Below are 115,343 nucleotides of genomic sequence, written 5' to 3'. Positions count from 1 at the left end.
CTGGGCAACACTCTGGGCAAAATCGCTGCTGAAAAGGCGGGAATTATCAAGCCCGGTGTGCCCTGCATCGTCGGCCCGCAGGAAGATGAGGCGCTGGAGGTGATTGAATACACTGCCGCCCGCCTTGGCGCACCCCTGATGGTTTGCGGTCAGCACTGGCATGTGCACGAAGAAAACGGCCGCCTTGTCTATCAGGATGAAACCGGCCTGCGCGATCTGCCGTTACCGAACCTGCTGGGCGCACACCAGATCCAGAACGCCGGAGCTGCCCTTGCTGTCCTGCGCCACCTGCAGATGGGCGATACCGCTTATGAGGCCGCAGTCACCAAGGCCGAATGGCCTGCCCGGATGCAGCGCCTGAAAGCGGGCCCGCTGATCGATCAGGCCCCACAGGCTGAACTGTGGTTGGACGGCGGCCACAATGCTGCCGCCGGTATCGCTCTGGCGGATGTATTGGCAAAACTGCCGCAAAAGCCGACCCACATGATTTGCGGGATGCTCAACACCAAGGATGTCACCGGCTACCTTGCGCCTCTGGCCAGGCAAGCCGCTACGCTGACCGCCGTCTCGATTCCGGGCGAGGCCAATACCCTCAGCGCGGAAGACACAGCCACCGCCGCTGCACAGGTCAACCTGCCAGCCTCAACCGCAAGCAGCGTTGATGAGGCCCTGAGCGCCATCACAACAAATGACCCGCAAGCCCGCGTGCTGATCTGCGGATCGCTCTACCTTGCGGGCAATATCCTGCGTGAAAATCGCTAGGGCTTCATCTATCCAAAAATATCCCGGGGGAGTCGCCAAAGGCGACGGGGGCAGAGCCCCCTACTGCCCCCAATCCTGACCTTGCATCTCACGCAGACGCGAAGCGGTACGCTCAAATTCAAACGTCCCTTCACCTTCGACATACAGCATTTCGGGTTCGGCCGCAGCGGAACAAACCAGACGGACCCTGGCCTCATACAGCGCGTCAATCAGCGTGACGAACCGCTTGGCTTCGTTGAAATTGTTGCGCGACAGGCGCGGGATATCCTCAAGCACCAGCACTTTCAGGGATTCCGCAATGGCGAGATAATCTCCGGGGCCCAGCATTCGCCCGCAGAGGTCATAAAACGAAGCCCGCCCAACGCCGTTGCGAAAAGCCGGCAGCACAACCTCTCGACCCTTCACCTTTAACGTCAGAGGGGTCGCCGGCCCGCCGGACAGATCGGTCCAAACGGCCCGGATTTTTTCTCGGGCCTCCGGACCGATGGGCGTGAAGTAAACAGGCGAGCCTTCAAGCCTGTTCTGTCTGTAATCGGTGGGTGAGACCAGTTCCCAGATCTGTAGCTGCTCTTTGATATGATGGATGAATGGCAGGAACAATTGGCGATTCAGACCATCCTTGTACAACTCATCCGGATGCCGGTTCGATGTGGTGACCACGGTAACGCCACCCGCATGAAGCATGTCGAACAGGCGTCCAACGATCATGGCATCGGTGATGTCGGTGATCTGCATTTCGTCAAAGGCCAGCAGACGGGCGGATTGAATCACCTGTTCGGCCACAGGGGCAAGAGCGTCTTCGACACCGTCCTCGCGTGCCTTGTGCAGTCCTGCGTGGATTTCCTGCATGAAAGCGTGGAAATGGACCCGCCGTGCCGGTATGTCGCCCAGCGTTTCCACAAACATGTCCATCAGCATCGACTTGCCGCGCCCGACACCGCCCCACAGGTAAAGCCCCTGAGGCGCAGGAGGGGGTTTGCGGAAAAAACCGCGCTTGACCGGCTGAGCCAATGCCGCATGGATCCGGTCGAAATGGGGTAAGACCGCCTCTTGCGCGTCATCGCGGGTCAGCGAGCCATTTGCAATGCGCGCTTCGTAAAGCGAAGTCAGATCCATCATACCCGAGCCATAGCGCCCCGATTCCTCGTTGAAAAGCAAGCTTTTTCCTCAGGCATCAAATTTGCTGATCCGGGTCCTCAAAACTCCTGAATTGACGGTTTGATCCGAACGGTTACTCTCCGACCGAAAATTTCCGAGAGTTGTGATGTCGCAATCTGCGCGCCTGTTAAATCCTATACTGATCGTAAGCTGCGTCATTATCACCGTGAGCTTTGCGGTTCGGGCATCCTTTGGCGTGTTTCAAATCCCTATTGCGGATGAGTTCGGGTGGCTGCGAACCGACTTTTCGATGGCAATCGCGATCCAGAATCTGGCATGGGGAATCGGGCAACCGATTTTCGGTGCGATCTCAGAAAAACTGGGCGACCGCCGCGCCATTGTGCTGGGCGCGCTGACCTATGCGGCTGGTATGGTCCTGTCGGCCTGGTCTGTCACGCCCTTTGAGCATCAGATGTACGCGTGGCTTGTTGGTTTTGGAATTGCCGGAACCGGCTTTGGCGTGGTTTTGGCGGTGGTCGGTCGTGCCTCATCGGATGAAAACAGGTCTATGTCTTTGGCGATTGTCACTGCGGCCGGCAGCTTCGGTCAGGTGATCGGAGCGCCCACGGCGGAATGGCTGCTGAGCTTCTTGCCCTGGCAGCAGGTATTCATCTTGTTTGCCGTTGCCATTCTGGCGCTCGTTCTGACGCTGCCTTTCATGCGTGCGCCACAACCGGTTAACAAGGTCGAGCTACAGGACAGTATGGCGAAAATCCTGGGGAAAGCCCTGCGTGATCCGTCCTATGCGCTGATCTTTGTGGGCTTTTTCAGCTGCGGCTATCAACTGGGCTTTATCACGGCGCATTTCCCGGCCTTTGTGACCGAAATGTGCGGCCCTATCCAACCCGGCGGTGTTTTGCATTCCATCGGGATCACAACGACGTCGGCGCTTGGGGCAATCGCGATCTCTCTGATAGGATTTGCAAACATTGGTGGCACACTACTGGCAGGTTGGGCCGGCAACCACTTTCCCAAGAAATTCCTGCTGGCCGTTGTCTATACAGGCCGGACCCTGGCTGCCGCGTTGTTTATCCTGTTTCCGATCACACCTTTCACGGTAATCGTTTTCTCGCTGGTCATGGGTTCGCTATGGTTGGCGACCGTGCCGCTGACATCCGGTCTTGTCGCCCATCTTTTCGGTTTGCGCTATATGGGCACGCTTTACGGGATCATTTTTCTTAGCCATCAGGTCGGCAGTTTCCTCGGCGTCTGGCTGGGCGGTCGGATGTATGACCATTATGGCGACTATACCATGGTCTGGTGGCTTGGCGTGGCCATCGGAGCTTTCAGCGCAGTTGTCCATCTGCCGATCCGCGAGAACCGGAGCGCTACGCCAACTGCCGCATAGATCAAACCGCTTGCTCCGGCTGCAATAGCCCTTCGTTCACCAGTCGATCTGCCCAACCTTGGGTATCTGTAAAGTGATGGGTCTGCCATCCCCGGGCCCGGGCTGCGTCGATATTTTCGATCCGGTCATCGGCAAACAACAGGGTCGACGGAGCGAACCCACAATCGGCCTCGACCATTTCATAAATCGGGGGGTGGGGTTTGACCGTTTTCATGCGGCCGGAAACGTATTGCCGGTCAAACTCGTTTAGAAAGGGGTAAACGGTTGTTGCATAGTCAAAATTTTGCACCCCGAAATTAGTCAGCGCAAAAACCTGTACGCCGTTTGTGCGCAACGCTCGCAGCAAGCGCACCGAGTGCGGAATGGCTGGTGCGGCCATCTCGATCCAATTGTCGTGCCACATGCGAATTTCGTCCCGCCATTCAGGGTATTTTTCGGCCCATGCATAGATCGTATCAGTAAAGTGATGCCCCTGATCGACCAGATCGTTCATGCCGTGCAGGTCGACCTCGGAAAACATTGCGCGGCGACGGTCCTCTCCGATCACGCGGTCATAATAACGTTCGGGTTGCCATTCGATCAGGACGTTTCCGATGTCGAAAATGACGGCTTCGATGGACATGTGATGATCCTGTCTTTCAGTTTCCTGCGGGCCCCGACTGAACCAAGCGCGACGTGAGAGTTCAAGTCGCAAACGCTGTGCGTAACGCTGAACGGTGCGAGCGCTAGGTTCGTTTGGCGGTGCGCAATTCACGCTCCAGCGCGTCCAGAAACCTTGATCGGTCAGCCTTGCCAAAGGGTTTCCCACCGCCGCCCGCACCCAAGGGATTGGCCGCCCGCAAATCTGCCATCAGATCGCGCATTGCAAGTTGTTGTCCTATGTTGGCCGCAGTAAATGCTTCGCCATTCGGGCGCAGCACGCGGGCACCGGCCTCGACGCATTTGGCCGCAAGCGGAATGTCGGATGTAACCACCACATCACCTGGTCCGCAGCGTTCGGCGATCCATTTGTCGGCCTCGTCCGCGCCCTCTGCCACGACGACAATCTGCACAAGCGGGTTGGCCGATGGCCTGAGGCCGCCGTTCGAGACCAGCGCCATGGGCACCTTGTGCCGGGTCGCGACGCGCTCGACCTCGGCCTTGACCGGGCAGGCGTCGCCATCGACGAATATCGTCGTCACGCTTTTTTGGCCTGCTTTTTGCGCACTTTGAACTCGTCGGGTATTGGCATCCGGTTGAAAGCATCCAGCCCGGCGATCTTGTAGGCCTCGGCCAGTGTTGGATAGTTGAACGTATTCTGGACGAAGTAGTCCACCGTGCCTTTCAGGTTCAGCACCGCCTGCGCGATGTGGATCAATTCGGTTGCACCTTCACCCACGATCTGTACGCCTAACACCCTGCGGGTCTTTAGCGAGAACAGCATCTTCAGCATCCCATGTTCCAGCCCCATGATGTGTCCGCGCGAGGTTTCGCGAAACCGCGCCACGCCGACCTCATAGGGAATGCCGCGTTCCTGCAATTCCTCTTCGGACATGCCGCAGGTTGAAATTTCGGGCACCGAATAGATGCCATAGGGGTACCACGGGCTTTCGGGCAGCGTCGGGGTTTCCAGCGCATGACAGGCGGCGACCCTGCCTTGTTGCAGCGAGGTCGACGCCAGCGAAGGATGCCCGATCACGTCGCCGGTGGCATAGATGTGCGGCACGGCGGTCTGATAGGTCTTGCGATCGACTTCAATGCGGTTGCGGTGGTCGGTTTTTAGCCCAACCGCGTCCAGATTCAGGGCCGAAGTCGCACCCATACGACCGGCGGCAAACAGCAACATCTCGGCCCGGACATGGCGGCCGTTCTCAAGGCTAACCTCGACATGGCCCCCGGCATCCTCGATTTTTTCCACAGCTGAACCGAGGCGCAGGTCGACGCCGTTTTCGCGGATCTGGTGGGTAAACTCATGAATCAGACGGCTGTCGATGAAGTCTAGGAACGTATCGCGCGGCTCGATCAGCGTGACCCGTACATCCAGAGCAGAAAACATGGTGGCGTATTCCACACCAATCACACCTGCGCCGATCACCACCAGCGAGCGCGGAATCTCGGCCATTTCCAGAAAGTCATCGCCATCTACAACGGTTTTGCCGTTGAATGGCACATAGTCCGGCCGGTAGGTTTTCGTGCCCGTGGCAATCAGGAACTTGGCTGCGGTCAGGCGTGTAGTCTCACCCGCGTCGGTGGCGACCTCGATCTCATGTGGGCCGACAAATTTTGCCAGACCGTTCAGTGTCTCGACATGGTTGCGGTTGAACTGATGTTCAAGCACGTCAACCTCGTGATCCAGCGTCATATGCAGGCGCGCCTTGAGATCCTCGGCCCGGATCTGATCCTTGACGCGATATGACCGGCCATAAAAGCTGCGCTCGCGCCAGCCCGAAAGGTTCAGTACGGTTTCGCGCAAAGTTTTGGACGGGATGGTGCCTGTATGAACAGAAACACCGCCCAAACGGTCTTTGCGGTCGATCACCAGAACGCGCCGCTGCAGCTTGCCCGCCTGAATCGCAGCGGAACGCCCCGATGGCCCTGAGCCGATGATGATCAGGTCGTAGTCGTATTCGCTCATACCTCAGTCTCCGTACAGCGCTTCGGCGTGGAATGTGATGTGGTCTTCCATGAAGGTGGAAACGAAGAAATACGAGTGGTCATAGCCGGGCTGAAGTCGGAATATGGCCTGTTGGCGGCGTTCCGCGATAGCCTGCGCCAGCGCTTCGGGGCGCAGCAGGTCGATGAACTGATCACTTGCACCGGTGTCGATCAGGATCGGGCCATCAAAGCCTTTTTCCCTCATCATCAGCGAGGCATCGTGCATTGACCAAGCCGCTTCGTCATCCCCCAGATAGGCTGACAATTGCTTGCGCCCCCAATCAGCCCCGGTGGGGTTCGAGATGGGCGCAAAGGCCGACACAGACCGGAACCGCCCCGGCAGGTTCATTGCCAGCGTCAACGCGCCATGGCCGCCCATCGAATGCCCGGTGATCGCCTGACGGTCGCCGTCAATGGCGAAATTCTCCAGCAGCAGCGCTGGCAGTTCCTCGGCCACATAGTCCCACATGTTGAAATGAGGGGCCCATGGTGATTGCGTTGCGTTCACATAAAACCCGGCACCTTGGCCCAGATCATAGTCCTCATGATCGGCGACCCCTTCGCCACGTGGCGAGGTGTCGGGAAATACCACGGCAATGCCCTGTTCTGCTGCCCATGCCTGCGCCCCAGCTTTGGTCATGGCGTTTTCGTGGGTGCAAGTCAGACCTGACAGATACCACAGAACGGGAACCGGGCCGTCCTTGGCCTCGGCTGGCAAAAACAGCCCAAAGGTCATGTCGCATTGGCACGCGGACGAGGTGTGGCGGTAGACGCCCTGCACGCCTCCGAAACAGGCGTTTTCCGAAAGGGTTTCCATCTGGCTTTTTCCTTACGTTTGATTTGCGACATGGCTAACCTCACAAAGGCGATGCGTAAAGTCATCGCTCCTCATGTCGAGATGTATTTTTAGCCGAACACGGATCAGACAGACCCGACCCAGGCAATGACCAGCGGCACGCTGAGTATACTGGCAATGGTAGATAGCAGAATAGCGGCCGAAGCCCGATGAGGTGCGACATTATAGTAGGCCGCCAGCATATAGACGTTGCCAGCGACGGGCAGGGCTGCTGCGGCAATCGCCAACGAGGCCGGAAAAGCGTCAATCGGGATGATCCAGATCAGAGCTATGGCAACGAACAGAGGATGCAATACTAGCTTGCAGAAACTTAACCAAGCGGCGATTTGAACACGTTCGGCGGATTTGCTGGCCAGTGACGCTCCAATTGCAAATAGCGCACCCGGAGTAGCGGCCCCTCCGAGGATAGTCAGGAAATCATTTAACGGCCCGGGAACCGGTATTTGCAAGGCCGACCAGATCAGGCCGGCAGAGATCGACAGGATCATGGGATTCCTGAGCAGACCCATTCCGATCAAGCGAAAGGTGCCAACAGCCAAGCGACCATCGCGACCGCCGTTTATCAAGATCACGATCAGAGACGAAAACACCACCAGATCAACGGTGAGGACCAGCATGACTGGTCCTATTGCAGCCTCGGTAAACAACAGGGACAGCATCGGCAGGCCCAGAAAGCCGACATTTCCGATGGCGGCACATTGCGCTTCGATGGCGGCGGTCGGGGTATCCAGCCCCCGAAACCGGGCGATCAGCGTTGCCAGCAGGTAGACGGTGACAGTCCCCAGAAGATATCCCAAGACAAGCCTACCGTTGAAAATCTCGGCGAACGGAAGTGTAGCCGCAAACCGGAAGAGCATCGCGGAGAGCGCAAAAAAGAACACGAATTTAGTCAGATAAGCCGTTGCTTCGGCGGTGAAAAACCGGCTGCGACCGGCCCAGTACCCCAGGCCGATGATCGCAAAAAAAGGCAGAGTGCGCAAAAAGATATCGGCCATCGCCAAGTGGTAGCACGGATCGCGAGCGCTGCAAGGTTTGGCAGTGTTTTAGTGCGCTATTTGGTCGGCTTTGTTGGTCTTGGCCGAAAGCCATGACACCTGACGCTTGTGCCAGCGCTATAAACGCTGCAGTCGACCGACCACATAGTTCCAAGTTTTCTGGAACGGCGTGCTGCATATGTGAAAGATCAGCCCCTGCGGGGCGATTGTAGATGGATTTCTTGGCCTAATTCAGAAGGCACCGAGCCTCCGGCTTCGCGCGGTCACGGTAGCCAAGACATAAGTTGCTGTGACAAGTTGAAGTCAGATTTTGGTGCGTCACATGGCAACAAAATCCGTTCGTCAAAACAACTAAAGAGAGAGTTTAACGCTCGTAAAGAAGTTGAGTTGCACGCGGTATCAGTGGGTAAGTTCAGCATTTTGGGCGCTGCTTTTCTTGGCGCCGAAAACTACGTTCTGTACTATTGGTACAAGTACGGTGACGGCAACTCCTACAATTGCGTAAACAAGGAAAGCAATCAGTATTCCATGCCCGGTCAGCATTAACGAGACGCCGGATAGCAAGCCAAAAAGAATACCCAGGAAGAGAGATCCGATCACCGATTTGCCCTTAGACATTTTGCCGCGCAATAGCTCAAGCTTGAGATTAGCATAAGACACCCAAAAGTTGAACAGTTGGTTAACGTCTATTTATGCGAATATTGGCAAAGTACTGCCCGTCACCGGCGATACTTTGCCGGAATCGCGCGCGATTTCACGGGTGAGGCAAATTTGATCCTAGTTGACTGGATCCCCGATCTTGAGCGTGTCGATCGGTCGATCTTAAATCGCGAAGGCGATAGTCAGTTGGCGTGTTTTTTGAGTGACTGGACCAAGTATTCAGCGATGTCGATTATCGACACTCATAAAACGGAGTCGGGCGGCCGAAAAAACGACCGCCCGAAGAGAGTTTTACAGATCGAAGACTTCGACCGTCACCGTGGCTTCGGACAATTGCCCGTTCTCGTCAGTGACCCAGTAGGTAAAACTGTCCGTACCTTCATAGCCATGATGCGGATCGTACAGCAACCGCCCGTCGTCCTGCATGTAGACGTCGCCGTTGTCGGGATCGGTGAAACCGTTGACAGTCAGGACGTCGTTTTCAAAGTCGGTGTCGTTGGCAAGAACATCGATCAGAATTTGCTGGTCGTTGTTGGTCCTGAAACTGTCGTCCCGTGCAATTGGCGCGCCGCTGTCCAGATCGATGATTCCATTGTAGTTGCCGTTGGCAAAATCATCGACCTGCGACTGGGGCATATCCAACGTGATTACATGCGTGATTTTCATCATTTCGCCGGTTGCCCGGTCCGTAATGAAATCGTCGATCAACATCACATTTTGCCCGTCCTGCGTACGGTAGTACCCGTCCTGCTGAAGCATCGGAATGATGTTCCAGTAGAAGTCGATCTGCAGGGGCTCGATCTCGAAGTCCCGGCTGATGGTTCCGATCGAATCCGTGATGGTTCCGTCGAGGTTGAAGTTCTCATACGGTCTCAGAGTGGTGTCACCGTTATGGGTGAACTGCAGACGTCCCTGTGTCAGGTCATCGGATGTCAGAAGCTGGTGGATGCTGGGATCATAGCCCTGCAAGTCAGTTCCGTTATTGATACCTTCGAAGTCGATGATAACGTGGCGAATATCGCTATCAGACATTCCGTGCGTGAACTCTGGCAGCAGGTCGATACCTTCGTCAAAGCCTTCCACTCTCAGTCCGTTGATCACCAGATCATAGGTGTTCGAGCCAAAGTCAACACCTGTGTGCCTTACATCCCCGATGCGCTCGCGGGTATTGATCAGATCAAAGTCCAGCAGCGTATAGTGCGCGGTGTAAGTGATGTTCGCGCCCATGGCGGTTTCCCAGTTCAGGAACCCATCAAAGACCGAGCGCTGATCATGTTGCATCTGCGGTGCAAAGTTCTTGATGACCGTGATGCCGGTATTGGTGCCAAAAGCCTCGTTGTCGCGGAAACCCTGAATGGGAGCAAAGTTGTTCTGGATGGTCTCGGTGCCGCGCGCGATCTCAGGATGATCGAGGTTTTCAGACAGCGGATCCGCCTTGTTGTTGCGCATCATCCAAACAAAGCCATTGTTTGTATTCGCGGCGACGTTTTCCGCAGCCTCGACCAGACGACCGGCAAAGAAGAAGCCGTCGCCGGTATGGCCTGTGTCCTGAGATTGGACACGCTGGGTGTTTTTCACTTCCCAATCGCCCCAAGCTGTTCCTTCGGCCCGGATCGCCATGTTGCGAACCCAGGATCCGGTCTCGTCACCTGCTTCGGCAACAAACGCTGCGCCGAATACATCGAAAGCAACGTTGTCATAGAAGTTCGCGTTGCTCGAATGGTGCACAAAGCCCCAACCCGGCGAACCGTCAACGGTGTTGCCGACCGCCATCGCCGGGTTGCTTTGATCTTCGGTTCCGGTTCTGTGGAAGTGGAACGAATAACGGCCCTGAACATTGCTGTCTGGCTGGACAGATGTCAGATCCGCAGTGCTCAACGCGGCCGGAATCGACTTGTCGGTACGGCCAAGATCTTCGAAGGCCGCATAGCGTACATCGACATCGTCATTGTGCATGAACATGACATGGCCGCGGTGGTGCGTTGCGGTCGCCTCACCATCTTCGCTTGAGAAGGTGATGTTGCGCGACATGTTCGCGACATAGGCAAACAGATCATCACGAGGTGTATCGTGATCATGATCCAAGGGGGGTTCGAAAGTGATCTGATTGCCGTTGATCGCGGTGATGACGATCTCTTCATCTTCAGTTTCAAGATAGCCAGCCCCGGTGCTGGTGTGGCCTCGCTGATGAGTTCCAGTCAGCACCAACGTGTCGCCGACCTGCCAACCATCCGGTATCTCTTGCAGAGACATGGTCGTGTCGCCCGTCATTGGCGCTTCTGACACTCTCAGGAACGAGGTTTTTTCAGCGCCATGGATTTCGACCTGACCATGAGAGATCACGCCGCGCGACAACAGGGACGGATCCCAGCTGACATCGATATCGCCATTGTTTGCGATCACGATTTCAGCATTCACATTGGCGGCAATCGGGTCTTCTTCCGTCCCGATCTCCAGGCGGCCCGATGTATCGACGACCAGGGTATCGACGACCATTCGGGTGTCGACATCGGGCGCAAAGGAAAGCTCTCCATCGACCCTTACAGTAAAGAGCGAGGCGTCGCTGACCCCGTCGTAAGTGACAGCGATGTTCTTTGGAATTAGAACGTTTGCACCCGCGTCCGGTATGCGGCCTTCGTGCCAAGTGTTGGGATCGAACCAGTCACCATCCGAAACGGCAACATGCGTCGCTTCCGAGCGGGGAACGAGGTCAAGCAATTGACCATGTTCCGTGGCCATACTGCTGTCATTGCCGTGGGCATGTGCGTTTGGTTCGGCCATTACCGCCGCGACAAATGCGTCTATTTCGTCAGGGCTTGTGGGCTCAGGAATGGTGCCGGGAATGTTGGCACCGCCATGGTCAACCTCATCCGAGTCACCATGCCCGCCATGCCCGCCGTGGTCGGTGTTGTCTCCAGAGTCCGATCCATCATGTCCACCGTGATCGGTGCCATCGCCGGAGTCCGATCCGTCATGTCCGCCATGGTCGGTATCATCGCCGGAGTCCGACCCATCATGTCCACCGTGATCTGTGCCATCGCCGGAGTCTGAACCGTCATGTCCACCGTGATCGGTGCCATCGCCGGAGTCTGATCCGTCATGTCCACCGTGATCGGTATCATCGCCGGAGTCAGACCCATCATGTCCACCGTGATCGGTGCCATCGCCGGAGTCTGAACCGTCATGTCCATCGTGATCGGTGCCATCGCCAGAGTCCGAACCGTCATGTCCACCGTGATCGGTGTCATCACCGGAATCCGAACCATCGTGCCCGCCATGATCGGTGTTATCGCCATCTGCCGAATGGCTCAGACTTTCGCCATCAATAAGGGTACGTGCCCCATTTGTATCAGGGCCGCTCCATTCCAACCTGACGGTCTGGCCGCCCCAAAGTTCGAAGTAAAGCAGTTCGAGGTCGTGCTCGCCGGCTGCCAGCTCTAGCGTGACTGGCACCATTACATTGCCGTGTGCACCATCGTTGTTGATGACACGCTGTCCATTCAGGTAGAGCGCCGAGCCGTCGTCAGAGGTCAGGTAGATCGTATACAGACCGGCGGTTTGGACGTTCAACTTACCGGTGTAACGCGCGGCAAAATGCTCGGTCGGGCCGCCGTCCCAGAACGGATCGTAGGAGTTTTCGATATCGAGGTCCGAAACCACCGCAACGGAATCAGGCGTTGCATTGAAATCAATCTCTCCAAGGCTCATTGCCTCGTGCGACAGGGCGAAGAACTGTGCCATAAGGCCCGAGCGGTGGGTCGTTTGATCATCATGCCCACCGTGATCGGTGTCATCACCTGAATCCGACCCGTCATGCCCGCCATGGTCGGTATCATCGCCGGAGTCTGCTCCGTCATTTCCACCGTTGTCGGTGCCGTCACCGGTGTCCGACCCGTCATGTCCGCCGTGGTCGGTGTCATCACCGGAGTCCGTTCCATCGTGCCCGCCGTGATCTGTCCCGTCATCCGACCCAGAGTCGCCAGAATCGCCCTGATCACCTGAATCTGTGTTGCCAGAATCGGTTCCGTCGTGTCCGCCGTGGTCAGAGCCGTCGTCTGATCCAGCGTCGGGCTCTGCATCGCCGCCGTCGGCGTCATCTTCAGATCCGCTATCGTCGGAGCCGGTTGTATCGTCGGTATCGCCCGACCCGGAATCGCCATGCCCGTCATGATCGGTGTTGTCATCTGACCCGGAATCACCTTGGTCAGTATCGTCCGCGCCAGCATCCGCATCGGGGTCCGGATGGCTCAGGCTGTCTCCGCTGATGGTCTCCCGGTTCCCGTCGGTGTCCGGGCCAGCCCATTCCAAAACAAGGGTTTGCGCGCCGCGATATTCGAAATAGCGCAGTTCAATATCATGGGCTCCGGCCTCGAGGTCGAGAGTAACCGTCAGCAGCCTGCTGCTGTGGCGTCCGTCGTTATTGATGACTCTTTCACCGTCGATATACAGCGCCGACCCATCGTCTGAGGTCAGGTAAAAAGTATATTCACCAGCAGTTTCAACGTTCAGCTGTCCCGTGATTTCGGCAGCGAAACGGTTGCGAGGGCCGTCCGTCCACCAGGGATTTTTGCTGCGTTCAAAGTTGACCTCGGTCAGAATTTCCTCGGCGGCGGGTTCAGCTTCAAAGTCGATATCGTCCAGTTCGGACACGCCTCTTTTGATTTGGAAAAATTTGGCAGACAACCCAGCAGCCGCGGCTGAAATCGCACCAGATGTGTCATCTGCGCGGGCGGTGTCGGCAGCGGTCTCTGCGGCTCCGTCATCTGCATCCGATGGTCCTAGGGCTGCATAATCCACAACATCCGAGGAAACCAATCTGGTTTCTCCATCCGTGTCTGGGCCAGCCCATTCAAGTTTCAAAGTCTGTACGCCACCGCTTTCGAAATAGCGGATCTCCACCTCATGCGCGCCAGCCTCAAGATCGACAGTCACTGGAATAAGGACATCAGCGTGATTGCCGTCGTTGTTGATGACGCGCTGACCGTCGATGTACAACGCCGACCCATCATCCGACGTCAGATAAAAAGTGTATGTTCCGGCTTCGGATACATTCAGGTTGCCGGTATAGATCGCGGCAAACGAGTCCAGAACGCCATTTTCCCAAAATGGGTCGTTAGATCTTTCGATGTTGAGTTCTGAAACAATCTCGACTGCATCCGGCGTCGTTTCGAAGTCGATTTCAGCAAGGCTCGATACTGACTGAGGCAAAATGAAGTACTGGGCAACAAAGCCTAAACCTTCAGGCGGAATCCCAAAGTTCCGAGTGTCAATACTGCTCATGACGTGATCCTTGGTGTGCGTGGCTGAAGCCTGGAAGGGCTCCAATGGTTGTGGTGGCGAGTTAGGTTGTAGATTTACAGGTGGGCAAAACTGCGGCGCGTTTCTGGCCGAAGGGCAAGTTTGTGGCGAAACCTGGGCTTCTTGGCGGAGTTATGGTCGGCGCAAACGCCAATACCGCCGCTCCTGCGGGTATTGTTTCGTGTGAGTTGATCATTCTGCTCGTCGCTTAGTTTTGGCCTATTTTCCTTGCCCGCGGCCTTTTGGCCACGAGAGTTCAGATCGACTTTTTTACCGAAAAACTAATTTAACCATCCCTGCTAACTCAGATACTCAGGGCCATAATTACCGGCAACCTGATAAGATCAGCGCCTGAAAAGCAGGCGGGACATTGCCGAGAGGGTTCAAAAATCCGCCGAAGAGGCGGTGTAAACGAGCATTTGAGGCGAATCTAAGGCAGTTAATTCCGCCTTTAGTTTAAGAAAGATTAAAATTGCAAGGGAATCAGGTGATTGATCTGTTTCAAAACTGGTCAGTTCGACCTGATTGCTCTTGCGCGTGGGGTTCAGGCCTTGGGCGCGCCATATTGATGCCATCGTTAATCGGAAAATTGCTTTTGTTGTGAAGTGGGCTTTGAGTATGCAAACGCAGATTGCCTATATGGACATTCTCATATGGCTGAGCGAGCAATGAGGTATCATGATTTTCAAGTTGATTTGGTTTTGTTAATTGCGATCAGGACATGACTAATTCCCAACCACTGACCGAGCCGGAATTCCTGGCCTTGATCAGCCACCCCACAAAGACCGAGCTATTAGATAGCGTGGCGGGTTTCTGGCAAAAGGGGCAAGGCTTCACGCTTGCTACGTTAAATCTGGATCACATCGTTAAGATGCGACAGATGCCTAGGTTTCTAGAGGCCTACAAGTCGCATAGCCATGTGGTTGCAGATGGAAACCCGATTGTCTGGCTATCCCGACTGGCAGGCCGGTCGATCGAATTGATGCCAGGATCCGATCTGATTGCGCCACTTGCCAGTCTGGCGTCAAAGCATGATGTGCCGGTCGCGTTGCTTGGTGCGACCGAGGAAACTCTGAACGCGGCGGCTGAAAGTTTGATGCGCCTATATCCTGGTTTACGCGTGGTGGCGAGAATCGCTCCGCCATATGGCCTGGACCCGGACGGGGACGAAGTGACTGGATATTTGGAAACAATTCATACGTCTGGCGCAAGATTGTGCTTTCTCGCGCTTGGCGCGCCGAAACAGGAGATATTAGCGGCGCGTGGCCTGGAACTCGCACCTCAGTGTGGATTTGTGTCCATTGGGGCGGGTTTGGACTTCATCGCAGGAAGTCAGGCGCGGGCGCCCATTTGGGTCAGAAAGCTTGCTCTGGAATGGGTGTGGCGGATGCTGAGTAATCCGCAAAGGCTGGCTGCGCGCTATGGGCGATGCATTCTGATCATGCCCGATCTGACGTGGAAGGCGCTTCGCGTCCGGTTTGCACGCTAAGCTTTTTCGCAATCTGCCAATTGTTCGAGGGGGCGGCTGATATCTGTGTAACCCAGTCTTACAGTCGGCAAAATATCAGGCACCGTAGCGCGCCAGAAACATATCAACGGCCTGAATTGCGACCTCATTGATTTCTTCAGGAGTGAATTTCTCTTGAATCCCGAAAACCGCCTTGTTCCAGATCCGCACTTTACACAGCTCTGAAAATTGTGCTGCCGCGACCTGCACGTCGTCAATGGACAACTCGCCTTTGGCAACCGCCTTTTCAAGGTATCGCGCCATATGCTCCTGTCCATTTCTGGGGCCCGCATCATAGAACGATCTGCCAAGTTCGGGGAAGCGTTCACGCTCGGCCACGCAGACACGAAAGACCTGCTGCGAAAACTCTGACACCAAAAAACTAGCCAGCTGTGTCGCGGTGATCATCAAAACCTCGCGCACCGGCTTTGTCTCATCGATCATCGAGATCACACGTTCAGCCATCCTGCTGCATTCAGTTTGCGCAACTTCGACGAACAAAAGCCGTTTGTCGGGGAAATAACTGTACAGCGTCGCCTTCGAGACCCCGGCGGCGCGCGCGATATCATCGACGCTGGCACCTTCAAACCCGTCCGCCATAAATACCTCTCGCGCGCCTTGCAGGACCTGATCAAATTTACGGCCCGTGCGAAGAATTGTGGCGGCTTGGGTCATGATGTCTCCTGAGCGTGTCTGCAGGGCAAGGGTATAAACCGTTCGGTTCAGGTTCAATGATTTTGTTGCGCTGCCGCGGCTCGCTGACAATGTAATCAATAGCTGTGGCGAGGGGCGATTGTTCAGCCGATTGCTTCAATCGAACATGGCTTGGCTGCCTATTTCGTGGCGCAGGAACCTCCGCTTGGCAGAAATCGGTCGCAACAAAGTTGACAAAATCGCAGGTCGCGCAAACAAACGATTTGTATTGATATATTTGGAAGACAGCGCGCTTATCGCGGATTGAGACGTTTGTGACCATGAAAATAGTGCCTCTTGCTATCTCGGATGTTAAACTCATCACGCCCAAGCGCTTTGGCGATCAACGTGGCTTTTTTGAGGAAACCTATAATCTGGACAGCTTCTCGGCACAGGGTATCGAGACAGTATTCGTTCAGGACAATCACTCTTTGTCGGACGCCGTTGGCACGGTGCGCGGCCTGCATTTCCAGTCGCCTCCGCGCGCGCAGGCCAAACTGGTGCGGTGCGGACGCGGTCGTTTTTTTGACGTGGCGGTCGATATTCGCAAGGGTTCACCGACCTTTGGTCATTGGGTGGGCGAGGAATTGAGTTTTGAAAACGGCAATATGCTGTTGGTGCCCGCCGGATTTGCACATGGGTTCATGACTTTGGAGGCGGATACTGAGATCATCTACAAGTGCTCGGATACCTATGCACCTGAGACCGAAGGCGCAGTGCGTTGGGACGATCCCGATGTCGGGATCAGTTGGCCGCTGGAGATTGCGCAGCCGCTTTTGTCCGAAAAAGACAAGGATGCTCCGCTGCTTCGCGACATCGTATCTCCTTTTTCGTTTGAGGTCATTTGATGAAAATTCTGGTCACAGGTGGCGCTGGCTTTATCGGTTCGGCGGTGGTACGCCGCGCAATTGCGGATGGTCATTCGGTTGTGAACGTCGATGCGCTGACATATGCCGCCTGTCTCGACAATGTTGCATCGGCGGCCTCGTCGCCGAAATATTTGTTTGAAAAAGCGGATATTCGTGATGCTGCGACGATGACCGAAATCCTAAAAAAGCACAGACCGGATGCGATCATGCATCTTGCGGCAGAAAGCCATGTCGATCGCTCGATCGATGGTCCGGCCGCATTTATCGATACAAACGTGACAGGAACCTATGTTCTGTTAGAGGCCGCGCGGTCCTACTGGATCGAGGCGGGGCGGCCCGACAGTTTCCGTTTTCACCACATATCAACGGATGAGGTGTTTGGATCGCTTGGAGAGACGGGGTTTTTCACCGAAGACAGCCCGTATCAGCCAAACTCGCCCTATTCGGCCTCAAAGGCGGGGTCGGATCATCTGGTGCGCGCTTGGCACGAAACTTATGGCCTGCCGGTGGTGATGACCAACTGCTCGAACAACTACGGGCCCTATCAGTTCCCGGAAAAGCTGATTCCGGTGGTGATCCTCAACGCTCTGTCTGGTCGACCCATTCCTATTTATGGGGCAGGGGATAACATTCGTGATTGGCTGCACGTTGAAGACCACGCCGAGGCTCTGCTTTTGGTGCTGGAAAAGGGAGAGTTGGGGCGCAGTTACAATATCGGTGGTGAGAATGAGATGACCAATCTCGACCTCGTTAAGATGTTGTGCGCTATCCTTGATCGGTTGAAGCCGGGGAGCGCTCCTTATGCCGATTTGATCACCTTTGTTACCGACCGGCCCGGCCATGACCAGCGCTATGCGATTGATCCGACCCGGATCAGGCAAGAGTTGAACTGGCGTCCATCCTATACTCCGCAGACCGGATTGAATCAGACGGTTCAATGGTATCTCGACAACGGCGACTGGCTGAACGCGTTGTTGCAGCGAACTGGTGTCGGTGAACGCCTTGGGGTCGCCAAATGAAGGCGCTTGTATTTGGTCGCACCGGGCAGGTTGCCACCGAGTTGCGCCGACGTGCGAATGCGCACAGCGTGGAGGTTGTGACGCTTGGTCGGTCTGATGCGGATCTTGCTGATCCGGGGGCTTGTGCCGATCTTGTCCAGCAAACCGATGCATCAGTGGTCATCAACGCAGCGGCTTATACTGCAGTGGATGCTGCCGAAGATGATCGTGCCCTGGCGCAGGTGGTCAATGCAGATGCACCGGGCGCAATGGCCCGCGCTGCCGCCGATCGTGGTTTGCCGTTTCTGCATGTTTCCACGGATTATGTGTTTGACGGATCAGGGTCTCAGCCACGGACCACGCTGGACCGTACCGGCCCGTTGGGCGTCTATGGTCAGACCAAGCTGGACGGAGAACGACAGGTGGCCGGGGCAGGGGGCTGGCACGCGATCCTGCGTACAAGCTGGGTATTTTCTGCGCATGGAAAGAACTTTGTTAAAACGATCCTTCGACTGGCTGAGACGCGGGATAGATTGACCATTGTCGCCGATCAGGTTGGAGGGCCAACACCTGCCGCAGATATTGCCGATGCGCTGCTGGTGATCGCCAGAGGTGGCGCGCGGGCTGAAGGCGGGGTTTTCCACTACGCGGGAGCCCCGAATGTCAGTTGGGCTGAATTCGCACGCGAAATCGTGGGGCAGGCGTGCCTGACCGTTCAAATCGAAGACATCCCCACAACCGACTATCCAACTCCTGTGGCACGCCCGCTGAACTCACGTTTGGATTGTGCGCGGATTCGTGAGGTTTACGCGATTGCCCAGCCCGACTGGCGGGTCGGTTTGACCGACGTGTTGGCCGAGCTGAAAGCCTCAGGCAACTGAAGACCGAAAGGAACGATCATGCAGCGTAAAGGTATCATTCTTGCCGGCGGCTCGGGCACGCGGCTTTACCCGATCACGATGTCGGTCTCAAAGCAGCTGCTGCCGATATACGACAAACCGATGATCTTTTATCCGCTGAGCGTTCTCATGCTCTCAAATATTCGAGAGATTGCAGTCATCACAACGCCGCAGGATCAGGAACAGTTTCAAAGCCTGCTTGGCGACGGCAGCCAATACGGGTTGTCACTGACATGGATCACCCAGCCTTCTCCGGACGGGTTGGCTCAGGCTTATACTCTGGCCGAGGAGTTTTTGGCCGGGGCACCATCTGCCATGATCCTTGGGGACAACATATTCTTTGGCCATGGTTTGCCGGATCTACTTCGCGAGGCTGATGCCCTGGACAAAGGCGGGACGGTTTTCGCATACCGCGTCGCGGATCCCGAACGGTACGGCGTGGTCGATTTTGACGGTAACAAAGCCAGGGCCATTATCGAGAAACCCAAGGTGCCGCCATCGAATTACGCCCTGACCGGGCTCTATTTTCTGGACGGGGATGCCCCTGCGCGCGCACGGCAGGTCCAGCCATCGGAACGGGGTGAGCTTGAGATCACGTCGCTGTTGGAGATGTATCTTCAGGACGATTTGCTGGACGTTCAGACCATGGGCCGGGGTTTTGCCTGGCTGGATACTGGTACCCATGGGTCGTTGCTGGACGCCGGAAACTTTGTGCGCACCCTGACAGACAGGCAGGGATTGCAGACCGGCAGTCTGGAAGAAATCGCATGGACAAATGGCTGGATCGATGATGCTGCACTGCGAGAACGGGTGCGTCTATTCGCTAAATCTACCTATGGCGACTATCTCAAGTCTTTGCTGGACTGATCCGCGCAATCGGCGAATCAATTTGTCGGAAAATTGTTTGCGTTGGTGTGCGCTAGTTCACTGACGGCGGCAGATCAGGTGCGTTAGAACTGAATCCAGAGCAAGCAGTCCGATATGGTTTTCAACCTGAGATTGAAGCTTCTGAGGGTGTAATAAACAATCGCGGTCGCACTGCCTAATTGTAGCGAGAATGAGGCGGAATTTTGTCAAGTACGGCGATTGCGACTTTGAGAAGGGGGTTAAATATGTGTAAACTGAGTATTGAAGCGTCGACACGAAGGGGCTAACTACGTGCTCGTTGTATGCTTCTGTAGCGTTGGGGCGTGTATTTGGCCCTTCTGAGCAAGGTTTAGTGGTGAAGCCGATTTTAGGCTTAAGGTTTAAAGGTTAAGTATGTCTGTTCAGGATACCAATATTTCCGCAAAGACCGGAGCGCATCGCGCAGTTCTTTCCTCGAAAAGCGACTCGTTTGGGTCGGTGCGCCTGTACCACAAACTTTTCAAGCGTCTGCTGGATGTCTTTGTTGTTGTTCTGGCTCTGCCCATCGTGCTGCCGATTGTCGTTGTCCTTGCGGTTTTGGCTGCGCGGGACGGAGCGAGCCCGTTCTATGGTCAACGGAGGGTTGGCCGTGATGGCCGGATCTTCACCATGTGGAAGCTGCGTACCATGGTCCCGAATGCCCAGTCGATGCTGGACGGGTACTTGGCGCAGAACCCGGTTGCGCGCCGCGAGTGGGAAGAGACGCAAAAGCTGAAAGATGATCCTCGGATCACTCACTTTGGTCAGCTTCTCCGCAAGACGTCTTTGGACGAGTTGCCGCAGCTTTGGAATGTTCTGATCGGCGACATGAGCCTGGTGGGCCCGCGACCGATGCTGCCCGAGCAGCAAAAGCTGTATCCGGGCAAGGCGTATTTCTCGCTGCGCCCCGGTCTGACTGGCGCATGGCAGGTTTCCGAGCGTAACGCGAGTTCCTTTGCCAGCCGCGCAGATTTCGACACCTCGTACGCAAACGATCTGACCTTCAAAACCGATGTTGGTATTCTGTATGCAACGATTGGTGTAGTCGTTCGGGCGACCGGTTACTAAAGATTAGGCCTGTTTCGTTCGCGATGGTCTCCTTCGGCTTCGCCGCCGATTCTTCTTGCAGTCGACTTTGTCAGATAGCTTACCCAAAGGATGACTCTGGTCTTAGATTTGTCCAAATCTAATGGCAGTATTTCACAAGAGTGATCACGCCCGCGCTTCAAGGAATCGCCGTATTTTTGCCATTCAATGGACGATAGAGGGCTGGATTGTGCGCATATCGGAAACTGTTTTAAAGATAAGGAAAGAAAAAACCCCTGTGTTTCCAAGCAGCGTACCGCGCGATCAAATTTGTTATGGGAACCCCTGTGGACAACAAAGATGCAGATAAGATGAAATAGATGAACAAGCCCCTAATTTTCTGGGGTTACACAGTCGTATCATTGGCATTCCTCGTGACGCCGCATAAACTCAGACCGGTTAATTTATGGATGGTTCAACAGTGAATAATTCTGCCAGGGAAGGTGATATCGCAATCGTTGGCATGGCCGCGCACTTGCCGAAGGCGCCTTCGATAGATGCCTTTTGGACCAACTTGCGTGAGGGGGTGGAATCGTTCCAGTTCCTCAGCAAGGAGCAGCTTTTGGCGAATGGCGAAGTTCCGCACCTGCTGGAGCGGCCCGACTACGTTCCTTATGCATCGCCACTGGAAAATTTCGAGGAGTTCGATGCGGAATTCTTTGGTTTGTCACCCAAGGAAGCCGCGATCATGGACCCCCAGCATCGCCATTTTTTGGAGGTCGCATGGGAAGCCCTTGAAAACGCAGGGCATCCGCCAGAGAATTTCCCTGGTCCCATCGGAGTGTTCGCGGGCTGCGGGATGGGCAGCTATTTCTATTTCAACGTCTGTTCGAACCCGGACCTGGTTGATGACGTTGGATTGTTCCTTTTACGGCATACCGGCAATGACAAGGACTTTTTGTCGACCCGCGTCAGCCACATATTCGACCTGAAAGGGCCGAGTGTGAATGTTCAGACAGCGTGCTCGACGTCGCTGGTCGCAACGCACTATGCCACGCAGGCGTTGCTGACAGGCGAGTGCGATATGGCGATCGCTGGCGGCGCGACGATCGAATTCCCTCATAATAGGGGTTATGTTTACAAAGAGGGCGAGGTTCTGTCGCCTGACGGTCATTGCCACGCCTTTGATCATCGTGCGCAGGGCACTGTGTTTGGGTCGGGTGCGGGCGCTGTCGTGCTGCGTCGTCTGTCCGATGCAATTGAGGATGGCGACCACATCTGGGGTATCATTCGGGGCACGGCGGTTAACAATGACGGGTCCGCCAAGGCCGGATATCTGGCGCCTTCAGTTGATGGACAGGCCGCAGCAATCTCAGAAGCGCATGTGATGGCAGATATCAAGGCGGATACGCTGGACTATATCGAATGCCACGGAACCGGGACCTACCTGGGCGATCCCATCGAGGTTGCAGCGCTGACGCAGGCCTTCTCGGAAACGACGCACGAGACAGGATTTTGCCGTCTGGGGTCCGTCAAAACCAATATCGGACACCTCGATACGGCCGCTGGGGTCGCGAGCCTGATCAAGACATCTCTGGCACTGCACCATAAGGAGATCCCACCGAGCCTGGGGTTCGAGAAACCAAACCCGGCAATCGATTTCGACAACAGCCCTTTCCGGGTGAACGACGAGCTGACCGAGTGGGTGCCTCACAAAGGCCCCCGGCGTGCAGGGATCAACTCGCTGGGTGTTGGTGGAACCAATGCGCACGCAATTCTGGAAGAAGCGCCCGAGCGGGCTGCCTCGGAACCGTCGGATTGGCCGTTCCAGATCTTAACGGTTTCGGCGCGCGGGAAAAAGGCGTTGGACGCCAATAGTACCGCACTGGCTAATCATCTGCGAAACAACACCGATCAGGATTTGGCAGATATCGCGTGGACCCTCAAGAATGGGCGGCGCGGATTTGAAAAACGACGTGTAATAGTGGCCGAAAGCCATGAAAATGCGGCGAAACTTCTTGAGGAAAACGATCCACGCCGGGTGTTCACGCATTCAGTGATTTCTGACGCGCCAGAGTATGTATTTATGTTCCCCGGTGGTGGGACACAGTACGCTGGCATGGCGCGCGATCTGTACGAGACCGAGCCGGTTTTTGCGGACTGGATGGATCGTGGGTTGGACATTCTGCAAACCAAGCTGGACTATGATGTCCGGGCGCTTTGGCTGCCGGAGCCGGGACAAGAACAAGCCGCGAACGAGCGGTTGGATAGCCTTGAAGTGCAGCTGCCGCTGATCCTGATAACAGAATATGCATTGGCGCAACTGTGGATGGCCTGGGGCATTCAGCCAACTGCTTTGTTGGGGCACTCGCTGGGGGAAAACACATCCGCTTGCCTTGCAGGCGTCATGTCGTTTGAGGATTGCATTGGTCTCGCCTACATGCGCGGCGCACTTCTGATTACGCTTCCGGAGGGGGGTGTGCTGAGTGTTCCCCTGCCTGCGGATGAGCTGACACCGCTTTTGGGGGATCAGCTTGATCTGGGGGTTGTGAACTCGGCAAATCTGAGCGTTGCCTCAGGGCCGCCGAAAGCTTTGGACGAATTGGAAGAGCGTCTGGCGCGTCAAGGGGTCGAGTGCCAGCGCATTCCGATCTCAACTGCGGCACATTCGCGGATGTTGGATCCGATTCTGAAGGACTTTGGCGATTATCTGCGGTCCATCGAATTGCATCCTCCAAAAATCCCGTTCCCATCGAACCGGACCGGAGATTGGATCACCGACGAACAAGCCACCGACCCGGAATACTGGGTCGGACATCTGCGTCACACCGTGTATTTTTCGGATTGTGTCTCCACGGTTTCGGAAAAACCCGATCAGATATTCATTGAAGTCGGACCGGGCAAGACATTGTCTTCGCTGACCGGGCAACATGAAAAAGTGGACGCAAATCAGGTCATTGGCACCCTGCGCCACGCAAAGGACGATATTGCCGACGACGCATATTTTCTTGCCATGCTGGGCCGTGTCTGGGCTTTGGGCGGATCTTTTGACTGGGATCAGATCTGGGGCGAAGCGCGGCGCAACCGGGTGCCGCTACCCACTTATGCGTTCCAGCGGTCACCCTATTTCATTGAGCCGGGTAAGGCGCAGACGGAAACCGCCAACCAATGGCCGATGCGCATCGAGAACACCGATGACTGGGGATATCGAATTGCATGGACACCGAAATACGCAGCTTGCGACGTTGATGTCACCGGCGATCTGTCAGAGGCTTCTCAGGAAAGCTGGCTGATCTTTGCGGATGAGGCCGGGTTCTGTACCGGCCTGTCCGAGCGATTGCGGCAGGCCGGGCACAAGGTTGTTACCGTCACGCCCGGTGATGCCTTTGCGCGCGTAAGCGATGATCACTATCAACTTGCACCTGAACGTGGACGCGAAAGTTATGATGCACTGCTGCGCGATCTGGTGGCGCACGAGCGTATCCCGACCCGGATCGTGCATGGCTGGCTGTTGACGCAGGCCGAAACCTTCCGCCCTGGCGGCAGCTTCTTTCACCGTAATCTGGAACAGGGCTTTTATAGCCTGTTCTTCCTGGCGCAGGCCATCGGAGACGAAGACCTGCCCTTGCCTTTGCATATCCACGTGCTGAGTTCCGGTGCATTGCAGGTCAGGGACGAGGCGCTGCCTTATCCAGAAAAAGCAACCGTGACCGGCCCGACCCGCGTGATCCCTCACGAATTTCCGGGTCTAACCTGCGCGCTGCTTGATATCGACCTGCCGCAAAGCGCAGGTAAACGCCGCGCCCCTGCCCTGCCCGAAGGTCTTGCGGATCAAGTGCTGGAAGATTTGCTGGCCCCCCCCGCATCTTTCACGGCAGCAATTCGGGCTGGTAAACGGTTTGAGCAAGGATATCGTCCACAGGTTCTGGCGGAACCTTCGCTGGAAGACTTGCCCCTGCGCGATGGCGGCACCTATCTGATCACGGGCGGATTGGGCGGTATCGGACTGATATTGGCCGAAGCGTTGGTCGAAAAATCTAACGCCAACATCGTCACGCTTGCGCGTGGTGAATTGCCGCCTCGGGATCAATGGGCAAATGTGCTGAAAAACTCGGCGCCGCAGGACAAAACCGCCCGCCGCATCCGGGCGATCGAAACGCTTGAGGCCGCAGGCGGGAAAGTTCTGCCGATGTCGGCTGATGTCAGCAATGTCGAAGAAATGCGCCAGTGCATTGACCGCGCAAAGCAGGAATTTGGCGAGATCAACGGTGTGATCCATGCCGCTGGTCTGGTAGATGACGCTCCGATCATGGCTAAGACCATGATGGAGGTCGAAGACGTGTTCACACCCAAGATCCACGGAACTCAGGTCATTGACCAGATATTCCCGGATGGGTCTCTGGACTGGCTTGTTTTGTTCTCGTCCACCTCAACCGCCACCGCGCCTGTCGGTCAGATCGACTATGTGGCGGCCAACGACTACCTGAACGCCTATGCCCGATCACGGGCTGGTGGGAAAACCCAGGTCTTGTCCGTCAACTGGGGCATCTGGTCAGATGTGGGTATGGCTGCCAACGCGATGGAGGTTCGAACCGGGTCCGGTGAACCTGCTCCGGTCACACCGGCTGAGGCGCCGATGCTTGACTTTGCGACATTTGACGAGACTGGAAACAGGGTTCTGACGGCAACCTATGACGCGCATGATCGCTGGTTCCTGAATGATCACCGCACCAAGGCCGGTCATGCGCTTGTACCCGGTACCGGCTATCTGGAACTGGCGTCCGAGGCGTTGCGTGCTCAGGGTGAAACCGGGCCCTTCGAGATCCGCGATCTGTTTTTCCTGCGACCGCTTGCGGTGCCGGACGGAGAATCTCAGCAAGTTCAATTGCGCCTGCCGCGCAGTGATGTCGGCTATGAATTGACGGTTGAAAGCGGATCGAATGACGCATTTGAACTGAATGCTCAGGCCAGCCTGTCGCTGCTGCCCCTGATCACTCCCGCACCGCTGGATGTGGCGGGCATAACCGCCCGATGTGGTCCCGCACATCAGGCAGAAGGCGCAGGGCGTCTGCATTCTCCGCAAGAGGCGCATCTGAGTTTTGGCCCGCGCTGGCGTGTTCTGACCTCGACCGCGTTGGGACAGGACGAAGGTCTGGCGCATCTGGCGCTGTCCGAGGGGTTCAAGTCAGATATCGAGGCTGGTTATCACCTGCACCCTGCCCTGATGGATCTGGCAACGGGCTGGGCGATGGAATTGATTGCAGGATACCAGCCCTCGCATTTGTGGGTGCCAGTTTCCTACCGTTCTGTCCGTGTTTACAACAGCTTGCCCGCCGAAATTGTCAGCTGGGTCCGCAATGCGGGCGACAACCGCGCCGATGGTGAGACGGCAAGTTTTGACGTCACCATTGCCGCGCCCGATGGCACGATCTGTGTCGAGGTCGAAGGCTTTTCGATCCGCCGCATGGAAAGTGCCGTCGATTTTGCGTTCACCGAAAGCACGCCAGCGGTTACATCCGAGGTCGATGCGCCACCGCCGCTGTCTCCGGCCGAAGAACGCTTGCGGCACAACCTGTCGCAGGGCATTCCGGCGACCGAAGGCCCAGACCTGTTCTTCCGGGCGCTGGCCAGCGGACAGTCGCAGGTCATCTTGTCTTCGCTCGACCTCAATGGCCTGATCGCGCAGGCCGCTGAAAGCGGAACTTCGAACGAAAGCGCGGAACAGAAATTCCAGCGCCCCGAACTGGATTCGGACTATGTCGCGCCGGAAAATGATATCGAACGCCGCTTGGCCGGATTCTGGCAAGAGCTTTTGGGCGTCGATGAGATTGGTGTCGAAGACAGCTTCTTTGATCTGGGTGGTCATTCGCTGATTGCGGTGCGCCTGTTTGCGCAGATCCGCAAGGCGTATAATGTCGATTTCCCGATCTCGGTACTGTTCGAGGCTCCGACCATCCGCAAATGCGCGGATCTGATTGCCGCACGGGGCGTCCCGAAAGACGGGGACGAGGATGATGCCACGGCAGCAGCGACCCCCACAGCTCCGGAACGTCGCTTTACCCATCTGGTGCCAATGCATTCCGGTGAAGGCGGCCCGAAAACGCCGTTCTTCCTAGTGGCAGGCATGTTTGGAAACGTGCTGAACCTGCGCCATCTGGCACATCTGATGGGCACTGACCGGCCCTTCTATGGCTTGCAGGCGCGTGGCCTTTATGGTGGTGAGGAACCGCACCGCGATCTGCGCGAGGCAGCCCGGGATTATATTGCCGAGATGCGGCAAGTTCAGCCGCACGGTCCTTATATGCTGGGCGGATTCTCAGGCGGCGGTATCACCGCCTTTGAGATCGCGCGCCAGCTGACCGAGGCGGGTGAAGAGATCGCGGCGCTGATTATGTTGGATACGGCCTTGCCAGTGCGGCACCCGCTGACAAAACGGGATCGCCTGATGATCCAGTGGCAGGAGATGCGGGACAAAGGCGTAAGCTATCCAATCCAGTGGGCCAGGAACCGGATCGCCTGGGAAATCCAGAAGCGTCAACCCATTGAAGAAACTGCAGAGGCTGGCCAGCAATTTCACGACGCCGAAATCGAGGCCGCCTTTATGGAAAGCATAGGTTGCTATCCGTTGCATCGTTGGGATGGTCCGCTGACCCTGTTCCGTCCGCCTTTAGCTGGGAAGTGGCAACTGGGGCCGGATAAACTGGTGCATCATGAGCGGTATTACGTGACCCATGACAACGACTGGACACCCTGGGCGCCTAATATCGAAGTGCTTGAGGTTCCCGGCGACCATGATTCGATGGTTCTTGAGCCAAATGTACGGGTGCTTGCGGCGCAGATGAAAACATGCCTTGAGAACGCTGAGCGACAGATCAAGCGCCCGCGAGCAATGATTCAGGAGGCGGCGGAATGAGCTTGTCTGCCCCCACGCTTCTGACAGTCATCCTGAACTATAAAACGCCCGAGATGACGTTGCGCTCGGCCAAAGCCGCGCGCGAAGCCATGGAGGGAATCGCCGGCGAGATCATCATTGTGGACAATGATTCACAGGATGGTTCCTATGACGCGATCGTAAGTCACGTTCAGCAACAGGGTTGGGACAAAGACAATCGCGTCCGGGTTATCCAGTCGGGCCATAATGGCGGGTTCGGCGCAGGAAACAACGTGGGTATCCGCGCAGGTCTGTCGGATGGTACCCGCCCCGACTTTGTCTATATCCTCAATTCCGACGCTTTCCCGGCGCAAAATGCCATTCAATTGCTGTTGGAGCATCTGCAAAACACGCCCGAGGCCGGGTTTGCCGGTAGCTACATCTATGGTGATGACGATGTTCCGCACCTGACCAGTTTCCGGTTTCCATCGATTGCCAGCGAATTGGAGGGCAGCCTTAATTTTGGCCCTGTAAGCAGGATTCTGAAAAACAAGGTTGTTCCCATTCCCATTCCAACTGAAACATGCCCGGTCGACTGGCTGGCGGGCGCGAGCATGATGATGCGCCAGCGTGTTCTTGATGAAATCGGACTGTTTGATGAGAGGTTTTTTCTATATTTCGAAGAAACCGATCTGTGTCGGCGCGCAGCTCTGGCGGGGTATCGAACCGACTATGTACGTCCCAGTGAGGTCATGCATATCGGGTCCGCCTCGACCGGTATGAAAACCTGGAACCGGGTGCCGGGCTATTGGTTCGACTCGCGTCTGCATTATTTTGTTAAAAACCACGGGGCATTCTATGCCGCCTGCGCAACTGGCGTACATTTGATAGGCGGATTTCTGTTTTGGCTGCGCTGCCTGATCACACGTAAACGCAGCGGTGTTGCCCCCCATTTTTTGCGTACCCTTGCCTGGCATGACCTGTCGGCCTGTTTTCGCGCGACAGTGCGGAACCGGAAGCAGGATAATCTGCCTCAGCCTGTCATTGGAGAGTAACAATGTCATTCAGCACATTTCTTGTCGGTCACGAGTCCCTGGTCATTCAATGTGGGGAAATGCTGCGTGAAGCGGGGCACGGCATTCAGGGTGTTGCGACCCGCAACAAAGATGTCGAGGCTTGGGCCAAGTCGCACAACCTGCCGCTCTATGCCCCCGGCGCGGATTTGGCGGACCGGATCAACAGGCTGACGTTTGACTGGCTACTGAGCATCGCGAACCTTGATCTTTTGCCTCAAGCGCTGTTGGACAAAGCCGCAAAAGGTGCAGTGAATTTCCATGATGGTCCGCTGCCGCGCTATGCCGGTCTGAATGCGCCTGTCTGGGCCATTCTGAACGGCGAAGCGCAGCACGGAATCACATGGCATATGATATCGGGCGGTGTCGATGAGGGCGGCATTATTGCCCAGAAACTGTTTGATATTGGCGCCAGTGAAACTGCCCTGACCCTGAATACCAAATGCTATGGCGCGGCGATCGAGAGCTTTGCGGATGTGATCCGGGCGCTGGAAACCGATCAGCCTGCGGCCCCGCAGGATCTGTCGCAGCGCAGCTACTTCGCTAAAAACGCCCGTCCCCCGGCGGCGGCTCGGCTGGATTTTTCGAAATCTGCAACTGAGCTGGCGGCCCTGACCCGGGCGCTGGATCATGGCGAATACTGGAACCCTCTTTGCTGCCCCAAGGTCGAACGCGACGGTCAGATCTGGCTGGTTGGATCGGCGGTTGTGCAAGACGATCAGACCGATGCCGAACCCGGCACCATTCTGGCTAACACGCCAGAGTCGGTAACAGTTGCAACCCGCGACGGGGCGATTGAAATCGGCTCGTTCCGTAATGGCCTGGGTGCGCCGGTATCGTCCGATGGGATGATGAATAGTGGCAGCGCGCTTTCGTTGCCAACAACTGAGGGCTCTGAGGCGATAGACCGCGACATTGCAGCAGCTCTGGGTGCCGAACCCAAATGGCGTGCTCGGCTGGAAAATCTGCGCCAGGTCGATATTCCGCTGATCAACGCGGCAGCCCCATCCGGAGCGCCGCGGTTTCAGGTTCTGCATATGCCCGACGGCTTATCCGACAGTGCGGTTCGGGCCACCCTTGCTGTGCTGATCGCGCGCCTGGCAAATGCGTCTGATCTGGATTTGGCATTGCGCCTGGAGGGTGGCGATTCACCCTATCTCAACAGCTGGGTGCCGGTACGATTCGACGCCGGGCAGGTATTCTCAGCCGCGCAACAATCGCTTGAAAAGGCTATCGCAGAGGCGCAGGAGCTTGGCCCATTTGCCTGCGATCTTCCTGCGCGTCTACCCGGCGCAGATCCGTTGCAGCCTCCTGTAATTGGCCTGTCCGGTGATGTGTCGGACGGGCTGGTGCCGGGAACAAGCCTGTGTCTTGCTGTCTCCGGTGGACAGGCAGCCCTGTTTGCCGATAGCGGCCACGTGTCCGAGGCCGCATTGCGATTGTTTGCAGCCCGGTTGGAAAACCTGCTGGCTTCGGTATCACAGGCTGCAGAGGGCGATCTTCAGATTTCCGAGCTGCCTATTTTGCCAGATACGGAACGTGCCCAGATACTGGAAGACTGGAACAACACTGCGGTCGAGTACGATCAGACCTCTTGTGTGCATCAGCATTTCGAGGCGCAGGTTTTGCGCACCCCGGATGCGCCTGCGCTGGTTTTTGAAGGCCTAAGCTTTTCTTATACCGAATTGAATGCGCTGGCCAATCAGGTTGCGCATGTCCTGCGCGACATGGGCGTGGGGCCGGATACGCTGGTGGGGTTGCACGTCAAACGCTCTCCTCTGCTTTTGATTGGGGCGCTGGGTATCCTGAAGGCGGGCGGTGCTTATGTTCCGATGGATCCGGCCTATCCGGCGGATCGGACGGCGCTTTATCTGGAAGACAGTAGCGCGAAAGTGGTTCTGACGGAATCCGGTCTGGCATCAGGGCTGCCAGATCAGGGTGCGCAAGCCTTGCTTTTGGACACAGATCCCCGGCTGGGAACGGCTGCGACCAGCAACATAGATAGTGGCGTGAATGCCGCTAACCTCGCTTATATGATCTATACCTCGGGTTCGACCGGGCGGCCCAAGGGTGTCATGGTCGAACACCGCAATGTGTCGAATTTCTTCACCGGCATGGATGATCGGATTACCCACGATCTGGCGGGCGTCTGGCTCGCCGTGACCAGCCTGTCCTTCGACATCTCGGTTCTCGAGCTGTTCTGGACGCTGGCACGCGGCTTCAAGATTGTCCTCAGTAACGATGAAAACCGCGCCTTGGTGGCGGGTGACTCGACGTCCGGGGGCTCCATCACAGGCCAGGGCATGGAATTCAGCCTGTTTTACTGGGGCAACGACGATGGCGTCGGGCGCGATAAGTACAAGCTGTTGCTTGAGGGCGCGAAATTTGCGGACAAGAACGGGTTCTGCGCCGTCTGGACACCCGAACGCCACTTCCACGCATTTGGTGGGCCTTACCCCAACCCGTCGGTGACTGGTGCTGCAGTTGCTGCTGTGACCGAGAACATCGGTGTGCGCGCAGGTAGTTGCGTCGCGCCCCTGCACCACACGGCACGTATTGCCGAAGAATGGGCAGTGATCGACAATCTGACCAATGGACGTGCGGCGCTGGCCATCGCGTCTGGCTGGCAACCCGACGACTTTGTCCTGCGACCCGAAAACACCCCGCCCGAGAACAAACCCGCCATGCTTGAGGCCATAGGGACTCTGCGCCAGCTCTGGGCGGGTGAAGCAGTTGAATTTCCAACCAAATCCGGCGAGATGCACAGTGTTGTCACGCAACCGCGCCCGGTCTCCAAGACCTTGCCGGTCTGGGTTACGACGGCTGGCAATCCTGATACCTGGCGCGAAGCAGGTGCTATCGGCGCCAACGTATTGACCCACCTTCTGGGTCAAAGCGTTCAGGAAGTTGCCGACAAGATCACCATCTATCATACTGCCCTGCGTGAGGCTGGTCACAACCCGGATGACCACAAAGTCACTCTGATGCTGCACACCTTCGTCGGCCAGGACCGCGAAGAAGTGCGGGAAATCGCGCGGGAACCCATGAAGGATTACCTGCGTTCAGCCGCCGGGCTGATCAAGCAATATGCTTGGGCCTTCCCGGCCTTCAAGAAACCGCAGGGCGTTTCGAACCCGTTCCAGCTGGACCTTGGCAGCCTGTCTGACGAGGAAATGGAAGGCATCCTAGATTTCGCCTTCCTGCGCTATTTTGAGGATTCCGGTCTTTTCGGTACGGTCGAGGATTGCCTGAACAGGGTGGAAGAACTGAAGCGGATCGGGGTCGATGAAATCGCCTGCCTGATCGACTATGGTATATCCGTTGGTCAGGTGATGGATGGGCTGAAACCTCTGGCTGAGGTTCTGCGTCGTTCAAATCAGGATGTCGGGTTGGCCGAGGATGATTTCTCGATTGCGGCGCAGATTGTTCGCCACAAGGTCAGCCACCTGCAATGCACCCCAAGCATGGCGCAGATGTTGCTGATGAACGATGAAGCGCGATTTGCCCTGTCCAAAGTCAAACACATGATGATCGGCGGCGAGGCGCTGCCCGGTTCATTGGTCTCGCAGATCAACAAGCTTTCACCGGCTCATATTGAAAACATGTACGGGCCTACTGAAACAACCATCTGGTCGACGACCGAAACCGCTGTAACGGTGGATGGTGTCGTGAACGTGGGCACGCCGATCGCAAATACGCAGGTATATGTGCTGGACGACGACAGAAACCCTGTGCCAATTGGCATGGCCGGAGAGCTTTACATCGGCGGCGCTGGCGTGACCCGTGGCTATTGGCAGCGCGAAGACCTGACCGCCGAACGGTTCGTTCCAGATCCGTTTTCGGATGGTGCGGATGCGCGGCTGTATCGCACTGGTGATCTCGTGCGTTGGCGGACGGACGGAAAGCTTGATTTCCTTGGTCGCGCCGATCATCAGATCAAGCTGCGCGGATATCGGATCGAACTGGGCGAAATCGAAAGCCTGCTGGATACGCAGTCTGGCGTGCGGCAGTCGGTTGTGGTCGCACGCGAGGATACGCCGGGTCTGGTGCAACTGGCAGCCTACATGACTGTTGATCACCCTGTCGACGAAAAGGCGTTGCGCAGTGCTTTGTCATCCCACCTGCCCGACTATATGGTGCCGACCCATTTCGTAACGCTGGACAGCTTTCCGTTGACCCCTAACCGCAAAGTGGATCGTAAGGCGTTGCCTGTGCCCTCGGATCAGAAACCACGGGTTCCGGCTGCGCCCGCCACAGCTGGCTCTGGCGGGTCGGTCAGTCAGCAAATTGCAGCAATCTGGTCACGAATACTCGGTGTCTCGGACATCAGCGGGCGTGACAACTTCTTTGATCTGGGAGGACATTCTTTGCTGGCGGTGCAAGCGCACCGGGAAATTCGCAAAGAACTGAATGTCACCAGCCTGAGTATTACCGATGTGTTCCGGTTCCCTACTCTGGCTGCTTTGGCCGAAACTGTTGAACAAAAGACCGGTGCCAAAGCGCCCGAGGCCAGTCCGGCGCAGGACACCTCGGAAAGGGCCAGCAGCCGCAGTGATGCCATGGCGCGCCGACGGGAAATGCGGGCGCGTCGGCGGTCTGCATAGTCAGGGAATACGCGTGGGCGATGTGTTTTGACAGGTTGCCCGCGCAGTTACCCTTTGGGGGCTCTCATCAGACCGGGTTCGCATCATGATCACTCGCTATGTTCCTAATGCTTTCACCTCAGTGGCTCGCAAGCTTGGCATAGGGTTCAAAAAACCCATTGGCAGACAAAGCTTTGAAGCGCTTTATGTCGCGCCTTGCCTTGCTGTGCCCAATCCGCAAAAGGTCTTTCACCTTGGCCATAGTCTTGTTGGCCCTGATATGCCCGAAATGCTGATGCAACTTGCCGGAGAGGGACACAGTTACAGCAGCCAGATCGGATGGGGAACGCCTCTGAGGGCGCATTGGGAGCCGGAAGAACCCATAAACGGCTTTGAGGTGCACAATTTACCCGACAGCAGCAAAGATGCCCGAGAAGCCATCGCTTTGGAGGCCTGTGACAGCCTTGTTCTGACCGAGATGGTCGAGATTCGCGCAGCGATCCGATATTTCGACAGCGCCAAATACTTGCACAAATGGATCGAACTAGGCCGACGATCCAACCCGGCGATGCGAATTTTCCTTTACGAAACCTGGCACACACTGGACGACAAGGAAGGATGGCTGAACCGGATTGACCGGGATCTGGATCGCTATTGGGAAAAATCTGTCCTCCGGTGCGCCCTTGCATATGAGGATCAGCCCAAGCCTGTGTATATCATCCCTGCAGGACAGGTCATGGCGCGGTTCGTGCGCGAGGTTGAAAGCCGTGGTGGCGTCGGAAAGATCGTAGGCCGGCGTGATCTGTTTTCAGACGAGGTTCATTTGACCGACTATGGTATCTATCTTGTGGCGCTAACCCACTTTGCGGTGTTGTATCAGAAGTCTCCGCTGGGCCTTCCGTTTACCCTGAACAAAGCTGATGGCAGATCCGCCAATTCACCCGGCCCCGAGGCCGCGCGTCTGATGCAGGAAGTCGTTTGGGATGTCGTCACAAAATATGCCCCAACCGGCGTTCGCCCTGAGATGAGGAAGCCTCCGACAGCCTGAGCCAGTACGCAGGATGCCGCAAAACAACGATGCTGCTATTCGATCTAATGTTGGTAAAGTTCGACCGAGGCGCAGCTGCGTGATGTGTGGTAAGAACCTCTGAAATCAGCGGACTCATTAAACGGATCCATGCCAAACTTATTCGCCCATTTGATGCTCCTGATCTGGCCACTGGTCATGGTTGTGCTGTTCAGGAAACTCTCGGCAGACAGGGCGCTTGTATGGTCTTTCCTTGGGGCGTTCATGTTGTTGCCGCCCGAGGTTTATATTGACCTGCCCCTTGTCCCGACCCTGAACAAATACACCCTGCCCAGCCTGGCGGCGCTAGTCTTGTGCATGACGATGACCGATCACAAGATTCGTCTGTTCCCCGAGTCAAGGATCATTAGCCTATTGATGGTGGCCTATGTACTAAGCCCATTGGTGACGGTTATGACCAATCGTGAGCCACTGTTCTATGCGCACGTCTTTCTGCCGGGTTTGACGATCTATGACGCGATTTCCGAGATTCTCAAACACGCGATAACGATTATCCCGTTTATTCTGGGCTTCAACATCATTTCCACCCAGGCGGCCAGGCGCAACTTTCTTACGATTTTCATGATTGCGGGGCTGATCTATTCGATCCCGATCCTGTTGGAAGTCAGGCTGAGTCCGCAAATCAACAACTGGATCTACGGATATTTCCCAGGTCTCTTTGGGCAACAGATTCGATTTGGGGGTTATCGCCCTACAGTATTCATGGGCCACGGCCTTGTTGTGGCGTATTTTATGCTGATGTCAGTCCTGTCCACGGCAGTCCTTGTTGCGGGATCACAAGGCGAGCAGCGTAGCCGATACTTTGGGCTTCTTCTCTACCTGCTGGTCATTTTGATCCTGTGCAAAACCGTTGCCGCGATTCTGTTCGCGTTTATGTTCGTTCCTATCATTCTGTTCTTTGGCCCACGCATGAAGGGCTGGGCAGTATTGGCCTGTTCTGTCCTTGTGCTCGCCTATCCGGTATTGCGGGCTGCTGACGCCGTTCCGGTAGATCGGATGCTGGAGTACGCAGCGTTGATTCAGGCCGAGCGTGCTCAGTCGCTTGGGTTCCGCTTTGACAATGAAAAGGAGCTGCTGGATCACGCGGCGCAAAAATCCCTCGCCGGGTGGGGATACTGGAACCGAAACCGGTACTTTGATCCGGATACGGGGCGAAACCTCTATGTCCCTGACGGGTACTGGATCGTTGTTCTGGGTACGCTCGGCTGGATTGGGTATATCTGCATCTTTGGCCTGTTGACCGTCCCCTTGATCCGAATGTGGAGGTTGCGGAATCGCGGTATTGAACCGGACGACCCCGATATCGTTTACGGGATCGGTCTGATGTTGGCGATCAATCTCGTCGATCTGATCCCAAACTCGGCGATCAACTATGTGACCTGGCTTCTTGCAGGTTTGCTTTTGTGCTATGTGCCCGGCAGAGTTTCATCAGACGTTGACGCGGTTACCGAAGACGATAGCGAGCCTTTATCCGAACCGGTAAAGCATACGCGTCGCCCACGCGGGAATCGCCCTGCGCTTGCGCCTAATCCGCCGCGCATTGTTAGAACGAAGCGGTCTGATCCGCGCGCATAGTGTCAGGACTTGTGCGTATGCAGGTCTCGGGCAGGTACGCCAGCGACGGTGGCGCCGGATTCCACATCCCGGGTTACAACGCTGTTGGCGCCGACGGTTACATGGTCTCCTATTGTGAGTGGCCCGATGATCTTGGCGCCTGCCCCCAAATCTACATGACCGCCCAGCACAACGGATGAGACCAGAGTAACCTGGTGGAAGATCATACAATTTGGTCCGATCCGCGCGTTTGGATGGATGATTATCCCAGTTGGATGAGGCAACCTCAGACCACCCTCGATATGCGTGTTCAGGTGAATCTCCGATTGCGTAATCACCGACCAGAAGCGATGGACCAACGTCCAGTACTTCGACAACAGCCAACCAAGCGGTCCGCCGCGGGCTTTGGCCTTCTGATAGCGGCGCACTGCTCGCAACAGCTTGTAACCGGGATCCCAGAATTGGCGAACCTCTTCCCGGGACCAATCCGGAACCGTGGCTGAAATCGCAGGCTCCGGGTCGCTCTGGTCAGTCCGTTCGACTATCATATCGCCCTGCATTTGGTAGGGATCAGAAGCCCAGACGCGCAAGCCGTGGGTAGATCCTGCGGTACAAGACAGGTGGCAACCAATTCTCCAGCGTTTCCTGCCGCCGCGACTGACGATCCAATTGATCTTCGGTTCCCGGGCGCGGCTTGAATATGGTCGAATGCGCCTTGCGGCTGGGGTCCCAGGTTGCAGTGTAGTAATAGAGCGCGATGGACTGGCGCGGTTCGCCGTTTGGATGGTTCACCTTCTCGGGGTTTCCGTGGAACGTGTTTGACCCGGTTGAGAAACAGCACATGCGGTTGAACGTAGGTACGAAGCTTTTTACTTTCGTGCTCATGTCATTGCTCCAGATTTCGAAAGAGCCGCCCCATTCTTCGCGCCAGTCGTCATTCAGGTAGATCAGCACGTTTAGCCGCCGCTCGACTATCATCTGCTTGTGCAAGTTGAAATCTGCATGAATATCCAGATGGCCGCCATTTTGAACGCGATGAATGCCAGCGCCGATGTAGTAGGGATCGGGGATGAGACCTTTGATACCGGTCATCTCTTCCAGAAACAGGATGAAGGGGCGCGAATTGAAGGCATGAAATAGATCGCGCGAATAGGTCGGAAGCCGTTCCGGATTGTATTGGGTTTTCAGGTTTTCCTGCGCGCGCTCAAAGGTGTCGCTGTCTTCGTTCTCTTCAAGCGATTTGAGGTCCGACTGGACCTTGCGCAGAACCTCTTCGGGAAGAAAATTATCAATGCAAATGTGGTTGTATGGCTGCCCACTCTGATATTCTTCGGCGAACGGAGCCGCCGCAGCACGGGCGCGTTCTACAGATATGTTCAGACCTTCAGGATCAATTTGATAGATTGCCATTATTCGTTCCTATCTCAACCAAAGTAATACATACTCTTTAGACCATCGCTTGATCCTGACGAGAATGATCAGGATCAAGTAACTTTACCCAGAAAATGGACCCGGACATTCGGAATTGCAATGTGGCATATCCAACGTCCGCTATGAATTCTCTAATCCGAGACGATGGCGATAAAGTGGCAAAATTGTTTGAAATCTTTCAACACAGCGCGTCGGGCCACGGTACAGTGTTTTTTGGGCGTAGGTCCTGATTTAAGCGGCTACCGGTGGCGATTGGAGAATCAACGGGATGAAAATTGTCTGGCGTGACCGTTTTTCTGCCCCTATTGCGTGAAATAGTGATTTAAGTGTCCTTGCCGGTTGAAACAGAGTTACTCATTTTATGCCCAAGTTGTTGATTGTTGGTACTGGATATGTCGCTGACCTCTATCTCAGGTCGCTCCGGCTTTATCCCGACATCGAGGTGATCGGATGCTACGATCGCAATAGTGATCGGTTGGCGCAGTTCTGTGCTCATTGGGCTCTGCCCGCAGCAGACGATTTCGATGCGCTTTTGGCTTTGGGCGGGGATGGAGATATTCTGGTAAACCTGACCAATCCGGCTTCGCATTATGAGATTTCGCTGGCGGGTTTGAAGGCCGGGTATCACGTCTATTCCGAAAAACCCCTTGCGATGGAAATGGAACATGCAGCCGAATTGACCGAGTTGGCGACCAGTCGGGGTTTGCACCTCAGTTCAGCGCCCTGCAGTTTTCTGGGCGAAGCCGCGCAAACGATTTGGGCTGGGTTGCGGGCGGGTGTGATCGGACCAGTCCGATTGATCTACGCCGAGATGGATGACGATTTCATCTCTCAGGCTCCTTATCAGAAGTGGTTCTCCGAAAGCGGTGCCCCGTGGCCAGCGAAGGATGAGTTCGAAGTGGGATGTACCCTGGAACATGCAGGCTACTACCTTGCGTGGTTGTTGCCGATGTTTGGCCCAGTTCGCACGGTGGTCGCTGCATCAGCCGAATTGGCAGACAAAAGCGACGTGACCCCCAACGCGGCCCCGGATTTCTCGGTCGGGACCTTGTTTTTCGAAAGCGGTGTAGTCGCCCGCTTGACCTGCTCCATTCTGGCCGCGCATGACCATGAACTCCGGATCGTTGGTGATGATGGCGTCATCGAAATGGATGAATGCTGGAACAATGCCGCCCCGGTTCGTGCGCGCAAACGCTTTGTGTTGCGCAGACGGTTGGTTAACGCGCCGATTGCCCGACGGCTTAAGCTCAAGCAACCCACCCATGCCAAACTGGGTCGCAAGGGCGCAGCTTCGATGAACTTTGCTCTGGGCATTGTCGAGATGCGGGATGCCATTGTTGAAGGCCGCCCCAGCCGCCTGTCCGCTGACCTGTCCCTTCACATGAATGAGGTGACGCTCGCACTACAGAACGCGGGTGAACATCTTGGGTCTGTCGCAATGAAAACCCGCTTTGAGCCGGTCAAACCGATGCCCTGGGCCGAAAGTCTGGCGTGACGGCATGAGCATGATTTGCATCCTGATACCCGCCAACAACGAGGAAGGTTATATCGGCCCTTGCCTTGAGGGTCTGTTGGCGCAGGTGACGACCTACAACGCTGAGGTCATCGTATCAGCAAATGCCTGTACGGATGCGACGGTGGATATCGCCCACAGCTACAAGGACAGGTTCAGCGAAAAAGGGTGGCGACTTGAGGTCATCGACTCTCAGGTTGGTGGAAAACCAGGTGCGCTCAACCGTGCTGACGCTGCCGCCACAGGGAAGATGCGTGTTTATCTTGATGCAGATGTGATTATGTCACCGATGCTGCTGGATGGGCTGGCTCAAGTGCTTGATACTTCCGAGCCGGTTTATGCCAGCGGCAGGTTGTTTGTCAGCCCGGCCAAAAGCTGGATCACGCGCGCCTATGGGCGGATCTGGGGCCGTTTGCCCTTTATGACCGATGGCGTCCCCGGTGCCGGTCTATTTGCAGTGAATGCGCAAGGGCGCGCAAGGTGGGCCGAGTTCCCCGAGATAATTTCAGACGATACTTTCGTGCGCCTGCAATTTGATCCGGATGAAAGGGTTCTTGTCCCGATCTCCTATTCCTGGCCGCTTGTTGAAGGGTTCTCAGCCCTGGTTCGCGTTCGCAGACGGCAGAATGCGGGTGTAGAAGAACTTGAACAACTCTATCCAGGAATATTGAAGCGTGAGGGCAAAGCTGCGCTGACACCCGGATATCTGGCAAAGCTTACGCTGTCCGATCCGGTTGGAATGGCGATCTATCTGACTGTCAGCCTCGTTGTTCGTGCCAAACGTGGAACCGGTTGGAGCCGCGGAAGATGATCTTAATGTATTGTTCTGCTCAGACAGAGTTATCGGCGCTTTTTATGGCTGAGAGAGGCATTGACAGATGACTCCACAAGACGCCCAATCCTGGTCTTGGGATGTGATTGTCATCGGCGCCGGAATGGGTGGCGGCATGGCAGGTCGTCGTCTGACAGAACGGGGGCTATCGGTGCTGTTCCTGGAAAAAGGACCGGCTGGTTATCGGACCGAACGCCAGCCCTACAGCTCTGATATTGAGGACCCACAGGCCCGGCAATTGCGTGGCTATTGGCCAAAGCCGGTCGAAGCCCGGGACGGATCTACGGTGTCACGCTACTTTGCTCCGCTTGGTAGCGGTGTTGGGGGTTCATCCGTGTTCTATGCAGCAGCGCTTGAACGGCCAGAACCGCACGATCTGGACGATACGCCGGATGCAAAACATCCGACAGGTGGCTGGCCCGTAGGCTTTGACGACTTTCTTCCCTATTTCGATCAGGCAGAAGATTTGCTTTACGTGCGCGGAGGTGTTGACGAACTGTCGGATGTCCCATCGATCAAACTGCGCCCGCATCCCGATCTTACCGCGGAAGAAGAAGCAATGATGGCTGAATTCCGCGACCGTGGAATGCATCCGTATTATTCACACATTGCACAAAAGCGCTTGGAAAACTGCAAGAACTGCCTTGGCGGGAAATGTCCCCTGGCCTGCAAGATGGACGGACGCTCAGCCGGGGTGGAGCCTGCGTTGGCAAGCGGTCAAGCCGCGTTGTTGCCGGACTGCGATGTGGACAGGTTAGAAGAGGACAGTCCGGGCAAAATCACCGGTGTTCGCGTGCGCCACAAAGGCGAGGCTTTTGTCCTGAGGGCCAATACGTATGTTTTGGCGGCGGGGTCTTTTGGTTCACCCACATTGCTGTTGCGTTCGACCGACCAGTCCGAGGCAGGTTGCGCAAATTCCAGCGACTGGGTTGGGCGCGGCCTCATGTTTCATATCGATAACTTCTTTGCCGTCTGGCCAAGACGAGGTTCGAAACCGATCGGGACAAGCCGTGCGATTTCGACCCGTGATTTTTATCATCGCAAAGGACAGCGCCTGGGTCTTGTTCAGTCGATGGGATACGAGGCCAACTACGGAACCATCATGCGGTTCCTGATCATGCAGTTCGAACGGTCTCGGTTTGCGAAATATAAAAAGTTGCAGCGTTTCCTGAATATTCCGGCGCTCATAGCGGCCCGGATGTTTGGCAATGCGGATGTCTTCGTGGCGCAGATGGAAGATTTTCCCGTGCCCGAGAACCGAGTGGTTCTGAACAAAGAAGACCCCGAGGTTTTCACGTTTGAATACTCGGTTGCACAAGATGTTTTCACGCGACAAGCCATCCTGCGCCGCTCAATCCGCAAGGCTGTTGGCTGGTGGCGGATGATGTTCCTGTCCATCAAACCCATCGTGAATGTTGGCCACCCGCTGGGCACGCTTCGGTTTGGAGCAGACCCAAAGACATCCGTGTTTGATCCGGATTGCAAAGCGCATGATCTTGAGAACCTCTATCTTGCGGACGGGTCATTTATGCCAACTTCGATGGGGGTCAACCCCAGCCTGACAATTGCGGCCAACGCCCTGAGGGTTGCCGATATCATTGCCGATCGTGCCCAGAAGCCACATCAGGAGGAGACGACATGACTGATATGAGCCAAAAAATACGCTCCGGTGTGGCCGTTGTCACCGGGGCCGGGGCCGGTTTGGGGCGTGAACTCAGCAGAGCACTGATCGCCGAAGGGGTCCGGGTTGCAGGTATCGGGCGCAGCGCTGACCCGCTGAAAGAACTGGCGGACGAACTAGGAGGAAACTTTCTGCCCGTCACGGCAGATGTTGCCGACCCTGATGCGGTGAAACAGGCGTTTGCCCAAATTACAAGCGCCGTGGGCGAGCCCTCAATTTTGATAAACAACGCTGCGGTTTACCCTCGCCGTGACATACTGGATGAAACCTCGGAAAGCTTTATGCAGACCGTCAACATCAACCTTGGTGGTGTGTTCCACTGCTGTCACGCTGTGTTGCCGGGAATGGTTGAGCGCGGCTATGGCCGGATCGTGAACCTAAGCACCTTCGCGCATGTCGCTCCGGCCCCGACCGCAGCCGCCTATTCGGTGACAAAAGGCGCGGCGCAAACCCTGACCAAATCTTTGGTTGCCGACTTGGGGGATCGCTTCCCTGACATTGTCATCAATGACTGGATACCGGGCGCGTTACAAACTCAGATGGGTATTCCAGACGGGATTGATCCAGCCGTTTCGGCCAAATGGGGCGTGCGGCTGGCCTTATGGCACGATCCAATGCTGACCGGTCGTCTGTTTGATCGGGACACAGAGTTTCTGGAACCTATTTCGCTAAAGCGTAAGATCCTGAATAAGCTTACGGGTAAAAAGCGTGTGCCGTTACGTTTGTCCTGAGGCCCATACTATTTGTTCTAACCGGCTTTGAACCTTCCAATGGCTTTCGAATAAGCTTCAAGCGTTTGGGTCGTAACCGTATCCGGGCTGTAGAATTTCTGGCAATCCATCCGGGCTTGATTGCCCAGAATTGACGCAAGTTCAGGATCATCCAAAAGTCGCTGACAAGCAGCGACCATTGCTTCCAAATCCTGACTGGGAACCAAAAGTCCATTGTCTTCGTGCCTGATAACCTCGGGGATTGGCACCGCATCAGTGGTGACAATTGGGCAGCCCAATGACATCGCCTCGAGCAACATGTAACCCAGCGTTTCATATTGGGTTGCGATGACGGTGAGGTAGTGGCTTTGCCTCAATGCCATGACGTCGGCATGTTTCATGTGACCGCGATAGTCGATGCGCGAGCGCAGCTCTTCATCATAGTTTTGTTCTACAAAGTCCTGGAAATGGACCGGCCCGTCCTTGGTTTGCACACCTGGATCCGGTCCAACAAATGTCAGTGTGAGGTCGGGGTTGGCGGCTGCAAGTTTTGCAAACACCTCCAGGATAAAGTCTCCGCCCTTACGGTTGTCGAATCTGCCGACAAACAGGATCTTGTTGCGATCACTGGTCTCAGCACTCCAAATCTGATCATCCGGGGCTGGTTCGATCGGCAACGGAATGATGGCGCTGTTATCAAGCGCCAGACCATATTGTTCGCGCACGTCATCCAGAACCAAGGCGCTGGATACCGTTATGTAATGCGCCGCAGCGATACCCTGCCCTTCCTGTTCCGTACGATGCTGTTGAACGGGCAGATAGGTATGAGCGTCGCTATATCTTCCTGTCAGGAAAAACGGTCCGTGCAGGCGAACGACGACTGGCACGATATTCTGGCGCGCGATCTGAGAACTCCAGCCAAAGGCTTCTTCGATCTCAAAGACTTCGACACCTTTTTTCTTAACCAACATCTGAACCGTACGGGCGATCTTGGCCGAATGTTCAGCGCTTGCGACTGGAACCGAGGAAAACCTGGACATCAACCGCCGCATGAGACGCGAAATTCGACTTTCTTGGAAGTTGTTGATGTTTATCGTGTATTCGTCGTGTTCTTCTGCGATGGGCGTCACCACATAGACCTCATGCCCCAGCGCACGCAGGGATGTGACCATTTGATCAGTATAGGTGACGATACCCGAAGCCTCGAGGCCGGCTGGCCAGGAAGAAACGTAGATTGCTATTTTCATGCGCGCACCAAGTTAGCTGCCCAAAATCCAAGGAATGGTGAGGTCATGTGCTACGTTATCGCCTCCCACAGTAATGTCATTCCCCAACCCGTTGCGGCCCCCAATGGGACAAGCGGCAAAAGCCGTATCTCGTGAAGCAGGGCAACCCAGCCTTCGTGCTTACCTTTGATCAACAGGATTGCGATCTCGGGAATACGGTGCAGAGCGACGACGAACAACGCTGCAGTCGTTGATCCAAAGCCCCAGATTGTAATCACAAGTCCGATCCAGATCGTCGCTACGCGAACAAGGCTGAGCATGGTCATCTCACGGAACCGTCGCTGTGCGCTATAAGCTTCGCGCAACAAGCCGGGGCCAATCAGGATCAGACCAACCGCAAGGATCTGGATCATCCCTGCCACATCAGCGTAGCGATCATCGTAGATGATATGCACCAGCGTTTGCGCAAAGGTCATAAGCGCGCCAGCCCCGAACATCGCAAGACCATCGAACAGGATGCGATAACGATAGTACTTTTGGCGTAGGCCAGAAACTTCGCCATTTTCGTGGAGCGCTTTAAAGACCTGCAAGCCCATTTGGGCATGAACCGCGTTCAGGAAGGTTTCCACCAGATCTACGATCTGGCGCGCGATATAATAGAAACCAAACGAACTGGCCGACATGGCAAAGCCGAAAACAAAGCGATCGGCCATCGTTGTCATCGCAGTCAACGCCGAATGCCCGATAATCCATTTGCCGCGATCAATGATGATCCGAAAGTCGCTCAGACTCCAGTTCAGTCGCATTTTGGGGCCGGTGAACATGCTGTAGCTCAATACGACACCGATCACCGCGCCCGCCAAATTACCAAGAACAAGCGCCCAGATGTTGCGCAACCAAAGGGCCAGGGCGATGGTCAGGGCCGTTGTCAAAGCAAGTCGGATCAGAGCTTCTTTGCTGACCTGACGAAACTTCATCTCGCGTTCATAGACGAATTTGGCCGGTGAGGCGAAACCGTTGATGACGGACAGCCCGCCAATAGCCGCTATTGCATACGGGAGCGAGGCGTCACCATAGCTCGATTGAGCGGGGAAAATGTCCGCCCCCTGCCCCCATGAAACGCCGAACGCCAGCAATCCACAAACAGCAAGTATGAGAAACCCGCGCGCCACCTGCGCAGTCCAGCACGAGCGTAAGAAACTGTCGTCCAGTTCGCCTTCTCGGGTCAGTATCAATGACCGCACCCCGAGGTCCGAGAACTGCTCCAACATAAAAATAAAGGTGATGACAACTGCGAAGACACCAAAGATTTCAGGCGCCAGAATTCGGGTCAAAACAACAGTCGACAGAATCCTTGCAAAGACCTGCATGACAAAGACCATTGTCGACAAGGCAGCTGACGCAAGGATTTTGCGCCGCAAACTGTCCCTATCCGACAGCAGTTTTGCGACCTGTCGATTCAGAATGCCCATAATCCGCCTGTTGTGCTTGCCCTGTTTGTCTTGCGGCTCATGCTAGTACCCGAACAAGTTGGCCTGAGTGATCCCTTTTTTGACAAAGGCGTCACGATCTGCTTCTGGTTTCCAGTTCAAAACCTGCTTGGTTTGGGCATTGCTGAAAGGAGAAAGATGTCCGCGCGATTTCCAGTCAGCGTAGGACTGGTTCTTGAGGTCGCGAAGCCCGACGACATAGCGTTTGAGTAGGTATTTGATGCTGCCAGACAGATAGAAGGTCCAGAACGCACCTTTTTTGACCTCGATCCTGGCCCCGAGTGCCTCATGGATTGCGTCAAAATAATCCCGCGCGCTCATCATTGGTTCGCCAATGAGGTTGAAGGATTTTCCAACAGCGTCTTCTGAATCGATCATCGCGATAAGCGCATCAGAAATGTCGTCGATTAGAACGAATGGCAGGATGTTATGTCCATCCCCCCAAATCCGAACAGCGCCAGCACCATGCCAGCGTCCGATCCCCCAATGTTGCAAGGGTCCACCTTCGCCAATCACAATGCCGGGGCGCGCGATCACCAACGGCAACCCTTGCTGCCTGTGCATTTCCATCAGGCGCTTTTCGCATTCGGCCTTGGATCGGGCATAGAGGTTTCGGTCGCTCATATCGTTGCCGAACCCTGTGTCCTCGGTGATGGTACGAGACGGGTCAGACATATCGTACGAGGCGATTGTGCCAGTATAGACTAGCCGTTTTACTCCGGCGTCCATGGCGGCCTCAGCAATGCGAACGGCGACCCCTACATCGTTTTCCAGACAACCCTCCCAGGTATTGTCCATCGATTTGGCCAGATTGTAGACGACCTCGATCCCCTCCATCGCGCGGGTCAGACCATCTTTGTCGCGCAGCGAAACGGCAACGGTTTCAACCTGATCGGCAATATCTGAAAAAGGTCCGTGCTTGCCTCGGCTTAATACACGAACCTGACGTCCGGATTTGACCAAAGCGCGTGTCAGGTGCCGACCGATGAACCCGGTTCCGCCGATCACCATCACTGTCGGTTTTAGTGGCGAGTCCGGAGCCACAGGAGCTGGTTGTTTGACATAATCTTCCGGAATCAGTTGGGCGGTCTGTTCAATAGAAGTGATAACCCGGTTAGCGGCCCCTGCAGTAAACCGTCCATCTGGCGCTTTACCCGATGCTATTGCCGAATAGAAAGCGTCAAACGTGCCTAAAAAGCTGAGCGCGTAAGGAGATTTCCGATTGAGCGAAACAAGCTGCCGGGCTCCGTTCACGATACCTTCACGCAGGTGCTGACCGGCCAACCCCATTTGTTGGCGGAACGGGTTAATCACGATGTCTGCGGTGTTTTCTCGCCGTACCGTCAGGGTGTCGCTGGCATAGTCCAGCCGCGCCATCGCAGAAGAACCATGTATAATGACAGACCGGTCATCCATGGTTTCGACCAGATCCAAGTTGAAAGTCAGATCAACGGATCCTGCATGTGCGCGTATCTGGAAGCTCTGCGGGCGCAGCAAGCCACCAGGTAGCGTGACGGGTTTGCCGGCTTCCAGCTGGAAATCCTGAAGTTCACCGAACAGATCCGTCGCAAATGCATAAAGATGCGGCCCAAGCTCAAACAAGAGGTTCTTGGTTTCCTGCAGCATCCACAAGCCATATGGCCCCGATCTGAGCGGCGCGAGGGGGAAGCGCCAATTGAACTCGGCACTGTCAATGCGTCCAAGTGAGCCCGATTGGCAAGCTTGCTTTAGCCTTGCATATGAAGGGACACCCAGAAAATTGTGGCACACGGCCACGTGCCGGCCTGATTGGATTGCGGCCTCTTCCACCACTTCGCAATCTGCCTGCGACAATGCAAACGGCTTTTCCACCATAACGTGGAATCCCGCCTCAAGGCACTGCTGCGCGAGGTTTGCGTGAATATGCGGTGGTGTCAGGATATGAACAGCGTCGCACACATCCGCAGCGGCCATATCCTCAATCGAGTTAAAAGACTGAATTCCATATGTACCGGCAAAGTCTGACGCAGCCGCGGGTGAGACGTCGCAAATTGCGGTAAGCTTCACACCCTTCGTGGCGCGCAGCGCATTGGCGTGCCAGGTCGCGATATATCCGGCCCCGATCAGGCCAACTCGAATTGGATTATGAGACATAATTGAACACTATTGATTACTTATACTCGATGATCTGCATAGGAGCGGCCCTTTTGCGCCGCCAATGAAAAGTCAACATGCCGATAAAGTTCGGCAGTTTGGACAAGGTAAGAAACACAGCCTGCTTTGCTGCAGAATTCTGCCCCAGACCGTCGCGCATCAGGCCCTTGGCGGTTCTCAGATATGACAGTCCGTAAAGCGCCAGAACAGCAAGCAAGATCCAGAAGGACGTTAAAAGGCCGAGAAGTGCGATAAGTGGCAGTGCGGCACCATACAGCCAGACGCGTTTGCGTTCGCGGGTGAAATACTCGGGATGCAGCGCGCCCACTTGCGCAAATCCATGCCCGGTTCGAACAGCGCGGCGCCACCATTGCGAAAAACGTGTCATGGCTGCGTCATGCCGTGACATATCCAGAGGCAACCGCTCGATCTTCCAGCCTGCCTTACGGATGCGCACACATAATTCGTCATCCTCAGCCGCAATCACCGTGTCGTCGAACCCGCCAATCGCTTCGAAGGCTGACACGCGAACCATCATGTCGCCACCGCAAGTCAGGATCGGGCCAGCAGGGCGGTGCCATTCGAAATCGCACATGGCGTTGTAGACGCTGGTTTCGGGATAAATCTCGGCACGCCAGCCAGTTACGATGCCCAAAGCCTCATTCTGTTTCAGCGCATCTGCCGCGGCCTGAACCCACCCGTCCACGATTGCACAATCGCCATCGATGAATTGAACGAAATCAAGCGGGCCCGCCATTGCTTTCAATGCGTCATACCCTGCGTTTCGCGCGCGTGCCGCAGTGAAAGGCATCGACATATCCAACTCGACCACATGCGCACCTGCGTTTTGTGCGTTCTTTACGCTGTCGTCCGAGGAGTTCGAGTCCACGTAAACGACAGCTTCGATGTCATTGGGAACGGATGCGAGACAGCGGACAAGGCGTTCGCCTTCGTTTCGACCAATTAGGACAAGCCCTATTTTTGGCGATGAGGTTTCAGATTTTGTCATTTGAACCTCGGGCAGTTGCTTCACCAGTATCAATAAGCTGCTTCAGGCGGTTGGCCTCAATCTCTTGATTGAAATCTGCGCTGACTTTCTTGCGCCCCGCCTCGCCCATGTGTTTTCGCAATTCCGTGTCCGTCAAAAGATCTCGCAACCGCGCCGTCAGAGCCTCTGAATTTCCCGGCGGCACCAGAAAGCCACTGATCCCGTCTTCGACCAGTTCGGAAATGCCCCCGACCCGTGTTGCGAGGACTGGCAGCCCGCTCGCCATGGCCTCCATCAAAGTAACCGGAACCCCTTCGGCAAAACTCGGCAAAACCAGAAGGTCCGATTGGGCCAACGTGGCGGCCACTTCGGCCTGAGATTTGTAACCGGCGAAAGTCACGACCGACCCGAGGTCCAAAACTTTGGCGCGTTGTTCCAAATCAGCGCGTTCCGGGCCATCTCCTATGAGCGTTACGCGAAGACCGGGAATTTCCTGCGATAGTTCTGCCAAGGCATCCAACAAAACGGGCACACCTTTCACGCCGGCCAGACGGCCAACAAACACCAGATGCGGTCCAGGTTCGGCGCGCGTGTCTCTGGTCAGATATTTTTGTGGATCAATGCCGCAGTGAACAATCTCGAGCTTGTTCCAATACTGCTGATCCGAAAAAATCATGCATTGGCTGCGGCAAAAGTCACTGATGCATGCCACAAAGCTTGCTTCTCGGATCTTGGCATCGATACGCCAGTGTTTTGGTTCAAAGAATATGTCGGGGCCATGAATGGTAAAGCTGAAAGGTATCCCGCTGATCTTGCTGGTCAGCATGGCAACAGTACAGGTCGCGGTTGCAATGTGGTTGTGCAAATGGCGCACATTGCGACGTTGCAAGTGATCGGCCAAAACGGCAGCTTCGGCAAAATAGAACAGCTGGTATACCAACCCCTTCAACCCGGCAGGACGCGTCCCCAGAGCCAGACGCAGAGCCGAAAAGTATCGTCCCGGTGCTTGCACAAGCGCCTTGATGTGACAGCGAACAAGTCGAAGCGGAGACTTTGCCGCGGCCAGTACATAAAAAGTATTTTTGAACTCTGCCTGTTGTTCGGGCCCGACATGGTGTTCGGCCCCTGTTTTGCGGACCGAACAGGTTTCGACGCCCATTCCCTGATTGCGTAACGCCATGATCTCGCGCTGGATGAATGTATCGGTGGCGCGGGGGTATTCGCCCGTCAGATAGGCGATTGGTTGTTGAGTGATCTGCGACGTCATAGGGCGGGACCTTGTTCCTGCGCTAGTGCCATCGCCATGACCTGAGCAAAGGGTGGCTGAGGTGGAATATTCAATCGCGCGTGCAGGTGAGCGTTTTCATAATTCACAGGCTTCATCCGCGCATGTAATACGGATGGCCTGAGTAGTCCGGGCAGCCTGTGGCTCAATCCCGGTACTTTGGCCAGAAGATGTCCAAGTGCATTCAGCAACCTCCAATTCATTGGCAGCACAAACCGAGGCCATCCCCCCGCTTGCAGCGCTTTGACATATGTGGCCCGGTCCGGCAGGTCATCGTCTATGACATTGATCACTTCGATCCCATTTGCTGGAGTGCTTGCAGCCAAAACCAATGCCTGCGCGGTATGGTCAACGTAGCTGACTGGAACCAGCCCCCTGCTCTCCAGTTGAATCAGAACTGGCCCGACGGGATGGCCGAGATGCCCGTTCCACAATCGTGCTGGCCCGAAAACTGCACCGGGCCGCATAATCCACAGCTCGAATCCTGTAGCTTCGGCGGCTGCCCGAATTTCGGCTTCCTGAGCCAGCTTGGTGCAACAATACGTATCGCGCTCTTGCGGTGTTGCTTCCAGTGGGCTTGTCTCAGTCAAAAGGGCGCCGGTTTCCAAAGCTCTTCCATCATAGACCGACAACGAACTGACCAGAACCATCCTCGGCAGAACCTTGCAAGATTTCATTGCGGCAAGAACAGTCTCGGTGACCTTGATGGTTTCGTGAAATTGTTGATTCGGTTCGCCGGTCATTATTGCGGCGGCGTGAACAATTGCCTCCATTTCCGGCAATAGTTCCTCTAGTTGACCTTGCGCATCCCCGGCAGAGAGGTCCACTCTGGCAACTGTAATACCTGGGTCAGAGGCCCAGCTTCCGGGAATCATCTCCGGGTTGCGCACTACTGCAACGACCTCATGCCCGTTACTGCGCGCGACCTCGACGACCCGGCGTCCGATGAACCCGCCTGCCCCGGTGATCAAAATTTTCATGCCTGCCATTATGTTATCAGCACCCAGGCATCCATATGCCTCGTCTGTCCAAAAATTACTTCAAACCGCAACACACACATAACCTTATGGAACCAGAGTAACTCGGACACCCGTATAAAAGGGGACGTTGTCATTTCTGAGATTTTTATAAGATGAGTCCACTAAATTGCGAACAAGCTGTCAAAATAATTCGAAGTTGAGAGCGGGCAGCCGATAAACGCAAAAATCCACAGCAGGATTGCTGATTGGAATCGCAACAAAGGAAGAATTGAACCGTAGAAAACTCAGTTCTGCAGCTGCGTCGACATTTGCTTTGCCTGGCGGGTATTCGACGTCTCACCCTTTGCAAACAGTATTGCGGCGGCACAAAGCATGGCCAGACAACCGATACCGGCGTAGATTGCGATAGCCATCCCTATCGAGGCGCCCGACAGCAAGGCCGTCGCACCCAAAGTTGTTCCGGCAATCATCCCCAGCAAAACTAGCCCAACAATCATGTCGTTTTTAACTCCTGGCTCTGCTTTCTACGATCACGCTATTCGTCGGTTCGGGCAAAGATTGGATGGCAATGTGGCATAATCGTGTCGATATGGATGAATTGCGATACGTTTACGTGGCGTTCGGGCGGCAGAAACACAGTTGAGAAGTAACTTCGTTGAATTTGCCAAGAAACCGTGGAAACTCGGTCAAAACCCGGGCAATATGGGTCGGAAAACCAACTGTTTGAATTTGGTAAACGGTCGAAACGAGACAAAGTAGGGACGGAAGAGTTTGAACATGAAGACATTTTTTGCGCTGTTAGTTGCGTTCGTCATCAGCGCCATAGCATTGCCCGCTGATGCGCAGGGATACCGCATCCAGTCGGGCGATACATTGCGCGTTGAGGTGTTGGAAGACCCGACGCTGAACCGGGACGTTCTGGTGCGGCCCGATGGTCGAATTAACGTTCCGTTGGCGGGTACTTTACGCGCCGGAGGCCGCACTGTTGAACAGGTCGGCGATGAGCTAAAGCAGTTGCTGGCCCCGAATTTTGCCTCTCAGCCAAGCGTTTTCGTGTCTTTGGGCGCGGTTAACGTACCGATTGAACCTCTGCCCGACGAAACAATCGATGTTTATGTCATCGGCGAGGCCGGTTCGCCCGGCAGGCACATGCCGGTTCGAGGCACCACCCTTTTGCAGTTTTTTGGCGAAATGGGGGGCTTTTCAAGGTTTGCCGCTACGAAGCGAGTCATGCTGCGCCGCACCGACAGTTCCGGAAAAGAAAACGTGTATCAGTTTAACTATGATGCGATTCTGGATGGCACAGGAACAGGTGGATCCACAAAGCTGGTTAATGGCGATGTCATTGTGATTCCACAACGGCGCCTGTTTGAATAACCCCGAAAAGGGATAGGGCAGTGAAAAAGAATTCCGTCCTGAAAACAGTACTTCTTGGGACTGTTTGCTTTGTTGCAGGCCCGATTGGCCGCACCGAAGCGCAAAGCGTTGATCTGGACCCGGGTGGGTTACAGATGACATTTGGTATCGCGCAAAGGATCGAAAGCGGTCGAAACCTGCAGTTGGATGTTCCCGAAGAGGGTCACGGTTCAATCGCCTCAACCATACTTTCATTTGGGGTGTCCAGCGAAACGCCGATCCAGTCGATTGGGCTGGACGCCGTTACGGCTTTGCGCTGGTCGGACCTGCCCAACCGGGGCAGCGAGTTCGACATAGGCGATTCGATATTCGATTTTGACTATGCGCGAGAAGGGGCCAATGCGGGGCTCACCTTTGGTGCCGATTTTTCCAGTTACGATATCGGGTTTTTGCGATCGCTCCGAGTGTTTGTCGATGAAGACGGCGTAATTGATCTGCCGTCTGACTTTGATGACCTGACGGGTGAGGGAACCCGGCAGGAATACAACTTGTCATTCGGTATGGATTTCGGCAGGCAGGATCTGGTCGGCTACTATTTCCTCGTCGAACAACAGGGCATCAGCTATCAAGATCAAACAAATCCGGACCTTTTCGACCAGGAGACATTCGAGGCGACAGCAGGCCTCAGCTTTGCTCTGTCTCCCATCACCGAAGCTACGCTTGATTTTGGATATGAGCGATTCGAAGAGGACGATCTGGACGATCGGGATCGAAAGACCAAGGAAGTTCTTTTTGGATTGTCGCATGAATTTTCACCGATCCTGCGATCCACGATTGTGCTGGGATACACTGATATCGACGAGCGTCGGCGCATTTCCGGAGACCTTGAAGAATCGGGCCTGATTGGCAGTCTAGGCATGGTGCGCGATATTCCGAATGGGGATTTGACCTTTGATCTGGAATCCGAACTAGGCACGCCTGGCCGCCTGAACCGAATGCGTGTGGGCGGTAGTCGCGAGGTTTTAGGCGGTACGTTTTCTGCCAGTCTGGGTGTGGCGCATACGGATGACTATGGTGCAGAACCGATTGGTTCGCTGAACTACGCTCAGGAATTCGGCGAGAATGAACTTCGGGTTTTCTTTGATCGCAATATCCTGATCGGAGATGAAGACGACTTTAGCGACGATTATATTCTGGATGTCGGATATATCTGGGGCCTGGGGCCCACGTCGCGCCTGGGCCTGGGGGCCACTCAAATTCTGACCAATGATACAACCGATGATCCCCGCATCAATCGAACCGAGCTGAATGCGGTCTACAGCTATCAGTTGGAGTCTGATTGGGTTATCAATACAGGATTGAACTACCGTGTCCGGGACGAAGAAGATGTCGGTCGTTCAGAAAGCCCACTCGTGTTTTTTGCCATAGGACGTGAATTCGCATGGCGGCCGTGATAGGGCCGCCTTGTGTGCTTTGAGCATCTTATCATGTTCGGTGATTGACACCGATGCTCTGAAACAGTCGTTATTGTTTCCGTTTGACTGATAATAAAACGGGCGACTTCCAGCTAATCTAACACTGGCACAGATGTGTGATTTGACGTGTCAAAGCTGTGGTTTGGTTGGAAACCAACAAAATATTCCTGATTTCTTGACGAATACTCTGCGACTATGCACTGAAACTGCAATGGTATCGCGACAGATAGCTTGCACCAAGCAGCGCAATCGGTAATTACAGTACAATTCCAAAAAAATAAGCAGTGAGGTGTCACGCCCTAAAGAACGATGTCCGCCGAAAACAAGCAGATCAACCAGGACGGTCGCCTTTAATTGTTTTGCCGCCGCGGAACTGATAAGCTTAGCAAGGTTGGAAATACCTGTGAAAATCCAACTATCATCGGATTTTCTTACGGTTGCCGGCGACGACGAATTCTGGGCAATAATTCTCGGATTGATTTGATGTGAGCACCTGCCTTTCACGGTTTGAGGGACAGTGTCATGCTCCTGCGATAGCGCAAGTAAATGAGTACAATGATTTGACTTTCAGCCCTGCCCATACCTCCAGCGAGCCCAGCGTCGACACCTCGCTTGATATTTATACCGCTCATTTTGGGTTGACCGAGCGGCCATTTTCCTTGCTGCCTGATCCTGACTTCATTTTCTGGTCCCAGGCGCACCTGCAGGCATACACGATGCTTGAATATGGGATCCTGACGCGCGCACCGATCACACTGATCACAGGTGACGTCGGTGCCGGCAAAACCACGTTGCTGCACCAGCTGCTGAAGTCAGTGGGAAATGACGTGAAAATTGGCTTGATCTCGAATGCGCATGGCGATCGCGGAGAGCTTTTGCGCTGGGTTTTGATGGCATTGGACCAGCCGGCGCCCAAAGACGCCACCTATGTTGACCTATTCGCGGCTTTTCAGGCGCATCTGATCGACGAATATGCCAAAGGTCACCGTGTTATCCTTATCTTTGATGAGGCACAGAACCTAACGCCTGAATCGCTTGAAGAACTCAGAATGTTCACCAATATCAACTCTAACAAGGATGAGTTGTTGCAACTGGTGTTGGTGGGTCAGCCCGAGTTACAGGACATCATTCGCCGCCCTGAAATGCGACAGTTTGCGCAACGTGTCGCGTCGAGTTTTCATCTGCGGGCGATGGATCGGAAAACCGTCAGAAAATATATCGGGCACAGATTGCAGGTTGCAGGCGCTACGCGCAATTTCTTCAGCCCAGCAGCTACAGATAGAATCTATGAATTGACGGGCGGTGTGCCACGTCTGGTGAACCAGCTTTGTGATCTTGCGTTGGTGTATGCCTTTACGCGAGGCCGCAAGGGTGTTGTGGCCCATACTGTGGAACTGGTTTTGAACGATGGTGCGTTTTTTGCCGCAAGTCTAACGAGTGAAGAAAGTGGACAATCGTCATGATGAATGAGGTTCGGTTTTATCTCTCATTGGTCTTTAGAAGGTTGCCATACCTGCTTTTAATCTTGGTCGGTTGCACCCTCGCGGGCCTGTATATGGCTTTTAGCCTGCCCCCTGTGTACAAAGCGGAATCGCAGCTTGTGGTTGAATCGCCGCAGATTCCCGGCGATTTGGCATCGACAACGGTGCAGGCCAGTACGGTGGAAATCCTGCAGGTCATTCAGCAAAGACTTCTGACAAGGGCAAACCTGCTGGATCTGTCGCGCCGGTACGGGGTTCACTCTGCAGAACAGGGAATGACACCCGACGAGATCGTCGAGGATATGCGGGAACGGATTGAAATCGAACTGCCATTTGATACCCGGAACCGGGCGTCATTTGTCGGTGTTTCCTTTGCCGCCCCGACGGGCGAGATGTCGGCGCAAGTTACCAACGAACTTGTGGAGCAGATACTGGAAGAAAACACCGCCATGCGCACCAGTGTGGCAGGACAGACTCTGGATTTCTTTGTGCAAGAGGTCGCTCGGCTAGATCGCGAACTGGCAGATCAGGGGGCAAAGATTCTTGAGTTCAAGGAGGCGCATAAAGATGCGCTGCCTGAGAGTCTTGCATATCGTCGTGATCGGCAGTCGTCGTTGCAGGAAAGAATCCTGCAACACGATCGCGAGCTGTCCAATTTGCGCGATCGCCGCGCGCGACTGGTCGAGGTATACGAGCGGACCGGGCGCTCGGACCTTCAAGGTGAAAGCCTGACGCCGGAACAACGCCGACTAAGGAGTTTGAGGGATGAACTTGCCTCTGCGCTTGTCATTTATTCAAAAGACCATCCGCGAGTGAGAGCCCTTGAACGGGAAATTGCTCAACTCGAGGCCGAGATTATCAGGCAGGGTCTGGGTACAGAAGGTGCGCCGAACCTTACCGACTATGAGCTTCGGTTAGCGGATATCGACGGTCAAATTGACCTTATAGAGGAACAGAAGCTAACCATAACCAACGAGCTTGATGAGCTTTCTGTTTCGATTGAAGCAACCCCGGCCAATGCCATTTCTTTGGGGACGCTAGAACGTGATTATGAGAACCTGCGCCTGCAATACAGTCAGGCAACTGCCAGCCTGGCCGAGGCCCGTACAGGAGATCAGATCGAAAACCAGTCTCGCGGTCAGCGCATCACCGTAGCCGAGCTGGCTGTTGTGCCAAGCAACCCGTCCGAACCCAGCCGCAAAAAGATTGTTGCGATTGGGATCGCTGCGGGGTTGGTGCTCGCCGGGGGAATTTTTACGCTTTTGGAACTGCTGAACAGTACCGTTCGTCGCCCTGCGGACATTTCCAACCGATTAGGAGAGGTGCCTTTTGGCACAGTGCCCTATATCCCGACGGCAAAAGATACGATGGCGCGCAGTGGTAGGATCGTGGCCAGTCTTCTCATCCCGATCGCCGGGGTTGCCATTGCGTTGCTGCTGATCCATCAATACTATTTGCCGCTTGATTTGTTTGTCGAGAAAATTGCAGAAAAACTCGGAGCCACATCACTGCTTGACCGGCTTGATCTGAGTTAACTGGGGCATACGCCATGGAACGCATACAATCCGCAATCCAGAAAGCCCGCGAAGCACGGCAGGATTCGGATGATTCAAGTAAGAAAAAGGCACCCGCTGTAGCCTCGGGTTCAGACGGGCAGCAGCTTTCCCATGCCCCGGTCAACTTGTCTGAGGACAAGCTGTGGCAGGAGTTGCCCAGACTGGAACTAAAAACAAAACGCCTGAAACGGCGTCGCATCATCGCTGACCAAACCAGTGACGCGGCGGCACCGTTCGATGTGTTGCGCACCCGCATGATGCATCAGATCAACACAAACAACTGGCGCCGCGTGGCAATAACATCCCCCGGTTCTGGCTGTGGCAAGACCACCTTATGTATGAATTTGGCGTTTAGCTTTGCCCGTCAACGGGACATCAAGACAATGCTGGTCGATCTGGACATGCGTCGTCCGTCAGTCGACAAAATCCTTGAGCTCAATAACCGGCACCAGTTTTCGCGCGCTTTGGAAAGGCAAAGTGCAGCAGAAGATCACATGGTTTGCTACGAGGCTAAACTTGCGTTTGCTACAAATTCCAAACCTGTCCAGAATCCTGCTGAGTTGTTGCAGGACAAGGGAGCGGCCCATGTCGTCGATCAACTCGAAGAGCGCTACAAACCGGACGTGATGTTGTTTGACACGCCTCCGATGCTGGCCTGTGATGATACCTATGCATTCCTTGACCAGATCGATTGTGTGATCCTCGTTGCGGGTGCCGAGAGTTCGACCGCGGATGAGCTGGAAAAGTGCAAACGTGACATCGATGCACGGTGCAATCTTTTGGGCGTGGTGCTGAACAAGTGCCGTTATCTCGACAGATCGGATAGCTACGGTTACTGAGCGTCTGACGACTTTCACAACAAAAGTATGTGGTGCGGGTGGAGGGACTTGAACCCCCACGCCTTGCGGCGCCAGAACCTAAATCTGGTGCGTCTACCAATTTCGCCACACCCGCACTCTGGTGCCCAGCACCAGCATGGCGCGCTGCATAACAAAGGATGAAAGCAAGCGCGAGGGAAAAAGTCAGCTATACGCGAGAATATTTTTGTTCAAGGTGCTGATGGGCGAGTGGCACCATAAGTGCCCGATCGGTATGTAGGGATGCATCCTGTGGGGGTCGTCAATGTCAGAAATGATCTTGATGGATTGTGTGGATATCTCCTTTCAAAAATATGATGTGAAAAAGATTAATTAAACCGACTTCGCAACAGTTTGTTTCCAATCTTAATACAATAATATTTATTGTTCTTAATGCGCATCTTACGTTGAGTGAAATTGGAGCAGAACTTCTAGACCCTCAGGATTTTCACATAATCCTGCTACGCGTCGAGGATTGACCTAAATGTTGCTCAAGTGCGAAGCGGTAAAATAAACAATATATATCAGCATGATAAATGGGAATCGTCTGCTGCCACCTGTCCTACTCTTGCTTGGGCGAAGCTTCTGAAGCGGGCTGGAACCTGATAAGTGCAAAGTGATAGATTCAAAGAAACACGCTTAGGTTGAGACATTTGTTTGTACGCTTGTCCTTAATTGCGCCACAATTCAAACGCCAAAATATCCTATTCACGTCAAAATAACACCGCGGTGATCGTAATTTATGGACCGCGGGAGTTAATGAGTCCTTTTCGCCTAAAGGCGTCTTACCAGTTCCTGCTCAACTCCAGAACAAGGGTCTCTATCGTGACCGATCAGACATATACCGCTGCCTCCGAGCAAGACGTCGTAGACCTTGCCCGTGAAAGCTTCGTAGGCGAACTGAAAACGCTCAACAGCCAGCATCCGGGCACCGGATTTGGCATTGCGCTGAAAACTCACTCGGGCAACCGATATCTGCTGGCCAATGCCCGCATGCCGTTGCCTGAACACAAATCACAGGATTTTCCGACTGGTCGTCGCGTGGCTTGTCTGGAAAACGGCTCACATTTCCGCTCGATCGAAATTCTGGCGGATTCCCTGGCATATGAATCGATCTCGCCCAGAACCGAGGCTGCAATCCTCGGGAACGCACTGGACCTGATCGCGCGCATCGACACGCTGGCCGGAACACCGGCGAACGGCGTCGCAACACATATCGCCGCAACTGGCACCGGAGGCTGACAATGGCGCGTAACGATCATCTTCTGTCTGTAGGAAACGAGGCTCTGTCCCCGATGACCGAGACCATGGCCTCGCTGACGACCCAGATCGACCAACTGACAGAGGTGGCCGATGCGCGCTCTTCGGCCCGATTGGCGACGCTGAAGACCAAAATGGAGAACTTCACCGCCAGTGTGACGCTGGTAGGTCAGGTCAAGGCGGGCAAATCCTCGATCGTCAATATTCTTGCGGGTCGTCCGAACTTGCTGCCGTCAGATGTGAACCCGTGGACTTCTGTTGTGACCACGCTGAACATCAATACCCGAACTGAAGGCGACACGCGATCCCGGTTTACCTTCTTTGAACAAGAGGAATGGGACAACCTGATGGTCGGTGGCGGTCGTTTGGGCGAGCTGGCCAACCGGGCGGGCGCTGACGATGAAATGGACGATATCCGCCGTCAGATCGGTGAGATGAAGGCCAAGTCCGAAGACCGGCTTGGCAAACATTTCGACCTGATACTGGGTCAAAGCCATCAGTACGACTATTTCGACGAAGAACTGGTTCAGCGTTATGTCTGTCTGGGCGATGAGGATGATCCCGATATCAATCCCAAAACAGGCCGTTTTGCGGATGTAACCAAGTCGGCTGAACTTTATATGGATATTCCTCAATATCCGATTTCGCTTAAGCTCTGCGATACGCCCGGTGTGAACGACACCTTCATGGTGCGTGAGCAGATAACGCTGCGTAGCCTGCGTGGATCAGAGGTTTGCGTTGTTGTATTGGCCGCAAGCCAGGCCCTGACCACCATGGATATGGCACTGATGCGGATCATTGCGCAGTTCGAGAACCGGCAGATCATCCTGTTCGTGAACCGCATTGATGAACTGTCGGATCCTGTCACGCAGGTTCCGGAAATTCGCGACCGGATTCAGGATACCCTGAAACAGAACAATATCGATAAGGACACCAGCATTGTCTTTGGTAGTGCTCAATGGGCCGAAGCGGCACTGACCGGCAATCCCGACATTCTGACCGAAGAATCCCGCGAGGCGCTGAATACTTTCTATCTGGCTGCTGGTTTTGGCGATCAGGCGGCCTCGCTTGACAAGATCTGGGCTCTTTCGGGTCTGCCGGATTTGTTGCTTGCGATGAATGAGCGCATCGCGGAAGGCGCCGGAACCCGATTGTTGGACCGGGTGCGCCATCGGGCGCGCAACATAGCGAGCCAGATTCGCGCCACATCGGTCGCCAAGACCTTGTCAGCGGGCGAGGGTGTGGTGCGTGATCTTGATGGTGTGTCACCGGAGGAGGCCATTGCTACCGTTTCCGCCGAGTATGACAAGAAGGTTGCGGAACTTACCACGAAACTGCGCGACAAGGTTCTGGAAAGGCTTGCATCAGCCGAGGCTAATTTTGTCAAACGCGCCACGGATTCTCTGATCGCTCATCTGGAACAAAACGGTGAGCAAGGGACATGGCAATATGACCCAGCGGGTTTGCGCACCTTGCAAAAGGCTGCTTATTTCAGCTTTGGGCGCTCGATGCGCAAAGAGGCCGGGGCGCTCTATTCGGCAGCGGCGGCAGATATGGGTGCGCTTTATCACAAGTTGCTGGGCAATCATCTGGGCGAGTTCAACATCGAAGCGCCGATTGTCCCGCGCGTTCCGCCACCATTGGGAATTGGTCGTACCATTGCATTGGACCTGCAGAGCACCTGGTGGCGTCGCTGGTGGCAGAAACGCAAAGGGTTTGAAGCCTACGCGGCGGATTACACCCGCCTGATCGCGTCCGAGGCAAACTCGATCACCAAAGACATTGAGGAAAACCAGATCGCAGCCGTGTTGGAAAACGTGCGTGCCGGTATGGCGGATTTCCTGTCCGAGCAGAAAGATACGCTGCTGAACATCTCGCAATCCGGTGACCGCGAGGCGGCAGGCAACGCAGCCCTGATGGCCGGAATGCAACCTCAGAAATCCAAGGACGACATTCTTGGTGACATCCTCAAAGACCTCAGCAACGAAGCAGCATAAGAAGAGCTATGGCCAAAAATACACACCCCCGCTTCGTCTCTCCCAAGACCTGGAACCGCATCGAGCAGTGGTCCCGTCGCAAACCCGTTTTTGCGCTTATGGGGGAATTTAGTGCCGGTAAATCGACACTTATGAACTTTTTGCTCCGCACACAGGCCCTGCCCACGCAGGTCACGGCAACGCAATTGCCGCCGGTCTGGTTCAGCTGGGGCAAGCGTTCAGCCTATATCAAACGTCACGATGGCAGTACGCAAAATATCACGCTGGACGAGTTGGAGACCGTTGGGGTCAATGATGCGCAGTTCATCCGCATTTTTCTTGAAGCCGATATTCTCGAAGCGGTCGATCTGATTGACACGCCCGGCATCTCGGATCCCAAGATTTCAACCGATGTGTGGCAACGCGCGGTCGGTCAGGCGAATGGTGTTCTATGGTGCACACATTCGACGCAAGCTTGGCGGGAAACTGAACGTGCGACCTGGGTTTCCTTGCCTGAAAGATTGCAACACAAATCACTGCTGTTGATAACCCGCGCTGATGCTTTAGGAGCCAAAGACCGGCAAAAGGTGCTGCGCCGCGTTAATCGCGAAGCGGGCCACCTGTTCAACCGGACCATTCTGTTTTCGGCGCGTGATGCCATAATGGCACGGGACAAGACGGGCGATGCTGAATTGTGGGCGCGCAGCGGCGGCGGAAAGATGGTCGACAGCTTTCTGGAAATCACCGAACAGATCATGGACGCACGTGCCGATCAGCTTTCCCGCTATCAGATCGACAAGTCCCAGTCGGATGAACCCAAGGTACGGCCCATTCGCCCTGCCAAACCAGCAGAAACCGCAGCCGGGCCAGCGCCGCTCAAGCTGGTCGATCCGGTTGAAGATGTCGTACACTCCGAAGTCGATGTTGTCACAAGCTTTCCAGTGCGCCCCGCCCGGGTCGAGCGCCGTTCTGACGAAACCGAGCGCCAAAGAATTGATGCGGACGAGGCAGATCGCCTGCGCGCTGAAATGGTTCAGGAAGAGGAAGAAAACTCCAAAGATGAACTGCGCGCTTTTTTCCGCGATACAAACGAGGATCCGCTGGATCTGAGGGCGCTGGCAAACCCCAGCCTGGATGTCGATGAGTTCGAGTTCTCGGACGATGATGACGAAACCGACGAGCCAGAGCTGATCGTCATCAGCCAGGAAGATGAAGCGCAGGAGCCTGAAGTTGAGGCGCAGGACGAGCCCGATCTTGAAAAATCGGTGTCTTCCATCACTGCTCTGCTATCAGAGCAGGCGAAAAACGATGCCGACGACTATGAGCCCGAACCGGACTCCAATGCGCTGACAGTGGCGTCTGTTGTCACGATCGAGCCAGAGGGCGACCTGCCCGAGGATGAATCCGAGGAGGCAGAGCCCGCCACCACGTCTGAACATCTGCTGGATGCGAACACCGGCACACCGCTGAGCGCGCTGTCGATGTGGCGCGAGATTGTCGCGACAGAACCGTTGCCAGATGACGCTAAGGGCTTGCAAAGTGCCTTTGCCGCCTTTCTGGCCGAGTTTGACCAGATTGCGATGGAGCGTAGCACCGGCGGATCCGAAGAAACCCTTCGTTCTGTGCCAAAAGGCCATGACAATGCCAGAGCGGAACGGCATGTATTGTAGAAACGCAGCGAAACTGGCGGTTCCGGATCCGCGAGTTTGTGGGATGGGCAGCTAAATGTCGATCGAAAAGGCCTTGGCCACAGCGATAGAAACCATACCCGACTGCCTGGCAGCCGGGTATGTTGATATGGAAACCGGGATGTTGCTGGGAGTGAACTCGGCCAATCCCGATGATGCAGAGAATCTGGAAAACCTGGCTTTGGCAGTTGCAAACCTGTTTCAGGGTCGTGGTGTCAAAGCGTTTGAAGACCTGTTGCGCACAGCTGGCTCTGAGGAAACAGAACACCCGGGATTTGGAGAAATCGCAGTGTTTGCCAATGACCGGTTGCATATTTTCCTACGGACGCGGGAATATCCCGATCATGTGGTCTGCTACATCTGTCGCGACAACGCAAATGTCGGGCTGGCCCTGACAAAATCACATCTCAGCCTGGGGCCGGTTGCGGCCACGGTTTAGACGGGACCAGAGGGGGTCACGGCATGATGGATACTGAAATTCTCGAAATGCTCGAAGATATCGGGCGGAATTCGGTCGCGCGATTGTCACCGGCGATCTACCTGAGCGGCGAGACAGCACAGGCACGGCGGGATCAGGTGTTGACTGCCATCCGGCGGACCATTCTGCCCCGAAAGCTTGAATTTGTCGCAGCCGACGGTGCGATGCTGTCAATCGAGGTCAGCAGCTCCCGAATTACGGACGTGTTCGAATGTGGATCTGACCCGATTCCGGATTTTGAAACGGAAACGCGTGAGGATTTGACCGGGAAGCTGGCGCATCTTGTGTCAGACATAGCGACCGCCCCCGGTCCGCTGAAACTGGCATCTCTACGACCGGATACGGCCCTTGAAGCAGACGATGTCGGGCTGACCTTCTCTGATATCGAAGCTGCGTGCGCGCGCATCGACTTGCCGGAAGAACCCCGTATGGCGATTGTGCCGGACGCCGAAGAGGAACCGGTGCCGGAACAGGAGCCGCAGGATCAGCCCGGAGCAGCGCAGGCGTTCTATGATGGCGCGAACCGTTTTGCCCTTGGGCGCATTCTGTTCGTAGAAGAGGACGCAAGTGCGGCGCAATCCGATGGCCTTTGTGCGCACGATCAGCCCCTGAACCCCGATCCGGACCTGCTTGCACGCTTTGCCCGTGATCTGGCTGGTTGGCAGGCAGACAGCGCCACCGCGTCACCGCAGCTGATCGTTTTGCGACCCTCGGGTGGTCAGGGCACAGGGCTGGCTCTGGTGCCCGATGGGGTGCAGATTGCAGCGGCCCTGCACGATGCGCGTAAGCTGGGTGCCGTCGTAAGCCTGTGGAAATCACTGAAATCCGCCGCCGAATGACCGCGTTCCCGCCTAATCGAGTCCTTTTTTGAGAGTTTAACGTAAGAAACGAGTTGTCAGGGTAATCTAATGAGTGAATTGAACCGCCACGAACTTATTCGCATTGCGGAAGATTTGAATGAGATGAGCAATGACGAAACCCGTCATTTCATCTCGCGCATCGTCAGTGATCTTAAGAACCTCAAGCCGTCGATTGCCTTTGTCGGCCAGATAAAGGCGGGCAAATCGCGTCTGATCAACGGCTTTACCGGTCAGGCCGAATATCTGCCATCCGACGTAAACCCCTGGACGACTGTGATCACAGATATGCATTTCGGCCACCCCTCGGGGCGAACCTCGGGGGCCGAATTCCACTTCTTCGACAACCGTCAATGGCAGGCATTGATTGCCGAAGGCGAAGAGCTGCGCAACATGTTCCCTGATGACGAGGACAGCTATAAGCGCGAGATGATCGAAGAGCAGGTCGAGGCGATGAAAACCCGCGCCCGGCTGCGTCTTGGTGACAGCTATGAGCAACTACTTGGCCAGCACCACGATCTTGAGGATCTGACAACCGACGATCTGGCCCGCTATGTTTGCGCCGGGGATGACCCGACGGATGAAGAGGAACATGACCCCGGCTCGGACCGAGGGCTTTATAGCGATATCACCCGCAAGGCCGAGGTCTATTTTGACATCGGCCATTTTCCGTATCCGGTGACCGTAACCGACACGCCCGGTGTCAACGATCCTCTGCTGATCCGCGAAGAAATCTCGCGTCAGTACCTCAAGGAATCTGATTTCTTCGTTGTGGTTCTATCGGCGCATCAGGCCCTGTCGCGCGCGGATCTGAAACTGTTCCGACTGATGCAGGCGTTGGAACTGGGCCAGATTGTTGTTTTCATCAACCGTGTTGATGAACTGGGTGGCGGTGCCGACGATGCAGGAAAGGTGCGCTCGGATGTTCTGAATGGCCTCGAAAATGCACTTGGAAACTCAGATATCGATGTGCTGATGGGCAGCGCCCAATGGGCCCATTATGCGCTGACCGGCGATGAAACCGGTGTGGATCATGATCAGGTTCTGGCGTGGTTGCGCGCCCATCCCGAACAAATGAAACAGTATCTGTCGGGTGTCGAAGAGATCAAGCAAGGCCCCGGGCCAATCAGTCGTGAGGCAATCTTGCGCTTTGCGGCAATGATCGCATCCGGTCTGCCTGATCTGCGCCGTCATGTGACCCGTGCCCTGACCAACGGACCCCGCAATGAGCAACTGCGAATGGCGTGGCAGCATCTCAACAGCTTTGCGCAGGGCGAGTTGGAGCGCAGCGGTGCAAGGCTGCGGGCGCTGGATGACGAGGAAGGGCCCGAGGCGAGCAATACCGATGACAGCAACAAGACGCTGACCGAGCTTCGTTCCCTTGTCGCCGAGAAATCCGAAGCAATCACCAAGGATATGGATGATGTTCTGGCTAATCTGCGCGGGGTCATGGACGACACCGTGGCCGAGGCGGTCTCGCTTGTGGTGCGCGGGTCAGATGGCCGTTCGCCCCTGTTGAACCGCGACGGGGAAACCGAATTGAACTTTACGCCACTACGCGACCGGATGCGTGAACTGGTGCAAGGGGCCACTCAGGTCATTCGTCAACGTATGCTGAGCGAGCTCTATACAGTCGATATGCAAAGTAACGCGGCACTGCGGGCCATTCCGGGCTGGCGAGAGCCGATGGACAGCAGAATGAACACAAGCGCGGTGCGCTGGTTCCGCCCCGACACAACTGCGCTGACCCGTGGCATCACCGTCGAGCTGCGCGTGACATGGCTGTCGCGCCTGATTTCCCGCCGCAGCGTTGTCAACCGGGCCGAACGTATGATCGTGCAGGAGTTTGAAATCATCGGTGACGATCTGATCGACACCGCCCGCAGCGATCTGATAGAACGGATGCAGACGGTAGTGGATCACTATTTGGCGCTTTTGGCCGGACATTTGGAACATCGTGCCGGAGCGGATGGCAGCAACGCGCGCACCCAAGCGCAGCAGGCCGCCGACCGGGCGCGTCGCATCGCGGACGAGCTAAGCTCGGTGCTTGGTCCGGTTCGCTCCGAGACTCTACAGGCTGAGGCTGCAGAATGATTGAATTTCCCGGAACCCGGCAGGAAGTCAGGCAACTCGAACGCTTTCTGACTGCAACCGAAAACGCCCCATCATCGGCCGAGCTTGATGATTTGCGCACGCGGGCGCTGGCCCATGCCGAACGGCTGTCAAACGCGGTTGCGATCGGGTTCGCAGGAGAGTTCGGGGCAGGCAAGTCCAGCCTGGCGAATATGCTGGCCGGAGCAGATATCCTGCCAACGGGACCGCAGCACCTGAAGCTGCCCCTGGTCATTGTGGCCTATGCCGAGACCCCAGAAACAACGGTCGGATGGTGGGGCAAGGAGCCCAAGGTCTATTCCGGTATTGACCTGGAAAAAGCGGCCGCAGACAACCCGGATTTCATTTCGGTTGGCGTGAACACCCCTGCCCTGCAGGATATCTCGCTGTTCGACCTGCCCGGCTCGGGCGCGTTGGATGACAACTATAAAGAGACGCTGGCGCTGCTGGAATATGTCGATTGTGCAATCTGGTGCAGCAACGGGACCAACGCTTGGCGCGAGACCGAACGTCATTTATGGCGGCAGGTTCCGCAAAAGCTGCGCGACAGCAGCCTGCTGGCGGTGACACATGCGGACTTGCTGGCCGATAGCAACGCGCTTGACCGTGTGGTGAAACGTTTGGACAAGGAAAAAGACGGGTTGTTCCAGGCTGTTGTCCCCATTGGAACCCCGGTTGCTGTGCGTGCTATGTCGCAAGAGCCCGAGCCCGACTTTGATCTGTGGGAAACCTGTGGTGGACAAAATCTGGCCGAGCAAGTTTTGCGCATCGCCTCGGATCATCGCCAGAAAGATCTTAGGGCCGCCCAGCAAGATCTTGACGCACATTTTCTGCCCTATCTCGAACAGATCGAAGGCCCGGAAGCGGTAACCGTGGAACCACAGGTTGCCGATGGCCACGTCATCCAGTCCAGCCTTGGCTCGACCCTACCGCCGTTGACCAATCCGATACTCGAAGACTGGCTGGCGGCGATTGCAAGCATTTATGATGACCTGCGCGAAAGCTCGGATATGGAACCGGCAGCCTTCCTGCAAAGCTGCCAGGAAATTGTCGAGGACTTTGCTGAACGGCTGGAATCCGGTGCTGAAATCGACCCCGAAGCAGACTGGGTTCCCGGTGAGTTCGAGAAGGCCACGGATCTGCTGCTGCTGCTGCAGTTTGAAAGCGGTGAAGCGCCTTTGAAAGATGCTATCAGCATTCTCGCGCAGCTCAGCGACAATCTTGCATGGGCCGGTAGCGTGGTGGCATCTGCGCCGTCCAGAACCGGAACTTGAGCGTTTCCCGCTAAAATTGAGTCGTTCTGCGACGATTCGGAAGGTATCGAATCGGACGTCTATTGTTTCGAAAACGTGGACCAAGCGGGAAATTTTGTAGAATAGGCGCGCCGTTTGTTCCGACAAATTACCACATATAGTTTCTCGATGCATCCTAACACATCATATAGATATACAGAGAATCCAATCCATAGTGAAGCCATGCGGCGGCCCCAATAAAGTCAAATTTGAACCGTCTAACGTTCTTAAGTGTCCTGCGGTTGTGTTTGGTTGTGAGTTCGCGGGCAATTGCCCCAGTTTCGAATACCGCAAAAACGAGTAGAATGGGCGGGAAGAAATGAGCCACAACCAGGCGGTCGGTGCAACGCACGACGAACCTCAAATCGAAGGTCTCCAACCGGGCGCGAAGCTTCTTCGCGGTCAGTACGAAATTCTTCGTTTCCTCAGCAATGGTGGCTTTGGGATCACCTATCTGGCGCGAGACAGCCTTGAGCGCGATGTGGTGATCAAGGAATGCTATCCGGGTGCTCTGTGCCATCGCAATGGCGATCTGGTCGAGGCTGCCAATCCTGATCACAAGGATGATCTGCGCGCGATCATTGATCTGTTCATTCAGGAAGCCCGCAATCACGCGCGGCTTGTGCATCCTAATATTGTCGATGTGCATCAGGTGTTCGAGGACAATAACACCGCCTATATCGCGATGGATCTGATCCGCGGCTGTGACCTGCTAGACTATGTCGAGAACCCCGAAAACGAAAGCGGCCCGGATTTCATGGTTCAGGTCACGGAGAAGATGCTATCGGCGGTCTCGTTCATCCATCAAAGTGGCATGTTGCACCGTGACATCTCGCCCGACAACATCCTGATCGATGAGCATGGCGAACCGATCCTGATCGATTTTGGCGCAGCGCGCGAACAGGCAGCTCACAAATCGGCGGCCCTACTGACACTGCGCGTGATCAAGGACGGGTATTCACCGCATGAGTTTTACGTGCGCGGGGCTGAGCAAGGCCCTAGCAGCGATCTTTATGTGCTGGCGGCAACGCTTTATCACGCAATCAGCGGCGAGCGGCCGATTGACGGCCAGACCCGGTTGAATGCATTCAACAATGGTCAGCCCGACCCCTACACCCCCCTTTCCGGGCGCTTCAAAGGCTATCCCGACAACTTCCTAAAAGCGATCGACAAAGCGATGGAGGTGCACGCCACCGACCGTCTGCAAAGTGCGCTTGACTGGCTGCGTATGTTCCGTGGACCGGACGTGATGTTCGATTCATTTGCCTACCGTCCGGTGTCGGTGATCGTTGGAATGGATCATCAGGACCATCAGGCAGAAAAGGAACGGATCAAGGCCGAAAGCGAAAACGCCGAGGCCGTTGTGACCGCCCTTTTGGCTGGAAATGCGGATCTTGCACTAGGCAACGAAGAAAAGCCGGAAAAAGAACTGGCGACGTTTGCCTCGCAGGAAGAGGCACCGGCAGCCGTCGATACTGTTGTCAAAAGCAACTCAGGCGGCGGCAGCAAGATGATCGCTGCGGCAGTTGTTCTTCTGGCGGCCTTGGCTGCGGGGGGATATTTTGTGATTTCGGGCGACACTTCCTCACCCGGCGCTACACCGGTCGCGGCGCTGGCGCCGCCCACTCAAGACGCAGAACCGGAACCGGTCGAGCAGACCGCCGAAGTCGCAGCAGAGCCGGAACAGGCCGAAGCCGCTTTGGACCCGCAGACAGAGGTGGCACAAGACCAGCCTGTCGAGCAGACAGAAACCGTCGCGCAAGAACCCGTTGTGGCTGAACTCGCTGAGGCCGAGCCGCAGGTTGTGGCAGAGACCCAGCCTGAAGCACCTGCGCCCATTGAAGCCCAGACCGAAGAACCTGCGCCTATTGAAGTCGCCGTCGAACAGCCCGAACCCACACCACCTGCCGTAGAACCCGTCAACCTGACGGCCAATCAGGTGTCATTTGCCCATTGGGATGTGGATATGCCCTTTACGGTGTCAAAGCGCCGCGCCTCAACTGGCAGCGTTTTCGCCATTACCGGCATCGACGCAGGCCAGGATATGTCGGTCGTGGGGAATTGGGTGCAGCGCGGCACATCAATCTTTACGTTGAACGGGGAACCTGTACGCGGAGATCTGTCCTTCGCCGCAAGCATTCTGAATGACTTCACCGTTGATCCCGATGGCTATATCAGGGCAGCGGCACGCTATCGCACTCTGGGTGAAACCCGCGCGCAGAACGGCCTGCTGGCTCTTCCGGCGCATCGCATGGTGGGTCTTGAGAATGGCTTGACGTTCGATGTGCGCCATGTGGAGGGAGCTGGCTGGCAAACCGCTGCTGCCAAGATCCCGCAAGGCATCATCGGTGAGTTGCAGGGTGGCGACATCCTTGTTCGCGAAACCAGCACCGGAACAGCTTTTGATGGACCCGAAAGCCTGGATGCGGTGCTGAGCAACCTTGTGGCCGAAGGTCATCCAACGGCGCAACTGGTTGTCTTGCGCGATGGCTCTGAGGTTTCTGCGACAATGCAGTTGGCGCAGGAGTAGATCAATCCGGATCATGTGAAACCGCCAGCTAGTGTGTGCTGCGGGTGGCATCAGTTCAGCTACCTGACGGGGACCGGACCGTCGCGGAACGTAAGAGTGACCTTGTTTCCCTTCATTAGTCTCGCCGTGGCTTGTTCATGGTGATCCGTAACAGAACCGCGGGAAGTGACCCGCGACAGAGTAAAGAGGTGTCGTCACCATGTTCAAATACAAAAGCCCTCTCAGCCGGCTTCTAGAAGGTGCCGGCAAAGCCAAAGAAGAAGAGACTGCGGAAACAGAGGTCGCAGAGGACGTGCAGCCGGAACAGGCTGAACCGATTGCAGATTTCAACGCGCTGCGTGCTGCGCTGGCCGGTGGCAATATGACCTCGGAAAACTATGAGGAAACAGAAGATCTGATCCCGGAAGAGCAGATGCCCGAGTTCGCCGAAGGTGAAGAAGAGCCTGTTGCCGATGACAATCTGACAGAGGAGGCGGTCGAGTCCTTAGAAGAAAATACTGAAGACGACGATCAGATTGTTACGCTGCATCTGACATCTGCCGATTCCGTCGATGCGATGGCGGACACATTGGCCGCTGTCGCCGAGGCCGCAGGTGAAGACGCTGAAGAGGCGACTGCCGAGCTGGAAGCTGTTTCCGAAAGTGCCGCAGAACCCATGCCTGTAATCGAAACCTCGCCCGAGCCTGTGGTGGTCGAACCTGCGCCCGAGCCTGTTGCGGAAATTCCCGAGCCTGTAGCACCCCCTGCTCCGGCCGAAGATCGCCGTGCACGGGTGAAGACCACATTCTTGGGTTTTGAACGCGCCGACACCCATGTGCAGGATTTGATCGAAACCGCAGAGCCCGTCGCCAAGACCGAGGCTGCAGAACAGACCTTCCCGGTTGGCTGGCTGGTTGTGACCGCTGGTCCGGGCCGTGGTGCCTGCATCACCCTGACCGAAGGGCTGATGCAGATTGGCCGCAATGACGATCAGGCCATTCAGCTGGATTTCGGCGATACCGGTATTTCGCGCAGCAGTCATGCCGTGATTGCCTATGACCCGGAAGACCGCAAATGCTATTTGGGCCACGGTGGCAAGGCAAACCTTGTGCGCTTGAACGGCAAACCGGTACTCAGCACTGTTGCTCTGTCCAGCGGTGATCTGATCCGCATCAGCGAAACCTCGATCCGTTTCGCCGCCTTCTGCGATGATGGTTTTGACTGGCGGGATGCCGACTGATGCTGGCGACCCCTGCATATGATATTGCCCTGATCCTGGACCAGGGTCAGCGCGACACGCAGGAAGACGCAATTGCCGCGCGGATTTTTGATGCGGCCAATGCGGGCTATGTCGTCATCGCTGACGGCATGGGAGGCCACGATGCAGGCGAAGTTGCATCCGAACTTGTGGTCGCGGCCTGGCAAGAGGCGCTGGATGCGCAACTGGAAAGCGATCACGTGACCGAGGGCGCTCTGCTCGACGCCCTGCCCATGGCGGCCATGCAGGCAAACGCTCAGGTGGCAAGCCATGGCGAAACATCCGGAATTCAGCTGGGATCCACCCTGCTGGGTACCTTGCTGGTGAACCAGAACCTGTTCTGGATTTCGATCGGCGACAGCCCGCTTTACCTGTTCCGCGACGGTGCCCTGAGCCAGATCAATGAAGACCATTCGATGGCTCCGATGATTGACGCGCAAAAGGCTGAAGGTCTGTTGAGCGAAGCCGAGGCGCAGAGCCATCCCGACCGCAATCAGCTGACATCGGTCATTATGGGGGCGGCGATACCCAAGGTGGACTGCCCCGAAGCGCCGCTGGCGCTGAGCCCGTCAGATGTTCTGATCCTTGGCAGCGATGGGCTTCAGTACCTTAGCAATCCCGAGATCGAGGCGCTGTTGCACACGCATATTCACTCTCCGGCCCGCGATATTGCAGACGCGCTGCTGCAAGCGCTGCACGCCAAGGCGGACCCGGATCAGGACAATATTTCAATCGCCGTGGTCAAACCGGCGCAGACATAAACAAGGCAGAGAAACAGGACAACATGAGAACCCATCTGATCATATCAAGCCTGGCTCTTGCAGCCGCAACAGGGGCGGCGACAGCGCAAGAGGCGTGCTCGACCTATGAAATTCAACGCGGCGACAGCCTGCGTGAACTGGCGATCCAGGTCTATGCAACCGAGGATTACCGGTTCATCTATGACGTCAACCGCGATGTCATCGGCTCGAATCCAAATATCATCCGCGTCGGCGATATTCTGACCTTCCCATGTCTCGAGGACATCGGTCGTGCGCCTGAACTACCGGATACTGAAGCAGGCCGGATGGCGGCAGAAATGGCCTCGGAACTGGTCAAGGCAGCGGAGGAACGCGCCGAAAAAGCCATCGCTGCAGCCGAAGCTCGCGCAGCCGCCGCCGAAGCTGAGGCCAAGAAGGCCAGCGAAGATGCAGTGATCGCCGCTAGGGCCGAAGCGAAGAAAGAGATCGAAGCCGCCCGCGCCGAAGGGGCCGCCCTGATCCGCAACGCAGAAGGTGGCGAGCGACCGGAAATCCGCGATCGCCAGCTGCTGCTGATTACTGGCGGGAACTATTCCCCCTTCACTGATGAGGCGCTGCCGAACCGGGGCCTCTACACTGATCTGGTCGAAACCGCGATGTTGCGGGCCGCGCCCGAGCAGCCCTATAAGATCCAGTTCGTAAATGACTGGTCCTCACATCTAGACCTGCTGATGCCGACGCTGGCCTTCGATGCGACCTTCCCGTGGTCGCGCCCGAACTGCGAAGAGGCCGAGGCTCTGTCTGAAAGTGACCGCACCCGGTGTGAGACCTACAATTTCTCGAACCCGTTCTACGAAGTTGTGGATACGTTCTTTGCCAAAGATGGCTCGGGTTATGAAGAAACCCTGACCTATTCGGATTTCGTAGACGCCACGATATGCCGTCCCGAAGGCTGGTCGCTGTCACATATGGATGCGGTGGGCCTTTATGAGCCCGCAATCAAGCTGATGCGCCCGGTTTCGCCCGATGACTGCTTTCACGCGGTAATGGACGGTAGCGCCGATATCATCGCGATCGAGGCCCATCTCGCCGTCGAGGCAATCGGGCGTCTTGGCTACGAACATCAGATCATCGAAAACCCCAACCTGGCGGCGATCAAGTCGCTTAACGTCATGACCCACAAAGATAATCCGGATGGGGAAGCGATCCTTGAGACGCTCAACCAGGGTCTGGCGATCATGCAGCAATCTGGCGAGTGGCGCGACATCGTGTCGACCGCTCTGCGTTATCAAATGGAAAATGGCTAAGGCCCCTGTTGGCCTGACAAAACAAAAGTCTGGAGGAAGTGGACATGATTAATAAGAAATTGAAGAAAGCAGTACTGTCGGCATCGACCCTGACCGCCCTGAGCGCGGGTGCCGCCGCCGCGCAAGAGGCCTGCACCAACTATACCGTTCAGGACGGGGATACGATGGCAACCATCGCCATCGCCGCCTACGGCACTTCGAACTATCAGCCGGTCTTCAACGCAAACCGGAATGTCATTTCCAACCCGGGCGCGCTGGAACCGGGTCTGGTTCTGGCTCTGCCCTGTGAAGATGGCAGCCTACCGAATGGTCAAAGCGCGCAGGAACTGATCGCGGCGGAAGAAAAACGTGCAGCCAGCGTCAAACGTTCGAATGTCTACGCGCCGCCGATCAAGATGGTTGCGGGCAACGGCTGGGAGCCGTTCACAACCGAAGCGCTGAGCGGCGGTGGCATCATGACCCGTCTGGCCACAACCAGCCTGCAGCGCGCGGGCAACAGCCGCGACTATTCCGTCAGCTTTGTCGATGACTGGAGTTCGCATCTGGACACATTGCTACCGCTTGGTGCGTTTGACATCTCGATTGCCTGGACCATCCCGGATTGCACCAACCGCTCATACGAATGGTCTGCGGAAACCGAAGCCCGCTGCACGCAGTTTGTCGCCTCGGTTCCGGTGTACGACGTTGTTGGCGGTTTCTTCACCCTGCCGGAAAGCGAATATGCGGGCGCCACAACTTACGCCGATTTCGAGGGCTCTACCATCTGCCGCATGGCAGGCTGGAGCATGGTGGTGCTTGAAGAAGTTGGTCTGAACCGGACCAACACGACCGTCGTGCAGCCGAATACGGCGCGTGAGTGTCTGGACGCCGTTTTGACCGGAACCGCAGATGTTGCGGCGTTCGAGGTCGAGCTGTTCGCATCGAACATGAAAGACATGGGTCTTACTTCGGCCGACATCGTCGAAAACCCCTATGTCTCAACCTTGTCGTCAATGAGCTTCCTGGCGCACCGCACTAACCCCTTTGCACGCGAATACATCGCGATGATGAACAAAGGTCTGGTTGAGATGCGCGAATCCGGTGAATGGTACGCGATCATCTCGGACACGCTGCGCGAGCAGAATGAAAAGTTGAATGCGGCATCAAACTGATCCCTCGGTTTATGCACGTTGACTGGGCCGGTCTTAGGACCGGCCTTTTTTTGTCGAAGAACGCATCCTCACAGCCAATGAATCAATTAGCAGATGAGGGTCGTATTTTCCGCTGAACATTTAGTCTAGATGCTTATGTCTGCGCATTAGTCCTAAGACAGATGTATTTTGCGCGTAAATACCGCTGACCTACGGGAATCCCCTAATACTCAGAATGATCTAATTGGGTAGGATCAAATCAACTACACCGGTGGGCGTAACGCCCCACCACTCACTCAGAAAAGGGCTGGCTATGGGGGCTGGCCCTTTTCTTGTTGGAAAGACAAAAAACCGGCCCTCTTTGGGGCCGGTTTGAGTTTCAATGGCAGGTCCGCAGAGCTAACTGCTCGTCCACTAACCAATGATTGCGTTTAGGGTATTGCTGGGACGCATAACAGCGGCGGCCTTGGCTGGATCAGTATGGTAATAGCCGCCCAGATCAGCGGGCGCACCTTGCGCTGCCGCCAGTTCTGACAAGATCTGTCCCTCGTTATCCGCCAGCTCCTTGGCCACAGGTGCAAACGCAGCTGCCAGTTCCGCATCGTCTGATTGTGTGGCCAGCGCCTCGGCCCAATAGCGCGCGAACCAATAGTGACTGTCGCGGTTGTCTGGTTGTCCGACTTTGCGGCTAGGTGAGCGGCCTTGGTCCAGAATGCCTTGCGTCGCTGCCTCGGCTGCAGCGCCAAGCACTCCGGCCTTGGTGTTGCCCTTGCTGTCGGCCAGGAAATTCAGCGATTCACCCAGCGCGCAGAACTCGCCCATTGAATCCCAGCGCAGGTGGTTTTCCTCAACCAGTTGCTGGACGTGTTTGGGGGCCGATCCCCCTGCCCCGGTTTCAAACAGTCCGCCGCCATTCATCAGCTTGACGATGGACAGCATCTTGGCCGAGGTGCCCAGTTCCAGGATCGGGAATAGGTCTGTCAGATAGTCGCGCAGCACGTTGCCAGTTATCGCAATCGAGTCCTTGCCCGCGGTGATCGTCTCCAGCGACTGGCGGGTCGCCTCGCGTGGGGCCATGATTTGGAACTTGTCGGCCACGCCAGCAGCTTCGAGCGCGGGTTTGACGTATTTGATCAGTTCGGCGTCATGTGCGCGGTTGGCATCCAGCCAAAAGATCGCCTCGGACCCGGTCAGGCGCTGACGGTCCATTGCCAGCTGAATCCAGTTCTCGATAGGAGCCTTTTTTACGGTGCAGGCGCGCCAGATATCGTCCTTTTCGACCTCATGGCTGTGCAGGGTTTCTCCGTTCGCCAGAACGATACGGATCGTACCATCGGCAGGTGCCTGGAATGTGGTCGGGTGCGAGCCGTATTCCTCGGCTTTTTGCGCCATCAGGCCCACATTGGCCACGGCCCCGGCTGTGGCCGGGTTCAGTGCGCCATTGGCTTTGAAAAACTTGATCGTTTCGTCATAGACGGTCGCATAGCAGCGGTCGGGGATCACGCAATTGGTGTCGCCCTTCGCGCCGGTTTCGTCCCAACCTTTGCCACCCGCGCGGATCACGGCAGGCATCGAGGCGTCGATGATCACATCTGACGGTACGTGCAGATTGGTAATTCCGCGATCAGAGTCGACCATATACATCGACGGGCGGTCCGCCTTGAGGGCATCAATGGCGGCCACGATATCGGCATTGCCCTGAACACGCTCCAGCAGATCCCCCAGCCCCGAGTTGGGGTTTACACCCAACGCGTCAAACTCGGCAGCAAATTTTTCGAACACAGGCGCCAGCCAGGCATGGACCGCGTAGCCAAAGATGATCGGATCGCTGACCTTCATCATTGTGGCTTTTAAGTGCAGCGAGAACATGGTGCCATCGGCCTTGGTGTCCTCGATAGCATCGGCAAGGAACGCAGACAAAGCCTTGACCGACATGAAAGTCGCGTCGGTCACAGTCCCTTCCTCAAGCGCCCAGCCGTCTTTCAGAACGGTTACACTGCCGTCGTTACCGACAAACTCGATCTTTGCGTCACCGGCCTGCGCGGCGGTGATGGTTGCCGACTTTTCATTGGCATAGAAGTCATTCCCGGGCATGGATGAGACTTTAGTTTTGCTGTCCGCTGTCCATTCCCCCATCGAATGCGGGTTTTTCTGAGCGTAGTTTTTTACTGCCCGCGCTGCACGGCGGTCGCTATTGCCCTCACGCAGAACCGGGTTCACTGCCGAGCCTTTGATCGCGTCATACCGCGCGCGGATCGCCTTTTCCTCATCGGTCGTAGGGTCTTCGGGATAGGCCGGGATATCGTAGCCCTGCGATTGCAATTCTTCGATCGCGGCCACCAGCTGCGGAACCGAGGCCGAGATATTCGGCAGCTTGATCACATTGGCATCAGGCGTTTTGACCAATTCACCCAAAGCGGCCAGATCGTCGCTGATACGCTGATCGTCGGTCAGCTTTTCCGGAAAGGTCGCCAGAATACGGCCCGCAAGCGAAATATCTTTGGTCCCGACGCTGACGCCTGCTGCCGAGGCGAACTTGCGAATGATGGGCAGGAACGAGGCGCTGGCCAGTTCGGGCGCTTCGTCTACAATGGTATACAATATGTCGAAGTTCGATTTATCTGCCATATTCTTTTACCTTTTTTAAGCCTTTCAGGGGCGTGCGATCCAAGAGTGTGTGCCGATTTCACAAGGCACCGAGCCGTTACAGGGCGCGATGACCCCACGGGAGACTCTGATGTGACAGGGCCTCCCTTAAATGAGGATGGCCCGAGGATCAATCATGTTTGGCGGCGCAAATTGACACGGGGGGCCAGGAGGTCAGTAAACTATTCTGCACGGAAAATGTCACGGGGCATCCGTTTCCTTGGCCAACACCGGAAAGATGCTCCCATCTTGCAAGGCGACAATATACTCATCCAGAACTTCGTCCACATATGTATCCGATTTGGCAAACTTGTTAGAGTCCACAGCGATGCCCAAATTTCTCACCAAATCCGGCAACAGCGTTCGGCCATGGGAACCTGTCATTTTGAGAAACAAATAGAACTCTTTCTTGGCAAGGTCAGAGCGTCCAGCGTAACCATAGGCCATACCCTTGTATATTCCGGCCTCTACCTCCAGCCCTCCGACAACGACCCACTGGGATGTTTTTCTGACCAGATAATCCCAGCCCCTCAGCTTGTTAACGGAGTCAGTGAGAATTTGGACACCATATTGAACAATGATCTCGACGCCGGCCTCCTCATCTCCCAGCCGTAGATGGATCAAACCGGGGTAGAACAGATCGTTCCAAGCTGTGGGCTCCAAGCGTGAAACATTTGACGCGGCGACGAGGGCCTTTTCGATGTCACCCATAAAAACTACATGCAGTTGCATTGCGCGAACATACACCCATTCCTCATCGGGCCATTTTTCAATGGCGGCTTCAACCCGCTCAGTTGCCCGTTCGATCTCGCTGTGGGCCAATAAATGGCCAATCTCTTTATCCGCCGCGCTTTGAAAGTCTGGATCGATATTCAGCAGTTCTTGGTACACTTTGAACGCGGCTTCGTTTCCGTCGTGACGTTTCAAAAATGACGCTTTGTCCCAAAGCGTGTATTTGCCATCAGGGTCCACTTCCATTGCATCGTCGTAGTCCGCCTTTGCGGCCTCGATGTTCCCGTTTGCTTCGTTGATGCGAGAGCGCAAAACCCAAGTTTTGTAGTTCTTAGGTTGCAATTCCAGAGCCCTGTCAACATCAGCAATCGCCCGTTCATAGTCGCCATTACATCGATGCGCCCAAGCCCGTTCAGTCAGGAACAGATGACGGTATTCCTCGGTTGTATCTTCGGCTTCAATCAAGCTTGTACAGGCCGCAATGACATCGGATTGCGGCGCTTTCGAGCTTACGCAGGTTCTTGCGGGGTCTTCAGCCTTTGAGGGTGGACTGAGCCACAACAACGCGGCGGCGCAGGTGGTGATCAAAGCAGCAAGACGAACCTTCATTCAAACTCCCTGTTCTTAAATCAACTCATCTATAGGTAGTAACGATTGTGGTCGTTTACAAGTGAACTACCCACTTCAACCTACTGGAAAGTCGACCTCAAATCGGGCTCCGGTTCCAGACGGTACCAATGTTATCCGCGCGCCATGTGCACTCAGAAGGTTAGCGGCGATGGTCAGGCCCATGCCTGTTCCTCCGCGCTCGCGGGCGGTGGTGAAGAAGGGCGAAAATATCCGGTCGCGGTTGCCTTGGGACACTCCGGGACCGTCATCCTGTATTATCAATATTCCCGGTTGGGCGGACAGAGTTACATGCGCGGCCCCGTGCCGCTGGGCATTGTCCAGCAACTGGTGCAAAACGATCCGCAGGCCCGAGACCGCCAGCGGCAGAGGCTGTTCAGGGTTGTCGATTGTCAAGTTCAGTTCGGGGAACGTCTTGCGCAGGTCGACCTGTAAGTCGTGCAGAACGGATGTGCCGTGGTGTTCAGGCACACGCGCGGCGGCGACGCGGCGAAGAGCGCTCAGCTGCGTTTGCATCTGTGCATTGGCCCCGGAAATCTGCTGCAGCAAAACGTGGTCTTGTTCCGTGAGATTATTACTGTCCTGCAAAAGCTCGGTCGCTGCGTGCACGGCGGTGACGGGTGTTTTCAATTCATGCGTTACATGATCGGCGAAACTGCGGATCGAAGCCTCTCGGCGCTGCAACGTATCCGCCATTCCCAACACGGACCCGGCCAGTTGAGCAAGCTCTTGCGTGCCGAAATGACCGGGCGGGTTTGCGGGCTCTCCCTTTCGCACCGCCGCCGAATACTGCGCAAGCGCAGAGATCGGGCGCAAAAGCAGTCGCACCAGCAAGTAGCCCAGCACGCAGGTCGCCAGGCCGATGCCAATGGCCAGCAATGCGGCTGCATTGCGATAGCCGATTTCGGGGCCCAGATAGCGTAGGGCGATCAGGCCCAGCAGCGACAGGGCCAGAGTGCCCGCCAGCCCGCCGCCCAGAACAAAACCCAGTGAAGGCCGCCATTTACGCTTCAACCCGGCCATGCGCCCATCCGCAAGCCAATTCCGTGCACAGTTTCGATCGCGCCATTCCAACCTTGATCCCCGAGCTTGCGTCGCAGGTTGCGCAGGTGGCTGTCCAGTGTCCGATCCGCTACCTGACTACCGGCCCCATAAATTGCTTCAACCAGTTGCGGGCGTGAGACGATGGCCTCAGGCGTTTGCATCAGTCGCCTCAAAATCGAAAGCTCGGTCGCGGTCAGCGACAGGGCTGCCCCATCCAGCCGCACAAGATGACCAGATGCATCCAGTTCAACAGGTCCATGGCGCAGGATAGTCTGCGCGCTGCGCGTGGCGCTGCGTTTCAGAATCGCCTTGATCCGTGCCACCAGTTCGCGCGGGCTGAACGGCTTGGTGACATAGTCGTCCGCCCCCATTTCCAGCCCGAGAATACGGTCGATCTCATCATCATGGGCGGTCAGGAACAGGATCGGTACGTCTGATCGCGCGCGGATGCGACGGCAAACCTCCAGCCCATCCAGTTCAGGCAGGCCAACATCCAGAACAATCAGCGCAGGGTTCTCGCGCAGGGCGCAGGTTAGTGCCAGTTGACCGTCGCCGGCAGACACTACGTCATATCCCGCGCGTTCAATGGTGATCGTAACCAACTCGCGCAGGCGTGGATCGTCATCGACGACGAGGATTTTCATGGCCTGCCTCCGGGTGCAATTCGGTCCTCAGACTACGGATCACCCGGTCTGCGCGAAACCCCCATTCCCGCCAGTTGGCGATTTGTGGTGCATCTGGCCTACAAGCTGTTGGGCGGGGCGATGCAGCAATCTCGGCCGCAGCCATCGGGCCAAGCTGGCAGATGTAGTAGGCCTCATATCGATAAGGATGGCGCAGGTTTTCGCGGGCAATGAGCGCGGCAAAGTTCACAAAGCAACAGGCATAAAGAACGCCGATGCCCAGTGCTGCTGACCGTGTCACCAGCCACGAGTTCGGCCTGTCTTTCAGGATTTGCCACGCTGTCAGGCAAAGACCAAGGGCGACCAATCCCATCCAGATGGCAGCATGAACACGCAAATAGGTCAGTCCATAGGCAGCGACATATAGCGATAGCCGGAACAAAGACGACATCACCAGCAGCACGTTCTGGGCCAACCACAGCATAATCCAGGCTTTCAACGCGCGACGCTCTTTGATGAAAGGGCGGGCGGCCAGCGCAAATGCGCCCGCCAAGAGCGCGGTGGCCAGGAGCGGATAGGCTCCGCGATGTGCATATTCCGCGTGGCTCATGCCTTCGGGTAGTTCGGCGTTGCCCCAAAGAAATATCGCGTCCATTCCCGTTTGCACGGCAAGCAGTGCATTGAAAAGGATCAAGGCATTCGCAACGGAGCTCGCGTTCAGGCCGAAACCCGAAACTGGTCGCGCCCGATGGGGGCCGTGCTTTGGTGACAAAAGTTCGGGCTGTAGGGCAACGGCCAGAACGGGCCAGATCATCATTGCAGCGCCGCCCCAGAACAAGATGCGGTCGATACGAATGTCAAAGTGCAGCAATTGCTCGGTCCAACCAAGCAGAACCGGATTCGCCGTGATCATGAGCCCGCCCAACACCATGGCTCCGCCGGCCGGAAATCCCCAGTTCCGCCACAGATGATGCAAGAGACCTTTGGGACCAGACACCGACTGCGCATGACGCGCAGTCTCAATCGCCTGCCAGATGGCGAGCACCGGAAACAACGCCAGAAATCGTCGGACCGGGGGCGTTTCGCATCGGCCTCGCAGGGACCAGCACAATGCGACCGTCGAGCCGACCAGAAGAAATGCAACCGACAGGGCCTGCACATATTCGACCGTCGGCAGAATGCTCAGACCCATCAACACGGTCGGTCCGATAAGACCTTTGCGCGGCCCAGACAAAGCCCAAACCGCCGCGGCAATCGCCAGGACGAGCACGGCCAGCGAGATACCGGGCGCATAGTCGAACAACAAAAAATCCGCCAGCGCCACCAGTATCACCAGGGCGCCTATGGCCCGTTGGTTACTATGCCTGGATAGATTGTTTGATTTGTTTGGTTCCGGTTCAGGCGCGTCCATCCACCAACTGTCCTGCAGCACCGAGGGTGGAATGCCCCGTACGATAAACTGTCCCATGTTCTGCTCCATTCTCTTATGACCCAATCTTTGATGGGTCCCCGTGCAGAAGCCCGCGCATGAGTTGTGCAGATTTCGTGCAGAGACTGTTTTCTCTGCGTCGAGGTGATTTTTCCAACCTTCCCACCGCGTGCCGCCACCCCTTAAATCCGCCCTTTCCCTTCCCTGCCCCGCTGGATAGAAAGTTCTTCCAACCGGTTTTCAGGAGGCCCTTTTGGATCGCATCGCCCGCACAATCGCCACCCAGATCAGCGCCCGTCCCGAACAGGTCAAAGCAGCCATCGGCTTGCTGGACGAAGGGTCAACCGTGCCCTTTGTTGCGCGTTACAGAAAAGAGGTGACGGGCGGGCTGGATGACACTCAATTGCGGGTTTTGGCTGAACGGCTGGCCTATCTTCGAGAGCTTGAGGCGCGTCGGAGTACGATCCTGAATTCGATCAGAGATCAGGGCAAGATGACGGACGATCTGCTCAAATCCATCACAGGTGCCGAGACCAAGGCGCAGCTTGAGGACATTTATCTGCCGTTCAAACCCAGGCGTCGCACCAAGGCGACGATTGCGCGGGAAAATGGGTTGGAGCCTCTTGCCGATGCCATTCTGGCAGACCGAAACGCGGATCCCGATGAGCTGGCGAAGAGCTATCTGACAGAAGCCGTGCCGTCGGAAAAAGATGCGTTGAACGGCGCTCGCGACATCATCACCGAGCGGCTGACCGAAAATGCGGGCCTGCTGGGTGAGTTGCGCAGTTTCATGCAACGCGAGGCTTATCTGACGGCCAAGGTGATCGACGGCAAGCAACAGGAAGGTGTGAAATTCAGCGACTATTTCGACCATTCCGAGTTGTGGTCGAAGGTCCCATCCCACAGGGCACTGGCGATGCTGCGGGCCTCGAAAGATGGAATCGTCACGTTGGACATCGCACCTGATCCGGAAACAGGAGCGGTGAGGGCAGAAAGCATTGTCGCTGCTCATCTTGAAACGCGCGGTTCCGGACCGGGTGACGTCTGGCTGCGCAAGGTTGCAGGCTGGACATGGCGGGTGAAACTGTCGCTGTCGATGATGGTCGAGCTGATGGCTGACCTGCGCAGCCGTGCGCAAGACGAGGCGATTCAGGTTTTCTCGCGCAACCTCAAAGATCTGCTGTTTTCTTCTCCGGCAGGTGCCCGTGCCACTTTGGGATTGGACCCGGGCATTAGAACCGGTGTGAAAGCCGCAGTGGTCGATGGCACCGGCAAGCTGGTCGCGACCGAGACGTTGTATCCGTTTCAGCCCAAGAACGATCTGAGTGGTGCTCAGGCCGCGATCCTGAACATGATCTCGAAGCATCAGATTGAACTGATTGCCATCGGTAACGGTACGGCCAGCCGTGAAACCGAAAGAATGGTTGGTGATGTGCTGTCTATGTTGCCTAAAACCGTCAAAGCGCCGACCAAGGTGGTTGTGTCCGAAGCTGGTGCTTCGGTTTACTCCGCATCGGAACTGGCTGCGCGCGAGTTTCCTGATCTGGACGTGTCGCTGCGAGGGGCCGTCTCTATTGCGCGCCGTTTGCAGGATCCGCTGGCCGAGCTGGTAAAGATCGAACCCAAAAGCATCGGCGTTGGTCAGTACCAACATGATGTGGATCAGCATAGGCTGTCACAGTCTCTAGAAGCGGTGATCGAAGATGTGGTGAACGCAGTGGGCGTAGACCTGAACACCGCCTCGGCGCCTCTGCTGGCGCACGTGTCTGGTCTGGGGCCGGGGCTGGCCGAAGCCATCGTCGCGCATCGCGACATGAATGGAGCCTTTGTATCCCGAAAAGAGTTGATGAATGTCGCACGCCTTGGGCCACGCGCGTTCGAGCAATGCGCCGGGTTTCTGCGTATCCGCGATGGGTCTGAACCACTGGACGCCTCATCCGTCCACCCCGAAGCCTATGACGTTGCCCGCCGTGTAGTGAAGGCCTGTGGTCGGGATATTCGACAGATCATGGGTCAGGACGGGGCCCTGCGCGGTCTGCGGGCTGAGCAGTTTGTCGATGGAACCTTCGGCCTGCCCACCGTGCATGACATCTTTGCTGAACTGGAAAAACCGGGGCGCGACCCAAGACCCAGTTTTGTCACAGCAAGTTTCAAGGAAGGTGTCGAAGAGATCACTGATCTGAAACCCGGGATGACCTTGGAAGGCACAGTGACAAACGTTGCGGCGTTTGGTGCATTTGTGGATATCGGAGTGCACCAGGACGGGTTGGTACACGTCAGCCAGTTGGCGGATCGATTTGTCAAAGATCCGCATGAGGTGGTCAAAACTGGTCAGGTGGTCAAGGTCCGCGTGGTCGAAGTTGACGTACCCCGCAAGCGCATCGGGTTAAGTATGCGCAAGGATGGTGGTGCCTCAGTCCGAGGTGAAAGAACATCGCGTGGTGCGCACAAGCCAGGCGGTGGATATTCCCAGCATTCCCAAAAGGGCAAAACCAGTAAGGCGTCCAAAAACAGTGCGATGGGCGATGCACTGGCGAATGCGTTCAAAGGTAGTCGGCGATAGGACGGTGTCTCAGTCGAGCTTGTTTTTTTGCATCTGTGGTGTAATCCCGAAGTTCGCCCGATAGACACGGGAGAAGTGTCCGGGGTTTTCAAAACCGCAGGCGACGGCAATCTCGGTCACAGATGACTCGCTTTGCAGCAGCAGGTTGCGGGCACGCTCGAGCCGCATTTCCATAAAGTACTTTTTGGGGGACGCATTAAGGTACATGCCGAACAGCCGTTCAAGTTGTCGGGTTGAAATGCCCAGATGGTCGGCAATCTCGGATGGTGAGACAGGCGTTTCAATCCGGTCCTGCATGATCTGTATGGCCTTGGCCAAATGTGCGTTACGCATTCCATTGCGCGACTGCAACGAAACACGCTGTTCCGCCGTCGCATTGCGCACGGCGTTATAGACCATTTGATCCGCCACGGCGATTGCAAGATCCGCCCCGTGATCTTGTTCGATCAAATGCAGAATCAAGTCTGCGGTCGCTGTTCCTCCGGATGCGGTGATGTGTTTTCCTTCTGCTACAAAAACGCTGCGCACAAGGTTCACTTCGGGAAACGCCTCCATAAAGCTGTCATGGTATTCCCAATGGATTGCCGCCTGAGCTTCATCAAGGAATCCGGCCTCAGCCAATAGCCATGCTCCGGAACACAACGCCCCGATCGACGTCCCGCGCGCACGTTCCCGTCTGAGCGCCGCCAGCAGAGGACGGCTGGCATAAGAGCGCATGTTTATGCCTGACAGAACAAATAGCCGATTGCACTTCGGGATATCGACGATCCCCCCGTTCACCAGAGTCACGGTTCCGTTGGAACAGGTGGCCGTTTCACCGTTTTCCGACAGAAACGACCACTCATACAGCGCCTCACCGCTGACCAGATTGGCGATGCGAAGGGGTTCAACAGCGCACGAAAATGCAAGGTGCGAGAACTCTTCGATCAGTAGGAACGTGAAGTGCTGTGTCGTCTGCATGGTGTCCTGTTTAGCAATTTCCGAAAAGGGGGGTCGTATTTCACGCCCTGCCGTCAGTTTGCATACAGCATAATTTTTGTTTGTATACAAATTGTATTTCAGCTACACAGCCAAAGGGCGAAACCACGATACTATGGTGTTTCGCCCAACTGTTTGATTGAATTTATCTGGGATTCGGCGATGAAGGACACAGCGCGACAGAAGAAATCAGAGCTTTATGAGCATCTGAAATCGTCCATCCTGACGCTTTCCCTCCACCCCGGAGAAGATCTGGACGAAGCGTTACTGTCCGAAAAATTCAACCTTTCACGCACCCCGTTGCGCGAAGTTTTTCGCCAATTGGCCGGTGAAGGGTTTGTCGAACTGCGCGAAAACCGTGGGGCGCGCGTTTCAGGAATGTCCTACACAACCCTGCGCGACTTCTTTCTGGCTGCCCCAATGATCTATGGCGCGATCCTGCAATTGGCTGCCGCCAACGCGCGACCGAAGCAGGTAGAAGACTTGAAGGCCGCGCAGGAGGTGTTCAAAGCCTCGCTTCGGGCTGGTTCAGGGGCAGATCGGGCAATGGCCAACAACCGGTTTCACGAAATCACCGGAGATATGGCAGATAACATCTATCTATTGCCGTCCTTCAAACGACTGTTGATCGATCACGCGCGTATCGGCATGACGTTTTATCGGCCTCAGGATCAAAAGATGGCTGAAAACCTGTCTGAAGCCAGCGATCAGCACGACGCCATCATCGCCGCCATCGAGGCGGGCGATGAGGCGGCTGCTTCGCAGCTGGCAACCGACCATTGGAACCTGTCTCGTGATCAAATCGAATTGTTCGTCACGCCCGCGGGGCTGGACGTATCGCTGGGCACGATGTCCCGAAAAACACCCGCATGAGGATGCAAATGACCCCCCTGTTCAGATTTGACGGGATTTATACCCCTGTCGTTACACCCTACCACTCTGACGGCAGTATCAACTGGGACGCGCTGTCGGACGTGATCGAATACCTGATCAGTTCGGGCGTGCACGGGCTGATATCCGGCGGCTCGACCGGTGAGAACTATTCACAGACTGTGCCGGAACGGCTGGAGCTTGCCCGATTTACGCACGAACAACTGAAGGGCCGTTTGCCGTTGGTCGTGGGCACTGGTGCGATGATGACGCCGGATTCAATTGCTCTGGCCACAGGCGCGCGTGAGATCGGGGCAGATGCGATCCTGCTGGCCAGCCCTGCCTATTCGGTTCCAACCGACCAGGAAAACGCGTTGAATGCTCTGGCCATCGACAAGGCCGCTGATCTGCCGGTTATGCTGTACAATTACCCTCACCGCACGGGCACGATGATGGGAGAAGAATTTCTGGATCGCGTTGGTCGCAGCCGGAATTTCTGCGGCATCAAGGAAAGCTCGGGCGATATCAATCGGGTGCATCTGCTGGCGCGGGATTATCCGCATATTCAGCTTGGCTGCGGAATGGACGATCAGGCGCTGGAATTCTTCGCCTGGGGCGCTCCGTTCTGGGTGTGCGGCGGATCGAACTTTCTGCCTGCTGAACACGTCGCGTTGTACAACGCCTGTGTGATCGAAGGCAACTTCGCCAAAGGGCGCCGCATCATGAGTGCGATGATGCCCTTGATGCGGGTGCTGGAACAGGGTGGCAAATTCATTCAGACCATCAAGCATGGCGTGACTATGAACGGGATCGATGCGGGATCGATGCGGCCTCCGCTCAAGGGTCTGAACAAGGATGACAAACGTGCGCTGGAACAGGTGACGCGCGTGCTCAAGAAAACAATCGCTGACATCGTGGCTGAGGGGTAAGAGACATGGATCTGCTGACACAGGACGAATACAAATCCATTGCCGAAGGTCTGTCCCTGCCGACCGGAGCCTTCATTGATGGAGCATTCCGCCCAGCAATCTCGGGCGAGACGTTTGAGACGGTGAACCCCGCCACAGGCGACAAGCTGGCAGACATTGCGGCTTGCGGCGCGGAGGATGTGGATTTTGCCGTCAAAAAGGCGCGTGAAGCTTTTGATGATGGCCGTTGGTCTAAGATGCACCCTTCAGACCGCAAGGATGTATTGATCCGGCTTTGCAAATTGATGAGCCGAAACGCACGCGAACTGGCGGTGATGGAAAGCATCGACAGCGGCAAGACGATTTTCGACTGTGAAACCGTGGATGTGCCCGAGACCATCCATTGCCTGAAATGGCATGCCGAGGCGATTGATAAAATCTACGATCAGGTTTCTCCCGCCAGTGATGATCACATTGCGATGATCGTTCGCGAGCCCATCGGCGTCGTCGGGCTGGTTCTGCCCTGGAATTTCCCCCTGTTGATGTTGGCTTGGAAAATCGGTCCCGCCTTGGCTGCTGGTTGTTCAGTCGTTGTGAAACCGGCGGCTGAAACCACCCTGACTGCATTGCGACTTGCGGAACTAGCGATGGAAGCTGGCTTGCCGCGCGGCGTGCTGAACATAGTGCCCGGAGGTGGGGCCGAGGTCGGTGAGCCAATCGGTCGCCACCTGGATATCGACATGGTGTCCTTCACGGGATCGACCGCTACGGGCAAGCGGTTCCTGACATATTCGGCAGAAAGCAACGCCAAGGAAGTGGTGCTTGAGATGGGCGGCAAGAATCCGGCCATTGTTATGGATGACACCGAAAACCTGGATCGCGTGGCGGCCCATATCGTAAACGGCGCGTTTTGGAACATGGGCGAGAACTGCTCGGCCTCGTCTCGCTTGATTGTACACAAGGACGTAAAGGCGGATCTGCTGGATCGCATTTCTCATCACGCAAAACAGTGGAATGTCGGAGATCCCCTTGACCCGGAAACACGCCTTGGTGCGTTGGTCAGCGAAGGACATTTTTCGAAAGTCTGCGGCTACCTTGAGCAAGCCGAGAATGTGGTGATCGGAGGCAAAGCCGACAAAGGATTTGTCGAAGCGACCGTCGTCGAGGTTCCCGGAAACGACTCCACTTTGGCGCGAGAAGAGATCTTTGGCCCTGTGTTGTCGGTGATCGAGGTGTCGGGATTCGATGAGGCGATCCGGATCGCAAATGACACTGACTATGGGCTGTGTGCCTCGATCTTCACGGCTAACGCCAAACGCGCCATTCGCGGTGCGCGGGCTATTCGGGCTGGCACCGTCACAATCAACAGTTTCGGCGAGGGCGATATCTCCACTCCGTTCGGCGGCTATAAACAGTCTGGTTTTGGCGGGCGCGACAACTCGGTCCATGCGCATGACCAATACACCCAGTTGAAAACCATCTGGATTGATTTGGCTGATGACGCTGACGAGGCGGTGGATTGACAACCCACACCGCAAAGCGCTTGCCGCGTCAGACCGGTCCGGCGGGATGGAACGCCATCCTGCCACCACAAACGCGCTTGCCACGGCTGCAACAGAATATCTCGGCCGATATCACAATTGTCGGCGGCGGATTTGCGGGCCTCAGCGCCGCACGCCGCCTGCATCAGCTTGATCCATCACTCAGGATTGTTCTGCTTGAAGCCGGACAGTTTGCCGAGGGTTCTGCCGGGCGCAATTCCGGTTTCATGATCGATCTGCCGCATGATCTGGCGTCAGACAATTATGCCGGTGACGGGCTTGAGGCAGATCGGGCGACGATTGCTTTGAACCGGCAGGCCATCGGGTTTGCCAGCGACGTGGCGAATGATTGTGGCCTGCCGACCGAGATGTTCGACCCGTGTGGCAAATTCAACGCTGCGGCCACCCAAGCCGGGGATCGTCACAATCGCGAATTTGCTGCGCATCTGGAACGATTGGGGGAATCCTTCACCTTCTGCGATCAGCAGCAGATGCAAGAGATCACCGGCAGCCCGCATTATACGTCTGGCCTCTATGCACCGGGCACTGTGATGATCCAGCCCGCGGGATATGTCAGGGCGCTGTCATTGCATCTAAACACACAGATTGGTCTTTACGAAAACTCACCAGTAATCGCCTTTGAAAAGCAAGGAGCGAGTTGGTTGGTGAAAACACCAGATGCGCAGATTGCGACCGGGCGCATCATTCTGGCCAACAACGGGCATCTTGAAAGTTTTGGATTCTTTGAACGAAGGCTGATGCATATCTGCCTGTATGCTTCAATGACCGAAAGGCTGACGGTCGAGCAGGTCAGTACGCTTGGTGGTAAAAAGCGCTGGTCCGTGACCCCTGCTGATCCGTTGGGCACGTCAGTCCGGCGGATATCTGGCAGTTATGGTGACCGCATCCTGATCCGTTCCTGTTCCGGATTTCGTCCAACCATGGAAAGCGGCCCCAGGCAGTTACAAAAAGCAGGGCGGGTGCATGATCGCAAATTCCAGGAACGGTTCCCCCACTTGCCAGATGTAAGGATGGAACATCGCTGGGCAGGAATGCTGTGTCTCAGTCGAAATGGATCGGCGGCCTTTGGCGAATTGGAAAATGGCGTTTTTTCAGCCTGTTGCCAGAACGGGTTGGGTATCACGCGTGGAACCTTGCAAGGCATGGCGATTGCCGAGCTGGTGGCAAAGGGCGGATCCGACATTGCCAACCATTTTCTGGCCCAACCGGTACCACCACGCCTGCCGCCCGAGCCCTTCGCGTCGTTGGGGGCAAACAGCTATCTGGCCTGGAAAGAATGGCGCTCGGGCAAGGAGTGACCGTCCCGAACGCATTTCGCTTAGTAGCTTTGGTTCAGCTCATCGGCTGCAGGGATTTCCCGCTCACGCCGGGCAATGTAGTCCAGCAACTCTTCATTCTTAGCTACATCCAGTGTCGGTTCTTCATACTCTGACAGCAATTTACGTGCGTGTTTGAGTGCACGCTCGGTGATTTCAACTTCACCCTCAGCTATCCATTGCTCGATCGAGTTATTGTCGAACATATCGGGCATGAAGAATGCGCTTTGAAAATTCTCTTGCGTGTGTGAATGCCCCAGATAGTGACCGCCAGGCCCGACATCCGGAACGGCGGCCAATGCCTGATCGAAATCGCCCCATTTCGGACCCTCGGCCATTCGGTACGCCATGGCGCATTGTTCAGCATCAACAATGAATTTGGCGACCGAGCAATGCATTCCGGCCTCGTTCCAGCCAGCACTATGCCAAATGTAGTTCGCCCCGGCATGTATCACCGCGCTGAGAGTTGTTGCGGATTCATATCCAGCTTGCGCATCAAAGGTCTTGGCACCGCCCAAAGTATTCGAAGTGCGCCATGGTACGTCGTAATACCGCGCCATCTGACCAATCATAAAGTTCATCAGGCTTATCTCGGGCGTGCCTGCCATCGGAGCACCCGACTTCATCGAAACAGTCGACAAGTAATGCCCATAAATCGCCGGGGCCCCTTTGCGGATCACCTGTGTGTAGGTCAGCGCGCTCAACGCCTCGGCATTCAGCTGCGCGACTGTTGCGGGGACGCTGGCAGGCGTATTGGCGCCTCCCAACACAAAGGGCGAACACAAAACCGGCTGATTCCGGCGACAAAACGCGCGCATCGCGCCCAGCATGGTTTCATCCCAAACCAACGGAGAGTTTCCGTTGCAATTCCCTGTCGTTACCGGATGATCCTCAAGAAAATCCTCGCCAAACAGGATCGCGCACATGTCCATCACATCCTCGGCGTTCTTAGGTGAAGTTGTCATGCCCATGAACGTCTTGTCCGAGTGTTTCATTGACGAGTAGGTTATCCGAAGATGACGCTGGCTGATCGGGTGGTCATAGGGCTCGACAATGTGATGTGCTGATGAATGCAGTGCAGGCATCATGTGGCTGAGCTTGTGGAACATAGCCAGATCGTCCAGCATCGGATTTCGACGCACATCTTCAAGATCACGCAGAAACGGCGCACCGGTCATAGGCACAAAGATCGAATGCTTACCGCCAAGGCGGACATTCTTCTTCGGATCGCGGGCGTGGTATGTAAAATCGGACGGTATCGTCGCAATCAGTTCTCGGACAAGTCCACGGTCCAGAAAAACAAGCTCGCCTACGACTTTGGCCCGTGTCCGTTTCCAATCCTCTAACGCAATCGGATCACGAAACTGTACGCCGACGTTTTCGAGAATATCCATCGATGCATTGTCAATTAATTCGACTTGTGCACCATCCATGACCTCACAATCCGGAATACCGCGCGTCAGGCCAGGAAGCATGTCAAATTGGGGTGCCGTTCGCAGGGCGCGCCGTGCAGACCGACCGCCAGCACGCGCGCGAGATTGGATTTGCGTCTCCATCTATGTCCTCCATGATTTCCGTTGATCATAGCAGCGCGCAGGCATCAGCGTTTGACGATTCACGAAATCCGCTTGCAGGAAGCGACATGGAGGACCTTGCGATCAACCTATATGGCGCATTCGGTTCAGCCCCGCATTTTTGACGGACGGGCAACGGAAATTGCGGTTCCGGCAGTATCACAAATTTCGACACATCGCGGTGGAGGCGTCCGATCCGTAAAAAACGTATCGATATCTGCAAGCGACGCAATACGCGCAGGGGCCTTGCGATCAAACTTGGATGCGTCGGCTGCAAGAAATACATTGTCACTCCGACTGATGATTTCTTTGCTTACGCCTACCTCGCGCATGTCGAAGTCCAGAATGTCGCCTTCATCATGCAGCGCAGAACAACCGATCACGGCAAAATCGAACCGGAATTGCGAAATGGTTTGGCGTGTCAGGTCTCCGACCATGCCTCCATCGGAACGGCGGAGATTGCCGCCTGCGACAACAAGCTCGATTTCGCTGTGGTTGGACAGGATGACAGCGATATTGAGATTGTTCGTGACCACCAGCAGACCGCTGTGGCCTGTCAGTTCAGCAGCGATTGCCTCGGTCGTCGTACCTATATTCAGAAACAAGGAGCAGTCGTTTGGAATATGCTTTACGCATTCCCGCGCAATATCAACCTTGGACGCCTGATTGAGCTCTCGGCGTTCGGCATATCTGATGTTCACTGTATTTGACGGCAATACCGCACCGCCATGTACCCGTTCTAATTGCCCTGCTTCGGCCAGTTCGGTTAGGTCTCGACGGATGGTTTGAGGTGTAACGCCAAAAAATTCGACAAGCCTGTCGACCGTCACCTTCCCCTCGCGGCGGGCAATGTTGATGATTTCGGGCTTTCTAAGTTTCTGCACCATAAGACGTGCCTGCAGGGTTCTGATCTTCCAGACCATAGGGCCAAAAGAAATAGAATCGCAAATCAGATTGTTCGTTTTTTACGTGTTTGCTTAGATATCGGCGAGAAATTTCTGTTCTAGTAGATATTTTTCCATTTGATTTCATATCATTCCTGCAAAAGAATATAAACGAACATTATTTCCTTCTAATTTCGCTCTTTTTTTGCCATTCAGTCACTATTCACAGTCCGAGGGCACAGGAGCAATGCAATGACAGATACCTACGATCTGTTGGTGATCGGTGGCGGCATAAACGGCTGTGGCATCGCCCGCGACGCGGCCGGGCGCGGGTTGAAGGTTTGTCTGGTCGAGATGAATGATATCGGTTCGGCCACCTCGGCCTCGTCGACCAAGCTGTTTCATGGTGGTCTCAGGTATCTGGAATATTTCGAGTTTCGTTTGGTGCGCGAATCCCTGATTGAACGCGAAACCTTGCTGCAAGCGATGCCTCACATCTCTTGGCCGATGCGCTTTGTGCTCCCCTACCACAACAATATGCGGTTCGATACGACGACGCCTACGTCTCGCTTGTTAAGCTTCTTCTTCCCTTGGATGAGGGGCCGGCGACCTGCCTGGCTGATCCGGCTTGGCCTTTTCATGTATGATCACCTAGGTGGCCGGAAGATCCTGCCGGGAACAACCAGCATCGACCTGAAGACTGGCCCTGAAGGCAAATCCCTGAAACCCGATTTTGAAAAAGCGTTCGAGTATTCGGATTGTTGGGTCGAAGATTCCCGGCTGGTTGTTCTGAATGCAAGAGACGCTGAACAACGCGGCGCAGTCATTTTGCCGCGTGAAAAGTGCGTTTCCGCAGATGTGGTGGACGGGGTTTGGCAGATAAAAACTGAAAACACGCAAACCGGCCAGTTCTCTGAACATTCTGCTAAAATGGTGGTGAATGCCGCCGGACCGTGGGTCGGGGATGTGCTGCACAAGACACTGAGAACCAATACCCCGGAAGGCGTGCGTCTTGTGCGCGGCAGCCACATCGTCACGCGCCGCCTGTTCGATCATGACAAGTGCTATTTCTTTCAGGGAACGGATGGTCGGATAATCTTTGCAATCCCTTACGAGACGGACTTTACCCTGATCGGGACAACGGATGCAGATCATCCGGACGCCTCGATCAAGCCGGAATGCACGCCCGAGGAGCGGGACTATCTGATCGGCTTCATCAACCAGTACATCGGAAACCCCATTCAGGCGTCCGATGTGGTCTGGACCTATTCTGGTGTGCGGCCCCTCTATGATGACGGGGCCAGCAGCGCGACTGCGGCGACGCGTGACTACGTTCTGAAACGGGACAACAGCCGAGGCGCGCCGTCATTGAACGTATTCGGCGGAAAGATCACAACCTATCGCCGCCTGGCAGAAAGCGCGTTGGAAGAAATTGCAAGGCAATTGCCCGATGTCGCAGGCCCCTGGACCGCTGGCGTCGCGCTACCGGGTGGAGATTTCCCGGTTGACGGTGTCGTTGACCTGATCGCGCAATTAATAACCAGGCATCCATTTCTCGACGATCGATGGGCGACGCGGCTGGTCAAAGCCTACGGAACCGAGGCGATGCAATTGTTGGATGGCTGCAGCGAGGTAAAAGATATGGGGCGGGATTTCGGTGCCTCTCTGACCGAACGTGAGGTAAACTGGTTGATCGAGAAAGAATATGTACGTCAGGCTGACGATATACTGTGGCGGCGCAGCAAGCTGGGGCTGCGAATGTCAAAGGCGCAGGTAGCCGAATTGGATTCGTGGTTGAAAACCAATTTTGAAACGACCCCTTGAACTTCGAACAAAGGGCAGGCCCGCATCAGGCCTGTCCCTTTGTCCAGTGCCATCGACTAGTCCGTCGCGGCCATCGCGCAAGCAGTATCCAACATACGGTTCGAGAATCCCCATTCATTGTCATACCAGCTAAGCACCCGCATCATGCCGCCTTCGGTTAGGCGGGTTTGATCCGTTGCGAAGATCGACGAATGCGAATCGTGGTTGAAGTCAGACGAAACCAGCGGTTCTTCCGTCACCGCAAGCACCCCTTTCATTTCCCCTTCTGCAGCAGCGCGAATGGCCTCATTGACCTCATCAACTGTCGCGCTCCGCTTTGGCATGAAACACAGATCCACCGCCGATACGTTCGGCGTGGGCACGCGAATGGCGGACCCATCCAGTCGACCTTTGAGTTGGGGCAAAACTTCTCCAACAGCGCGGGCCGCCCCGGTCGAGGTCGGGATCATCGACATCGCCGCAGCGCGCGCGCGATAGAGATCTTTGTGCAGGGTATCCAGCGTTGGTTGGTCACCGGTATAAGAATGAATCGTGGTCATGTACCCGGTCTCTATGCCAAACACGTCGTCCAGCACTTTGGCCACCGGCGACAAGCAATTGGTCGTGCAGCTTGCGTTCGAGACAACCACATCCTTTGCGCTTAGACTGTTGTGGTTGACGCCGAATACGATGGTTTTGTCGGCACCACTTGCCGGGGCAGAGATCAGCACCTTCTTCGATCCATTTTCGAGGTGTTGAACCGCTGTTTCGCGTTTGGTGAAAATCCCGGTACATTCCAAAGCTACGTCAACGTCACCCCAGGCCAGTTTGGATGGATCACGCTCGGCACTGACGCGGATTTCACGGCCTCCGACCTGCATATAATCTTCGCCGACTTTAACATCGGCATTCAGGCGACCATGAACGCTGTCATATTTCAGCAAATGGGCATTGGTCTCGACAGGTCCCAGATCATTCACAGCCACGACTGCAATATCATTGCGTCCGGCTTCAACCAAAGACCGCAAAACACAGCGGCCAATACGTCCAAATCCGTTGATGGCAACCTTGACGGTCATGTCTGCCTCCTTGGCGATTTTGCAACTGGATTAATATCGACGCAGCGCTGCCCCCATGCGGCAGCGCCTCAGCGAATTGTTATCGCTAACAATCACAAAACCAACCGGTTTGTCAATCAATCTGCGCAGAGAACCGCTATAAAATTCATGTCATCGCAGGTTTTGTTATGTCAGCCGCGCTGTCCCACATGACGCCCAGCCCCTTCTGGTCGCGGTAAACCAGCATGGTGTTCCGCATAAGCTGCCAGCTTAGCCGCAACCTCGTTGGACGGTGCCGAGGTTTTGCGCGCACTCAGATCGATATGCAGCAGCAGCGTTTCAACAGTGGCGGCAACTTTGCCCATGTGATTATGCAATCTGTGAAACAGGTGCATTTTCTTGCCGTCCCCACGCAGCACGTGGGTAGTTACGGTCAGCCGTTCACCTGCGTGAAGCTCGGACAGATACTGCACAAAGTTCTCGACCGTGAAATAGCTTTTGCCAGAGGCGATGTAATCCGCGTCTGCGCCGATCATCTCCATGAAGCGGTCTGTCGCCTGTGCTGAGATCTCGACATAATGCGCCTCGTTCATGTGGCCGTTGTAGTCGGTCCAGCTTTGCGGGATCACGCGATCAACTGTCACGGGTAGCTCCTGTGCGACCGGGTCCGGCAACGCGGCCTCATGCGCGTTCAGAACGCCCCCTGCCCCGCTGCCGGTCTTTTTAAGTGCACGCATCATGCCGATCAGATTGTCATCGCGCAGCCGCTCTAATTCGCGGATCGACATATGCCCAGATTGCGCATCCGATTGACTGACGATCAGATCGACCAATTCATCGGTAAGTTCCGGCACATCCATAAGCTTGGTCCAGGGCCATTCCAACGCAGGACCGAACTGAGCCATAAAATGTTTCATACCCGCTTCGCCACCGGCGACGCGATAAGTCTCGAACAGACCCATCTGCGCCCACCGCAGACCAAACCCCATGCGGATGGCCTCATCAAGTTCCTCGGTGGTACAGATGCCGTCCTTGATCAGCCACAACCCCTCGCGCCAGACTGCTTCAAGCAGACGGTCAGCGATATGAGCGTCGATTTCCTTGCGAACCGTCAAAGGGTACATGCCCAAAGACCGCAAAATCTCTGCAGCGTGCGTGCATATGTTGTCGTCACCCACCAGCTCGACCAGAGGCAGCAGATAAACTGGATTGAACGGATGCGCGACGACAACGCGCCCGCCATGTCCATTCAGCTCGGAAGGTTTGAAGCCGGAAGTCGAGGATCCGATCACCGCATCTGCAGGGGCAAGCTGGTCGATCTGGGCGTGTATCTTGTGTTTCAGGCCCAATCGCTCGGGAACGCTTTCCTGAACCCATGTGCTACCTTCCAGTGCGCTCGCCAAGTCCTGATGAAACGTCAGCCCGCCCTCAGGCGGCAGAGCTTTGTCATATAGGGCAGGAAGGGAACGACGCGCATTGGTCAGAACCTCGTCTATCTTGCGCTCGGCTTCAGGGTCCGGGTCATAGACCGATACATCCCAACCGTTCAGAAGAAACCGGGCGACCCAGCCTCCGCCAATGACTCCGCCGCCAACTATTGTCGCCTTGTTTGTCATGGTGCGATTGTCTCCGTATGCCCGTCGATGCATAAAACCTGACCAGAAATTTTGCCCGCTGCATCAGACGCGAGAAAGTGGATGCTGTTGGCGATATCCTGCGCATTGACCCATGTTTTCATGGACACGCCAGCCACGTAGCTTGCGCGGATCTCGTCTTCGCCGATGTTTCGCGCGGCTGCTTCGTTTGCGATGACCCGGTCCATCCGATCGCCTTCGACCGACCCAGGACAGATCGCATTGACGCGCACTCCATAGGGCCCAAGTTCCATCGCAAGTGTTTTTGCCAACCCGATCAGAGCCCATTTGGCCGAGGCATAAGGCGACCGCAGTGGATATCCCATGATTCCCGCAGTTGATGAGGTAATGGTGATCAAACCACTTCTTTGCGCTTTCATCACACGAGAGGCCCAGCGACACGTCAAATAGGCACCATGCAAGTTGGTCGCCACACATTGCTGCCATTGATCATAGGGTATCGATTCAATCGGCCCTGCCGGACCGCCGGTCCCCGCGTTTGCGCAGACCACATCAATACCGTCCCAATTGGCCTCAACCTCCGTCAAAAAGCTGTCCATATCTTTTTCCGAAGTCACATCTGCGACCGCGACAAAGGCGTCGGGATGATCAGCAGAAAAGGCGGCGACGGCATCGGGGTTTGCATCACAGATTGCGATGCGGCATCCATCTTTGATGAACTTCTCTGCGATAACGCGACCGATCCCCGATCCGCCACCTGTCACCAAAACACGTTTACTCATTTGGACACAGGTGCCCGCTTGGTCAAACCAAGTTTCTCGCGCACAGCATCCGGACCGATAATGCGCGCACCCATACCCTCGATCACGCCGACAGCGCGTTCGACAAGTTGCGCATTGGTAGCAAGTACGCCTTTTTCCAGAAACAGGTTATCCTCGAGCCCGACGCGCACATTGCCACCTGCAAGCACCGATTGCGCGACATAGGGCATCTGGTCACGTCCAAGCGAGAAGGCTGACCAAATCCAAGCTGATGGCACATTGTTAACCATCGCCATGAATGTATTAAGATCGTTAGGTGCCCCCCATGGTACGCCCATGCAAAGCTGCACTAGCGCCGGGCTGCCCAGCACCCCCTCTTTCACAAGTTGCTTGGCAAACCACAGATGCCCGGTATCAAACGCCTCGATCTCAGGCTTCACACCCAGATCGGTCATCATCTGACCCATTGCCCGCAACATGCCGGGCGTATTGGTCATCACATAGTCGGCCTCGGCAAAGTTCATTGTACCACAATCCAGAGTGCAGATTTCCGGCAGACATTCCGCAATATGCGCCATCCGCTCGGTCGCGCCTGCCATGTCTGTGCCCCTGGCGTTTACCGGCAGAGGCGCCTCGGTTGAGCCAAAGACGATATCTCCACCCATTCCAGCGGTCAGGTTTAAAACCACGTCCACTTCGGCATCGCGAATGCGATCTGTTACCTCTCGATACAAAACCAGATCGCGGCTGGGCGCACCCGTTTCCGGATCCCGCACGTGGCAATGCACAATCGCTGCACCCGCCTTGGCCGCGTCGATCGCAGAATTGGCGATTTGTTCCGGGCTACGTGGCACATGCGGAGATTTGTCCTGCGTGCCCCCTGAACCGGTGATGGCGCAGGTGATAAATACATCGCGGTTCATTTCCAGAGGCATTTGATCGCTCCTTGGTGCAAGCATGAAACTCAGGGGCGAGAACCCCGTTTCCCCGGAACGCTACTTTTGTTTCGCTCTGCTTCGCGATACATTTTTCGCCAATGATTGAACATTTCTCGCAAACCGGGCCAGAGCAGTTTGAATTCCTTCTACTCGACGGGTTCTCGAACATGGTGCTGGCCAGCGCCCTGGAACCCTTGCGCGATGTCAGGTTACGATCAGCGTTTGCCAAGGTGGATTGGCAAACCACCACATTGGACGGAGGTCCAGTTTACAGTTCATCGAGGCTGAGGATCTCACCCGACCGCCAATTCGAACCAAGCAAAACCAAAGGCACGTTGGTGATTGTCGCTGGCTATCAAGTGCGAGCTCAGGCCGACAGAAGGCTGGTTTCAGCCCTGCGCAAGGCAACGCGCAATGCCAGACGGGTCTTGGCGCTTGATACCGCCGCGTGGCTTTTGGCCGAGGCCGGTCTGTTAGACGGACTCAGTGCAACGATCCACTGGCAGGAACTGGATGCCTTTGCAGAAAGCTTTCCAAACGTCGCAGTCTCGACCGCACGCTTTGTTCGGTCCGGCAACATCATGACTTGCGGCGGTGCCAGCACGGCGTTGGAGTTGGTGCTAGAACTCATCCAGGATCTGTTTGGTCCCGCCGCGGCGTTCGACGCATCGAACATGTTTCTGTTCGATTCTGCCCGACAAAGCGACTCGCAACGTGGGGCGAAACAGTTACTGGATCGTGGCACGCCCAAGCTGATCAAGGCGCTGAATGTTATTGCGGAAAATGTTGAGACCCCGCTGACGACGTTTCAGCTTGCAGATCGGGTCGCCATTTCTGAACGCAGCCTGAACCGGGTGTTTTCGGATGAGCTGGGCATGACGCCTGGAAGATACTATCGCCTCTATCGCCTGCGTCATGCCCGCTATTTGGCGCAGGAAACGCGCTTTAATACCGAACAGATCGCAATGCGCTCCGGATTTTCCAGCGCGTCGTCGCTAGGCCGGTCGTTCCTACGTGAGTTCGGCAGACCTCTTAGCGCCTTTCGGTCCTAAGCGTGGTTGGCGATTGTCCAAACTCAGCCCGGAAAGCACGAGTCATTGCGCTTGGGTTATCATATCCACAGCGGCTGGCGATTTCGGCAATTGATTGATCCGTTTCCATGGCCAGATTCCGCGCAACGTTTAGCCGAAACCGGCGATACAGGGCCTGAGGGGTCGTCTTCAGTTCGGCTTGAACACGGACCTCAATCCTCTTTTGCGAGCAACCAATGGATTTGGCAATTTGCTGTATGGAGAGGGGCGTTTCGATATTGTTCTGCATCAAAGTCATGGCGCGGTTAACAACGGTGTCGCGAGACTTCAGTGGAACCGAATATTGTGCCGCTGCGCCCCTGTTCATCAAGAGGTGCGCAACTTCCATCGACAACAACGGACCGTGGTCGGAACTGATCAGCGAAGCGGCAAGATCGAAGGCTGCCATGGCGCCCGAGCAGGTCAATCGGTCCCCATCTATCACGAACCTTTCTTGCACGGCTTGAACCTCTGGAAACTCTTCCTCAAACCGCACCAGTTCATCCCAGTGAATTGTTGCACGACATTCATCAAGCAACCCCGCATGTGCCAAAAGCCAACTGCCTGTATCCAAACCAGCAAGCTTTTTATGACGCCGCGCCGCTGCGCGCAGCAATTGGCTGGTCTGTTTGGTGCTCAGTTCCAGAAAGCCGTATGATGGCATGACCACCAGGAAATCGCCTGTTTCCTCACCCAACGCCGCATGGGGCGAAACCCGCAAGCCGCTAGAACTTTCGATAGAGGCACCGTTGGGTGAGAAATATCGCCACTCGTACAGGGGTTGTCGGGACAGCGTGTTGGCTGCGCGCAGGGGCTCGACCATGTTTGCAAGGCAATGGTTGGAAAAGCCGTCAAACAGAAGAAAATTGAATACTTGAGTCAATATTTTCTAATCCAGCATCAAGAAGTGCGAATTTGGCATGGCATAGCGATAAGCGACGGGCTTTCATCGGTCAACCGCATGTCAAAGGAAGCGACCCGATGAATTTTGGCCTAAGCGACGAACAGCAAATGATCGTTTCCACAGTCCGCAGTTTCGTGGAAAACGAAATCTACCCGCACGAGGATACTGTCGAACGTACGGGCCAAGTTCCGCATGAGCTGGGGCAGGAGATCAAACAGAAGTGCCTCGACCTGGGGTTCTATGCCTGCAACTTTCCTGAGGAGGTCGGCGGCGCTGGACTGTCGCATTTCGATTTCACATTGGTTGAACGGGAACTGGGGCGCGGGTCGATGGCGCTGACCCATTTCTTTGGTCGTCCGCAAAACATTCTGATGGCCTGCAACGAAGAACAGCGCGAGCGCTATCTGCTGCCGGCTGTTCGGGGTCAAAAGATGGATGCGCTTGCAATGACCGAACCGGACGCGGGTTCGGACGTGCGAGGCATGAAATGTCAGGCTGTTCAGGATGGTGGCGACTGGGTTGTGAACGGCTCAAAGCACTTCATTTCGGGTGCCGAGCACGCTGACTTCTTCATTGTGTTCATCGCGACAGGCGTGGATGAAACCCCGAAAGGCCCCAAAAAGCGCATCACGACGTTTCTTGTGGATCGCGGAACGCCCGGTTTTGAAGTACGTGAAGGGTACAATTCGGTCAGTCACAAGGGCTACAAGAATTACATCCTTTACTTTGACAATTGCCGTTTGCCCGACGCTCAGGTTCTGGGCGAAGTCGACGGTGGCTTCGCAGTCATGAACGAATGGCTGTATGCGACGCGCCTGACGGTTGCCGCCTTTTCGGTCGGTCGAGCCCGCCGATGCTTTGACTATGCGCTCAACTACTCTGCCGAGCGCAAACAGTTCGGCCAGCCCATTGGTAAGTTTCAGGGCGTCAGTTTCCAGATTGCCGACATGATCACCGAAATCGACGCAGCTGACTGGCTAACCCTGTCCGCCGCTTGGCGACTGGATCAAAACCTGCCCTCGAACCGCGAGATTGCATCGGCCAAGCTATACGCCTCGGAAATGCTGGCGCGTGTGACCGACACGACACTGCAAATATTCGGCGGCATGGGTTTGATGGATGATTTCCCGATCGAGCGTTTTTGGCGCGATGCTCGTGTCGAACGCATCTGGGATGGGACCAGCGAAATTCAGCGCCACATCATTAGTCGCGATCTTCTGCGCCCGCTAGGCGCCTAATGCAATCGTGCGATCCGGAAGATCAATGACCAAAGATTTAACCCGACTGCTGCGCCCAAACTCAATCGCCGTCATTGGTGGTGGGTCGTGGTGCGAACAGGTAATCCGGCAATCCCAACGCATGGGATACACGGGTGACATTTGGCCTGTTCACCCCAAGGCCGATCAGGTCGCCAGGTATCCTGCACACCAAACGCTTGGTGATCTGCCTGCAGCACCAGACGCTGTGTTTGTCGGCGTCAACCGTCACTCGACGATCGAATTGGTCCGGGAACTGTCTGAGATGGATGCTGGTGGCGCGGTTTGTTTTGCGTCAGGATTTTCCGAAGCAACCGCCGAAGACGATGCAGGTGGAGATCTGCAATCACAGTTGATCGAGGCCGCAGCTGACATGCCAATCCTTGGTCCGAATTGTTATGGCTTCATCAACGCTCTTGATGGTGCATTGCTATGGCCAGATCAGCACGGGGCAACGCAGGTAGACAAAGGCGTCGCGATCCTGACGCAAAGTTCGAACATTTCGATCAACCTGACCATGCAGAAACGCGCATTGCCGATTGCCTATATGGTGGCCTGCGGAAACATGGCTCAGACGTCGCAGGCCCAGATCGCATCGGCCTTGCTTGATGATCCGCGGGTGACGGCCGTAGGGCTTCACATCGAAGGCTTCAAAGATATCCGCGAGTGGGAGGCGCTTGCCCAAAAGGCACATCAACGTGGCATCCCGCTGGTCGCGCTCAAGGTCGGGGCCTCGGATCATGCACAGGCTGCAACGGTTTCGCATACAGCGTCACTTGCAGGCAGCGATGCCGGGGCACAGGCACTTCTGGACAGGTTGGGCATCCCCAGACTGTCCGCCCTGCCCGACTTTCTTGAAACGCTGAAACTTTTGCACTGCTACGGCCCTTTGCCGGGTGGAAACATTGCGTCGATCAGCTGTTCCGGAGGCGAGGCCAGCCTGATTGCCGACATGGCGGAAGGAACTGGCCTGACCTTCCCCGCGTTGAGCGACGATAAAAAGTCCCGATTGCGCGAAGCGCTTGGTCCGATGGTCGCGCTGAACAACCCGCTGGATTATCACACTTATATCTGGCGGGATGAGGATGCGATGGCGCGCGCCTGGTCCGGGATGACCGGTGATGACATCGACCTTACGGTATCGATTGTCGATTACCCGACAACGGATCCCACGGATTGGGCCTGCTCAACGCGCGCGGCGCTGAAAGTCAGGGCTGAAACGGGCACGCGCTTTGCCATCGTTGCCACTCTGCCGGAATTACTGCCGGAAGATGTTTCACAGCAATTGATGGACGGTGAGGTCGTTCCTCTCTTAGGCCTGCGGGAAGCGCTGGCTGCAATACGTGCGGCAAGTCAAATCTCGGCCCCCGCCATAGAGCCTATTTGTCTGCCCGGCGGGACCGAGACGACTTGCACATTGACCGAAGCGGTGTCGAAACAGTTGCTGGCGGAATGCGGATTGCAGGTGCCGCGAAATAGAACTGTGCGGGGATCAGCTGAGGTTCGTGTCGCGGTGGCGGAACTGAACCCTCCATTTGCTATCAAAGGTGTCGGGTTGGCGCACAAGTCTGAACATGCCGCCGTGCGGCTGGGCATCAATGCGGCAGATGTCGCCCAAGTTGCGTTGGACATCGGGACCGAGCAGATCCTGATCGAAGAGATGATCCCTGACGCAATTGCTGAATTGCTAGTCGGAGTGGTCCGCGACCCCGCGCACGGATTTGTGCTGACCATCGGCGCAGGCGGCACCTTGACCGAGGTGTTGCGCGATACGGTCTCTGTGCTTGTCCCAACATCGCGAGACGATATTCGCGCCGCTTTGCATCGGTTGAACAGTGCACCGCTGCTCGACGGATACCGTGGTCAGCCCGGCGCAAACTATGACGCAATACTTGACGCCATTGAGGCGGTGCAGGTCTATGTCGAAAAGAACGCCGAAACGCTTGGCGAGGTGGAAATCAATCCGCTTCTCTGCACGCCCGAAAAGGCTGTTGCAGTGGACGCGCTTATCAGAAAGGCCTGATCCATGGATCCGATCATAACCCGACGCGATGGTGCGATCCTCGAAGTTACGCTGGACCGCCCCAAAGCCAATGCCATTGATCTTGCAACCAGCAGGATCATGGGACAGGTCTTTGCCGAATTTCGCGATGATCCCGAATTGAGGGTCGCGATCCTGACCGGAGCGGGTGACAAGTTCTTTTGCCCCGGCTGGGATCTGAAGGCAGCCGCTGACGGGGATGCCGTAGATGGCGACTATGGGGTCGGTGGCTTTGGCGGTCTGCAGGAATTGCGAGACCTGAACAAACCGGTCATCGCCGCCGTTAACGGAATTGCCTGCGGTGGCGGTCTAGAGGTCGCTTTGTCAGCCGATATTATTCTGGCAGCAGATCATGCAACGTTTGCTCTGCCAGAAATCCGGTCAGGAACCGTCGCGGACGCCGCCAGCGTCAAGTTGCCCAAGCGCATCCCCTATCATATCGCGATGGAATTGCTGCTGACTGGGCGCTGGTTCGATGTTCAAGAAGCACATCATTGGGGATTGGTTAACGAAATCCTTCCTGCTGACCAGCTGATCGATCGTGCCTGGGAACTGGCGCGCCTGTTGGCCTCGGGGCCGCCACTTGTGTATGCCGCAATCAAAGAGATTGTGCGCGATGCTGAGGATGCAAAGTTTCAGGACACGATGAATCGCATCACCAAACGGCAATTACCAACCGTCGATGTGCTTTATGGCAGCGAAGATCAATTGGAAGGAGCTCGGGCGTTTGCCGAAAAACGCGATCCAATCTGGCAAGGTAAATAACACGCGGTACTCCTAACTCATTTCACACGGCCTGAATTGACATAGTCGCGACCGAATGCTTACCTGTTTTCAGCGCAGCGCTAGATCCAATTTTTCAAGTATTATCAGAGATCTGAAACGCGCATTGAACGCGCTGTAACACCGGTTTATTGCCTGGGGACCATCTGATGGAATTGATTGCAGAGCAGCTCAGAACCTACCCGATCATGGCACTTTTTCTGTGTCTGGGTCTTGGATACGGCGTCGGTAAATTCAAGGTTGGCAAGTTCGAACTAGGCGGCATTGCCGGAACTCTTCTGGTCGCTGTTTTTGTGGGTCAGATCGGCGGCATCAACCTCAGCACGGATGTGCAGAATGTCTTTTTTTCACTGTTCATCTTCATGGTTGGCTATAACGGAGGGCCGCAGTTCTTTGCCGCTCTGAACCGAACGGCGCTGACCAAATTGCTAGCCGCATTCATGATGACCCTTTGGGGATTGTTCTTCGTGATCGCCGTGGCCACCTGGGCGGGTCTGGACAAGGGGTTGGCAGCGGGTTTGGCCGCGGGCGGGCTAACCCAATCCGCGATCATCGGGACCGCTGGAAACGCTATTGATCTGCTTGGCCTTACGGCAGACGAGGCCGAAAAGCTGAAAACGAACATCGCTGTCGGATATTCCGTCACCTACATCTTCGGTTCGATCGGCCCCATTCTGGCGGTCAGCATCATTCCGATCATCATGCGCTGGGATCTGCGGCAAGAAGCGGTCAAGCTGGCGCAAAAACTCAGCGGCGGCGGGCGGACGCTTGAGGAAGGTGAATTCCTGCCGATGAATCGTTTTGATGCGCGCGCTTATCATGTGCAAGCTGGCGCCGCTGTTGTCGGGAAATCTGTCACTGAAATTGAAAGCGGCTATGACAGTGATATTCTGGTCGAGAAACTGATGCGCGATCGCACCCCGATGGACACCGCACCAGATACCGTAATCGCAGCCGATGACGTGATCGTGGTCTCGGGCCTTGTCGGCGCGCTGTCGAAATTTGAAAAATCTGCCGGTAACGAGGTGGGAGAATACCCGCCTGCCCTGACCATTGTGGAAGAGCGCCGGAACGTGGTTGTCACCAATCGTGCGCTGACCGGAAAAACGTTGGGTAAGCTGCGCGAGGCACTAACGGCGGATCAACGTCACGGCGTGCATATCTCGAAGATCACGCGCATGGGGCATGATGTTCCGGTGCTGCAGGATACCGAAATCCACGCAGGAGACGAGGTTAGCATCGTTGGTCACAAGGATGACCTCAACCGAGTTGCCAAGCTGGCCGGATATGTGCCGCCCTCAGCCTCTGTAACAAATTTCATCGCCTTAGGGATCGGTGTCGCGGTCGGATATCTGATTGGCGAGATCAGCTTTGTGATCGCCGGCACCAAAGTCGCGCTTGGTTCGGGGCTGGGCTGTTTGGTGACGGGCTTGATTATCGGATACCTGCGTATTCGTCGCCCCAAAATCGGTGGTATTAATCGCGGTGCGGCCAATTTCCTGCAGAGTTTTGGGCTTGCGGTCTTTGTCGGCGTTGTCGGGCTGAACGCCGGTCAGCCTGCGCTGCAAGCAATCCAGGAATACGGGATAACACTGCTGCTGCTGGGTGTTGTTGTCACGCTGATGCCGATGATCGTGCAGTTTCCCATCAACTACGTCGCTTTGCGCATCCGTAACCCCATCGAGGCTTGTGCGGTTGTAACAGGATCAAGATCGGGAAATCCAGGCTTTGCAACTCTGTTGGAAAAAGCGGGGAATTCGACGCCCACGCCAGCGTTTACAATGACCTATGCTGTGGCAAATATCTTCCTGACGCTTTGGGGACCATTGGTTGTGGCCTTCGTGCCTTGATGGTCTAGATCAGCAAAAAAACAATGACCGAACCCCATAGGGCCAGTAGAACGTTACCTACCGCATAACCCAGACCATAACCCAACGTGGGAACCTGGCTTTGCGCAGCTTCCTGAACGGCAGCCAGACCAGGTGCCGAGGTTCCTGCCCCGCAGCAGGTTCCCGCCAATATCCCTTCGTTGATCCCAAATACTCTGTGCCCGACAAAAATGGCGGTTCCGTGTGCCGCCAGCACTATGATCACTGACCCGATGATCAGAGAGGGGCCGCTTTCGACAACACCTGCAACAAAGCTGGTTCCTGACGTGATACCGACGCAAGCGACAAAGACACACAGCCCCACCGAGTCAAAAATCCAAAGCGTTGCTTCGGGAACAAAGCCAAAGGTTCGGCGGACCGACCGTAGCCAACCCGCAACCAGCCCGCCCAATAGCACACCGACCGAGGTGCCAAGCCCAAGTTCCAGCGCACCGTATTTCAAGGCAGGAATGCCGATCAAGCCGCCCAAGAGAATAAAGAACGCAACAAAAACCATATCGGTTTCATTTGTCTCGCGGTCGAGATATCCCAGCCAGGCGGCGGCATCCTCAAGATGGCTGCGGGTTCCTGCGACGGTCAGAACATCGCCCTTGTGAAGGGTCACGCCGCGAAAAACCGGCAGCCGCTCGCCGCTGCGCATAAGTCCACGTATGAACACGGTACGCGCCTGCGGATACTGGGCCAGCGCGCCTAGAGACTGGTTGACCACCTCGCTGTTGGTGACAACGATATCGCTGGTTTCGACCGGCAGGTCGAGCAGTTCCGGGTCCTCGATCTCGTCGCCCAGAACATGTGCATGATCGATCAGGTACGAGCGTAAACCCGCGATGGCGGCAATATCATCCCGCCGCAAGACCATATTCCGAGTGGTGGGCAATATCTTGTCGCCCCGCCGTATCCGATCAAAAAAGGCACGGACATGGGGCGGGACGCGGGCTTCAAGCTCGGCGACCGTATGACCCTCAAAATCCGGGTTGATACGATAAGCGCGCGCTTCAAAATCGCGGTGTCCGGGGACGGTCGGCTGCTCCTCATCATCAAGTTCGGCCTCATATTCAGCGCAAGCTTCCTTGAGCGATCGGCCGTAGAACCTTGGGGCCAATTGCGTGTGGAAAAAGATCGTGGCGATAACGCCGACGAAATAAGCGACGGCAAAGCCTGTTGCGATTTCCGCTTCGAAGACCTGTTGCGCACCGGGATCTGTACCGGTTTTCGCAAAGGCATCAATCGCCACGCCCAGCGTTGCGCTTTCCGTGACCCCGCCAGCCAGCAACCCGGCGGCAACGCCGACCGACAGTTTCATCAGCGGGGCCAAAAGCACTGCGGCAATAAGTGCGACAACACACAATAAGATGGTGATACCAATCTGCGGTAACGCGCTGCGGTTCAGCGACCGAAAGAACTGCGGACCTGTACGATAGCCGATTGAGAAAAGGAACAACAAAAAGAACGCCTGCTTGAGGTCATCGGATACAACAACCCCTGTCTGCCCGACCACAACGCCGGCCAGCAAGCAACCCGCAACGGACCCTACCTTGAAAGAGCCAATGGTGATCTTGCCAACCGCGTACCCCATGGCGAGACTGCAAAACAGGGCAAGTTCAGGATGTGCGTCAAAGATTGCGCTTATCATTCCCATGCAAGTCGCCCGTTCTCATTGCCATCCATTGTCACCCGTGCAATGGCAGACCCTTCGAGGCGCGATAGGCCTGCACGTAACCGGTCGCAACCGCCCGAACAGCGCGCCCGATCTGGCGATAGGCACTGTCGTCAAGGTTTGCAAAGGACACCCTCGCTGACCAGTTCGGCGCATCAAAGCCCGAGCCGTTCAGCAAAACAATCCCGTGATCCTGTGCCAGCTTGAACGATATATCAAGCGGATGGACGTTTTCCTTGATCCATTCGACAACGTCCTCACCGACATATTTCCGCAGCCAGAACTCAAAATCGATGATGCCATAATAGCGGTCGAATAAGGGATTGTCGGCCACTTCGACACCCAGGCCTTCGACCAGTTCGTCAAAACGATGCTTCAGGATACCCCAGCAGAAGGTTTGATATTTCTTATCTTCGTCCATCATCTCGACCAACGAGAACAGTGTCATCATCACCTGTTGCGGAACAGACAGGCCCGCTGTGTGGTTCAACGCAACGTCACGGCTGTCAGCAACAATCCGGTCGATGAACTTGAATGCATTCGGGTCGGGCGTCAGGGCCTCGTAACGCGCGTTGACAGCGGCTTTGGTCGCCTCGGGCGCGTCAGCGATCATCTTGTCGAAGATGTTGTTTTCGGCCACCAGAATGGCCCCCAAGCGCCATCCGGTGCAGCCGAAATATTTGGAGTAGGAATAAACGCCGATGGTGTTCTCGGGTAGGTGCCCCATCACTGACTGAAAGTTTGGTACAAAGGTGCCATAGACGTCATCTGTCAGGATGATCAGGTCCGGACGGCGCGTTTTGACAAACTCGACCAGCCGCGACATGACTTCGGGGCTGATCGCGACCGACGACGGGTTGCCGGGATTGACCAGGAACAGCGCCTTGACCTTGGGATCGGCCAACTGTTCAAGATCGTCATCGGTCAGTTGGAAATTGTCTTCCTCCTCAGACGACACATCCACCACGTTCAGGGCGTAATCTTCAAGTAGCGGCATTTCCAGGTAGGGGGTGAAAATCGGCGTACCAAGCGCAATCGTATCGCCCGCATTCAGCAGTCGCTGGTTCTTGAGTGCCTTGAAAATATAGCACATCGCTGCAGTGCCACCTTCGACCGTGTAGATGTCAAATTTAGCATCAGGCCGGTGACCTGCGCACATCGCCCACATGATATATTCATGTACGATTGCTTCGTTATGTTTCAGGCACCGGTCGGGCATCGGATAGTGATCCCCGATCACCCCGTCAGTCAGTTCCAGAACAAAGTCATCAGCGGTAAAGCCAAATTTCTGAATGGCAAAATCCACCGCTGACGCCAGCGTATCCGCGCCCGGTGGGCCATTTCTGCCCTCGGATTCAGCGCAATATGCCTTGAGCCTTTCATAGCACCCCGGTCCCTGCGGCATTCCGGCCAATCCAACCTGTGGTTCATTGCGATGCCGCTGTGCTTCGGTCATCGCGAACTGGCCAAGCAAAAAGAACGCCTCTCGGGCCTTTGTGGCGATCCAGTTCGGATTTCCCCGCCCCGCGTTCAGATATGGCAGGGTTGTCCTGTGCGCCTCTTTTTGCGCCAGCTTAATCAGTTCGTCCTTGATCTGAAATGGGCTCAGGTTCTCGAATTTGTGGAGGTCGATCGTCTCGGACATAGCTGCGCACCCATAGTTAAAAAAATTTGAAAATTCAGACGAATAGTAAAAAGAGAACGACGCGTCTGTAAACGGCAGAGGTGGGACGGTTTGAAATTTTTCAGATGCATCGCCGAGTCCATCCACATCGCTGGATGCCTCGGGTTGTGGGCATGAAGGCCGGTCTGGAAATGTCGGAGAACAAAAAAATCCAGCGCCATCATTACAGATGGCGCTGGATAATGTTTAACACAGTTGCGGCTTATTCAGCGGCTTGCGTCTGGGTCGTGCCATGTTTGTCGCGCTGGCTGTCGCGATATAGTGCCTTGGCCAGAGCAACCATCATCAGACCCATGACGACGGTAAACGGAAGTGCTCCGATGATCATCGCGTTGCGCAGTGCATCCATCGGGTTGTTCTCACCTGCAGCTAGGATCAGCGCACCGATCACAGCCGTCAGAATCACACCCCAGATGATGCGGTGCTTGATGCCGGTTTCCTGGCTGCCACCGGACATGATGGTGTTCATCACCAGAATACCCGAGTCTGCCGAAGTCACCAGGAAGGTCATGATCAGGATCACGCACATCACGTTCAGCATCGACAGCAGGCCACCATCGATCATGTAGGAAAGTGTCACGAACAGCTTGTTGGTGTTCGATGCGCCGATGATTGCACCTTCGGCGGCACCTGCAAGTTCCAGATCAATCGCTGTGCCACCCAGAACAGTCATCCATGCAAAGCACACCAGTGCCGGTGCGAACACACAGCCCAGGATGAATTCACGCACCGAACGACCCTTCGAGATACGCGCCAGGAACAGGCCCACGAAGGGCGAGAACGCGATCCACCAAGCCCAGTAGAACGTGGTCCAGCCGGCTTGCCAGCCGAACTGACGCCCCTGCTCACCCGCAGCATAAGCCGCGGCTAGAGTCGCTTCGTCCAGTTCTGCTGCTGCGCCTTCCAGACCGCTTTTGAAGCCGTCAAAGCTGCCCCACGCGTTGGTCGCGCCGCCCATAAGGGCGTCTGCATGCGCCTGTGCCTCGGCAGGCAGAGCCGCCGCAAAGGTCTCGGCCGACAGCGGGCCATAGGCACCAAAGCTCAGCGAGATAAAGTGGATGATGTAATCAACCATCGCCGTGCCATAGGTCGTCATGGCAAAGACGAACGAGCCGAAGATCACAAATGTGCCCAGCAGGATGATCGACAACACCAGGTTCAGGTTCGACAGGTACTTAACGCCCCGGCCAACACCCGACACTGCCGAGATGATTGACAGACCCATGATCACCAGCAAACCTGAAATCAGACCGACCTTGCTGGGGGTTGGAACTTCACCGCCCAGGTTCATGACCCATTCCATACCGGTAATAGCATAGAGGCCATCGATGAACTGGCTGACGCCGTAACCGATGGTCACAGACACGCCAAGGATCGTGGCAACCACACCCAGCACGTCAACGACATGACCCAGAAAGCCGTTCATCAGCTTGCCGAACAACGGTGTCAGTGCTGCGCGGATAGTCAGCGGCATATCGCGTGTATAGGCGTAGTAGGCCAGTGACAGGCCGGTCACAACATAGATTGCCCAGGCATGGAAGCCGTAGTGCAGATAGGTGAAGCGGTAGGCCGACTGCAGCGCTTCGGGCGAATTGCCCTCAACCGCGCCGGAAACCACCACCGGATTTGATCCCCACAGACCCAAGGGTTCGGCCGTGGCAAAGACCATCAGGCCCACGCCCAGACCGGCACCAAACATCATCGAGAACCATGAAAAGTTCGAGAACTCGGGCTTCTCGCCCGGGGTGCCCATGATCCTCTTGCCGGTCGCCGGGATGATTGCGACGACAGCCAGGAAGAAAAAGAAAAGTCCGACGATGATCACGTAGAAGCTGTTGAAGCTTTCCAGCAATCTGCTGTTCCAGCTACCCAGCGTGCTGTTGGCATTTGCGGGGAAAACCAACGCCCAAAGAACAAGAGCAACCATGATGCCCTTGCTGATCAAAGCAATCGGGACGCTGTAGTTCTCGTAGAAACCGGCATCCGCCGTATCTATCTCGAGATCCGTAAAGGGTTCAGGGACCGACATAATTTTCCTCCGTGATGCCGTGTTATTTTCTATCCTGCAGACATTCTGGAAGTCATACGCAGGTGGCTATTGCTTACATTTCTAGCGAGGTCCGTATTCTGTGAAAAGCCAGTATCTTGCGGCCTGCATATATGCTGTTTCCTTATGGAACTTCCGCTGCGGGCGGGTTTGGGCACCCGACACACGCCACGGGGTCAATGCCCCGGGGCTGTGAAACAACAGGCACGCTAGTCGTTGGGGCGTGAACGTAGAGGCGCAATTGAAATACGGTTGCGCCAGAACCGACGCATTTAATCCTGTTCACGACCCCGTGCCATGAGTCCACCTCATGTTTTACCCGTGGCAGGTTGTGCAAACAAAACAATGCTGGAGTTTTGGTATAGATAACTTCATAGTTGATTGAGTTCATTTAACCTGTAGCAACACACCTTCGTGACCTGATCATGTCGAGACGACACTACAACCTTCCGCCTCTGACCACCCTCTCTGCATTCGAAGCCGCCGCCCGGCATCTGAGTTTCAAAAATGCAGCGGATGAGCTTTCGGTGACGCCCGGTGCGGTCAGTCATCAGATCAAGGCACTGGAAGGAGATCTTCAGACTGCTCTTTTTCAACGACGACATCGCGGTGTAGACCTTACCGAAGATGGCAAGGCACTTTATGAGACACTGTCGGTATCATTCGGGCGCATTTCAAAGACGCTCGAAACCATTCGAAACCGCCGCTCAAGCGACAAGGTCACCGTCGGCTCGACCACAGCGGTGGCGGCGTTGTGGCTGTCGTCCTCGATCATCGAGTTCTGGCGAGAAACGCCGGATCTGAACATCAATCAGATCTCGCAGGATCGCCCCTTTCGAGATCGGCCGGATATCGACTTTTTCATCCGCTACGGTCGGGATATGGACGCGAAGCTGTCGCATACACCACTTTATCGGGACACGCTGGTGCCGGTAGGCACACCGGAAATGGCGGTCAGATTGCAGGAGGCGGATATTGAAACATTGGCCCGCCAACGCTTGATCCATTTGGATACCGAGGATCGGACTTGGACGACCTGGCCCGAATGGTTTCAACAACTTGGATTTGAGGGGCCGATCCCTGCGGAAAGTAGTGTGAACAGCTATTCTGTCGCCTTGCAACTGGCACGTAAAGGAGCTGGTCTGGTGCTGGGATGGAAGCGCCTTATCAGGCCAATGCTTGCCTCTGGTAAACTGGTCCAGATCGGGGAACACAGGCTGAAAGCGCCAAATCAATTCTATCTTGTCGGGCGACCAGATGAAGATCTGTCCGAAAATGCAAAAAAGCTGAAGGATTGGATCATCCGGCAAACGCATGGCCAGTCAGATTAGATCAGATCACCTGTCGATGAACATTACTGATGTTGAGGCACAAGCCGGATATCGGTCAGACTATCGCAACGCGTAACTTGATCTCAGGAGAGCCCGATGAACAAGCATAGTGTGCTTTCATCTGTTCTGGCCGATGTGAACACCGCCAACGGCCTGCCGAACGAGCACTATATCGATCCAGTCATCTTTGCTGAAGAAAAACACTCGGTTCTTTATGCAAACTGGTCCGGGATAGGGTTTGGCAAAGATGTTCCCGAACCGGGGGATGCAAGACCGGTCGACTTTCTGGGTATGCCGCTGCTGGTCGTCCGGGACCGGGACGGTGAGATCGGTGTATTTCAGAACACCTGCCGTCATCGCGGCATGATTCTGGTCGATGCGCCTAAAAAGATCGAAGGCGCCATTCGGTGCCCCTATCACAGCTGGTGCTATGATCTGAAAGGCAAGTTGCGCGCAACCCCGCATGTCGGAGGGCCCGGCCAGAACCGACATGACGACATCGACAGGGATAAGCTGGGTCTCGTCCCTGTTCGCTCATATGTCTGGCGGGACATCATTTTTGTGAATGTGGGCGGCGACGCACCGGAATTTGAAGTCGCCCATGGCGCGCTGATGGAACGATGGAAAGAGTTCGAACAGCCGGTCTTTCACGGAGGAGAGCTGTCCTCGTTCAAGCTCGAAGTCAAAACCAACTGGAAACTCGCCGTAGAGAACTATTGCGAAAGCTATCACCTTCCGTGGGTCCATCCGGGCCTCAACAGCTATTCTCGGCTCGAAGATCACTATAACATCGAAAAACAAGGGCACTTTTCCGGTCAGGGAACTTTGGTCTATCGCCAACTTACGGATGAAGATGGTGCGAAACTGCCCGATTTCGAAGGCCTGAGCGACAAATGGGATGAAGGGGCCGAATACATCGCGCTCTATCCGAACGTCCTAATTGGCGTGCAACGCGACCACAGCTTTGCCATCATTCTCGAACCAATCGATCAGGAAAACACCGTCGAACATATCGAGCTTTACTATTCCCAAAGTGAACAGGCGACGCCCGACTTGGACAAGCTGCGTACGTTGAACGCGCAACAATGGAAGGTCGTGTTCGAAGAAGATATCTTTGTGGTAGAAGGGATGCAAAAGGGCCGCCACGGCGCATTGTTCGACGGCGGGCGGTTCTCGCCTGTCATGGATGGCCCAACCCATACCTTCCATCATTGGGTGGCCTCACAGGTCGAAAAAGGCCGGTCCTGACCGCAACGCAATTGGGCACCTGAGGACCAAGAATGGATCGCAAAGCATTGGATCAGGCATTGCTAGTCGCCCATTCCCGGCAGGACAAGACCGCGTTGGTGCGTCTTTATATGCGCGCCGCAGAGGATCGCGAACAGATCGACGATACGGATGCGGCCTGTTTTTTCCTGACCCAAGCCTTTGTTTTCGCACTAGAGGCAGGGGCTGCAGAGGCTGATGAGCTTGATCAGATGCTGGCGAAACACGGTAGAGTGTAACCCCCGGGGTGCAGCGAACTCTCATTTGTTGTTGTCTGGCAACAATTAAGCTTTGAATCGAACAAAAGACCTGCAAAACATCAGTCAGCCGGTTGCACGGTGATTTTCAGGTAATTCTCATGCACAGGTGATGCATGGGCAGATCCAAAGGGGCAGGTCATGACAGTTTCCATTGCACTTCTTGGGGCGGGTCGGATTGGCAAAGTTCATGCGCAGGCTATCTCGCGCGATCCGAACGCGGTGCTGTCTGCAGTGACAGATGCGTTTCCCGAAACGGCTAACGCTATCGCGGTTCAATATGGCTGCGCCGTTCAAACGATCGAAGACATTGCGGCTGACACGTCCATTGATGCTGTGGTCATCTGCACTCCGACAAATACACACGCGGATCTGATCGAGACTTTTGCCCGCGCCGGGAAAAAGATTTTCTGCGAGAAACCCATCGATCTGAGCCTGCCCCGTGTCAAGGCTTGCCTACAGGTTGTCGAGCAAAGCGGCGCGCAGCTGATGTTGGGCTTTAACCGCCGGTTTGACCCTCATTTTGCGGCAATCAAACACCAAGTCGAATCCGGCACGCTGGGCGAAATCGAACAGATGACGATCATATCGCGCGATCCGGGCCTTCCACCTTTCGACTATATCGATGTGTCCGGCGGTATCTTTCGGGACATGATGATCCATGACTTTGATATGGCCCGGTTCTTGCTGGGTGAGGAAATCGCAAGTGTTCAGGCCACCGCGTCGGTTCTGGTCGACCCGAGGGTTGCTGATCATGGGGACTATGATACCGCAACTGTTCTAATGACCACGCCTTCGGGCAAGCAGTGCACGATCACAAATTCGCGGCGCGCCACATACGGTTACGATCAGCGGATCGAAGTCTTTGGGTCCAAAGGGTCGTGTTCCGCTGAAAACCAGCGCCCGGTTTCTATTGAGGTTGCGACCGCCGACGGCTTTACCCGCCCGCCCCTGCATGATTTCTTTATGACGCGCTATACTGATGCCTATGCGGCCGAGATCGCTGCGTTCGTGGCCTCGATCCGGGATCAGTCGGCCCCGTCCCCGTCCGGGCACGACGGAATGCAGGCGCTGGTTCTGGCCGAAGCCGCGCTGAAATCTGTCCGCGAAGGGCGCGCAATTGATCCGGCCGAAGTTCGTTAGAACACAAATAGGCTGGCAATTCGAAACCTGCACTGGACGCGATGTGAGGGAATATCTTGGCCGACCTGCTCGAAACCGTTTGCCGCACCCAACAAAGTGCAAGATATCACCTAGGTGACAGCGGCTGGCGCTATGCCAGGTTCAGGCTCTAAAGCCTTCGGCCACGGGATCTAATCTTCAGCGCGTTTGCATAGATGACGGGCAACTGGATGAAATAGTGGCAATTTCTGACGACGACGTCTTGCTGGTCCTTCGTGGCGATGTGCGCCGTACCGGTTGGAGATGTATTATCTTAACGTCGTAAAGGGACCGCTGCGCAAATGGCGCTTTGTCCCCGTCGCGAATTGGAATGGATCAAGATGCGGGACAAATAGTCATCGGCGGACGCTCAGCTACCGGCCCCGAACACTTCGGCCCGAATGTTGCGCGCAGGTACACCCGCAGCTTCGAGACCCATCCGGATATCCGACAAAAAAGACACCGGGCCGCATAGCAAGAAAACGGCGTGCGGGTCTGGGTTCAGTTCGAGCAGGCTGGCGGCCGTAATGCGGCCCTGAAAGTCATAGTCCCTACCCGCCACGTCCCCTGCATCGGGCCTGCTGTAAAACAAGCGCCGAGTTGCATTTGGTAGCTGATCGATCAAGTCGTCGACTTCGTATCTCATCGCGTGATGCGTTCCGTCTCTGGCCCCCTGTACAAACAAAATTCCCCGCTGGAAGTTCGACGCCGCCAGTTCATGCAACATCG

Annotated in this window: 83 protein-coding genes and 1 tRNA gene (2 of these 84 only partly in view); 49 read left to right on the top strand and 35 right to left on the bottom strand. The window is 55.7% G+C overall.

Features of this window, described 5'->3' with window-relative positions:
- Positions 1-762: the 3' portion of a bifunctional folylpolyglutamate synthase/dihydrofolate synthase gene (locus tag ACR0FG_RS03405; protein WP_480890092.1), read on the top strand. 513 nt of this gene lie to the left of the window's left edge; the window shows 762 of its 1,275 coding nt (coding positions 514-1,275); its start codon lies off the left edge, out of view; it ends in the stop codon at positions 760-762.
- A gap of 60 nt (positions 763-822) precedes the next feature.
- On the opposite strand, the gene zapE is transcribed toward ACR0FG_RS03405, so the two are convergent.
- A complete protein-coding gene (zapE, locus tag ACR0FG_RS03400) occupies positions 823-1,881 on the bottom strand; it encodes a cell division protein ZapE (protein WP_480890165.1) in 1,059 nt (352 codons plus the stop codon).
- A 145-nt stretch (positions 1,882-2,026) separates the two neighbouring features.
- Between zapE and ACR0FG_RS03395 the strand changes: the two genes are divergently transcribed.
- Positions 2,027-3,268, top strand: a complete 1,242-nt coding sequence (locus tag ACR0FG_RS03395) for an MFS transporter (protein WP_480890090.1) — start codon at positions 2,027-2,029, stop codon at positions 3,266-3,268.
- A gap of 1 nt (position 3,269) precedes the next feature.
- On the opposite strand, the gene ACR0FG_RS03390 is transcribed toward ACR0FG_RS03395, so the two are convergent.
- The 6 genes from ACR0FG_RS03390 to ACR0FG_RS03365 all read right to left on the bottom strand — a co-directional run bounded on the left by ACR0FG_RS03390 (position 3,270) and on the right by ACR0FG_RS03365 (position 13,693).
- Positions 3,270-3,890: an HAD family hydrolase gene (locus ACR0FG_RS03390; protein WP_480890088.1), complete on the bottom strand. Its 621-nt coding sequence runs from the start codon at positions 3,888-3,890 to the stop codon at positions 3,270-3,272.
- A gap of 103 nt (positions 3,891-3,993) precedes the next feature.
- On the bottom strand, positions 3,994-4,449 hold the full coding sequence (locus ACR0FG_RS03385; RefSeq protein ID WP_480890085.1) for a YaiI/YqxD family protein: 456 nt from the start codon (positions 4,447-4,449) through the stop codon (positions 3,994-3,996).
- A complete protein-coding gene (gene sthA / locus ACR0FG_RS03380) occupies positions 4,446-5,882 on the bottom strand; it encodes a Si-specific NAD(P)(+) transhydrogenase (protein ID WP_170710635.1) in 1,437 nt (478 codons plus the stop codon). The genes ACR0FG_RS03385 and sthA overlap by 4 nt, the downstream gene beginning before the upstream one ends.
- 3 nt (positions 5,883-5,885) lie before the next feature.
- Positions 5,886-6,719, bottom strand: coding sequence for an S-formylglutathione hydrolase (gene fghA / locus ACR0FG_RS03375; protein ID WP_480890081.1), 834 nt, complete (start codon positions 6,717-6,719; stop codon positions 5,886-5,888).
- 104 nt (positions 6,720-6,823) lie between these two features.
- Complete coding sequence (locus ACR0FG_RS03370; protein WP_480890077.1) at positions 6,824-7,753, bottom strand: AEC family transporter; 930 nt, start codon at positions 7,751-7,753, stop codon at positions 6,824-6,826.
- A 951-nt stretch (positions 7,754-8,704) separates the two neighbouring features.
- Positions 8,705-13,693 carry a PA14 domain-containing protein gene (locus ACR0FG_RS03365; RefSeq protein WP_480890076.1) on the bottom strand — a complete coding sequence of 1,663 codons (4,989 nt, stop codon included), beginning with the start codon at positions 13,691-13,693 and terminating at the stop codon, positions 8,705-8,707.
- A gap of 739 nt (positions 13,694-14,432) precedes the next feature.
- Between ACR0FG_RS03365 and ACR0FG_RS03360 the strand changes: the two genes are divergently transcribed.
- Positions 14,433-15,200, top strand: coding sequence for a WecB/TagA/CpsF family glycosyltransferase (locus ACR0FG_RS03360; RefSeq protein ID WP_480890074.1), 768 nt, complete (start codon positions 14,433-14,435; stop codon positions 15,198-15,200).
- A 75-nt stretch (positions 15,201-15,275) separates the two neighbouring features.
- Here the strand turns inward: ACR0FG_RS03360 and ACR0FG_RS03355 are convergent, their stop codons facing one another.
- Positions 15,276-15,893 (bottom strand): TetR/AcrR family transcriptional regulator, encoded by a 618-nt coding sequence (locus ACR0FG_RS03355; RefSeq protein ID WP_480890071.1) that lies wholly within the window; start codon positions 15,891-15,893, stop codon positions 15,276-15,278.
- A gap of 299 nt (positions 15,894-16,192) precedes the next feature.
- Here ACR0FG_RS03355 and rfbC point away from each other — a divergent pair, with 299 nt between their 5' ends.
- The 10 genes from rfbC (at position 16,193) to ACR0FG_RS03305 (ending at position 35,777) form a co-directional block, all read left to right on the top strand.
- Positions 16,193-16,759, top strand: a complete 567-nt coding sequence (gene rfbC, locus ACR0FG_RS03350) for a dTDP-4-dehydrorhamnose 3,5-epimerase (RefSeq protein WP_480890163.1) — start codon at positions 16,193-16,195, stop codon at positions 16,757-16,759.
- A complete protein-coding gene (gene rfbB / locus ACR0FG_RS03345) occupies positions 16,759-17,799 on the top strand; it encodes a dTDP-glucose 4,6-dehydratase (protein ID WP_480890069.1) in 1,041 nt (346 codons plus the stop codon). The genes rfbC and rfbB overlap by 1 nt, the downstream gene beginning before the upstream one ends.
- A complete protein-coding gene (rfbD, locus tag ACR0FG_RS03340; RefSeq protein WP_480890067.1) occupies positions 17,796-18,659 on the top strand; it encodes a dTDP-4-dehydrorhamnose reductase in 864 nt (287 codons plus the stop codon). Before rfbB ends, rfbD begins: the two co-directional genes overlap by 4 nt.
- An 18-nt stretch (positions 18,660-18,677) precedes the next feature.
- The gene (gene rfbA, locus ACR0FG_RS03335; RefSeq protein ID WP_480890065.1) at positions 18,678-19,544 is read left to right on the top strand and encodes a glucose-1-phosphate thymidylyltransferase RfbA; all 867 of its coding nucleotides are present in this window, start codon (positions 18,678-18,680) and stop codon (positions 19,542-19,544) included.
- Between the two features lie 393 nt (positions 19,545-19,937).
- Positions 19,938-20,630 (top strand): sugar transferase, encoded by a 693-nt coding sequence (locus ACR0FG_RS03330; protein WP_480890063.1) that lies wholly within the window; start codon positions 19,938-19,940, stop codon positions 20,628-20,630.
- Positions 20,631-21,054: 424 nt separating this feature from the next.
- Positions 21,055-27,501, top strand: a complete 6,447-nt coding sequence (locus ACR0FG_RS03325) for a type I polyketide synthase (RefSeq protein ID WP_480890060.1) — start codon at positions 21,055-21,057, stop codon at positions 27,499-27,501.
- Entirely contained in the window at positions 27,498-28,514 is a 1,017-nt protein-coding gene (locus tag ACR0FG_RS03320) for a glycosyltransferase family 2 protein (RefSeq protein WP_480890059.1), read from the top strand. Before ACR0FG_RS03325 ends, ACR0FG_RS03320 begins: the two co-directional genes overlap by 4 nt.
- A 2-nt stretch (positions 28,515-28,516) precedes the next feature.
- Positions 28,517-33,136 (top strand): MupA/Atu3671 family FMN-dependent luciferase-like monooxygenase, encoded by a 4,620-nt coding sequence (locus ACR0FG_RS03315; protein WP_480890058.1) that lies wholly within the window; start codon positions 28,517-28,519, stop codon positions 33,134-33,136.
- An 85-nt stretch (positions 33,137-33,221) separates the two neighbouring features.
- Positions 33,222-34,163 carry a hypothetical protein gene (locus ACR0FG_RS03310; RefSeq protein ID WP_480890055.1) on the top strand — a complete coding sequence of 314 codons (942 nt, stop codon included), beginning with the start codon at positions 33,222-33,224 and terminating at the stop codon, positions 34,161-34,163.
- Between the two features lie 129 nt (positions 34,164-34,292).
- Positions 34,293-35,777, top strand: a complete 1,485-nt coding sequence (locus ACR0FG_RS03305) for an O-antigen ligase family protein (protein WP_480890053.1) — start codon at positions 34,293-34,295, stop codon at positions 35,775-35,777.
- 2 nt (positions 35,778-35,779) lie between these two features.
- On the opposite strand, the gene ACR0FG_RS03300 is transcribed toward ACR0FG_RS03305, so the two are convergent.
- A complete protein-coding gene (locus ACR0FG_RS03300; protein ID WP_480890050.1) occupies positions 35,780-36,304 on the bottom strand; it encodes a serine O-acetyltransferase in 525 nt (174 codons plus the stop codon).
- A 22-nt stretch (positions 36,305-36,326) separates the two neighbouring features.
- The gene (locus ACR0FG_RS03295; protein ID WP_170710651.1) at positions 36,327-37,166 is read right to left on the bottom strand and encodes a 2OG-Fe(II) oxygenase; all 840 of its coding nucleotides are present in this window, start codon (positions 37,164-37,166) and stop codon (positions 36,327-36,329) included.
- Between the two features lie 382 nt (positions 37,167-37,548).
- Between ACR0FG_RS03295 and ACR0FG_RS03290 the strand changes: the two genes are divergently transcribed.
- The 4 genes from ACR0FG_RS03290 (at position 37,549) to ACR0FG_RS03275 (ending at position 41,944) form a co-directional block, all read left to right on the top strand.
- The gene (locus ACR0FG_RS03290) at positions 37,549-38,682 is read left to right on the top strand and encodes a Gfo/Idh/MocA family protein (RefSeq protein WP_480890047.1); all 1,134 of its coding nucleotides are present in this window, start codon (positions 37,549-37,551) and stop codon (positions 38,680-38,682) included.
- A gap of 4 nt (positions 38,683-38,686) precedes the next feature.
- Positions 38,687-39,511, top strand: coding sequence for a glycosyltransferase family 2 protein (locus ACR0FG_RS03285; RefSeq protein ID WP_480890044.1), 825 nt, complete (start codon positions 38,687-38,689; stop codon positions 39,509-39,511).
- Positions 39,512-39,578: 67 nt separating this feature from the next.
- Positions 39,579-41,174: a GMC oxidoreductase gene (locus ACR0FG_RS03280; protein ID WP_480890042.1), complete on the top strand. Its 1,596-nt coding sequence runs from the start codon at positions 39,579-39,581 to the stop codon at positions 41,172-41,174.
- A complete protein-coding gene (locus ACR0FG_RS03275) occupies positions 41,171-41,944 on the top strand; it encodes an SDR family oxidoreductase (protein WP_480890040.1) in 774 nt (257 codons plus the stop codon). Before ACR0FG_RS03280 ends, ACR0FG_RS03275 begins: the two co-directional genes overlap by 4 nt.
- 17 nt (positions 41,945-41,961) lie before the next feature.
- On the opposite strand, the gene ACR0FG_RS03270 is transcribed toward ACR0FG_RS03275, so the two are convergent.
- The 7 genes from ACR0FG_RS03270 to ACR0FG_RS03240 all read right to left on the bottom strand — a co-directional run bounded on the left by ACR0FG_RS03270 (position 41,962) and on the right by ACR0FG_RS03240 (position 50,522).
- Positions 41,962-43,170 carry a glycosyltransferase family 4 protein gene (locus ACR0FG_RS03270; protein ID WP_480890037.1) on the bottom strand — a complete coding sequence of 403 codons (1,209 nt, stop codon included), beginning with the start codon at positions 43,168-43,170 and terminating at the stop codon, positions 41,962-41,964.
- 50 nt (positions 43,171-43,220) lie between these two features.
- Complete coding sequence (locus ACR0FG_RS03265) at positions 43,221-44,621, bottom strand: oligosaccharide flippase family protein (RefSeq protein WP_480890034.1); 1,401 nt, start codon at positions 44,619-44,621, stop codon at positions 43,221-43,223.
- A 42-nt stretch (positions 44,622-44,663) separates the two neighbouring features.
- Entirely contained in the window at positions 44,664-46,772 is a 2,109-nt protein-coding gene (locus ACR0FG_RS03260) for an NAD-dependent epimerase/dehydratase family protein (protein ID WP_480890030.1), read from the bottom strand.
- Positions 46,773-46,788: 16 nt separating this feature from the next.
- Complete coding sequence (locus ACR0FG_RS03255) at positions 46,789-47,781, bottom strand: glycosyltransferase family 2 protein (protein ID WP_480890028.1); 993 nt, start codon at positions 47,779-47,781, stop codon at positions 46,789-46,791.
- Positions 47,768-49,027, bottom strand: a complete 1,260-nt coding sequence (locus tag ACR0FG_RS03250; RefSeq protein WP_480890025.1) for a glycosyltransferase family 4 protein — start codon at positions 49,025-49,027, stop codon at positions 47,768-47,770. The genes ACR0FG_RS03255 and ACR0FG_RS03250 overlap by 14 nt, the downstream gene beginning before the upstream one ends.
- Positions 49,024-50,025 (bottom strand): NAD-dependent epimerase/dehydratase family protein, encoded by a 1,002-nt coding sequence (locus ACR0FG_RS03245; protein WP_480890160.1) that lies wholly within the window; start codon positions 50,023-50,025, stop codon positions 49,024-49,026. The genes ACR0FG_RS03250 and ACR0FG_RS03245 overlap by 4 nt, the downstream gene beginning before the upstream one ends.
- 284 nt (positions 50,026-50,309) lie before the next feature.
- Positions 50,310-50,522 carry a hypothetical protein gene (locus tag ACR0FG_RS03240; RefSeq protein WP_170710662.1) on the bottom strand — a complete coding sequence of 71 codons (213 nt, stop codon included), beginning with the start codon at positions 50,520-50,522 and terminating at the stop codon, positions 50,310-50,312.
- Positions 50,523-50,802: 280 nt separating this feature from the next.
- Between ACR0FG_RS03240 and ACR0FG_RS03235 the strand changes: the two genes are divergently transcribed.
- From ACR0FG_RS03235 to ACR0FG_RS03215, 5 genes are all read left to right on the top strand, one after another.
- The gene (locus ACR0FG_RS03235) at positions 50,803-51,402 is read left to right on the top strand and encodes a polysaccharide biosynthesis/export family protein (RefSeq protein WP_170710663.1); all 600 of its coding nucleotides are present in this window, start codon (positions 50,803-50,805) and stop codon (positions 51,400-51,402) included.
- A gap of 20 nt (positions 51,403-51,422) precedes the next feature.
- The gene (locus ACR0FG_RS03230; protein WP_480890022.1) at positions 51,423-52,835 is read left to right on the top strand and encodes a hypothetical protein; all 1,413 of its coding nucleotides are present in this window, start codon (positions 51,423-51,425) and stop codon (positions 52,833-52,835) included.
- A 506-nt stretch (positions 52,836-53,341) separates the two neighbouring features.
- Entirely contained in the window at positions 53,342-54,319 is a 978-nt protein-coding gene (locus ACR0FG_RS03225; protein WP_480890020.1) for an ExeA family protein, read from the top strand.
- Positions 54,316-55,872, top strand: a complete 1,557-nt coding sequence (locus tag ACR0FG_RS03220) for a GumC family protein (protein WP_480890017.1) — start codon at positions 54,316-54,318, stop codon at positions 55,870-55,872. Before ACR0FG_RS03225 ends, ACR0FG_RS03220 begins: the two co-directional genes overlap by 4 nt.
- Before the next feature lie 14 nt (positions 55,873-55,886).
- Positions 55,887-56,732 carry a CpsD/CapB family tyrosine-protein kinase gene (locus ACR0FG_RS03215; RefSeq protein WP_480890013.1) on the top strand — a complete coding sequence of 282 codons (846 nt, stop codon included), beginning with the start codon at positions 55,887-55,889 and terminating at the stop codon, positions 56,730-56,732.
- Between the two features lie 30 nt (positions 56,733-56,762).
- Here ACR0FG_RS03215 and ACR0FG_RS03210 read toward each other — a convergent pair.
- A tRNA-Leu gene (locus ACR0FG_RS03210) sits at positions 56,763-56,847 on the bottom strand.
- 728 nt (positions 56,848-57,575) lie between these two features.
- Between ACR0FG_RS03210 and ACR0FG_RS03205 the strand changes: the two genes are divergently transcribed.
- The 12 genes from ACR0FG_RS03205 (at position 57,576) to ACR0FG_RS03150 (ending at position 73,378) form a co-directional block, all read left to right on the top strand.
- Positions 57,576-57,992 (top strand): hypothetical protein, encoded by a 417-nt coding sequence (locus tag ACR0FG_RS03205; protein WP_170710667.1) that lies wholly within the window; start codon positions 57,576-57,578, stop codon positions 57,990-57,992.
- Between the two features lie 2 nt (positions 57,993-57,994).
- Complete coding sequence (locus ACR0FG_RS03200; RefSeq protein WP_480890011.1) at positions 57,995-60,007, top strand: dynamin family protein; 2,013 nt, start codon at positions 57,995-57,997, stop codon at positions 60,005-60,007.
- 8 nt (positions 60,008-60,015) lie between these two features.
- The gene (locus ACR0FG_RS03195; protein WP_480890008.1) at positions 60,016-61,656 is read left to right on the top strand and encodes a dynamin family protein; all 1,641 of its coding nucleotides are present in this window, start codon (positions 60,016-60,018) and stop codon (positions 61,654-61,656) included.
- Positions 61,657-61,711: 55 nt separating this feature from the next.
- Complete coding sequence (locus ACR0FG_RS03190; RefSeq protein WP_170710670.1) at positions 61,712-62,113, top strand: hypothetical protein; 402 nt, start codon at positions 61,712-61,714, stop codon at positions 62,111-62,113.
- Between the two features lie 23 nt (positions 62,114-62,136).
- Positions 62,137-62,991 (top strand): hypothetical protein, encoded by an 855-nt coding sequence (locus ACR0FG_RS03185; protein ID WP_480890006.1) that lies wholly within the window; start codon positions 62,137-62,139, stop codon positions 62,989-62,991.
- A gap of 69 nt (positions 62,992-63,060) precedes the next feature.
- On the top strand, positions 63,061-65,103 hold the full coding sequence (locus ACR0FG_RS03180) for a dynamin family protein (protein ID WP_480890003.1): 2,043 nt from the start codon (positions 63,061-63,063) through the stop codon (positions 65,101-65,103).
- Positions 65,100-66,395, top strand: a complete 1,296-nt coding sequence (locus ACR0FG_RS03175) for a dynamin family protein (protein ID WP_480890002.1) — start codon at positions 65,100-65,102, stop codon at positions 66,393-66,395. Before ACR0FG_RS03180 ends, ACR0FG_RS03175 begins: the two co-directional genes overlap by 4 nt.
- 337 nt (positions 66,396-66,732) lie before the next feature.
- Positions 66,733-68,943, top strand: coding sequence for a serine/threonine protein kinase (locus tag ACR0FG_RS03170; RefSeq protein ID WP_480889999.1), 2,211 nt, complete (start codon positions 66,733-66,735; stop codon positions 68,941-68,943).
- A 199-nt stretch (positions 68,944-69,142) separates the two neighbouring features.
- A complete protein-coding gene (locus tag ACR0FG_RS03165) occupies positions 69,143-70,162 on the top strand; it encodes an FHA domain-containing protein (protein ID WP_480889997.1) in 1,020 nt (339 codons plus the stop codon).
- The gene (locus tag ACR0FG_RS03160; RefSeq protein WP_170710676.1) at positions 70,162-70,941 is read left to right on the top strand and encodes a protein phosphatase 2C domain-containing protein; all 780 of its coding nucleotides are present in this window, start codon (positions 70,162-70,164) and stop codon (positions 70,939-70,941) included. The genes ACR0FG_RS03165 and ACR0FG_RS03160 overlap by 1 nt, the downstream gene beginning before the upstream one ends.
- Before the next feature lie 23 nt (positions 70,942-70,964).
- Complete coding sequence (locus ACR0FG_RS03155; protein ID WP_480889992.1) at positions 70,965-72,227, top strand: type 2 periplasmic-binding domain-containing protein; 1,263 nt, start codon at positions 70,965-70,967, stop codon at positions 72,225-72,227.
- Positions 72,228-72,271: 44 nt separating this feature from the next.
- Positions 72,272-73,378, top strand: coding sequence for a peptidoglycan-binding protein LysM (locus ACR0FG_RS03150; protein ID WP_480889989.1), 1,107 nt, complete (start codon positions 72,272-72,274; stop codon positions 73,376-73,378).
- 393 nt (positions 73,379-73,771) lie between these two features.
- On the opposite strand, the gene ACR0FG_RS03145 is transcribed toward ACR0FG_RS03150, so the two are convergent.
- From ACR0FG_RS03145 to ACR0FG_RS03125, 5 genes are all read right to left on the bottom strand, one after another.
- Positions 73,772-75,985: an NADP-dependent isocitrate dehydrogenase gene (locus ACR0FG_RS03145; protein WP_480889986.1), complete on the bottom strand. Its 2,214-nt coding sequence runs from the start codon at positions 75,983-75,985 to the stop codon at positions 73,772-73,774.
- 219 nt (positions 75,986-76,204) lie between these two features.
- A complete protein-coding gene (locus ACR0FG_RS03140) occupies positions 76,205-77,344 on the bottom strand; it encodes a tetratricopeptide repeat protein (protein WP_480889983.1) in 1,140 nt (379 codons plus the stop codon).
- Positions 77,345-77,419: 75 nt separating this feature from the next.
- Positions 77,420-78,385: a sensor histidine kinase gene (locus tag ACR0FG_RS03135; RefSeq protein ID WP_480889981.1), complete on the bottom strand. Its 966-nt coding sequence runs from the start codon at positions 78,383-78,385 to the stop codon at positions 77,420-77,422.
- The gene (locus tag ACR0FG_RS03130) at positions 78,373-79,050 is read right to left on the bottom strand and encodes a response regulator transcription factor (RefSeq protein ID WP_480889979.1); all 678 of its coding nucleotides are present in this window, start codon (positions 79,048-79,050) and stop codon (positions 78,373-78,375) included. Before ACR0FG_RS03130 ends, ACR0FG_RS03135 begins: the two co-directional genes overlap by 13 nt.
- On the bottom strand, positions 79,028-80,497 hold the full coding sequence (locus ACR0FG_RS03125) for a DUF4153 domain-containing protein (protein ID WP_480889976.1): 1,470 nt from the start codon (positions 80,495-80,497) through the stop codon (positions 79,028-79,030). Before ACR0FG_RS03125 ends, ACR0FG_RS03130 begins: the two co-directional genes overlap by 23 nt.
- A gap of 214 nt (positions 80,498-80,711) precedes the next feature.
- On the opposite strand from ACR0FG_RS03125, the gene ACR0FG_RS03120 reads away from it, so the two are divergent.
- On the top strand, positions 80,712-83,021 hold the full coding sequence (locus tag ACR0FG_RS03120) for a Tex family protein (protein ID WP_480889974.1): 2,310 nt from the start codon (positions 80,712-80,714) through the stop codon (positions 83,019-83,021).
- Positions 83,022-83,030: 9 nt separating this feature from the next.
- Here the strand turns inward: ACR0FG_RS03120 and ACR0FG_RS03115 are convergent, their stop codons facing one another.
- Positions 83,031-83,981 carry a GlxA family transcriptional regulator gene (locus tag ACR0FG_RS03115; protein WP_480889971.1) on the bottom strand — a complete coding sequence of 317 codons (951 nt, stop codon included), beginning with the start codon at positions 83,979-83,981 and terminating at the stop codon, positions 83,031-83,033.
- 180 nt (positions 83,982-84,161) lie between these two features.
- Here ACR0FG_RS03115 and ACR0FG_RS03110 point away from each other — a divergent pair, with 180 nt between their 5' ends.
- Genes ACR0FG_RS03110 through ACR0FG_RS03095 form a run of 4 tightly spaced genes read left to right on the top strand, consistent with a single transcriptional unit; the run spans position 84,162 to position 88,637 of the window.
- The gene (locus ACR0FG_RS03110; RefSeq protein WP_480889968.1) at positions 84,162-84,872 is read left to right on the top strand and encodes a GntR family transcriptional regulator; all 711 of its coding nucleotides are present in this window, start codon (positions 84,162-84,164) and stop codon (positions 84,870-84,872) included.
- A gap of 8 nt (positions 84,873-84,880) precedes the next feature.
- A complete protein-coding gene (locus tag ACR0FG_RS03105) occupies positions 84,881-85,798 on the top strand; it encodes a dihydrodipicolinate synthase family protein (protein WP_170710687.1) in 918 nt (305 codons plus the stop codon).
- Between the two features lie 5 nt (positions 85,799-85,803).
- The gene (locus ACR0FG_RS03100) at positions 85,804-87,300 is read left to right on the top strand and encodes an aldehyde dehydrogenase (protein ID WP_480889965.1); all 1,497 of its coding nucleotides are present in this window, start codon (positions 85,804-85,806) and stop codon (positions 87,298-87,300) included.
- Positions 87,297-88,637: an NAD(P)/FAD-dependent oxidoreductase gene (locus ACR0FG_RS03095; RefSeq protein ID WP_480889962.1), complete on the top strand. Its 1,341-nt coding sequence runs from the start codon at positions 87,297-87,299 to the stop codon at positions 88,635-88,637. The genes ACR0FG_RS03100 and ACR0FG_RS03095 overlap by 4 nt, the downstream gene beginning before the upstream one ends.
- Before the next feature lie 20 nt (positions 88,638-88,657).
- Here the strand turns inward: ACR0FG_RS03095 and ACR0FG_RS03090 are convergent, their stop codons facing one another.
- Together ACR0FG_RS03090 and ACR0FG_RS03085 are read right to left on the bottom strand one after the other, a co-directional pair.
- The gene (locus ACR0FG_RS03090; RefSeq protein WP_480889959.1) at positions 88,658-90,211 is read right to left on the bottom strand and encodes a trimethylamine methyltransferase family protein; all 1,554 of its coding nucleotides are present in this window, start codon (positions 90,209-90,211) and stop codon (positions 88,658-88,660) included.
- A gap of 125 nt (positions 90,212-90,336) precedes the next feature.
- The gene (locus ACR0FG_RS03085) at positions 90,337-91,116 is read right to left on the bottom strand and encodes a DeoR/GlpR family DNA-binding transcription regulator (RefSeq protein WP_480889957.1); all 780 of its coding nucleotides are present in this window, start codon (positions 91,114-91,116) and stop codon (positions 90,337-90,339) included.
- A gap of 249 nt (positions 91,117-91,365) precedes the next feature.
- Here ACR0FG_RS03085 and glpD point away from each other — a divergent pair, with 249 nt between their 5' ends.
- Entirely contained in the window at positions 91,366-92,937 is a 1,572-nt protein-coding gene (gene glpD / locus ACR0FG_RS03080) for a glycerol-3-phosphate dehydrogenase (RefSeq protein ID WP_480889954.1), read from the top strand.
- Between the two features lie 56 nt (positions 92,938-92,993).
- On the opposite strand, the gene gap is transcribed toward glpD, so the two are convergent.
- The 4 genes from gap to bcoG all read right to left on the bottom strand — a co-directional run bounded on the left by gap (position 92,994) and on the right by bcoG (position 97,265).
- Positions 92,994-93,995 (bottom strand): type I glyceraldehyde-3-phosphate dehydrogenase, encoded by a 1,002-nt coding sequence (gap, locus tag ACR0FG_RS03075; RefSeq protein WP_480889952.1) that lies wholly within the window; start codon positions 93,993-93,995, stop codon positions 92,994-92,996.
- 170 nt (positions 93,996-94,165) lie between these two features.
- Positions 94,166-95,590 carry a carnitine 3-dehydrogenase gene (locus tag ACR0FG_RS03070; protein WP_480889951.1) on the bottom strand — a complete coding sequence of 475 codons (1,425 nt, stop codon included), beginning with the start codon at positions 95,588-95,590 and terminating at the stop codon, positions 94,166-94,168.
- The gene (locus ACR0FG_RS03065; RefSeq protein ID WP_480889949.1) at positions 95,587-96,351 is read right to left on the bottom strand and encodes an SDR family oxidoreductase; all 765 of its coding nucleotides are present in this window, start codon (positions 96,349-96,351) and stop codon (positions 95,587-95,589) included. The genes ACR0FG_RS03070 and ACR0FG_RS03065 overlap by 4 nt, the downstream gene beginning before the upstream one ends.
- The gene (gene bcoG / locus ACR0FG_RS03060) at positions 96,348-97,265 is read right to left on the bottom strand and encodes a 3-dehydrocarnitine:acetyl-CoA trimethylamine transferase BcoG (RefSeq protein ID WP_480889947.1); all 918 of its coding nucleotides are present in this window, start codon (positions 97,263-97,265) and stop codon (positions 96,348-96,350) included. The genes ACR0FG_RS03065 and bcoG overlap by 4 nt, the downstream gene beginning before the upstream one ends.
- 101 nt (positions 97,266-97,366) lie before the next feature.
- Between bcoG and ACR0FG_RS03055 the strand changes: the two genes are divergently transcribed.
- Positions 97,367-98,320 carry a GlxA family transcriptional regulator gene (locus ACR0FG_RS03055; protein ID WP_480889946.1) on the top strand — a complete coding sequence of 318 codons (954 nt, stop codon included), beginning with the start codon at positions 97,367-97,369 and terminating at the stop codon, positions 98,318-98,320.
- On the opposite strand, the gene ACR0FG_RS03050 is transcribed toward ACR0FG_RS03055, so the two are convergent.
- Positions 98,301-99,161 (bottom strand): GlxA family transcriptional regulator, encoded by an 861-nt coding sequence (locus ACR0FG_RS03050; RefSeq protein ID WP_480890158.1) that lies wholly within the window; start codon positions 99,159-99,161, stop codon positions 98,301-98,303. The two genes, ACR0FG_RS03055 and ACR0FG_RS03050, sit on opposite strands and share 20 nt — an antisense overlap.
- 158 nt (positions 99,162-99,319) lie before the next feature.
- Between ACR0FG_RS03050 and ACR0FG_RS03045 the strand changes: the two genes are divergently transcribed.
- From ACR0FG_RS03045 to aspT, 4 genes are all read left to right on the top strand, one after another.
- Positions 99,320-100,480 carry an acyl-CoA dehydrogenase family protein gene (locus tag ACR0FG_RS03045; RefSeq protein ID WP_170710698.1) on the top strand — a complete coding sequence of 387 codons (1,161 nt, stop codon included), beginning with the start codon at positions 99,320-99,322 and terminating at the stop codon, positions 100,478-100,480.
- 25 nt (positions 100,481-100,505) lie between these two features.
- Positions 100,506-102,521 (top strand): acetate--CoA ligase family protein, encoded by a 2,016-nt coding sequence (locus ACR0FG_RS03040; RefSeq protein WP_480889944.1) that lies wholly within the window; start codon positions 100,506-100,508, stop codon positions 102,519-102,521.
- A 3-nt stretch (positions 102,522-102,524) separates the two neighbouring features.
- Complete coding sequence (locus ACR0FG_RS03035) at positions 102,525-103,304, top strand: carnitinyl-CoA dehydratase (RefSeq protein ID WP_480889942.1); 780 nt, start codon at positions 102,525-102,527, stop codon at positions 103,302-103,304.
- A gap of 167 nt (positions 103,305-103,471) precedes the next feature.
- Entirely contained in the window at positions 103,472-105,172 is a 1,701-nt protein-coding gene (aspT, locus tag ACR0FG_RS03030) for an aspartate-alanine antiporter (protein WP_480889939.1), read from the top strand.
- A 4-nt stretch (positions 105,173-105,176) separates the two neighbouring features.
- On the opposite strand, the gene ACR0FG_RS03025 is transcribed toward aspT, so the two are convergent.
- The 3 genes from ACR0FG_RS03025 to ACR0FG_RS03015 form a co-directional block, all read right to left on the bottom strand.
- Entirely contained in the window at positions 105,177-106,850 is a 1,674-nt protein-coding gene (locus tag ACR0FG_RS03025) for an aspartate:alanine exchanger family transporter (protein WP_480889937.1), read from the bottom strand.
- A 31-nt stretch (positions 106,851-106,881) separates the two neighbouring features.
- Positions 106,882-108,513, bottom strand: coding sequence for a bifunctional aspartate transaminase/aspartate 4-decarboxylase (locus tag ACR0FG_RS03020; protein WP_480889934.1), 1,632 nt, complete (start codon positions 108,511-108,513; stop codon positions 106,882-106,884).
- Positions 108,514-108,754: 241 nt separating this feature from the next.
- On the bottom strand, positions 108,755-110,581 hold the full coding sequence (locus ACR0FG_RS03015) for a BCCT family transporter (protein WP_480889933.1): 1,827 nt from the start codon (positions 110,579-110,581) through the stop codon (positions 108,755-108,757).
- 443 nt (positions 110,582-111,024) lie between these two features.
- On the opposite strand from ACR0FG_RS03015, the gene ACR0FG_RS03010 reads away from it, so the two are divergent.
- The 4 genes from ACR0FG_RS03010 (at position 111,025) to iolG (ending at position 114,596) form a co-directional block, all read left to right on the top strand.
- Positions 111,025-111,930 (top strand): LysR substrate-binding domain-containing protein, encoded by a 906-nt coding sequence (locus ACR0FG_RS03010; protein ID WP_480889931.1) that lies wholly within the window; start codon positions 111,025-111,027, stop codon positions 111,928-111,930.
- 96 nt (positions 111,931-112,026) lie between these two features.
- Positions 112,027-113,178: an aromatic ring-hydroxylating oxygenase subunit alpha gene (locus ACR0FG_RS03005; protein ID WP_480889930.1), complete on the top strand. Its 1,152-nt coding sequence runs from the start codon at positions 112,027-112,029 to the stop codon at positions 113,176-113,178.
- A gap of 32 nt (positions 113,179-113,210) precedes the next feature.
- Positions 113,211-113,435 carry a hypothetical protein gene (locus tag ACR0FG_RS03000; RefSeq protein ID WP_480889928.1) on the top strand — a complete coding sequence of 75 codons (225 nt, stop codon included), beginning with the start codon at positions 113,211-113,213 and terminating at the stop codon, positions 113,433-113,435.
- A 159-nt stretch (positions 113,436-113,594) separates the two neighbouring features.
- A complete protein-coding gene (gene iolG / locus ACR0FG_RS02995; protein ID WP_480889926.1) occupies positions 113,595-114,596 on the top strand; it encodes an inositol 2-dehydrogenase in 1,002 nt (333 codons plus the stop codon).
- 388 nt (positions 114,597-114,984) lie between these two features.
- Here iolG and ACR0FG_RS02990 read toward each other — a convergent pair whose 3' ends face one another.
- A protein-coding gene (locus ACR0FG_RS02990) for an FAD-binding oxidoreductase (protein WP_480889925.1) crosses the window boundary here: on the bottom strand, positions 114,985-115,343 show its end. 1,282 nt of this gene lie beyond the right edge of the window; 359 of the gene's 1,641 nt are visible here — the last part of the coding sequence; its start codon lies beyond the right edge, outside the window — the gene reads right to left on this strand; the stop codon is at positions 114,985-114,987.

The sequence above is a fragment of the Ruegeria sp. E1 genome, from assembly GCF_056534225.1.
The sequence above is the reverse complement of the archived record's forward strand: the minus strand, read 5'-3'. Positions and strand labels throughout refer to the sequence as shown.

What these genes read in the sequence shown, in the direction of transcription:
- zapE (WP_480890165.1), bottom strand. Translation starts at nt 1,881, where the DNA reads ATGATGGATCTGACTTCGCTTTACGAAGCGCGCATTGCAAATGGCTCG.
- ACR0FG_RS03395 (WP_480890090.1), top strand. Translation starts at nt 2,027, where the DNA reads ATGTCGCAATCTGCGCGCCTGTTAAATCCTATACTGATCGTAAGCTGC.
- ACR0FG_RS03390 (WP_480890088.1), bottom strand. Translation starts at nt 3,890, where the DNA reads ATGTCCATCGAAGCCGTCATTTTCGACATCGGAAACGTCCTGATCGAA.
- sthA (WP_170710635.1), bottom strand. Translation starts at nt 5,882, where the DNA reads ATGAGCGAATACGACTACGACCTGATCATCATCGGCTCAGGGCCATCG.
- fghA (WP_480890081.1), bottom strand. Translation starts at nt 6,719, where the DNA reads ATGGAAACCCTTTCGGAAAACGCCTGTTTCGGAGGCGTGCAGGGCGTC.
- ACR0FG_RS03370 (WP_480890077.1), bottom strand. Translation starts at nt 7,753, where the DNA reads ATGGCCGATATCTTTTTGCGCACTCTGCCTTTTTTTGCGATCATCGGC.
- ACR0FG_RS03365 (WP_480890076.1), bottom strand. Translation starts at nt 13,693, where the DNA reads ATGAGCAGTATTGACACTCGGAACTTTGGGATTCCGCCTGAAGGTTTA.
- ACR0FG_RS03360 (WP_480890074.1), top strand. Translation starts at nt 14,433, where the DNA reads ATGACTAATTCCCAACCACTGACCGAGCCGGAATTCCTGGCCTTGATC.
- ACR0FG_RS03355 (WP_480890071.1), bottom strand. Translation starts at nt 15,893, where the DNA reads ATGACCCAAGCCGCCACAATTCTTCGCACGGGCCGTAAATTTGATCAG.
- rfbC (WP_480890163.1), top strand. Translation starts at nt 16,193, where the DNA reads ATGAAAATAGTGCCTCTTGCTATCTCGGATGTTAAACTCATCACGCCC.
- rfbB (WP_480890069.1), top strand. Translation starts at nt 16,759, where the DNA reads ATGAAAATTCTGGTCACAGGTGGCGCTGGCTTTATCGGTTCGGCGGTG.
- rfbD (WP_480890067.1), top strand. Translation starts at nt 17,796, where the DNA reads ATGAAGGCGCTTGTATTTGGTCGCACCGGGCAGGTTGCCACCGAGTTG.
- rfbA (WP_480890065.1), top strand. Translation starts at nt 18,678, where the DNA reads ATGCAGCGTAAAGGTATCATTCTTGCCGGCGGCTCGGGCACGCGGCTT.
- ACR0FG_RS03330 (WP_480890063.1), top strand. Translation starts at nt 19,938, where the DNA reads ATGTCTGTTCAGGATACCAATATTTCCGCAAAGACCGGAGCGCATCGC.
- ACR0FG_RS03325 (WP_480890060.1), top strand. Translation starts at nt 21,055, where the DNA reads ATGGATGGTTCAACAGTGAATAATTCTGCCAGGGAAGGTGATATCGCA.
- ACR0FG_RS03320 (WP_480890059.1), top strand. Translation starts at nt 27,498, where the DNA reads ATGAGCTTGTCTGCCCCCACGCTTCTGACAGTCATCCTGAACTATAAA.
- ACR0FG_RS03315 (WP_480890058.1), top strand. Translation starts at nt 28,517, where the DNA reads ATGTCATTCAGCACATTTCTTGTCGGTCACGAGTCCCTGGTCATTCAA.
- ACR0FG_RS03310 (WP_480890055.1), top strand. Translation starts at nt 33,222, where the DNA reads ATGATCACTCGCTATGTTCCTAATGCTTTCACCTCAGTGGCTCGCAAG.
- ACR0FG_RS03305 (WP_480890053.1), top strand. Translation starts at nt 34,293, where the DNA reads ATGCCAAACTTATTCGCCCATTTGATGCTCCTGATCTGGCCACTGGTC.
- ACR0FG_RS03300 (WP_480890050.1), bottom strand. Translation starts at nt 36,304, where the DNA reads ATGATAGTCGAACGGACTGACCAGAGCGACCCGGAGCCTGCGATTTCA.
- ACR0FG_RS03295 (WP_170710651.1), bottom strand. Translation starts at nt 37,166, where the DNA reads ATGGCAATCTATCAAATTGATCCTGAAGGTCTGAACATATCTGTAGAA.
- ACR0FG_RS03290 (WP_480890047.1), top strand. Translation starts at nt 37,549, where the DNA reads ATGCCCAAGTTGTTGATTGTTGGTACTGGATATGTCGCTGACCTCTAT.
- ACR0FG_RS03285 (WP_480890044.1), top strand. Translation starts at nt 38,687, where the DNA reads ATGAGCATGATTTGCATCCTGATACCCGCCAACAACGAGGAAGGTTAT.
- ACR0FG_RS03280 (WP_480890042.1), top strand. Translation starts at nt 39,579, where the DNA reads ATGACTCCACAAGACGCCCAATCCTGGTCTTGGGATGTGATTGTCATC.
- ACR0FG_RS03275 (WP_480890040.1), top strand. Translation starts at nt 41,171, where the DNA reads ATGACTGATATGAGCCAAAAAATACGCTCCGGTGTGGCCGTTGTCACC.
- ACR0FG_RS03270 (WP_480890037.1), bottom strand. Translation starts at nt 43,170, where the DNA reads ATGAAAATAGCAATCTACGTTTCTTCCTGGCCAGCCGGCCTCGAGGCT.
- ACR0FG_RS03265 (WP_480890034.1), bottom strand. Translation starts at nt 44,621, where the DNA reads ATGGGCATTCTGAATCGACAGGTCGCAAAACTGCTGTCGGATAGGGAC.
- ACR0FG_RS03260 (WP_480890030.1), bottom strand. Translation starts at nt 46,772, where the DNA reads ATGTCTCATAATCCAATTCGAGTTGGCCTGATCGGGGCCGGATATATC.
- ACR0FG_RS03255 (WP_480890028.1), bottom strand. Translation starts at nt 47,781, where the DNA reads ATGACAAAATCTGAAACCTCATCGCCAAAAATAGGGCTTGTCCTAATT.
- ACR0FG_RS03250 (WP_480890025.1), bottom strand. Translation starts at nt 49,027, where the DNA reads ATGACGTCGCAGATCACTCAACAACCAATCGCCTATCTGACGGGCGAA.
- ACR0FG_RS03245 (WP_480890160.1), bottom strand. Translation starts at nt 50,025, where the DNA reads ATGAAAATTTTGATCACCGGGGCAGGCGGGTTCATCGGACGCCGGGTC.
- ACR0FG_RS03240 (WP_170710662.1), bottom strand. Translation starts at nt 50,522, where the DNA reads ATGATTGTTGGGCTAGTTTTGCTGGGGATGATTGCCGGAACAACTTTG.
- ACR0FG_RS03235 (WP_170710663.1), top strand. Translation starts at nt 50,803, where the DNA reads ATGAAGACATTTTTTGCGCTGTTAGTTGCGTTCGTCATCAGCGCCATA.
- ACR0FG_RS03220 (WP_480890017.1), top strand. Translation starts at nt 54,316, where the DNA reads ATGATGAATGAGGTTCGGTTTTATCTCTCATTGGTCTTTAGAAGGTTG.
- ACR0FG_RS03215 (WP_480890013.1), top strand. Translation starts at nt 55,887, where the DNA reads ATGGAACGCATACAATCCGCAATCCAGAAAGCCCGCGAAGCACGGCAG.
- ACR0FG_RS03200 (WP_480890011.1), top strand. Translation starts at nt 57,995, where the DNA reads ATGGCGCGTAACGATCATCTTCTGTCTGTAGGAAACGAGGCTCTGTCC.
- ACR0FG_RS03195 (WP_480890008.1), top strand. Translation starts at nt 60,016, where the DNA reads ATGGCCAAAAATACACACCCCCGCTTCGTCTCTCCCAAGACCTGGAAC.
- ACR0FG_RS03190 (WP_170710670.1), top strand. Translation starts at nt 61,712, where the DNA reads ATGTCGATCGAAAAGGCCTTGGCCACAGCGATAGAAACCATACCCGAC.
- ACR0FG_RS03185 (WP_480890006.1), top strand. Translation starts at nt 62,137, where the DNA reads ATGATGGATACTGAAATTCTCGAAATGCTCGAAGATATCGGGCGGAAT.
- ACR0FG_RS03180 (WP_480890003.1), top strand. Translation starts at nt 63,061, where the DNA reads ATGAGTGAATTGAACCGCCACGAACTTATTCGCATTGCGGAAGATTTG.
- ACR0FG_RS03175 (WP_480890002.1), top strand. Translation starts at nt 65,100, where the DNA reads ATGATTGAATTTCCCGGAACCCGGCAGGAAGTCAGGCAACTCGAACGC.
- ACR0FG_RS03170 (WP_480889999.1), top strand. Translation starts at nt 66,733, where the DNA reads ATGAGCCACAACCAGGCGGTCGGTGCAACGCACGACGAACCTCAAATC.
- ACR0FG_RS03165 (WP_480889997.1), top strand. Translation starts at nt 69,143, where the DNA reads ATGTTCAAATACAAAAGCCCTCTCAGCCGGCTTCTAGAAGGTGCCGGC.
- ACR0FG_RS03160 (WP_170710676.1), top strand. Translation starts at nt 70,162, where the DNA reads ATGCTGGCGACCCCTGCATATGATATTGCCCTGATCCTGGACCAGGGT.
- ACR0FG_RS03155 (WP_480889992.1), top strand. Translation starts at nt 70,965, where the DNA reads ATGAGAACCCATCTGATCATATCAAGCCTGGCTCTTGCAGCCGCAACA.
- ACR0FG_RS03150 (WP_480889989.1), top strand. Translation starts at nt 72,272, where the DNA reads ATGATTAATAAGAAATTGAAGAAAGCAGTACTGTCGGCATCGACCCTG.
- ACR0FG_RS03145 (WP_480889986.1), bottom strand. Translation starts at nt 75,985, where the DNA reads ATGGCAGATAAATCGAACTTCGACATATTGTATACCATTGTAGACGAA.
- ACR0FG_RS03140 (WP_480889983.1), bottom strand. Translation starts at nt 77,344, where the DNA reads ATGAAGGTTCGTCTTGCTGCTTTGATCACCACCTGCGCCGCCGCGTTG.
- ACR0FG_RS03135 (WP_480889981.1), bottom strand. Translation starts at nt 78,385, where the DNA reads ATGGCCGGGTTGAAGCGTAAATGGCGGCCTTCACTGGGTTTTGTTCTG.
- ACR0FG_RS03130 (WP_480889979.1), bottom strand. Translation starts at nt 79,050, where the DNA reads ATGAAAATCCTCGTCGTCGATGACGATCCACGCCTGCGCGAGTTGGTT.
- ACR0FG_RS03125 (WP_480889976.1), bottom strand. Translation starts at nt 80,497, where the DNA reads ATGGGACAGTTTATCGTACGGGGCATTCCACCCTCGGTGCTGCAGGAC.
- ACR0FG_RS03115 (WP_480889971.1), bottom strand. Translation starts at nt 83,981, where the DNA reads ATGCAGACGACACAGCACTTCACGTTCCTACTGATCGAAGAGTTCTCG.
- ACR0FG_RS03110 (WP_480889968.1), top strand. Translation starts at nt 84,162, where the DNA reads ATGAAGGACACAGCGCGACAGAAGAAATCAGAGCTTTATGAGCATCTG.
- ACR0FG_RS03105 (WP_170710687.1), top strand. Translation starts at nt 84,881, where the DNA reads ATGACCCCCCTGTTCAGATTTGACGGGATTTATACCCCTGTCGTTACA.
- ACR0FG_RS03100 (WP_480889965.1), top strand. Translation starts at nt 85,804, where the DNA reads ATGGATCTGCTGACACAGGACGAATACAAATCCATTGCCGAAGGTCTG.
- ACR0FG_RS03090 (WP_480889959.1), bottom strand. Translation starts at nt 90,211, where the DNA reads ATGGAGACGCAAATCCAATCTCGCGCGCGTGCTGGCGGTCGGTCTGCA.
- ACR0FG_RS03085 (WP_480889957.1), bottom strand. Translation starts at nt 91,116, where the DNA reads ATGGTGCAGAAACTTAGAAAGCCCGAAATCATCAACATTGCCCGCCGC.
- glpD (WP_480889954.1), top strand. Translation starts at nt 91,366, where the DNA reads ATGACAGATACCTACGATCTGTTGGTGATCGGTGGCGGCATAAACGGC.
- gap (WP_480889952.1), bottom strand. Translation starts at nt 93,995, where the DNA reads ATGACCGTCAAGGTTGCCATCAACGGATTTGGACGTATTGGCCGCTGT.
- ACR0FG_RS03070 (WP_480889951.1), bottom strand. Translation starts at nt 95,590, where the DNA reads ATGACAAACAAGGCGACAATAGTTGGCGGCGGAGTCATTGGCGGAGGC.
- ACR0FG_RS03065 (WP_480889949.1), bottom strand. Translation starts at nt 96,351, where the DNA reads ATGAGTAAACGTGTTTTGGTGACAGGTGGCGGATCGGGGATCGGTCGC.
- bcoG (WP_480889947.1), bottom strand. Translation starts at nt 97,265, where the DNA reads ATGCCTCTGGAAATGAACCGCGATGTATTTATCACCTGCGCCATCACC.
- ACR0FG_RS03055 (WP_480889946.1), top strand. Translation starts at nt 97,367, where the DNA reads ATGATTGAACATTTCTCGCAAACCGGGCCAGAGCAGTTTGAATTCCTT.
- ACR0FG_RS03050 (WP_480890158.1), bottom strand. Translation starts at nt 99,161, where the DNA reads ATGGTCGAGCCCCTGCGCGCAGCCAACACGCTGTCCCGACAACCCCTG.
- ACR0FG_RS03045 (WP_170710698.1), top strand. Translation starts at nt 99,320, where the DNA reads ATGAATTTTGGCCTAAGCGACGAACAGCAAATGATCGTTTCCACAGTC.
- ACR0FG_RS03040 (WP_480889944.1), top strand. Translation starts at nt 100,506, where the DNA reads ATGACCAAAGATTTAACCCGACTGCTGCGCCCAAACTCAATCGCCGTC.
- ACR0FG_RS03035 (WP_480889942.1), top strand. Translation starts at nt 102,525, where the DNA reads ATGGATCCGATCATAACCCGACGCGATGGTGCGATCCTCGAAGTTACG.
- aspT (WP_480889939.1), top strand. Translation starts at nt 103,472, where the DNA reads ATGGAATTGATTGCAGAGCAGCTCAGAACCTACCCGATCATGGCACTT.
- ACR0FG_RS03025 (WP_480889937.1), bottom strand. Translation starts at nt 106,850, where the DNA reads ATGGGAATGATAAGCGCAATCTTTGACGCACATCCTGAACTTGCCCTG.
- ACR0FG_RS03020 (WP_480889934.1), bottom strand. Translation starts at nt 108,513, where the DNA reads ATGTCCGAGACGATCGACCTCCACAAATTCGAGAACCTGAGCCCATTT.
- ACR0FG_RS03015 (WP_480889933.1), bottom strand. Translation starts at nt 110,581, where the DNA reads ATGTCGGTCCCTGAACCCTTTACGGATCTCGAGATAGATACGGCGGAT.
- ACR0FG_RS03010 (WP_480889931.1), top strand. Translation starts at nt 111,025, where the DNA reads ATGTCGAGACGACACTACAACCTTCCGCCTCTGACCACCCTCTCTGCA.
- ACR0FG_RS03005 (WP_480889930.1), top strand. Translation starts at nt 112,027, where the DNA reads ATGAACAAGCATAGTGTGCTTTCATCTGTTCTGGCCGATGTGAACACC.
- ACR0FG_RS03000 (WP_480889928.1), top strand. Translation starts at nt 113,211, where the DNA reads ATGGATCGCAAAGCATTGGATCAGGCATTGCTAGTCGCCCATTCCCGG.
- iolG (WP_480889926.1), top strand. Translation starts at nt 113,595, where the DNA reads ATGACAGTTTCCATTGCACTTCTTGGGGCGGGTCGGATTGGCAAAGTT.